We start from the raw sequence: 115,343 nt of genomic DNA on the forward strand, positions 1-115,343 counted from the left end.
CCGAGCAGGAGATTCACGGCGATCCGTTCGTCCAGCAGCTCGTGCGCGAGTTCGGTGCGCGCATCGTCGAGGGGTCGGTGCGCCCGCTCGCCGATTCGGCGCCGGACGGCGCACCGCCGACGCTGCATTGAACTGACCGCCCCGCGACAGGCACAATCACGCCCCGCACATCTTGACCGGCACGCGTCGCGTGCCGGTTTCCACACGATCAAGAAGGAGTATTCCCATGTTGAAAGGCAACCTCGCCGGACTGATGAAGCAAGCGCAGCAAATGCAGGAAAACATGAAGAAGATGCAGGAGCAGCTGGCGCTCATCGAAGTCGAAGGGCAGTCGGGCGCCGGCCTCGTCAAGGTGACGATGACGTGCCGCAACGAAGTGCGCCGCGTGTCGATCGACCCGAGCCTGCTCGCGGACGACAAGGACATGCTCGAGGATCTCGTCGCCGCCGCGTTCAACGACGCGGTGCGCAAGGCCGAAGCCACGTCGCAGGAAAAGATGAGCGGGATGACGTCGGGCCTGCCGCTGCCCCCGGGCTTCAAGCTGCCGTTCTGAGCGCGGCGTCCTTGCCACTCTTTGCCGCCGTATGAAACAGCCGTCCGCCTTGTCCGCTCTCGTCGAAGCGTTGCGCGTGCTGCCCGGTGTCGGGCCGAAATCCGCGCAGCGCATGGCGGTTCACCTGATGCAGCACGACCGCGAGGGCGCGGAGCGGCTCGGCCGGTCGCTGCTGTTCGCGACCGAGCACCTGCAGCACTGCGAGAAGTGCAACACGTTCACCGAAGCGCAGATCTGCGAGGTCTGCAGCGACGAGGAGCGTGATCCGACGCTGCTGTGCGTCGTCGAAACGCCCGCCGACCAGATCATGCTCGAGCAGACGATGACCTACCGCGGGCTGTATTTCGTGCTGATGGGGCGACTGAGCCCGCTCGACGGGATCGGCCCGAAGGAAATTCATTTCGACCGCCTCGTGCGGCGCGCGTCCGACGGCGTCGTCAAGGAAGTCGTGCTCGCGACCAACTTCACGAACGAAGGCGAAGCCACCGCCCACTACCTCGGCCAGACGCTCAAGGCGCGCGGGCTGGCGGTCACGCGCCTCGCGCGCGGCGTGCCGGTGGGCGGCGAGCTCGAGTACGTCGACGCGGGCACCATCGCCCGCGCGATGCTCGATCGCCGCACGATGTAAGCCGGGCGTCGCCTGCCGGCGGCGCCGTTCCTCATGCCAGGGAGACACATGAGCACCAGCCAGGGCCCGCTCGCGGGCGTCAAAGTGCTCGAATTCGGAACGCTGATCGCGGGGCCGTTCGCGTCGCGGCTGTTCGCCGAATTCGGCGCGGAAGTGATCAAGATCGAGGATCCGAACGGCGGCGACCCGCTGCGCAAGTGGCGCAAGCTCTACCCGGAGCAGGGCGGCACGTCGCTGTGGTGGTCGGTGCAGGCGCGCAACAAGAAATCGGTCACGCTGAACCTGAAAGCCGACGCCGGCAAGGCGATCGCGCGGCAGCTCGCGAGCCAGGCCGACATCGTGATCGAGAACTTCCGTCCGGGCCTGCTCGAAAAGCTCGGCCTCGGCTACGACGTGCTGTCGGCCGACAATCCGGGCCTCGTGATGGTGCGCCTGTCCGGCTACGGGCAGACCGGCCCGTACCGCGACCGGCCCGGCTTCGGCGCGATCGCCGAATCGATGGGCGGGCTGCGCCACATCACCGGCTATCCGGATCTGCCGCCGCCGCGCATCGGCATCTCGATCGGCGATTCGATCGCCGCGCTGCATGGCGTGATCGGCGCGCTGATGGCGCTCCATCACCGCAAGGTCAACGGCGGCGCGGGGCAGGTGGTCGACGTTGCACTGTATGAAGCCGTCTTCAACATGATGGAAAGCGTGGTGCCCGAGTACGGCGTGTACGGGATGGTGCGCGAGCGCACCGGCGCGTCGCTGCCAGGCATCGTGCCGTCGAATACGTATGCGTGCCGCGACGGCAGTATCGTGATCGGCGGCAACAGCGATCCGATCTTCAAGCGGCTGATGAAGGCGATCGAGCGCGACGACCTCGCCGACGATCCCGCACTCGCACAAAACGACGGGCGCGTGCCGCGCACGCAGGAAATCGACGACGCGATCGCCGCGTGGCTCGCGCCGCGCACGATCGACGAGGCGCTTGCCGTGCTCAATGCGGCCGACGTGCCGGCCGGGCGCATCTACAGCGCGGCCGACATGTTCACCGATCCGCAGTTCGTCGCGCGCCAGATGATCCAGCGTTTCAAGCTGGCCGACGGCACCGACATTCCGCTGCCGAACATCACGCCGAAGCTGTCGGACACGCCGGGCGAAACACGCTGGCTCGGGCCCGAACTCGGCGAGCACACCGACGAGGTGCTGCGCGGCCTCGGCTATGACGCGCAGGCGATTGCCGCGCTGCGCGAGGCGGGCGCGATCTGAGTGTCCGCCGGGCCCGGCGCTTCGCGCCGAGCGTCGACGGAGGGATCCGCGGAGGCGCTTGTCGCCGCAGGGAAAACCCGGCTGCCCGGTGTTTTCCCCGGCGCGCGGAGTGCCGCCGCGTGATGCCGTGGCGCATCGTGCGTCCATGCGCGCCCATGCGTATACCCACCCGTCCGCGGCCGCCGGACTGTCGCTCTCGCGCCATCTTTCCTCGGTTACAATCGCCGGATGCGAATCCTACTCAGCAACGACGACGGCTATCTCGCCCCCGGTCTCGCCGCGCTCAGCGAAGCGCTGCAGCCGCTGGCCGAGCTTACGGTGATCGCGCCCGAGCAGAACTGCAGCGGCGCGTCGAATTCCCTCACGTTGTCGCGGCCGCTGTCGGTGCAGCGCGCAGCGGGTACGGGTTTCTTCTACGTGAACGGCACACCGACCGATTCGGTGCACGTCGCGCTGACGGGGATGGCCGACGAGCGGCCGGACATCGTCGTGTCCGGCATCAACAACGGCCAGAACATGGGCGAAGACACGCTCTATTCGGGGACAGTTGCGGCCGCCACCGAAGGCATCATGTTCGGTGTGCCGGCCATCGCGTTCTCGCTGGTCGACAAGGGCTGGGCCCATCTGGCCGACGCCGCGCGCGTCGCCGCGGAAATCGTCGCGCACTACCTCGCGCATCCGCTGCCCGGCCAGCCGTTGCTGAACGTCAATATTCCGAACCTGCCGTACGACGAGCTGAAGGGCTGGAAGGTCACGCGCCTCGGCAAGCGTCATCCGTCGCAGCCGGTGATTCGGCAGACCGATCCGCGCGGCGAGCCGATCTACTGGATCGGTGCCGCGGGCGCGGCGCTGGATGCCAGCGAGGGCACCGATTTCCACGCCGTCGCGAACGGTTTCGTGTCGATCACGCCGCTGCAGCTCGATCTCACGCATACGCAGATGCTGCCCGCGACGCGCGAATGGGCGCGCGCCGGAGGGCGTGCTTCATGAGCGGCGAGCGCGCGAAGCGGTTCCCGCTCGCGCTCGAAGATCTCAAGCGAGCGCCACGCAAATCGGAAGGCCGGGCCGGCGAACGCCAGGCGGCGGGCGCGGTGTCGAAAGGCGCCGACAAACCCGCAGCCGTGCTGAAACCGGTTGCGGCGAAGCCGGCCGCCGTGCGGGCGCCGCTGCCGGGTGTCGCCGCCGCGAAGCCGGCGACCGCACCGAAGCCCACCGCGCTGAAGCCCGCGCTGCCGAAGCCGGCTGCGCCGAGTATCGCGCCGGCCGGCACGTTCGCCCTCACGTCGGAACGTGTGCGCGAGCGGATGGTCGAACGCCTGCGCGCGAACGGCGTGACCGATGCGCGCGTGCTGGACGCGATGGCCGCGGTGCCGCGCCACCTGTTCGTGGATCCGGGGCTCGCGACGCAGGCCTACGAGGATTCGGCATTGCCGATCGGCCATCAGCAGACCATTTCAAAGCCGTCGGTCGTCGCGCGCATGATCGAGCTCGCGATGGCCGGCCGCACGCTCGAGCGCGTGCTCGAGATCGGCACGGGCTGCGGCTATCAGGCCGCCGTGCTGAGCCACGTGGCACGCGACGTGTATTCGATTGAACGCATCAAGCCGCTTTACGAGCGCGCGAAGCTGAACCTGCGGCCGCTGCGCGTGCCGAACATCCGTCTGCACTACGGCGACGGGCGTGTCGGCCTGCCGTCCGCGGCCCCGTTCGACGCGATCGTGATCGCGGCGGCGGGGCTCGACGTGCCGCAGGCGCTGCTCGAGCAGCTCGCGATCGGCGGACGGCTCGTCGCGCCGGTCGGCGCGCAGAGCGGGCAGCACCAGGTGCTCACGCTCGTCGAGCGCGTCGCGCACGCGCAGTGGCGAGCGTCCCGGCTTGATCGCGTTTTCTTTGTCCCTTTAAAATCCGGAGTGATTTGAAACCGATGAGTATGTTGCGCGCGATGCAAAACAACCGATTCAGGGAACCGCTCACGCTCGCCCAGCGCGCGATCTGTGTGGCTGCTTTCTCCACGCTACTGGCCGCCTGTGCGACGCGGCTCGACAACGCGCCCGTCGTCGATCGCTCCGGGTCGCTCGGCACGACCGCCGCCGCGCAGCCTGCGGTGCCGCTCGGCCCGCCGCCGCCGGGCTTCTATCGTGTGAAGCCCGGTGACACGCTGTACCGGATTGCGCTCGAGAACGGGCAGAACTATCGCGATATCGCGTCGTGGAACAATCTGGCGAACCCGAACCAGATCGAAGTCGACCAGCTGCTGCGCGTGGCGCCACCGGGCGGCGCCGCGGTGGCGGGTGCGCCGGCCACCGCACCGATCGCCGGCGGCGCGGTCGCGACCGCGCCGCTGAGCAGCGGTCCGGCCACGCCGGCCGCGGGTACGTCGTCGGCACTCGCCGCCACGCCGCCGGCTGCGGCAACCGGATCGAGCGATACGGCCGCGGCCCCGAGCGGCCCCGTGACGTTCGCGTGGCCCGCGCGCGGCCCCGTGCTGAACGGGTTCGACGATGCGAAGAACAAGGGCGTCAATATCGGCGGGACGGCCGGCGAGGCCGTGAAGGCGGCGGCAGACGGCCGCGTCGTTTACTCCGGCAACGGTCTGCGGGGTTACGGCAACCTCATTATCATCAAACACGATGCGACTTACCTCACGGCGTATGCACACAATCGCGCTTTGATGGTAAAAGAGGGGGACGCGGTAACGAAGGGGCAGAAGATCGCCGAGATGGGTAACAGCGATGCCGACCGCGTGATGCTGCATTTCGAGGTTCGCCGGCAGGGTAAGCCTGTCGATCCGCTGAAGTATTTGCCGCCTCAATAACCGAGACGACCATGCCGAAATCGAAGCGCCACGAGCCGCAAGCCGAGTCTGAGAACATCAGTCGTGCCACGCAAGCATCGGTGGGGCGAGTAGGTGCTTCGATGGACGACGAAGACGACGTCGCGGAAAACGAACGCGATCTCGAGGCACGCGACGCCGACGCGGAAGGGGGCGACGACGAGCGCGAAGGCCGCCAGGAAGCCGTGCCCGACGTCGACGATTTCCGCACGCTGCTGCAGGCCGAGCTCACGGCCGACACGATCCAGCACTACCTGAACCGCATCAGCGTGAAGCCGCTGCTGACCGTCGAGGAAGAGCAGCGCTATTCGCGCCTGGCAAAGGCCGGCGAATTCGAGGCGCGGCAGGTGATGATCGAGCGCAACCTGCGTCTCGTCGTGAGTATCGCGAAGGGGTACCTGAACCGCGGCGTGCCGCTGCTCGACCTGATCGAGGAAGGCAACCTCGGCCTGATGCACGCGATCGAGAAATTCGACCCGACGCGCGGTTTTCGTTTCTCGACCTATGCAACGTGGTGGATCCGGCAGAGCATCGAGCGGGCGATCATGAACCAGGCCCGCACGGTGCGCCTGCCCGTGCACGTGATCCGCGAACTGAACCAGGTGCTGCGCGCGAAACGCCACCTCGAAAAGAATTCGATGTCGACGGGCGAGGCGGCCGAGCGCCGCGAAGCCAGCATCGACGACATCGCCTACCTCACCGGCAAGACCGCCGAGGAAGTCACCGATATCCTCGCGCTCAACGAACATACGGCGTCGCTCGACGCGCCGCTCGATCTCGATCCCGCGAGCAGCCTGCTCGACCTGCTGCCCGACGACCAGAGCCAGTCGCCCGACGCCGAGGTGCAGCACCGCGAGCTCGAAACGCTGACGCGCGCGTGGCTGTCGCGGCTGTCCGACAAGCATCGGCACGTGATCGAGCGCCGCTTCGGCCTGAACCACATCGAACCGGCGACGCTCGAGGAGCTTGCCGACGAGATGGGGCTCACGCGCGAGCGCGTGCGGCAGATCCAGCAGGAAGCGCTGGTGCGCCTCAAGCGGTTCTTCGCCTCCAACGGCGTGCGCAAGGACGCCGTTCTGTAACTGATGACACCGATTCTCGTTTTTGACATCGAGACGATTCCCGATGTCGACGGCATTCGCCGTCTGGAAGACCTGCCCGCGACGCTCGACGATGCCGCGGTGGCCGAACATGCGTTTGCCGCACGCCGCGAGAAGACCGGTAGCGATTTCCTGCCGCACCATCTGCAGCGGATCGCGGCGATCTCGTGCGTGTTCCGCGACAACAACGGTTTTCGCGTGCGCTCGCTCGGCACGCCGCAGGACAACGAAGCGACGCTGATCCAGTCGTTCTACCGCGTGATCGAGAAATACACGCCGCAGCTCGTGTCGTGGAACGGCGGCGGCTTCGATCTGCCGGTGCTGCATTACCGCGCGCTCGTGCACGGCATTCCCGCCACCCGCTACTGGGATCTCGGCGAGGACGACCGCGAATTCAAGTGGAACAACTACATCTCGCGCTATCACTCGCGGCATACCGACCTGATGGATGTGCTCGCGATGTATCAAGCACGGGCCAACGCGCCGCTCGACGCGCTCGCGAAGCTGTGCGGCTTTCCGGGCAAGCTCGGGATGGACGGCAGCCAGGTGTGGCCGGCGTTCCAGGACGGGCGCATCGACGAAATCCGCAACTATTGCGAAACCGACGTCGTCAACACGTATCTGCTGTATTGCCGGTTTCAGCTGATGCGCGGCGGGCTGACGCCGAGCGAATACGCGGACGAGATCCTGCTCGTGAAGAACGCGCTTGCGCTGGAGCCGGCGCCGCACTGGGCCGAGTACCTGGCCGGCTTCGCCGCATAGCGACGGCGGCCTGCGCGACGACCGGCGCGATCACGCGAGGTCGAGCAGCACCGGCTGGTGATCGGACGCACGTACGTCGCCGTCGATCTCGCAGCGGGCTACGCGCGGCAGCAGCGTGTCGGTCACGAATACGAAATCGCATGCGAGCGGGCCCTCCGACCATTGCACCGTATCGTAGACGCCGGCCGTCGGCGGCGGCGTAAGGCCAGGATGCCGTGCGACCCACGCATCGACGAAACTCGGCGCGTCGGCCATCGGCTCCAGGAAACGCCGGTATGCATCGCTGCCGAATGCGCTGTTGAAATCGCCGCAGACGATCGCATCGCGCGGCTGTCCGGTCGCGCTGAACGGCCCGTCGGCGGTTTCGGCGGGAGCCGGGTGTACCGCGTGCGCACAGGCCTGGCGGTGCCGGTCGCGTAGCGCGTCGACCTGCGCAAGCCGCTGGCGCGCCGAGTAATACTCCAGATGCGTGGTGACCACGCGCAGCGCCCCGAACGGCGCCTGCAACTCGACATCGAGCGCGACGCGCGGCATCGACGGCGTGCCGGCGTCCGCCGGCCACGGCAGAGATTGGCGCAGCACGCGCCCGAGCGGCAGCCGCGTCGCGATCGCGTTGCCGAACTGGCGGCGCGGTGCGCCCGGCCGGACGGCCGGCAGGTCCGCGCCGATGGCGTCGACGATCGTATAGCCGGGCAGCAGCGCCGCCAGTTCGGCGAACTGATCGGGCCCCGGCCGGCCGGGCAGGGCGTCGAAGCCGCGCGTGACCTCCTGGAGGCACAGCACGTCGAAATCGCCGAGCTGGCGGATGGCCGCGACGGTGCGGGGAAGATCGACGACGCCGTCCGCGTCCCGACCCCATTGGATGTTCCAGTCGATCAATCGCATGGTCGAATCTCCTGTCGGGCGGAAGGGGATAGTGAGCCTTGGACATTGTCCGCCGAGTTCCGTGGCCCGGCCGGTGGCAGGCAGATCCCGAAGCCGCATTGCGTGGCGGTCCGGGCCCGGCGCAGCACGATTTGTGCCCAAGGGCCGACGCCGGCCTCATGCAAAGCACGCGGCGGGGGCCTTCGTCGTCTACAATCTCGCCTTCTTCAACGTTTGTCAGGAAAAGCTGGTGTCCGAAGCCGTCCCCACTTCTGCGCGCAAATCGAAAAACGCGCCCGTCGCGCCCGGGCCCGCCCCGGTTCTCGAGATCGAATCGCTCGACATGGAAGCGCGCGGTGTCGGCCGCACGATGACCGAGGACGGCGGGCCGGGCAAGGTGATCTTCGTCGAAGGCGCACTGCCGGGCGAGCGCGTGACCTATTCGAGCTATCGCCGCAAGCCGAGCTACGAGCAGGCGACGGTCGTCGACATTCTGCGTCCGAGCGTGATGCGCACGCAGCCGAAATGCACATTCTTCGGTACCTGCGGCGGCTGCTCGATGCAGCATCTCGACATGCGCGCGCAGGTGGCGGTCAAGCAGCGCGTGCTCGAGGACAACCTGTGGCACCTGGCGAAGCTGCGCGCCGAAACGATGTTCGCGCCGATCCACGGACCGTCGTGGGGCTATCGCTACCGTGCGCGCCTGACCGTGCGCAACGTGGCGAAGAAGGGTGGCGTGCTGGTCGGGTTCCACGAGAAGAAGAGCAGCTATGTCGCCGACATGACGAGCTGCGAAGTGCTGCCGCCGCACGTGTCGGCGATGCTCGTGCCGCTGCGCCGGCTCGTCGAAGGACTGTCGATTCGCGACCGGATGCCGCAGATCGAACTGGCGGTCGGCTCGACGGTCACGGCGCTCGTGCTGCGCGTGCTGGAGCCGATCAACGCGGCCGACGAAGCGCTGCTGCGTGCGTTCGCGGACGAGCACAAGGTGCAGTTCTGGCTGCAGCCGAAGGGCCCCGATACGGTGACGCCGTTCTATCCGCTCGACGTGTCGCTCGACTACACGCTGCCGGAATTCGGCATCCGCATGCCGTTCAAGCCGACCGACTTCACGCAGGTCAACCACCAGATCAACCGCGTGCTGGTGGGCCGCGCGCTGCGCCTGCTCGCGCCGTCGCGCGACGACCGCGTGCTCGACCTGTTCTGCGGGATCGGCAACTTCACGCTGCCGCTCGCGCGGCTGTCGCGCGAAGTGATGGGCATCGAGGGCAGCGACACGCTGACCACGCGTGCGCTGGCGAACGCACGCGAGAACGGGGTCGACGGCCACACGACGTTCGCGTGCCGGAACCTGTTCGAAGTGACGGGCGACGACCTGCGCGCGCTCGGCGCATTCGACAAGTTCCTGATCGACCCGCCGCGCGAAGGCGCGCTCGCGGTGTCGAAGGCGCTGGCCGAGATCGCGCAGAGCGGCGAGGGCCCGCTGCCGAAGCGCATCGTCTACGTGTCGTGCAACCCGTCGACGCTCGCGCGCGACGCGGGCCTGCTCGTGCACGAGGCCGGCTACCGGCTGAAGGGCGCCGGGGTCGTGAACATGTTCCCGAATACGTCGCACGTCGAATCGATCGCGCTGTTCGAGCGCGACTGAGCCGGGCGGCGGACGTAAAAAAACCGGCCCGCGGGCCGGTTTTTTCGTGGTGCGCAGCGAACGTCAGTTGCGGTTGCCGCCGAAGATGCCGAGCAGCGCGAGCAGGTTCGTGAACACGTTGTACAGATCGAGGTAGATCGAGAGCGTGGCCGAGATGTAGTTCGTCTCGCCGCCGTTCACGACGCGCTGGACGTCGAACAGCATGTAGGCCGAGAAGATCGCGATCGCGAGCACCGACACGGTGAGCATCAGCGCCGGCAGTTGCAGGAAGATGTTCGCGACCGACGCGAGCAGGATCACGATCACGCCCATGAACAGCCACTTGCCGAGCCCCGAGAAATCGCGCTTGCTGACGGTGGCGATCGTCGCCATCGCGGCGAAGATGATGCCGGTGCCGCCGAACGCGAGCATGATCAGCGACGGGCCGTTCGAGAAGCCGAGGATGAAGCTCAGCAGCCGCGACAGCATCAGGCCCATGAAGAACGTGAAGCCGAGCAGCACGAACACGCCGGCCGCGCTGTTTTTCGTGCGCTCGATCGCGAACATGAAGCCGAACGCGATCGCGAAGAACGCGAGCAGGCTCATCATCGGGCTCGTGGCCGCGAACAGCGAGAAGCCCGTCGCGACGCCGACCCAGGCGCCCAGCACAGTCGGCACCATCGACAGCGCGAGCAGCCAGTACGTGTTGCGCAGCACGCGGTTGCGAACCTCGACGGTGCTGACGGAACCGCCGCGGCCGAAATTGTACGGATAGTCGTTCATGGTTTCTCCTAACATTGAACGCGTGGGCGTCCGGGGCCGGTTCGGCGCACGCGATGTGCGGCGCAGCAAACCGGGGCAGCTATGGCTAAGATACGTTCCGTGCCGCGAGGTTTCAATGGGCCGGCGGCACAAAACATATGGATTCTGAACCTTTCATTCGTGTAAGGGTTCAATCGCAATGATACACGGGATCGTGCTACAATAGCGGATTCATTTGAACCTGTAACTTCTTAATTTCTTGGAGTTTTTATGGCAATCGAGCGCACCCTGTCGATCATCAAGCCGGATGCGGTGGCAAAGAACGTGATCGGCCAGATCTACAGCCGTTTCGAAGGCGCCGGCCTGAAGATCGTCGCAGCGCGCATGGCACACCTGTCGCGTGCTGACGCAGAGAAGTTCTACGCAGTTCACGCGGCACGTCCGTTCTTCAAGGACCTCGTCGATTTCATGATCTCGGGCCCGGTGATGATCCAGGTTCTGGAAGGTGAAGGCGCGATCCTGAAGAACCGCGACCTGATGGGCGCGACGGATCCGAAGAAGGCGGAAAAGGGCACGATCCGCGCCGACTTCGCCGACAGCATCGACGCGAACGCCGTGCACGGCTCGGACGCTGCCGAAACGGCCGCGGTCGAAATCGCATTCTTCTTCCCGGAAATGAACGTTTACTCGCGTTAAGCCCTGGCTGACAGCAAGTAGGCAGGATCCAGCGCACGCGGCAAGGCAGCACATCATGACGAGCGAAACTTCCGTCAATCTTCTCGACTTCGACGCCGAGGGTCTTGTCGCGTACTGCGGCAGCCTGGGCGAGAAGCCGTTCCGCGCCAAGCAGTTGCAGCGCTGGATCCACCAGTACAACGCCGGCGATTTCGACGGCATGACCGATCTCGCGAAGTCCCTGAGGGAAAAACTCAAGGGCCGCGCATCGATCGTGATGCCGGAGATCGTCAGCGATCACGTTTCCACCGACGGCACGCGCAAGTGGCTGATCGACGTCGGAAACGGCAATGCGGTCGAAACCGTGTTCATCCCGGAAGAGACGCGCGGCACGCTGTGCGTGTCGTCGCAGGCCGGGTGCGCGGTGAACTGCCGCTTCTGTTCGACGGGCAAGCAGGGCTTCTCCCGCAACCTGTCGACAGCCGAAATCATCGGCCAGCTGCGGATGGCCGAATTTGCATTGCGCGCGTCGCTGGGCCGCGCGCCCGGCCCGAACGGCAAGGCCGAACGGGTCGTCACCAACGTGGTGATGATGGGCATGGGCGAGCCGCTCCTGAATTACAGCGCGGTCGTGCCCGCGATGCGGCTGATGCTCGACGACAACGCGTACGGCCTGTCGCGCCGTCGCGTCACGCTCTCGACGTCCGGGGTGGTGCCGATGATGGACCGTCTCGGCGCCGAGCTGCCGGTCGCACTGGCCGTTTCGCTGCATGCGCCGAACGATGCGCTGCGCGACGAGCTGGTGCCGCTCAACAAGAAGTATCCGCTTCGCGAGCTGATGGCTGCGTGCCAGCGCTATCTGAAGGTCGCGCCGCGCGACTTCATCACTTTCGAATACTGCATGCTCGACGGCGTCAACGACACCGAAGCGCATGCGCACGAACTGCTGGCCGTCACGCGCGACGTGCCGTGCAAGTTCAACCTGATCCCGTTCAATCCGTTTCCGGAATCGGGCCTCATCCGCTCGAAGCCGGAGCAGATCAAGCGCTTTGCGCAGGTCCTCATCGACGCGGGTGTCGTCACGACCGTGCGCAAGACGCGCGGCGACGACATCGACGCCGCATGCGGGCAACTGGCCGGCGCGGTGAAGGATCGCACGCGCCTCGCGGAACGAACGGGCGCAGCAGGAAAAATCATCGAAGTTCGGGCAGTTTGACGGGGGCACCTGGCCGGGGGTGCCCGAACCCTTTGGCGGTGCAACACGCGAATAGCGATCGGTCGCGGCGCCTCGGCGCCGCGCATGGTATGGACAGTTGCGGGTGCCGGCCGGCGGGAGCCGGCGGCAGCCGCCAGTGAAGAAGAATCGACGCGAGGACAAGGATGAGTGAGCCGCAGCCGTCTAACGGCGCAGAGACGAATGCCGCACAGCCGGCACCGGCGGGACTGGAATCGCTGGCGGCGGTCGGCAGCCGGCTGGCGCAGCTTCGCGAGACGAAGGGCTGGTCGGTCGACGACGTGTCGGCGCGCCTCAAGGTCGCGCCGCAAAAGCTCCGGGCGCTCGAGGCCGGCGACATCAGCCATTTGCCCGGCGTGACGTTCGCGCTCGGTGTCGTGCGCAGCTACGCGAAGATGCTCGGCGTCGATCCGGAACCGTTCGCGCAGGCGCTGCGCCGCGAGCGCGGGGTGCCGGAAGTCGACCTGTCGATGCCTGCTTCGTCGGGGACGGATCTGCCGCGCGGCCGCGTGTCGATTCCGCTCGGCGGCTCGTCGCGCCACCATCCGTGGCTGTGGGGAACGGGGGCCGTCATCGTCGCGGTGATCGCCGTGCTGATGTGGCACACTGGCGGCGATTCGTCGAGCCTGCTCGCGCGCTTCAAGGGCGGCGACGCCGAACATGCGTCGGCGGCGAGCGCGGCGGCGGCATCGTCGCCTGCTGAAGAGGCGGCGACGAACGGCGCGTCGGCCACGGTCGCGAACGAGGTCTCGGCCCCGGCTGCTGCATCGGCTGCCCCGGCGCAGGCGATCGCGTCGGCTGTCCCGGCGCCTGCGGCCCCGGTCGCGACGGCGGTTGCGTCGCAGCCCGCGGCGACGACGGCGGCGGCGAGCACGGCTGCCCCGGCCCAGCCGGCGAGCGTCGTGGTGGCGGCAGGTCAGTCGATGATCGAACTGAAGGTCAAGCAGGATTGCTGGTTCAGCGTGCGCGACAAGAGCGGCAAGGAGCTGTTCTCGGCGCTGGTGCGTGCCGGCGAAACGAAGCAGGTTGCCGGCGACGGGCCGTTCAAGGTCACGATCGGCAACAAGGCCGGCCTCGACACGGTGGCGTTCGACGGAAAACCGGTCGATCCGGCAAAATATTCGGCAGCGCGGGGTAACGTGGCGCGGTTCACGTTGCCCTGACGTCAAGCGCCGTGGCGAAGGCCTGCCGCCGATGTCGGCAGGCCGTGAGGGCACGGCGCTTTTTCAATTCATGCGCCGCGTCGCGGCGCATTCCGCGTAAATGGATCTATCGATGCAATCCGAAGCTCAATCCCCACGCAGCAGTCAGATTTGTTCAACCGAGCCGGTGTTCGGCGGGCATCAGCCGCGCCGCGTATCGCATGCGGTGGATGTCCGCTGGGGCGGGCAGCTCGTGACGATCGGCGGCGACGCGCCGGTGCGCGTGCAGTCGATGACGAATACCGATACGGCCGACGCGATCGGCACGGCGATCCAGATCAAGGAACTCGCGAATGCGGGCTCCGAACTGGTGCGCATCACGGTCAACACGCCCGAAGCCGCGGCCGCCGTGCCGGCGATTCGCGAGCAGCTCGACCGGATGGGCGTGACCGTGCCGCTCGTCGGCGATTTCCACTACAACGGTCACCTGCTGCTGCGCGACTACCCGGGCTGCGCGGAGGCGCTGTCGAAGTACCGGATCAACCCCGGTAACGTCGGTCAGGGCGCGAAGCGCGATACGCAGTTCGCGCAGATGATCGAGGCCGCGGTGAAGTACGACAAGCCGGTGCGGATCGGCGTGAACTGGGGCAGCCTCGACCAGGACCTGCTCGCGCGGATGATGGACGAGAACGCCGCGCGTGCGCAGCCGTGGGACGCGCAGAGCGTGATGTACGAGGCGCTGATCCAGTCGGCGATCGGCTCGGCCGAACGCGCGGTCGAGCTCGGCCTGGGTCGCGACCGCATCGTGCTGTCGTGCAAGGTCAGCGGCGTGCAGGATCTGATCGCCGTGTACCGCGAACTCGGCCGACGCTGCGGCTTCGCGCTGCACCTCGGGCTGACCGAGGCCGGCATGGGCTCGAAGGGCATCGTCGCGTCGACGGCGGCGCTCGGCGTGCTGCTGCAAGAGGGGATCGGCGACACGATCCGCATCTCGCTCACGCCGGAACCGGGTGCGCCGCGCACCGGCGAAGTGATCGTCGGCCAGGAAATCCTGCAGACGATGGGCCTGCGCTCGTTCGCGCCGATGGTGATCGCGTGCCCGGGCTGCGGCCGCACGACGAGCACGCTGTTCCAGGAGCTCGCGATGCAGATCCAGACCTACCTGCGCGAGCAGATGCCGGTCTGGCGCAAGGAATATCCGGGCGTCGAGAAGATGAACGTCGCGGTGATGGGCTGCATCGTCAACGGCCCGGGCGAATCGAAGCACGCGAACATCGGCATCAGCCTGCCGGGTTCGGGCGAAAACCCGGCCGCGCCCGTCTTCATCGACGGCGAGAAGGTCAAGACGCTGCGCGGCGAGCGGATCGCCGAGGAATTCCAGCAGATCGTCAGCGACTACGTCGCACGCAATTACGGCCGCACCGAGGCCCTGAACTAATTCGTCCACACACACGAACGATGACTGAACAGAAACGCAAGATCGAGAAGCTCACCGGCGTCAAGGGCATGAACGACATCCTTCCGCAGGATGCCGGCCTGTGGGAGTTCTTCGAAGCTACCGTGAAATCGCTGCTGCGCGCGTACGGCTACCAGAACATCCGCACGCCGATCGTCGAACATACGCAGCTCTTCACGCGCGGCATCGGCGAAGTCACCGACATCGTCGAGAAGGAGATGTACAGCTTCACCGACGCGCTGAACGGCGAGAACCTGACGATGCGCCCGGAAAACACCGCGGCCGTCGTGCGCGCGGCGATCGAGCACAACATGCTGTACGACGGGCCGAAGCGCCTGTGGTACATCGGCCCGATGTTCCGTCACGAGCGTCCGCAGCGCGGCCGTTATCGCCAGTTCCACCAGGTCGGCGTCGAGGCGCTCGGCTTCGCGGGCCCGGATGCGGATGCCGAGATCATCATGATGTGCCAGCGCCTGTGGGACGATCTCGGCCTGACCGGCATCAAGCTCGAGATCAACTCGCTCGGCCTCGCCGAAGAGCGCGCCGCGCATCGCGTCGAACTGATCAAGTACCTCGAGCAGTTTGCCGACGTGCTCGACGAGGACGCGAAGCGTCGCCTGTATACGAATCCGCTGCGCGTGCTCGACACGAAGAATCCCGCGCTGCAGGACATCGCGCAGAACGCGCCGAAGCTGATCGACTTCCTCGGCGACGAATCGCGTGCGCACTTCGAAGGGCTGCAGCGCCTGCTGCTCGCGAACAACATTCCGTTCAAGATCAATCCGCGTCTCGTGCGCGGCCTCGACTACTACAACCTGACCGTGTTCGAGTGGGTGACCGACAAGCTCGGCGCGCAGGGCACGGTCGCGGCCGGCGGCCGCTACGATCCGCTGATCGAGCAGCTCGGCGGCAAGCCGACCGCCGCGTGCGGCTGGGCGATGGGCATCGAGCGCATTCTCGAGCTGCTGAAGGAAGAGGATCTCGCGCCCGAGCAGGAAGGTGTCGACGTGTACGTGGTGCACCAGGGCGAAACCGCGCGCGAACAGGCGTTCATCGCGGCCGAGCGTCTGCGCGATACGGGCCTCGACGTGATCTTCCACTGCAGCGCCGACGGCGCGCCGGCGAGCTTCAAGTCGCAGATGAAGCGGGCCGATGCGAGCGGCGCCGCGTTCGCGGTGATCTTCGGCGAAGAAGAGGTCGCGAACGGCACGGTGGGTGTGAAAGCGTTGCGCGGCGCGGGTGCGGAAGGGGAAAAGAACGTTCAGCAGACCGTACCGGTCGAAAGCTTGACCGAATTCCTAATCAATGCGATGGTTGCATCCGCCGAAGACGGCGACGACTGATCGCGCTGGCATCCGCTCGACAAGAAAAGCCTGAACAGGAAGGAATCGCTCGCCGATGAGTTATCACGACGAACAAGAATCGATTGAAAGTCTCAAGGCGTGGTGGGCCCGCTGGGGCAACCTCACCACGTGGATCGTGCTCGCGGCGCTCGTCGTCGCGGCCGGTTTCAACGGCTGGAACTACTGGCAGCGCCGTCAGGCCGCCGAGGCGTCCGGGCTGTACGAGCAGGTCCAGAAAGCTGCCGCCGCGAACGACAAGGCGACGATGGCCCGCGCGGCTGCCGACATGGAAGACAAGTTCGGCAGCACGCCGTATGCGCAGATGACGGCGCTCGCGGCCGCGAAGACGCTCTATGCGGCCGGCGATGCGGCAGGCGCGAAGGCGCAGCTGCAATGGGCCGTCGATCACGCCAAGGACGACGAGTACAAGCAGATCGCGAAGCTGCGCCTCGCGTCGCTGCTGCTCGACGAGAAGGCGTACGATGCGGGCCTCGCGCTGCTCTCGGGTACGCCGGTCGATGCATTCAAGGGCCTCGTGGCCGATCGTCGCGGCGATCTGCTTGCCGCGCAAGGCAAGACCGACGATGCGCGCGCGGCTTACAAGCTTGCGCTCGACGGCCTGTCGAAGGACGACCAGTCCGCGCGCCAGCTCGTGCAGTTCAAGCTGGACGCGCTCGGCGGCTGAATTCCGGCCCCCTCAACCTCTTAACTCTGCTTCGCTAACCGATGAATTTGCTGAAACGTTACGCTGTGCCCGTTGCCTGCGCGGCGGCTGTCCTCGCTCTGGCGGCGTGCTCGTCGTCGAAGGACGCGCGACGCGTGCCGACGCCGCTCACCGAGTTCAAGCCCGTCATGGACGTGCAACAGGTCTGGAAGGCGAGCGTCGGCAAGGGCGGGCGCTATCTGTTCTCGCCGGTGGCCGTGGGCGACGCCGTCTATGCGGCGGGCGAAAACGGTTCGGTCGAGAAGATCGACGCGAAGACGGGCCAGACGCTGTGGCGCTCGAAGGTCGGCTCTGACCTGTCGGCCGGTGTCGGCAGCGACGGCAACCTGACGGCGGTCGGCGCGTTGAAGGGCGGCGTGTTCGTGCTGGGCCCGGACGGCAAGCAACTGTGGAAGACCAGCGTGCAGGGCGAGATCTTCTCGCCGCCGCTCGTCGGCAACGGCCTCGTGATCGTCCGCACGATCGACGGCCAGGTGATCGCGTTCAACGCACAGACGGGCGAGCAGAAGTGGAACTACCGCAACCGCGCGGTGCCGCTGAATCTGCGCGTGTCGGCCGGCATGACGTTCGCGGGCGACGCGGCCGTGCTCGCGGGCTTCCCGGGCGGCGGCCTCGTCGCGATCAACCTGCAGACGGGCGAGCCCTTCTGGCAGACCCCGGTGTCGTTCCCGAAGGGCGTGACCGAGGTCGAGCGCATCAACGACGTGAGCGGCCCGCCGACGCTCGTCGGCGCGCAAACCTGCGCGGTGACGTTCCAGGGTCAGCTCGGCTGCTTCGATGCGAACTCGGGCCGTCCGCTGTGGGAAAAGCCGTTCTCGAGCCGCAGCGGCGTCGCGCAGGACGATGCGGTGGTCGCCGGCGGCGACGACTGGTCGGTCGTCACCGCGTACGATGCGGCCACGGGCAATCAGCTCTGGCGCAACGACAAGCTGAAGAGCCGGGACGTCGGCGTGCCGTATCTGCTCGGGCATGCGGTCGTGATGGGCGATTACAAGGGCTTCGTGCACTTCCTGTCGCGCGAGGACGGCAGCTTCATCGCGCGGATGAAGACCGACGGCAGCGCGATCACGGCGGCGCCGGTCCTCGCGGGCAATACGCTCGTCGTGCAGACGAAGGACGGCGGCCTGTACGGGTTCCGCCCGCGCTGACGCGCGGCAAACAGGTGCGGCCGTGGCGCGGCGGGCGGGTCCCGCGCGCCGCGGCCGCGCGACTTGAAGGCGGCCGGCGTTCCCGGCCGCTCGGTATTTGAAAGGCAGTTCGAGACGAAAGACGACGGCGCGCAGGACGCGCGTCGGGCGCGCGCATCCGGCGCGGCGCGAATTCGTGATATTTTCATTCAGCGCAGCCGCCCGCAGCAGCGGGCCTCCCGCTGCTGCGCTTCACCGTAGAAAACACAGATGAAACCGGTCATTGCCCTCGTTGGGCGCCCCAATGTGGGGAAATCCACGCTGTTCAACCGGCTCACGCGCTCGCGCGATGCGCTGGTCGCCGACTTGCCGGGCCTGACGCGCGATCGCCATTACGGCGAAGGGCGCGTCGGCGAGCGGCCGTACCTGGTCGTCGATACGGGCGGCTTCGAACCCGTCGCGAAGGACGGCATCCTGCACGAAATGGCGCGCCAGACGCGGCAGGCCGTCGAGGAAGCCGATATCGTCGTGTTCATCGTCGACGGCCGCAACGGGCTCGCGCCGCAGGACAAGTCGATCGCCGACTACCTGCGCAAGACCGGCCGGCCGATCTTCCTCGTCGTCAACAAGGCCGAGGGGATGAAGTACACGTCGGTCGCGTCCGAGTTCTACGAGCTGGGGCTCGGCGATCCGCGCGCGATCTCGGCCGCGCACGGCGACGGCGTGACCGACATGATCAACGAGGCGCTCGCGGTGGCCTATGCGGACCGGCCGGAGGAAGAGGACGAGAACGACCCGTCGCGCGGCATCAAGATCGCGATCGTCGGCCGTCCCAACGTCGGCAAGTCGACGCTCGTCAACGCGCTGATCGGCGAAGACCGCGTGATCGCGTTCGACATGCCGGGCACGACGCGCGATTCGATCTACGTCGACTTCGAGCGTAACGGCAAGAAATACACGCTGATCGATACGGCCGGCCTGCGCCGCCGCGGCAAGGTGTTCGAGGCGATCGAGAAGTTCTCGGTCGTGAAGACGCTGCAGTCGATCTCCGACGCGAACGTCGTCATTCTTCTGCTGGATGCACAGCAGGACATTTCCGACCAGGACGCGCACATCGCCGGCTTCGTCGTCGAGCAGGGCCGCGCGCTCGTGATCGGCGTCAACAAGTGGGACGGCCTCGACGACCACGCGCGCGATCGCGCGAAAGCGGATTTGACCCGCAAGCTGAAATTCCTCGACTTCGCGAAATCGCACTTCATTTCGGCCGCGAAGAAGACGGGTATCGGCGCGCTGATGCGCTCGGTCGACGATGCCTACGCGGCGGCGATGTCGAAGCTGCCGACGCCGAAGCTCACGCGCGCGCTGATCGAGGCCGTCGAATTCCAGCAGCCGCGCCGTCGCGGCCCGGTGCGTCCGAAATTGCGCTACGCGCACCAGGGTGGCCAGAATCCGCCGATCATCGTGATCCACGGCAACGCGCTCGACGCGGTGACGGAAACCTACAAGCGCTACCTGGAAAACCGGTTCCGCGAAACTTTCTCGCTGACCGGGACTCCATTGCGCATAGAGTTCCGCTCGTCGAACAACCCGTACGCGGACAAGGGCTGAAGCACGTCCCGCAACGGCTAGGCCGCAAGGCCTATGCCCGGGCGGGGCAGGCAAAATCGGCTATAGTGTAGCGATTGGCGGCGGATCTCTTTTTCTTCGTCGCCAATCCAGATCAACCTGCAAAAAAAGATGGAGTACGCCATGAGCAACAAAGGGCAATTGTTACAAGACCCGTTTTTGAACGCACTGCGCAAAGAGCACGTTCCCGTTTCGATTTACCTCGTCAACGGCATCAAGCTTCAAGGGAACATTGAATCGTTCGACCAGTACGTCGTGTTGCTCCGTAATACGGTGACCCAGATGGTTTACAAGCACGCCATCTCGACGGTCGTGCCGGCGCGCCCGGTGAATTTCCACCCGGACGCGGAAGCTTCGTCCTAACCCATCGCAGCGGCCGGCATCCGGTCGCCGCGAGCGACCGATGCCAGCCGCCTTATCTTGACACCCGATAATTTGATCAACGCAGCGCTCGTCGGCATCGATTTCGGCAAGACCGATTTCGAGGCCAGTCTCGAAGAACTCAGTCTTCTCGCCTCCAGCGCGGGGGCCCGTCCCGCCGTCACCCTCACGGGGCGTCGCGCCAGTCCCGATGCCAAGATGTTCATCGGCAGCGGCAAAGCCGATGAACTGCGGCTTGCCTGCGACGCGCACAACGTCGAAATCGTCATCTTCAACCACGCATTGGCGCCGGCCCAGCAACGCAATCTGGAGCAGGCGCTTAACAGGCGCGTGGTCGATCGCACGAGCCTCATTCTCGACATCTTCGCGCAGCGTGCCCGCAGCCATGAAGGCAAGCTGCAGGTCGAGCTCGCGCAGCTTCAATACCTGTCGACCCGGCTCATTCGCGCGTGGACCCACCTCGAGCGGCAAAAGGGCGGTATCGGCCTGCGCGGCCCCGGCGAAACCCAGCTCGAAACCGACCGCCGGCTGATCGGCGAGCGCATCAAGATGCTGAAATCGCGTCTCGACCGGCTGCGCCGCCAGCACAGCACGCAGCGCCGGCAGCGCGCGCGCAGCGGCACGATGTCGGTGTCGCTCGTCGGCTATACGAACGCGGGCAAGTCGACGCTGTTCAATGCGCTGACGAAAGCGCAGGCGTACGCGGCCGACCAGCTGTTCGCGACGCTCGATACGACGTCGCGGCGCGTGTACCTCGGCGACGAGGTCGGCCAGATCGTCGTGTCCGATACGGTCGGGTTCATCCGCGAGCTGCCCCACCAGCTCGTCGCGGCGTTTCGCGCGACGCTCGAGGAAACGATCCATGCGGATCTGCTGCTGCATGTGGTCGATGCGTCGAGCGCGGTCCGGCTCGAGCAGATCGAGCAGGTCAACGGCGTGCTGCACGAGATCGGCGCGGACACGATCCGGCAGGTGCTGGTGTTCAACAAGATCGACGCCGTGCCCGAGCTGGCGGCCCGCGGCGACGCGGTCGAGCGGGACGAGTATGGTAATATTTCGCGCGTCTTTTTGAGCGCGCGCACCGGTCAGGGTCTCGATACGTTGCGTGCCGCCATCGCCGAAATCGCCTCCGCGGAACACCTTTCCAGCGCGACGTTGTCCGACGCGCTCGATGGCACGTCCGCTGAACCGCACGAAGACCACACGATTTCCGAACACGGGCGCTAACCGGTCCCGGCCGGTTCGCCGGCGTCCAATCTGGTGAACAAACTCTGGTGAACGAATACAACGAGCGGAGTACCTGGCGGCGGATGCGCGCCTTGCTGTCGATCAACGATCCCCGCTGGGGGCGTGGTGAGGGCAAGGGCAACGACGGATCCCGTCCGCGTGCGAACGAATCGAAGCGTCCGCCAGGCGGCGACGGCGACGGTCCGCCCGATCTCGACGAGATGTGGCGCAACTTCAACCGGCGCTTGAGCGGCCTGTTCGGCGGCAAGGGCGGTAACGGCTTCCGTCCGGACAATGGCCGGGCCGCGCGGGTCGGCGTCGGCATCGTGATCGGCGTGCTGGTCGCGGTTTATGCCGGTAGCGGGCTGTTCGTGGTGCAGGAAGGCCAGACGGGCGTCGTGCTGCAGCTCGGCAAGCTGTCGGGCACGGTCGGCCAGGGCGTGCACTGGCGTGCGCCGTATCCGTTCGCGTCGCACGAGATCGTCGACACGTCGCAGGTCCGCTCGATCGAGATCGGCCGCAATAACGTCGTGCGCCTCGCCAACGTGAAGGAAGCCGCGATGCTGACGCGCGATGCCGACATCGTCGACGTCCGCTTCATCGTTCAGTACCGGATCCGTTCCGCCACCGATTACCTGTTCCGCAGCGTCGATCCCGAACGCAGCGTGTCCCAGGCCGCGCAGGCCGCGGTGCGCGCGATCGTCGGCACGCGCAGTGCGGCCGACATGCTGAACCAGGATCGCGATGCGCTGCGCGAGCAGCTGTCCGCCGCGATCCAGCGCGACCTCGATCGCTACCAGTCGGGGCTCGAGGTGACGGCCGTCACGATGCAGAGCGTCGCGGCACCCGACCAGACCCAGGCCGCGTACGCCGAAGTCGCGAAGGCGCGCGACGAACGCGAGGCCGCGAAGCGCGCCGCGCAGGCTTACGCGAGCGACCTGCTGCCGAAGGCGCAGGGCGACGCGGCGAAGCTCGTCGACGAAGCGAAGGCGTATGCCGACCGCGTGGTCACGCAAGCCGAAGGCGACGCGGACCGCTTCAAGCAGGTCTACGCGCAGTACGCGAAGGCACCTGCGGTCATCCGCGAGCGGATGTACCTCGAGACGATGCAGGAAATCTATTCGAACGCGACGAAGGTGTTCGTCGGCAACAAGGGCGGCAACAGCGTCGTGTACTTGCCGCTCGACAAGCTCGTCGAGCAGGGGCGGCAAAACGCCGCTGCGTCGACCGGCGCGTCCGCCGCCGATGCGGCGTCGGCCCCGGCGGCAGCTGCAGCCACCGCGCCGTCGGCAGCCGCTGCCGCGCCGGCGAGCGCCGCGCCGGCCGCCGCCGCGTCGGGTGCGGACGTGCTGCGATCGCGCGAAGCGTTTCGCAGCCGCTCGCGTGAAGACGATACGAAGTAACGGGGAACGCAGAACATGAACCGAATCATTGCGCTCGTCGTCGCAATCGTGATCGTCGCCTTCGCGGCATCGTCGACGGTCCTCACCGTCGATCCGCGCCATGCGGCCGTGCTGTCGGGCCGCGACGGCACGCAGCCGGAGCTCGCGGGCCCCGGCGTCCATTTCAAGCTGCCGCCGCCGCTGCAGACGGCCACGCTGATCGATACGCGCCTGCAGTCGCTGGAGTCGGCCGACCCGCTGCAGCTGGCAACCGAAGACAAGCACGACCTGCTCGTCGCGTACGCGGTGAAGTACCGGATCAGCGATCCGATGAAATATTTCACGGCGACGGGCGGCGACCCGTCGGCAGCGGCCGAACGGCTGTCCGGCGAGCTGAAGGGTGCGCTCGGCGACGCGTTCGGCAAGCGCGCGCTCGACGACGCCCTCGGCGGCCAGCGCGTGATCGCCGATGCGGCGCGCGACGCGGCGAAGGCGCAGGCGTCCGGTTTCGGCGTCGACGTGGTCGACGTCCAGCTCACGCGTGTCGACCTGCCGGCCGCGCAGACGGACGCCGTCTATCAGCGGATGATCGGTGCGTTGCGCGATCAGGCGGCCCAGGCGCGTGCGCAAGGCGCGGCCGATGTCGAGCAGATCAAGGCCGACGCGGAGCGCGAGCAGCAGGCGGTGCTCGCGAACGCGTACAAGTCGGCACAGACGATCAAGGGCGAGGGCGATGCGAAGGCCGCGACGATCGCCGCCGATGCGTTCGGCCGCGATCCGCAGTTCTATCAGTTCTACGCGAGCCTGCAGGCCTACCGGAATACGTTCAAGCGCAACGACATCATCGTCGTCGATCCCGACAGCGAGTTCTTCCGCTTCATGCGCAGCCCGACGGGCGGCGCCGCACCGGCGGCGCCTGCTCCCCGCAAACATTGACCTTGGGGCGCCGCGTCGAGCGGCGCCGTCGCTCGCATGGACCTGGCTGGCTCGTTGTTGCTCGCAGTAGCGCTGATGCTGATCATCGAGGGGGCGTTCCCCTTCGTGTTTCCCGTCGCCTGGCGCGACACGTTTCGTAGAATAGCCGAGCGGCCGCCGCATCATATCCGGATCGGCGGGCTGATCGTGATGGTGCTCGGGCTCGTGCTGCTGCTGCTCGCGACCTGATCGGCGCCCCGATCCGGACGGCGCATCCGCCGTTCGTTCCGCCCGATTTCGAAGTTCCGATTCAACTCGCGGCGCGCGTGTCGCGCGCCGTTTCCCGTCGTAGGACCGTACCGATGTCGACCTGGTTACTTCCCGAGAATATCGCCGACGTGCTGCCGTCGGAAGCGCGCAAGATCGAGGAGCTGCGCCGCAGGCTGCTCGACCGCTTCCGTTCGTACGGCTACGAAATGGTGATGCCGCCGCTGCTCGAGTATCTCGAATCGCTGCTGACGAGCGGCGGCGCCGATCTGCGCCTGCGCACCTTCAAGCTGGTCGACCAGTTGTCGGGCCGCACGCTCGGCCTGCGCGCGGACATCACGCCGCAGGTCGCGCGGATCGACGCGCACCTGCTGAACCGTCAGGGCGTGACGCGCCTCTGCTATGCGGGGCACGTGATGCATACGCGCCCGCGCGGCTTGCACGCGACGCGCGAGCAGATCCAGATCGGCGCCGAAATCTACGGGCACGCCGGGCTGGAAGCCGATCTCGAGATCCAGCAGCTGATGCTCGACGCGCTCCATCTGGCGGGCCTGTCGCGCATCCGCCTCGACCTCGGGCACGCAGGCGTGCTCGCGGCGCTGCTGGCGCGCGACGCGCAGGCCGCCGAGCGCGGCGAGTCGCTGTACGACGCGCTGTCGGGCAAGGACGTGCCGCTGCTGAACGAGCTCACCGACGATCTCGGCGCCGATACGCGTGCCGCGCTGCGCGCGCTGCCGAACCTGTACGGCGACGCGAGCGTGCTCGCCGAGGCGCGCGCGCGCCTGCCGGTGCTGCCCGAAATCACGCAGGCGCTCGACGATCTCGCGCAGCTTGCATCGCAGGCGAAGGGCGCGGAAGTCGCGATCGACCTCGCCGACCTGCGCGGCTACGCGTACCACAGCGGCGCGATGTTCAGCGCCTACATCGACGGCGTGCCGAACGCGATTGCGCGCGGCGGCCGTTACGACCACGTGGGGCAGGCCTATGGCCGGGCCCGTCCGGCAACCGGCTTCTCGCTCGACCTGCGCGAACTCGCACGGATTTCGCCGGTCGAGGCGCGCGGCACGGCGATCCTCGCGCCGTGGGCGCAGGACGACGCACTGGGCGCGGCGGTCGCCGCGCTGCGCGATGCGGGCGAGGTCGTGATCCAGGCGCTGCCGGGCCACGACCACGTGCTCGACGAATTCGCGTGCGATCGCTCGCTCGTCGAGCGCAACGGCGCATGGGTGGTCGAGCCCCGATAAACAGGCGTTCGCGGGCCGTGCTTCGGCGTGCATATCGTTGAAGCGAAACGGAAAAATTCGGAATCGCCCGCGAACATAGGTAGAATACGTTTTTAACCAGCTAACGAATCAACATGTCTGCCAGCGCAGTGAACGTGACTCCCGGGCGCAACGTCGTCGTCGTGGGAACGCAATGGGGTGATGAAGGCAAGGGCAAGATCGTCGACTGGCTGACGGACCACGCTCAGGGCGTCGTGCGTTTCCAGGGCGGTCACAACGCCGGCCACACCCTCATCATCGGCGGCAAGAAGACGATCTTGCGCCTCATTCCGTCGGGCATCATGCGTGAAGGCGTCGCCTGCTACATCGGCAACGGCGTCGTCCTGTCCCCCGAAGCACTGTTCAAGGAAATCGGCGAGCTCGAAGAAGCCGGCGTGAACGTGCGCGACCGTCTGTTCATCTCCGAAGCCACGACGCTGATCCTGCCGTACCACATCGCGATCGACCAGGCGCGCGAAGCGCGCAAGGGCGCCGGCAAGATCGGTACGACCGGCCGCGGCATCGGCCCCGCATACGAAGACAAGGTTGGCCGCCGCGCGCTGCGCGTGCAGGACCTGTTTGACGCGAAGACCTTCGCCGATCGCCTGCGCGAGAACCTCGATTTCCACAACTTCGTGCTGACCCAGTACCTGGGCGGCGCGGCCGTCGATTTCCAGGCCACGCTCGACACGATGCTCGGCTATGCCGACCGCCTGAAGCCGATGGTGGCCGACGTGTCGCGCCGCCTGTACGACGCGAACAACGCGGGTCAGAACCTGCTGTTCGAAGGCGCGCAAGGCACGCTGCTCGACATCGACCACGGCACCTATCCGTTCGTCACGTCGAGCAACTGCGTCGCAGGTGCGGCGTCGGCGGGCGCGGGCGTCGGTCCGCAGAAGCTCAACTACATCCTCGGCATCACGAAGGCGTATTGCACGCGCGTCGGCTCGGGCCCGTTCCCGAGCGAGCTGTACGATGCGGACAACCCGCAGCGCCAGGACCAGGTCGGCGTCACGCTCGCGAACGTCGGCAAGGAATTCGGTTCGGTCACCGGCCGTCCGCGCCGCACCGGCTGGCTCGATGCGGCCGCACTGCGCCGCTCGATCCAGATCAACGGCGTGTCGGGCCTGTGCATGACGAAGCTCGACGTGCTCGACGGCCTCGACGAGGTCAAGCTGTGCGTCGGCTACAAAATCGACGGCAAGGACGTGGATATCCTGCCGCGCGGCGCAGCCGACGTGGCGCGTTGCGAGCCCGTATACGAAACGTTCTCCGGCTGGAAGGAAAGCACGGTCGGCATCAAGACGTGGGACGCGCTGCCGGCGAACGCGCAGGCGTACCTGGCCCGCGTCCAGGAAGTGGCTGGCGTGCCGGTCGACATGGTGTCGACGGGCCCGGACCGCGACGAAACGATCCTGCTCCGCCATCCGTTCAAGGTGTAATTTCCAGATGACGCAGCAAATCACGATGACGGCGGCAGACTTGATGACCGATCCGCGCAACGACGACAAGAACCTGTGGGTAGGCTGGGACGAGTATCACCGTCTGATCGAGCTGCTCGCGCTCCAGGTGCATGCCTCGGGCTGGAAGTTCGACCAGATCCTGTGCCTCGCGCGCGGCGGCCTGCGCGTCGGCGACCAGCTGTCGCGCATCTACGACGTGCCGCTCGCGATCCTCGCGACGAGTTCGTACCGGGAAGCAGCCGGCACGGAGCAGGGCGAGCTCGATATCGCGCAGTACATCACGATGACGCGCGGCAACCTGGCGGGCAACGTGCTGCTGGTCGACGATCTGGTCGATTCGGGCGTCACGCTCGCGCGCGTGCAGGAGCACCTGAAGGAGCGCTATCCGTCGGTGACGGCCGTGCGTTCGGCCGTGCTCTGGTACAAGGGTTGCTCGAAGGTCAAGCCGGACTATCACACGCAGTTCCTGCCGACGAATCCGTGGATTCATCAGCCGTTCGAGGAGTGGGACACGGTTCGCCCGCACAACCTCGAGGCATGGATCAAGCGCGGTCGCGCGCAGCGCGACGGTTCGGGCGCGTAAACGGCCGGCCGATCGACGGAAAGCCTTGCACGGCGCCGCTTGCGGCGCCGTTTTTCGTTGACGCGCCGGGTTGCGTCAGGCGGCGTGCCCTGCGGACCCGATAGGCAGGCAGCGCGGCCCCGGCTATGATGGCAGCCCTGCCACAGGTCGCGCCGGATTGCATGCGTAGCGTGGATCACGTGGCTCCGCGGCAACACGGCAGGGCGGCGTTTCACGGGGGCGCGAGTAGAATAGCGCTCGTTTTGTCCGACCCGGACCCGATTATTACGCTTCATATGAACGACACGACTCACGCGACCGACGCCGCACACTCGCCGCATTCGACGCAACAACACTCGATGCGGGCGCTAGCGATAGCAGCCATCGGCGTCGTGTTCGGCGACATCGGCACCAGCCCGCTGTATTCGCTCAAGGAGGCGTTCAGCCCGGCGCACGGCATTCCGCTGACCGAGGGGTCGATTCTCGGGGTGATTTCGCTGCTGTTCTGGGCCATCGTGCTGGTGGTCGGCGTCAAATACCTGCTGTTCGTGATGCGGGCGGACAACAATGGCGAAGGCGGCGTGCTGGCGCTGATGGCGCTGTCGCTGCGGCCGCTCGATTCCAAGACCCGTGTCGCGGGCGCGCTGATGGCGCTCGGGATATTCGGCGCATGCATGTTCTACGGGGACGCGGTGATCACGCCGGCGATCTCCGTGATGTCGGCCGTCGAAGGTCTCGAGATCGCGACACCGCATCTGTCCCATCTCGTGCTGCCGATCACGATCGTGATCCTGATCGCGCTGTTCTGGATCCAGCGGCACGGTACCGCGCTGGTCGGCAAGCTGTTCGGCCCGATCATGGTGCTGTGGTTCGTCGTGATCGCGGCGCTGGGCGTGTACCACATCGTTCGCGTGCCGGGCATCATCGCGGCGGTCAATCCGTATTACGCGGCGTCGTTCATGGCCGACCACCTGTTGCAGGCCTATGTCGTGCTCGGCTCGGTCGTGCTGGTGCTGACCGGCGCGGAAGCGCTCTACGCGGACATGGGCCACTTCGGTGCAAAGCCGATCCGGTACGCGGCGTACGGGCTCGTGATGCCGTCCCTCGTGCTGAACTACTTCGGCCAGGGCGCGCTGCTGATCCAGAATCCGAAGGCGATCGAGAACCCGTTCTTTCTGCTGGCGCCCGAATGGGGGCTGCTGCCGCTCGTGGTGCTGTCGACGGTCGCGACCGTGATCGCGTCGCAGGCCGTGATCTCGGGCGCGTACTCGCTGACGTCGCAGGCGATCCAGCTCGGCTACGTGCCGCGCATGAAGGTGCTGCATACGTCCGAGCTCGCGATCGGCCAGATCTACGTGCCGGTCGTGAACTGGCTGCTGCTGTTCGTGATCCTCTGTATCGTCGTCGGTTTCAAGAGCTCGGACAATCTCGCGGCTGCGTACGGTATCGCGGTGACGGCGACCATGGTGATCACGACCGTGCTCGCGTGCGTCGTGATGGTGAAAGTGTGGAACTGGAACCGGCTGCTGGTCGGCGCGATCATCACGGTGTTTCTCGCGATCGATCTCGGCTTTTTCGGCGCGAACCTGCTGAAGGTCGCGCAGGGCGGCTGGCTGCCGCTCGGCATCGGCGCGCTGCTGTTCTTCCTGCTGATGACCTGGTACAAGGGGCGGCATATCGTCAAGGAGCGCACGGCGGCCGACGGTATTCCGCTCGAGCCGTTCCTGCAGGGGCTCCTCGCGCATCCGCCGCACCGTGTGTCGGGCACCGCGATCTACCTGACCGGCAACGACAAGCTCGTGCCCGTCAGCCTGCTGCACAACCTGAAGCACAACAAGGTGCTGCACGAGCGGACCATTTTCCTGACGTTCGTCACGCGCGACATTCCGTACGTGCGCGACGACAAGCGCCAGACCGCGCGCGATGCGGGCGGCGGGCTGTACATCGTCAAGGCCGAGTACGGCTTCAACGAGACGCCGGACGTGAAGGCCGTGCTCGAGGAATTCGGCCGGACCCACGACATGACGTTCGAGCTGATGGACACGTCGTTCTTCCTTGCACGCGAAACGGTCGTGCCGACGCATCTGCCGGGCATGTCGATCTGGCGCGAGCGCGTATTCGCGTGGATGCACCAGAACGCCGCGAAACCCACCGATTTCTTCGCGATTCCGGCGAACCGCGTCGTCGAGCTCGGGACCAAGATCGAGATCTGACCGGCGCGGTGAGGCCGCGCATGCGGCCCATGCCGAGCAAGCCGCCCGGTTTGCCGAAGCGATAAAAAACCCGCCATCCGGCGGGTTTTTTCGTGCATCGACGCTTTCGCGTACTCAGCGCTTGAGCTTCGCGAATGCCGCGGCCATCGCGCCGGCCGGTTCCGGCTCGCGCGAACGCGGCGGGCGGGCCGCGCCGCGCCCCGCGTTGCCGCGGTCCTGGCCGCCGCGCGACGACAGGCCGGGCGCTGCCGCGTCGTCGTCGAGGCGCATCGTCAGCGAAATGCGCTGGCGCTTCACGTCGACGTCGAGCACCTTCACCTTGACGACCTGGCCGGCCTTCACGACTTCGTGCGGGTCCTTGATGAACTTCGTCGACATCGCGGACACGTGGACGAGGCCGTCCTGGTGCACGCCGATATCCACGAACGCGCCGAACGCGGCGACGTTCGTCACGACGCCTTCGAGCGTCATGCCCGGCACGAGATCCGAGACCTTCTCGACGCCTTCGCGGAACGTGGCCGTCTTGAATTCCGGACGCGGATCGCGGCCCGGCTTCTCCAGTTCGGCCAGGATGTCGCGCACGGTCGGCAGGCCGAAACGTTCGTCGACAAATTCGGCCGGCGACAGGCCCGCCAGCGCTTCGCGGTTGCCGAGCACGTCGTCGATGCGCTTGTTGATCTTCGCGAGTATCCGCTCGACGACCGGGTACGCTTCCGGGTGCACCGACGAACGGTCGAGCGGGTTCTCGCCGCCGTTGATGCGCAGGAAGCCGGCGGCTTGCTCGAAGGTCTTGTCGCCCAGGCGCGGCACCTTGCGCAGGTGCTCGCGCGACGGGAACGGGCCGTTCGCATCGCGATAGTCGACGATGTTGCGCGCGAGCGTCGCGTTCAGGCCCGATACACGGGCGAGCAGCGGGGCCGACGCGGTATTTGCATCGACGCCGACGGCGTTCACGCAATCCTCGACGACCGCGTCGAGCGAGCGGGCGAGTTCGCGCTGATTCACGTCGTGCTGGTACTGGCCGACGCCGATCGCCTTCGGTTCGATCTTCACGAGCTCGGCGAGCGGGTCCTGCAGGCGGCGGGCGATCGACACGGCGCCGCGCAGCGACACGTCGAGTTCCGGGAATTCCTTTGCGGCGAGCTCGGACGCCGAGTACACCGACGCGCCGGCTTCCGACACGACGATCTTCTGCAGGCGCAGCTCCGGATGCTTCGCGATCAGTTCGCTCGCGAGCTTGTCGGTTTCGCGCGACGCGGTGCCGTTGCCGATGCTGATCAGCTCGGCCTGCGTTTGCGCCGCGATGCGCGCGAGTTTCGCGATCGAGCCGTCCCAGTCGCGGCGCGGCTCGTGCGGGTAGATCGTGTCGGTCGCCAGCACCTTGCCGGTGCGGTCGACGACCGCGACCTTCACGCCGGTGCGCAGGCCCGGGTCGAGGCCGATCACGGCCTTCGGGCCGGCCGGCGCGGCCAGCAGCAGGTCGTTCAGGTTACGCGCGAACACGCGGATCGCTTCGGTTTCGGCCGTTTCGCGCAGCTGCGTGAGCAGCTCGTTTTCGATATGCGGCTGCACCTTCACGCGCCAGCACCAGCGGCAGACGTCGGACAGCCATTTGTCGGCCGGGCGATTCTGGTTCGCGATGCCGAAATGGCGCGCGATCATCGCCTCGCCGGGATGCGGCACCTGCGCGTCGAGCTCTTCGCCGAGGCCGAGCTTGATCGTCAGCACGCCCGCGTTGCGGCCGCGGAACAGCGCGAGCGCGCGGTGCGACGGCACGGTCTTGATCGTTTCCGCGTAGTCGTAATAGTCGCGGAACTTCTCGCCTTCCTCGTTTTCCTTGCCTTCGACGACGGCCGACGACACGACGCCCTGGTTGTGCAGGTAGTCGCGCAGCTTGCCGAGCAGTTCCGCCGTCTCGCCGAACTGTTCGGACAGGATGTCGCGCGCGCCGTCGAGCGCGGCCTTCACGTCGGCGACGCCCTTGTCGGCGTCGACATACGCGGCCGCCTCGGCCTGCGGGTCGAGCATCGGGTTCGCGAGCAGCGCCTGCGCGAGCGGCTCGAGGCCGGCCTCGCGGGCGATTTGCGCACGCGTGCGGCGCTTCGGCTTGTACGGCAGATAAAGGTCTTCGAGCACCTGCTTGCTGTCGGCCGCGTCGATCGCGGCACGCAGTTCGTCGGTCAGCTTGCCCTGTTCGTCGATGCTCGACAGGATCGCGGCGCGGCGATCCTCGAGCTCACGCAGGTACAGGAGGCGTTCCTCGAGCTGGCGCAACTGCGTGTCGTCCAGGTTGCCGGTCACTTCCTTGCGGTACCGGGCAATGAACGGAACGGTCGAGCCTTCGTCGAGGAGTTGCACGGCCGCCGCGACCTGGCGCGGCTGGACGGACAGTTCGGTGGCGATGCGCTGTACGATCTTGAGTGCTACGGTTTCCGTCATGTCGTGGATGGTCTGCCTGCTGAAATCGCGGCGCGGGCCGGCAAGCCCGAAGCGGCGGGCTGCCTGGCGGGCCCGGCGGGCCAGAGGCCGCGGGTGAATGGAGCGGGGCATTTTGCCATAAATGGCGGAGCGTCCAGCCGGGGGTGATAGAATTTGACACATGTCCCGCAGCTTTCCTACGACGTTGCCAACTTCCCGCATTTCTCTCGTCGCGCTCGGCGCAGCGCTCGCCGCGGCTTTGTCTGCCGGGCCTTCCGGCGCCTTCGCGCAGGCCGCTGGCGCCAGCGCGCCGGACCCCGTCGCATCCGCGCCCGTTGCCGCCTCCGCCGCCCCGGATTTCGACGCCCGTCAAAAAGTGCTCAATCAACGCTCCGCGGAAAACGATTATCGTTATGCGGTGGCGGAGCACGATTGCTACAGCACATTCTTCGTCAATCACTGTCTCGGCAAGGCGCGCGACCGGATGCGCGAGGAACGGGCGAGCATTCGCCAGGAGCAGCTTGCGCTCAACGACGAGCAGCGCGCGGTGCGGGCGCAGCAGCGCGACCAGCAGCAGGCGCTGAAGCAGGCCCAGAATGCGGCGGAAGCGCCGCAGCGGGCCGCGAACGAGGCGGCGAACGCGGCTGCATTCCGCGACAAGCAGGAGCAGAATGCACTGAAGCAGGCGCAGCGCGGCGCGGAAGGGCCGCAACGCGCGGCGAACAAGCAGGCGTACGACCAGAAGCAGGCGGATTTCCAGCGCAAGCTCGATCAGGCGCACCAGCAGGCAGCGCAGAAGGCGCAGGAACGGGCGGAGAACGCCGCGCGCTACGAGCAGAAGCAGAAGGAAGCCGCACAGCACAAGGCCGACGTCGAGCGGCGCCAGCAGGAAGCGGCCGAGAAGGCCAGGCAGCAACAGCAGGGGCAGTAACGTGTTGAATTGATCGGGATCAGTCTCGGGCGCGTCGGCACGCCAGCTGCCGCGCTGCTTCGATGAGGAGGCAACTATGCAAAACCGTCACACGGAACAGCAGCAGGAATTGCACAACCGTTTGGCTGCATTGCAGGAGCAGCACCAGCAGCTCGCTCGGGAGATCGAGCTGAAGGAAGGACACTCCGACATCGACGACATCACGCTGCACCGGCTGAAGAAGGAAAAGCTGGCGGCCAAGGACAAAATCATTTTGCTGCAATCGCAGCTCGAACCGGATAAGCGCGCCTGAGCGCGGCCTGGCAAGCGCCGGCGCCGCCCGGGCGCTGGACACAGGAACGCTTGCCTTGAATTCACCGCTTGAAGCCACCCCCGATGCCCGGCGCGACACGACGTCCGCCGGGCGCGCTCGTGCGCCCGAAGGCACCTTCGAGCTGAGCCGCAAGCGCGTCGACGAACTCGACACGATCTTCGGCGAAGGCGGGTTGCTGGCGCGCGCGCTCGACGGCTATCGTCCGCGTACGTCGCAGATCGAGATGGCGCGTGCGGTCGCGTCCGCGATGGAGGCGTCCGCGCGCCGGATGCCCGATCCCGAGATCTTCGAAACCCGCAAGCGCCCGGCGCGCCGCCTCGGCGACGGCGACACGGCGGCCGGGCCGGCAGCGGACGCCGCCGCGGCAGCCGAATCGGACGACGCAGGCGACAACACGCTGATCGTCGAAGCCGGAACCGGCACCGGCAAGACCTACGCGTATCTCGTGCCCGCGATGCTGTGGGGCGGCAAGGTGATCGTGTCGACCGGCACGAAGCACCTGCAGGACCAGTTGTTCCTGCGCGACATCCCGACCGTGCGCAACGCGCTCGCGGTGCCGGTGTCGGTCGCGATGCTCAAGGGCCGCGCCAACTACCTGTGCCACTACTACCTGCAACGCACGGCCGACAACGGCCGGCTGCCGTCGCGGCAGGACACCGCGTATCTGCAGGAAATCGTCCGCTTCGCGAAGATCACGAAGAGCGGCGACAAGGCTGAACTCGCGAGCGTGCCGGAAAACGCGCCCGTATGGTCGATGGTCACGTCGACGCGCGACAACTGCCTCGGCCAGGAATGCCCGCACTACAAGGAATGCTTCGTGATGCAGGCGCGGCGTGAGGCCCAGCAGGCCGACGTCGTCGTCGTCAACCATCACCTGTTCTTCGCGGACATCATGTTGCGCGACACGGGGATGGCCGAGCTGCTGCCGAATGCGAACACGATCATCTTCGACGAAGCGCACCAGTTGCCGGAGACGGCGACGCTGTTTTTCGGCGAGACGCTGTCGACGACGCAGATCCTCGAGCTCGCGCGCGACACGGTCGCCGAAGGCCTGAGCCATGCGCGCGACGCGGTCGAATGGGTGAAGCTCGGCGGCGATCTCGAGCGCGCGGCGCGCGACCTGCGCCTCGCGTTCGCGGATGGCCAGATCGTGCGCATGTCGCTGGCGCAGCTCGGCGACGATCATCCGATGTTCGGTGCACTCGACGCGCTCGACGCGGCGCTCGATGCGCTCGCTTCGGCGCTCGCGAGCCAGGCTGAACGCGCGGAATCGCTCGGCGCGTGCCTGCGGCGCGCCCGCGAGTTGCAGGACCTGCTGGCCGGCTGGGTCGCGCCCGGCGCGGCGGAAGCGGCCGCGCAGGCCGATGCGGCGGCCGGCGAGAACGCGGCAACCGATGGCGATCCGAACGAGAAGGTGCGCTGGGTCGAGGTGTTCGCGCATACCGTCCAGCTGCATGAAACGCCGCTGTCGGTCGCGCCGATTTTCGCGAAGCAGCGTGCGGGTGTGCCGCGTGCGTGGGTGTTCACGTCGGCCACGTTGTCGGTGCGCGGCGATTTCACGCACTACGCGGCGCAGATGGGCCTCAGCTCGCGCCGCTCGATGACGCTTGCCAGCCCGTTCGATTACCAGTCGCAAGGGCTGCTGTACGTGCCGCGCAACCTGCCGCAACCGTCTTCGCCGGCGTTTACCGATGCCGTCTTCGATGCCGCGCTGCCGGCGATCGAGGCGTCCGGCGGTGGCGTGTTCATGCTGTGCACGACGCTGCGCGCGGTCGACCGGATCGCCTCGAAGCTGCGCGACGTGATCGAATCGCGCGGCTGGAACATGCCGCTGCTCGTGCAGGGCGACGCAAGCCGCACCGAACTGCTCGACCGCTTCCGCGCGTACGGCAATGCGATCCTGGTCGGCAGCCAGAGCTTCTGGGAAGGCGTCGACGTGCGCGGCGATGCGCTGTCGCTGGTCGTGATCGACAAGCTGCCGTTCGCGCCGCCGGACGATCCGGTGCTGGCCGCGCGGCTCGATGCGCTGACGAAGAAGGGGCTGAGCCCGTTCGCCGTGCATCAACTGCCGCAGGCCGTGATCACGCTGAAGCAGGGCGCCGGCCGGCTGATTCGTGCGGAGACGGATCGCGGCGTGCTGATGATCTGCGACACGCGGCTGGTCGACAAACCGTACGGGCGCCGGATCTGGCAAAGCCTGCCGCCGTTCAAGCGCACGCGCGAGATCGCGGTCGTGCAGGATTTCTTCGACGAGCACCGCTCGGACAAGCGCACGTGACCGCACGGGCGGCGCTGGCCGCTTGAGCGCCCCGGCGCCGCCCGAATGCGGGGCCAATAAAAAACCCGGCTCGATGGCCGGGTTTTTTTGCGTGCGCAACGGGGCGTTACATCGCGCCGTGCTTCAGAACTGCCACCACGACTTCTTCGCGCCGGGGCGGGCATGGCCCGTCACGTACGGGCTGTCGGGGAACGTGCCCGCGAGCACGCGCTTGGTGTCCTCGGCGAGTTCAGGCTGGTTCAGCTTGCCGTACGACAGGATCATGATGTGCAGTGCATCCTCGATCGCCGGCGCGCCCTTGTAGTCCTTGATCGCGAGCTGCGCGCGGTTGATGGCCGCGACATAGGCGCCACGGCGGTAGTAGTAGTCGGCCGCGTGCACTTCGTGCGACGCGAGCGCGTTGACGATGTAGCGCATCCGCGCGGCCGCATCGGGCGCGTACTTGCTCTTCGGGAAGCGATCGACGACGACCTTGAACGCATCGTACGATTCGCGCAGTGCCTGCGGGTCGCGCTCGCTCATGTCCTGGCCGGAGAAGCGCCCGAACAGGCCGAGATCGTCGTTGAAGTGGATCATCCCCTTCAGGTAGTACGCGTACGGGATATCCGGATGATCGGGGTGGAGCTGGATGAAGCGATCGACGGCCTGGTCGGCCGCTGCCGCTTCGTTGTCCTTCCAGTTGCAGTACGCAACGTTGATCTGCGCCTGCTGCGCGAAATGGCCGAACGGATCGCGGCCTTGCAGCGATTCGAAATATTTCGCGCACTTGCCCCAGTCGCCGCCGGACAGTGCGTCCTGGGCCTCTGAGTATAATTTGTTGTTCGACCAGGTAGCCGTCTCGTCCTGCTTCTGCGGCAAGCCGTGGCAGCCGGCGATGAGGGCCGCGGCCGCTACCGCCGCAGCCCGGGCGGCGACGGTTCTGGCCGTGCGTTTGGTCGAATTCATCATGCTCGCATGTCCTAGCTTCAAGTCTCGGTGACCCAGTCTAAATGACCCGTTCAAGTTCGCAGAATGCCCAGCCGGGCACACCAAATCGCGAAGATTATAGCCCAAGCGATCGGCCCGCCGACGCTGCGTCGGGGGATTCCCTCGATGACGATCTGACCGGCGATGCCATGCCGCCGCCCGTCGTGCCGTCCGTGGCGGGCGACGACGCGCCGCGCATCGTCGAAGTGCCGCTGTCGCTCGCCGGCGAACGGCTCGACAAGGCGCTTGCCCAACTGTTCCCCGAATTCTCGCGCAGCCGCCTGCAGAGCTGGATCGAGGCGCAGCGCGTGCTCGTCGACGGCGCGCCGGCGAAGATCCGCCAGCCGGTGCCGCTCGGCGCGAAGATCGAGCTCGTGCCCGATCTGCTGCCCGAGCAGCTCGCGTTCACGCCGGAGCCCGTGCCGCTCGACGTGATCTACGAGGACGACGCGCTCGTCGTCATCAACAAGCCGGCCGGCCTCGTCGTGCATCCGGCCGCCGGCAACTGGAGCGGCACGATCCTCAACGGTCTGCTGCATCGCTACGGCGACGCCGCGGCCGGCCTGCCGCGCGCGGGAATCGTCCACCGGCTCGACAAGGAAACCTCCGGCCTGATGGTGGTCGCGCGCACGCTGGCCGCGCAGACGGACCTCGTGCGCCAGCTGCAGGCGCGCACGGTCAAGCGCCGCTATTTCGCGCTGGTGTGGGGCACGATGCCCGAGGAAGGCACGATCGACGCGCCGATCGGCCGCGACCCGCGCGAGCGCACGCGCATGGCCGTCGTCACGGGCGCGTCGGGCAAGCCCGCGCGCACGCATTTCCGCACGGTTGACACATGCCTGTGGCAACGTCAGCCGGTGTCGGCGATTCAGTGCGATCTCGAAACCGGCCGCACGCACCAGATCCGCGTGCATTGCGCGCATGCCGGGCATCCGCTGCTCGGCGATCCGGTCTACGGGCGCGCGCGCGGCAAGCGCTCGGTCACGCCGCTGCCGGACGGGTTCGCGCGACAGGCGCTGCATGCGTGGCGGCTCGGCCTCGTGCATCCGGTCACGGGCAAGGCGATGCAGTGGCGCTGCCCGCTGCCGGACGACATGAACGCACTGGTCGCGGCGCTCGGTTTCGGGCAGGGCGACGAGGAATTCGACGACGACGACGGTGTCTACGACGATGACGATTTCGGCGGCGAGTATCACGACGACGAGCCGTACCTGGACGATGAGGAGGAGTGAGTGCCGATGACGAACCTGGCGCCGTTGACGTGGCAGGACTGCGTGCAGCCCGACTGGCAGGTGTCGCCGCGCGTGCGCGCGCTGGTCACGACGCGCAACGGCGGTGTGAGCGAAGGCCCGTACGGGCGCTGGGAGGGCGGCGCGGCGCTGCCGGGCGGGATGAATCTCGGCCTGCATACCGGGGACGATCCCGACCATGTCGCCGTCAATCGCGCGCGCCTGCTGGCCCTTGCCGGCCAGTCGAGCGCCGCATGGCTCGAGCAGGTTCACGGCGCGCAGATCGTGCAGGCGGACGAAGTGATCGCCGCGGCGCCGGCTGCCACGGCACCGGTGCGGGCCGACGCGAGCGTCACGAACCGGGCCGGTGCCGTGTGCGTCGTGATGGTGGCCGATTGCCTGCCCGTGCTGCTGTGCGACGCGCAGGGCCGCGCGGTCGGCGCCGCGCATGCGGGCTGGCGCGGGCTCGCGGCCGGTATCGTCGAGCAGACGGCCGCGCGTGTCGCGGCGCTCGCGGGCGGCGCGACGGATACGCTGCATGCCTATCTCGGGCCGGCGATCGGCCCGCAGGCGTTCGAGGTGGGCGCCGACGTGCGCGATGCGTTTCTCGACACGGCTGCGCAGTCGGAGCATGATGAAACCCGTCATGCGTTCGTCGCGATCGATGGCGCGCCCGGCAAGTTTCTTGCCGATCTCTACGCGCTCGCGCGCCTGCGACTCGCGCGTGCGGGCGTGACGCACGTGAGCGGCGGCACGGCCTGCACGGTTGCCGAACGCGCGCGTTTCTATTCGTTCCGGCGCGACCGCGTGACGGGTCGCATGGCCGCGGCAATCTGGCTGGCCGATTGATCGCATGTGCATGCGCGCCGGTTTTGTTGCGTCGCGAAATCGGGTTATCTCGATATTGACGCGGCAATGCGGCGTTGCATGCGCGACTGAATGGAAAATCCGGACGTCAAGTCGAACAAAATGTTTTATGTTTCGCCGGAACCCTTGTCCCGTCTGTTGTGCGCGGATTATCTCCGTGCAGAAATGTTCAGTGGTTTGACCGGGCGCTTCACATGGGGAAAACGATAATGATAAAAATACCGCACTGCGGCAGAATCTGGAGACGCCTCTCCAGAGCATGACGGCCCGGCTCGCAGCCGGCACGCCGCGCGCGAGCAGGATTTCACGATTGACGCTCACGAATCACCGGTAAGGCAGGTAATGACAGCATCGAAAAATTCGTCGACGTCCGCGCAAGCGGGCACTTCCGCGGGCAGCACCGGTTTCGATCCGGCCGCCCAGCCGATGCAGCAGATGTTCGAGTCGTGGTTGAATGCGTGGCGTGGTTTTGCGGATCCGGCGCGCGCCGCGACGGCATCGGCCACCGTCAATCCGTTCGCGACATTCCAGTTTCCGGCGTCGTTTCCGTTCCAGATGCCGTCGATGCCCGACCTCGGCGCGATGGCCTCGCCGTTCGCGGGGCTGAAGCTGCCCGTTGCGGCGATTCCGCCCGAACGGCTCCAGGCATTGCAGGCCGACTACACGCGCGACTGCATGACGCTGATGCAGCAGGCGGCCGCCGCGAAGCTCGAATCGCCGGAGCTGAAAGACCGCCGCTTCAGCGGCGACGCATGGAAGGCGTCGCCCGCGCACGCCTTCGCGGCCGCGTGGTATCTGCTCAACGCGCGCTATCTGCAGGAACTCGCCGACGCGCTTCAGACCGATCCGAAGACGCGCGAGCGCATCCGTTTCACGGTCCAGCAATGGACGGCCGCCGCCGCGCCGAGCAACTTCCTCGCGCTCAATCCCGATGCACAGAAATCGATCCTCGAGACGCAGGGCGAAAGCCTGCGGCAGGGGATGATGAACCTGCTCGGCGACCTGCAGCGCGGCAAGATTTCGCAGACCGACGAATCGCAGTTCGTGGTCGGCAAGAACCTCGGGTGTACCGAAGGCGCGGTCGTGTACGAGAACGACCTGATCCAGCTGATCCAGTACACGCCGAAGACGGACAAGGTGTTCGAGCGGCCGCTCTTGATCGTCCCGCCGTGCATCAACAAGTTCTACATCCTCGACCTGCAACCCGAGAATTCGCTCGTCGCGCACGCGCTGTCGAACGGTCATCAGGTGTTCCTCGTGTCGTGGCGCAACGCGGATGCATCGGTCGCGCACAAGACGTGGGACGACTACATGAACGAAGGGCTGCTCGCGGCGATCGACGCGGTGCAGCAGATCAGCGGCCGCGAGCAGATCAACACGCTGGGCTTTTGCGTCGGCGGCACGATGCTCGCGACCGCGCTGGCGGTGCTCGCCGCGCGCGGCGAGCACCCGGCCGCGTCGATGACGCTGCTCACCGCGATGCTGGACTTCACCGACACGGGCATTCTCGACGTATTCGTCGACGAGGCGCACGTGCAGATGCGCGAGCAGACCATCGGCGGCAAGAACGGTGCGCAGCCGGGGCTGATGCGCGGCGTCGAGTTCGCGAACACGTTCTCGTTCCTGCGGCCGAACGATCTCGTGTGGAACTACGTCGTCGACAACTACCTGAAGGGCCGCACGCCGGCGCCGTTCGACCTGTTGTACTGGAACAGCGATTCGACGAGCCTGCCGGGCCCGATGTACGCGTGGTACCTGCGCCATACCTATCTCGAGAACAAGCTGCGCGAGCCGGGTGCGCTGACGGTATGCGGCGAATCGGTCGACCTGTCGCTGATCGACGTGCCGACCTTCATCTACGGTTCGCGCGAGGATCACATCGTGCCGTGGCAGACGGCCTATGCATCGACGTCGATCCTGTCGGGCCCGCTGAAGTTCGTGCTGGGTGCGTCGGGGCACATCGCGGGCGTGATCAATCCGCCGGCGAAGAAGAAGCGCAGTTACTGGGTCAACGACGGCGACCTGCCCGAATCGGCGGACGACTGGTTTGCCGGAGCGACCGAGGAGCCGGGAAGCTGGTGGACGACGTGGGTCGAGTGGCTCGACGCGTACGGCGGCCGCAAGGTCGCGCCGCCGGCCCGGCCGGGTTCCGCGCAGTTCCCGGTGATCGAGCCGGCGCCGGGGCGTTACGTGTTGCAGCGCGATTGACGAAAACCGGACAGCGGCGCACGCTGTCCGGTGCACCGCAGTTTTTTTAACAGGGCCGGTAACGATGCGCCGTGTCGTGCGGGCCTGGAGGAAAGGGAAATGACGGATGTAGTGATCGTATCGGCCGCGCGCACCGCGGTCGGCAAATTCGGCGGCTCGCTGGCGAAGATTGCGGCGCCCGAACTGGGCGCGACGGTGATCCGCGCAGTGCTGGAGCGAGCGGGCGTGAAGCCCGAGCAGGTCAGCGAAGTGATCATGGGCCAGGTGCTGACGGCCGGCTCCGGGCAGAACCCGGCGCGGCAGTCGCTGATCAAGGCGGGGCTGCCGAACGCCGTGCCGGGCATGACGATCAACAAGGTGTGCGGCTCGGGCCTGAAGGCCGTGATGCTGGCGGCGAACGCGATCGTCGCGGGCGACGCGGAGATCGTGATCGCCGGCGGCCAGGAGAACATGAGCGCGGCGCCGCACGTGCTGCCGGGCTCGCGCGACGGCTTCCGGATGGGCGACGCGAAGCTGGTCGACACGATGATCGTCGACGGCCTGTGGGACGTGTACAACCAGTACCACATGGGCATCACGGCGGAGAACGTCGCGAAGGAATACGGGATCACGCGCGAAGAGCAGGACGCGTTCGCGGCGCTGTCGCAGAACAAGGCGGAAGCCGCGCAGAAGGCGGGCCGTTTCGACGACGAGATCGTGCCGGTGTCGATTCCGCAGCGCAAGGGCGAGCCGCTGCAGTTCGCGACCGACGAGTTCGTGCGCCACGGCGTGACGGCGGAATCGCTCGCGGGGCTGAAGCCGGCGTTCGCGAAGGACGGCTCGGTGACGGCGGCGAACGCGTCGGGGCTGAACGACGGCGCGGCGGCGGTGCTGGTGATGTCGGCGCAGAAGGCGGCGGCGCTGGGCCTGACGCCGCTGGCGCGGATCAAGGCGTACGCGAACGCGGGCGTGGATCCGAGCGTGATGGGCATGGGTCCGGTGCCGGCGTCGCGCCGCGCGCTGGAGCGTGCGGGCTGGACGCCGGGCGACCTGGACCTGATGGAGATCAACGAAGCGTTCGCGGCGCAGGCGCTGGCGGTGCACAAGCAGATGGGCTGGGACACGTCGAAGGTGAACGTGAACGGCGGGGCGATCGCGATCGGCCACCCGATCGGCGCGTCGGGCTGCCGGATCCTGGTGACGCTGCTGCACGAGATGGTCAAGCGCGATGCGAAGCGCGGGCTGGCGTCGCTGTGCATCGGCGGCGGGATGGGCGTCGCGCTCGCGGTCGAGCGTCCGTAACCGGACGTTCATCGCCACAGCAATCCGTGCGCCGGCCGATTGCGGCTTCGGCCGGCGTCGCGTGAAGTCAGAGGGGGCTCCGGCAGCTCTCGAAACCAAAAATGGAGTGAGATTTATGTCTCAGCGAATTGCGTACGTAACGGGCGGGATGGGCGGCATCGGCACCAGCATCTGCCAGCGTCTGTCGAAAGACGGCTTCAAGGTGGTCGCAGGCTGCGGCCCGAACTCGCCGCGCCGCGTGAAGTGGCTCGAGGAACAGAAGGCGCTCGGCTACGATTTCATCGCGTCGGAAGGCAACGTCGGCGACTGGGACTCGACCAAGGCAGCGTTCGACAAGGTCAAGGCGGAAGTCGGCGAGATCGACGTGCTGGTCAACAACGCGGGCATCACGCGCGACGTCGTGTTCCGCAAGATGACGCACGAAGACTGGACCGCCGTGATCGATACCAACCTGACGAGCCTGTTCAACGTGACGAAGCAGGTGATCGACGGGATGGTCGAGCGCGGCTGGGGCCGCATCATCAACATTTCGTCGGTGAACGGCCAGAAAGGGCAATTCGGCCAGACGAACTACTCGACCGCGAAGGCGGGCATCCACGGCTTTACGATGGCGCTCGCGCAGGAAGTCGCAACGAAGGGCGTGACGGTCAACACCGTGTCGCCCGGCTACATCGGCACCGACATGGTGAAGGCGATCCGTCCGGACGTGCTCGAGAAGATCGTCGCGACGATTCCGGTGCGACGTCTCGGCGCGCCGGAGGAAATCGGCTCGATCGTCGCGTGGCTTGCGTCGAACGATTCCGGCTTCGCGACGGGCGCCGACTTCTCGCTGAACGGCGGCCTGCACATGGGCTGAGCGCCCGGGCTGCGCGGGCCGGCTGGCCGCGCAGCCGGGCGTTTTCCGAAGGCCCCCGCCTCCCGGATTCGGGCGGCGGGGATTCGTCACTTGCGCTACGCTGCACTCAAAGGCGTTACATGACTACTACAAAGAAGACGGCCGAACGGCTCATCAAGAAGTACCCGAACCGCCGGCTCTACGATACCGAGACAAGCACGTACATCACGCTTACCGACGTGAAGCAGCTCGTGCTGGAACAGGAGGATTTCAAGGTCGTCGACGCGAAATCCAACGAAGACCTGACGCGCAGCATCCTCCTTCAGATCATCCTCGAAGAGGAAAGCGGTGGCGTGCCGATGTTCTCGTCGTCGATGCTGTCGCAGATCATCCGTTTCTACGGCCATGCGATGCAGGGCATGATGGGCACGTACCTGGAAAAGAACATCCAGGCGTTCATCGACATCCAGAACAAGCTCGCGGATCAGTCGAAGAACCTGTACGACACGAACGCGATGAATCCGGAAGTCTGGTCGCAGTTCATGAACATGCAGGCGCCGATGATGCAAGGGATGATGACGAGCTACATCGAGCAGTCGAAGAACATGTTCGTGCAGATGCAGGAGCAGATGCAGAACCAGGCGAAGTCGATGTTCAGCACGTTCCCGTTCAAGCAGCCGGGCGCATCGGAGCCCGAAAAGAAGTAACGCTTTCGCGGCAGGCCGGCCATGGCGGCGCGCGCTGCCGGGCGCCGGCGCCGCGAAGCGGGGCAGCCGGTCGCCGTCGTGCGGTCGGCCACGACGATGTGCGGCTGCCGCCTGCCGGAAGCGATCGCCGGCGGTCGTCCAGGATCGTCCGCGCCGAATGCCCGTGCCCCGTATGCGCGGGCGTCGCCGTTGCCCAGTCGACCGAGATCCAGTCCATACGAATGACAGCCGGGACGCGCCGCGCCGGATGATGCGCGTTCGCGCCCGCGCGGGTGCTTGGCCTGTCGTACCATGAGCGGCGCTGCACGGCGATGCGTGGAAGCCGCTCATGGCGAAACGCGCCAGCGGTGCCCGCGCACGGAAGAGATGTGCGATGCCGCGTCGATGTGGGGCGGCCGAGAAAAACAAACCGACTGAGAGAAAGCATGCGAGGGATTCGAACGGCATCGACCGGCAGGCCGGCCGGTCTTGCTGCGATGTTCATGATGGGCGTCTGCCTGGCTTCGCCGGGCTTTGCGATGGATTGCGCGAAAGCCGTCCAGCCGATCGAGAAGCGCATTTGCGCGAACCCCGCGTTGCGCGCGGCCGATACGCGGATGAATGCGGCCTATGCGGGCGCGCTGAAGGCCGCGCCGGACATCGCCATCCGCGACATGCTGGTGCGCAGCCAGCGCCGCTGGCTCGATGCGCGCAACAAACGGCTCGACACCGATTACGACGGCCATCGGCTGGCCGTCGACGAAGTGCGCAAGGCCCTCGATCGGCGCACCGCCGTGCTGGCCGACCGGTCGGGTGACGGGCTGATCGCACGCGCGCTGGCCGAGCGGCAATGGCTCGCGAAATTCAGCGGCGGGCCGCTTGCCGGCTTCGATGCAAACTGCGATTTCATCCCCGACGATGCGCGCGGCGCGCATGTTTCCTATGCGTGTTTCGGTGCGATTCACGTGCAGCATCATGCGCGGGTGTGCAGCCAGAGCGAGGACTGGGCGACCGGCGCGGTCTATCAGTACCGTCTGGTCAGTGCAGCCGACGGCGGCAAGGTGCGTCCGGTGGCGTTCTGCGAAGCGCAAGGCGCGCATGCATGCGACAGCGGCAGCGCGCAGGCCGGATGGGTGCGCGCCGCGGCGTCCGGCGGCGAGAACCGCCCGCCCGCGCCGGTGACGGGGCTGCCGCTACTCGACGCCGAGTTGTGGCCGCTCGGCGATGGCAGCGATGCGGCGTGGTTCGATCGGTGTCTGAAGGCGCCGGTGTTTCCGCAGGCGTATTGACGCGCCGCGTTCGCGGTTCGAGCAAGACCCGCCATCGCGAGCGGGTCTTTCATTGCGTCGGCAGGGATTGCGCACGCGGCCTGTCGCAATCGCGGCGCGTCGAGCCGCGACTCAGTGCGTCGGGCCGAAGTCCTGATCGTCGTCCGACGGCGGCAGGTCGAGCACGAGCTTGACGGCGCTGTAGTTGGCCTTGAGCGAGAACACGCGGCCGATCACGAGAAACGTCTGCCGGGAATTTTCGAGTTCGACGAAGTCGCCCGGTTGCGGCACGTGCGCGCCCTGGTCGTAGGAAAAGCTGGTGCTGGTCTGTTCGCCGATGGCTTCGGCGGCGTGTTCGGTGAATTCGATCGTGAGGTGGGTGGTCATGCGAGCCCCGTCATGGGTGAAGTGAAGCGGTTGGAGCTCCCGATTCTCGCATAATGGCGACTCGCGCCCGGCGCGATCGTCGTGTTCTGCTGGTTGCCGATCGTGCTGGCCCGCGGAGCGCCGGCTCACTCGAGTACGCACGCGTCGAGGGTTTCCCGCGAGCGCTGCCGCGAACCGCCTTCTGGAGATGCGCGGCAGTGCGACGGCAGCGGCCCGGCCGAAGCCGGGCGGGGCGCGGAACGAAGCGAGGCGGCGGTTATTTCTCCGCAAACGTGCCCGCTTCCACCAATGTCATCTTGGCGGGGTCCAGGTACGTGCGGATGGCGGTGTTGACCTGCCCGACGGTCAACGCGCGGACGCGCTCGGGATAGGTGTCCAGGTCACTCAGCGGGCGGTCCTGGAGCACCGTCTGGGCGATCATGGCGGCCATCTGCCCGGTGGTTTCCATGGCGATTTGATGGCGGCCGATCATGCCGTCCTTGCGTGCATCCAGTTCCGTTTGGGTAACGCCCTGTTTCCACCAGGCATCCAGAATCCGCCGCGTGCTGGCGACGCCCTTGTCGAGCAGGGGCGGGGCGAAGCTGCTGGTGATGACGAATCCGCCTTCCATCAGGGAGAGCCCGGACAGGCCGGCACGGATGCCGTAGGTCAGGCCTTCCTTGTCGCGGACCCCTGCCATCAACCGGCCGGTGAAGCCGTTGCCCAGGATGTTGACGGCCGCGCTGAGGGGCAGATAGTCGGCATCGTTGGCGCGCAGGTCGATGGCCTGACCCAGCATCACGCTGACGGATTCCTTGTCCCCCATGGCGATGCGCTGCGTGTCGGGCCGGCTTGCCTTGCGTGGCGGGCCCTGTCGCACAAGCGCCTGGCCCCCGCTCCAGCCCGCGAAGGCTTCGGTCACCATGGACTGCAGGTGGCGAGGGTCCGCGCCGCCGACCACGACCAGCGTCATGTGCGCGGGCCCGTAATAGGCGTGATGAAAGGCCTTGATGTCGTCCAGCGTGGCCGCGGCGATGGCCTCGAGCATCCGTTCGCGCGGCACCGGTGCGTTGAGGTGCGCAGCGGGGTAGATGGACCGATGTAGCGCCTCGGTGGCCCGGACCGACGGGTTTTCTCCGGCGTTACGGACCGCGGCCTCCAGCCGGCTCTTGGCCTTGGCCAGTTCCTCCGGCTTGAAGGCCGGCAGGCGCAACTGCTCGGCCATCAGGTCGATCAGCGTCGGCAAATCCTTGGTCAGGCTTTGGCCGTGTATGCCGACATAGCCGCCGTCGGTCTGGAACGACAACTGAGCGCCGAGGCTTTCCAGCAGCGCGGAGATCGCCATCTTGTCGCGACGGGTGCTGCCCTCCTGTAGCAACATGCCCGTCAGCAACGGCACCGCGGGGTTGGTCGCCTTGCTGACCGTGTCGGCATCGCCCAGGGGCATCACCCCGGCGACGGACACCATTTCCTGCGGCGACATCGAATAGGTCAATAGCGCGATGCTGCCGGCCTGGGAGCGCACGACGCGGTCGGCTATGCCTGCCTGAGCTGCAACGGGCAGGCATAGCACGGCGAACCACACGAACCACGTCCGCAGATGGTTGAAACGAACAGGCTTCATGAGGATTTCTCCGGGACGAACCAGCCGGTGGTGCTCTGGTTTTCAACGAGGTACTTGCGGGCTACGCGCTGCACATCGGCGGGCGTCACCTTTTCCAGTTCTTCGAGCTCGGTGACGAACAGTGTCCAGTCGCCCAGCGCGACCGCGTTGCCCAATCGGGCGGACGTCAAGCGGACGCCGTCGCGCTGGTAGACCTGATCGGCTCGGTAAGGGCCCAGCACCCGCTGGATATCCTCGCGACTGACGCCCTCGGTCTTGATCCGTTCCAGTTCGGTCCAGGCGATTTTCTCGGCCTGCTCGTGTTTCGCGTCGGGTGGCAGGCTGACCGTCACCACGAACGGACCGGGATCGCGCAGCGCATGGAAGCTGGCGCCGGCTTGAGTGGCAACCGTGGTGTCGACCAGTGCGCGATACAGCCGGCTGCTCTTGCCCTGGCTCAATACCAGGCCCAGTACGGTCAGGGCAGCCGCATCGGGGTCAAGCGCGCGCGGCCCCTTGAAGGCGATGATCAGATTGCCCGTTGCGCCCGCGCGTTTGAGCACCAGCCTTCGCGGCCCCTGCTGCGGCGGCTCTTCGGTCGTGACAATTGGAATGGGCTTGGGTGCGCGCGGAATGCCGCCGTAATACTGCCTGATCCACCCCAACGCCTGGTCCGGCCTGAAATCGCCGACCAGGATGACGGTGGCGTTGTCCGGCCAGTAGAAGGTGTCGTAGAAACGGCGCAGCTTGTCCACGCTCGCATGCTCGATGTCGCTACGCCAGCCGATGGTGGGATGGTGATAGGGGTGTGCCTGGTAAGCCGTGGCCATGACTTGCCGGAACAAGGCGGAGAAAGGACTGTTCTCGCCTCGCTCGTACTCGTTGCGTACCACCGTCATCTCGCTGGCCAGGTCTTCCGGGCGCAGCAGGAGGTTGCGCATGCGGTCGGCCTCGATGGCGATGTAGCCTTCCAGCGCATCGCGACCGAGCGTGCCGAAGTAGTTGGTGCGATCCATCGAGGTGGTTGCGTTGAAGTTCGCGCCCACTCGCTCCATGTAGCTGTTCAGTGAATTGCCGAGCGCCTTGTTGTAGTACCGGCTGCCCTTGAACATCAGGTGCTCGAGCAGGTGAGTGTCACCGGTCGTGCCGGCGGCTTCGTTGCGTGAACCCACCTGGTACAACACCTGGAAACTGACCACCGTCGCGGCGGGATCGGGCACGGCAAGCACGGTGAGGCCGTTGGCATCCAGGCGGTATTCGTCGATACCGCCGAGGGAGCGCACGTGGGTAAAGCCCGGTACCTCGACGGGCTGGCCAATCGCCGTGCCCGCAATCAACGGGCACAGCGAGAGCCAGGTGCATATCAAACGTCGTACTGACATGGAGCGTCCTTTTGTGCAGGTGGGATGAACGCGGAAGATCGGGCGCCGGCTCGGCGGTCAGTTGACTGCGATGCGTCGAGCGCGGCGAACGTGAAGTTTTTCATATTCTCCGATGCATGCTGACCGATGGCGCGTGGCGGAGACATCCCCGCCGTGATGCGCCCATCGACGGCCGTACGTTGCCTGACCGTCGACGCGTAGCGACAGACGGCGCGATCCCCTTTGAACGTGCAGGTCACCTGAAAGCGATTGTCGGGCTTGGACTTCTTCCGTGGTGCATCGTCCTTGGGTTTGCCGGCAAGCAACGTCGGCAGGAAACCGTTCGACGCTGACGCACCGGCGGAGAACCGGGACTCGCCGACCGTGCCTCCGCGGAGCGTGACGGCAGTGGAGTCGGCGTTCATCGAGCTCGGTATGGCGACCAACAGCGCAAGTCGGCGCGCGAGCGCGCACAAGGTGACGACCTTCATTCGGCATCCCGTTTCAGGGTAAAGGGTGGTCGACGCGCGACCGCAATCGATATGCTTTGGACGGACCGACGTCGCGACATCGAAGACAATGCGGCCTCGTGGCGAGCTGATGGGCCAGATTCGACCGATGCGGCAATGCAGCTGGGGCAGGGAGGCTCATGCGCGATGTTACTTTGCGCCCCATTATCGTGAAATGAGACGAGTTCGAATGTTTGGGTAAAACCGGCGCATTCGTCGGCTGGACTCGGCCATGAAGGATCGATCTGTAGCACGACAACGGCGCCGCGAGGCGCCGTTATTTTTTATTCGATCGTCGTGCTGGGAGGGGCGCGTAAGTGACTCTGACCCAGAATTAGTCCCCGAGTGATAGGGATGCATCAAACTCCACCTCGTTGTCGGCTTCCCAGCCGGCAGCGTACTCGAACTGCCGATCGCCGCTGCCGCCAGCCGCTCATTTTGGCTCGCCGTCCCTAAATCGCTGTAAACTCACGCTTTTGCTGCCACGCCCCCACACTCCAGATGTCCCAATCCCCCAAAGTAGGGTTCGTATCCCTCGGGTGCCCGAAAGCGCTCGTCGACTCCGAACAGATCATCACGCAGCTGCGCGCCGAAGGTTATGAAATTTCCGGCACCTACGACGGCGCCGACCTCGTCGTCGTGAATACCTGCGGCTTCATCGACGAAGCCGTGCAGGAAAGCCTCGACGCGATCGGCGAAGCGCTGACCGAGAACGGCAAGGTGATCGTCACCGGCTGCCTCGGCGCGAAGTCGAGCGCGAGCGGCTCGAACCTGATCGAGGAAGTCCATCCGAAGGTGCTCGCCGTCACCGGCCCGCACGCGGTGGGCGAAGTGATGCAGGCCGTGCATTCGCACCTGCCGAAGCCGCACGACCCGTTCGTCGATCTCGTGCCCGCGGCCGGCATCAAGCTCACGCCGCGTCACTACGCTTACCTGAAGATCTCCGAAGGCTGCAACCACCGCTGCACGTTCTGCATCATCCCGTCGATGCGCGGCGATCTGGTATCGCGTCCGGTCGCCGAAGTGATGCTGGAAGCCGAGAACCTGTTCAAGTCGGGCGTGAAGGAACTGCTCGTGATCTCGCAGGACACGAGCGCATACGGCGTCGACGTGAAGTACCGCACGGGCTTCTGGAACGGCAAGCCGATCAAGACGCGCATGACCGACCTGGTCGCCGCGCTCGGCGAACTCGCCGCGCAGTACGGCGCGTGGGTGCGCCTGCACTACGTGTATCCGTATCCGAGCGTCGACGAAGTGATCCCGCTGATGGCCGACGGTCCGTTCAAGGGCCACGTGCTGCCGTATCTCGACGTACCGTTCCAGCATGCGCACCCGGACGTGCTCAAGCGCATGAAGCGTCCGGCGAACGCCGAGAAGGTGCTCGAGCGCGTGCAGAAGTGGCGCGAGATCTGCCCGGACCTGACGATCCGCAGTACGTTCATCGCGGGCTTCCCGGGCGAGACGGAAGAGCAGTTCGAAACGCTGCTCGACTTCGTTCGCGAGGCGGAACTCGATCGCGTCGGCTGTTTCGCGTATTCGCCGGTCGAAGGCGCGAGCGCGAACGACCTGGACGGCGCGCTGCCGGACGAGGTTCGCGAGGAACGCCGCGCGCGCTTCATGGAAGTGGCCGAGGAAGTGTCGGCGAACCGCATGCAGCGCAAGGTCGGCAAGACGCTCAAGGTGCTGATCGACGAAGTCGGCGAAGAAGGCGGCATCGGCCGTACGGCAGCCGACGCACCGGAGATCGACGGCGTCGTCTACGTCGAGCCGGCGACGAAGGCATCGAAGCGCTACAAGGTCGGCGATTTCGTCTCCGTGAAGATCACGGGCGCGGACGGCCACGATCTGTGGGGCGAGGTGTAAGCGATGGCCGGCGCGTTTCCGGAGATCCTCGCGCTCGGCGAGGCGATGATCGAATTCAACCAGTCGCAGCCGGGGCGTCCTGAATTCCTGCAGGGCTTCGGCGGCGACACGTCGAACTTCTGCATCGCGGCGGCGCGCCAGGGCGCGTCGACGGGCTTCGTGTCGGCGATCGGCGACGATCCGTTCGGCCGCCTGCTCGCCGCGATGTGGCAAGCGGAGCAGGTCGACACCACGTACGTGCGGATCGACCGCACGGCGCCGACCGGCGTGTATTTCGTCACGCACGGCGCCGACGGCCACCAGTTCGACTATCTGCGCGCGGGGTCGGCCGCGAGCCGCTATGCGACGGGCGACCTCCCGCTCGACGCGCTTGCCGCCGCGAAGGCCGTGCACCTGTCGGGCATCAGCCTTGCGATCAGCACCGCCGCGTGCGATGCGGCATTCGCGGCGATCGACCATGCGCGTCGCAACGGCGCGAAGGTCAGCTTCGACACGAACCTGCGCCTGAAGCTGTGGCCGCTGCCCCGTGCCCGTGCGGTGATGCGCGAGGCGCTGCGCCAGACCGACATCTGCCTGCCGAGCTGGGACGACGTCACGGCGCTCACGGGCGCGAACGATCGCGACGCGATCGTCGACGCGATGCTCGAGCACGGGCCGCAGGTCGTCGCGCTGAAGCTCGGCAAGGACGGCGCGTATGTCGCGACGCCGAACGAGCGGCGCGTCGTGCCGGGCTTCGCGGTCGAGGCGGTCGACGCGACCGGCGCGGGTGACTGCTTCGGCGGCGCGTTCGTCGCGCGGATCGTCGCGGGCGACGATCCGTTCGCGGCCGCGCGTTATGCGAACGCGGCGGCGGCGTTGTCGACGACCGGTTACGGCGCGGTCGCGCCGATTCCGCACCGCGATGCGGTGGAACGACTGATCCAGGGCTGACGCGACACGCGCACGCCGACGCAGTCGCCGCGCAGGTTTGCGCGGCCACGCAGGAGCCGGGTCCCGACCCGGCACGGCCCGCGATTGTCGGGCGACACTGAAGCAAGGAGCGACACAAGGTGGGGCGATATTCGGAATGGCAACGGGCGCTCGTCGTCGCCGGTGCGCTGGTAGCGGGCATCGCGATGCCGACGGTGGTCGCGGCGCAGGCGGTCGCACCGGGCGTGCAGCAGGATGAGCCGGCGCCGGCGCGGCCGCTGAAGCCGAACCCCGAGTTCGCCCGCCTGCCGCGCTACGAAGGCACGCTCGGCGATCGGCCGATCGTCGTGCATCTCGGCCCGAAGACGGACGAGGAAGGCGTGCACGGCGAATACCAGTTCGCCGACACGGGCGAGGTCGTGCTGCTCGCGGGCGACCGCGACGGCGATACGCTCGAGATCGAGGAGTCGAACGACGGCACGAACATCACCGGCGTGTGGATCGGCCGCTTCGACGCGACGGGCGACCTGAAGGCCGACCGGATGAATTCGGACGAGTCGGATCCGCAGCCGGTCGTGCTGCATCTGGCGCCGGGCAAGCGCGCGGCGCTGCAGGTGCGCGACGGCCGCGTGCGCGAAATCGAGACGGTGGGCGGCGTCGTCAACCTGCGCACCAACGACTGAGCGCGTGCTGGCTCGGCGTGCGCGGCGCGCATTGTACCGGGCCAACCGCGCCGATTTTGGCTACTCTAACGACATATTCCGCAACCGAACGGCCTCGTGCCCGGCTCCCCGTCATGACTGCATCCACTTCCAAGCGCGCGCTGCAAACCCGCATCGTTCAACCCGACGACGTCATTCCGGAAGGCTTCCGGTCGTTCGTGCCGCCGGTCGCGCGCGCGTCGACGGTCGTGTTCCCCGATCTCGCGACGATGCGCGCGCTGGTCTGGCACGACGACAACCAGTGGCGCTACGGGCTGCACGCGACACCGACGTCGCTCGCGCTCGCGCAGCGGCTCGCCGAGATCGAGGGCGGCACGCACGCGCTGCTGCAGCCGTCGGGCCTCGCGGCGATCATGAACGTCTACTTCGGGATCGTGAAGGCGGGCGACGACGTGCTGATTCCGCACAACGTGTACGGCCCGAACGCCGATTTCGGCAACTGGCTCGCGAAGGATTTCGGCATCACCGCGCGCTTCTACGATCCGCTGATCGGCGCCGGCATCGCCGAGCTGATCCAGCCCAACACGCGGCTGATCTGGATCGAGGCGCCCGGCTCGGTGACGATGGAAGTGCCCGACGTGCGGGCGATCGCGGCGGCCGCGAAGGCGCGCGGCGTCGTCACCGCGATCGACAACACCTTTTCGGCCGGGCTCGCGTTCAAGCCGTTCGAGCATGGCGTCGACATTTCCGTGCAGGCGCTGACCAAGTACCAGTCGGGCGGCAGCGACGTGCTGATGGGCGCGACGATCACCGCGAACGCGGAACTGCACGCGAAGCTGAAGCTCGCGCGGATGCGCTGCGGGATTGGCGTGTCGGTCGACGATTGCTCGCTCGTGCTGCGCAGCCTGCCGAGCATGCAGGTGCGCTTCGACGCGCACGGCAAGAGTGCGCTCGCGCTCGCGCAATGGCTGAAGGCGCGGCCGGAGATTGCAGCGGTGCTGCACCCGCAGCTCGCCGACTGCCCGGGCCACGCGTCGTTCATGCGCGACTTCACGGGAGCGGGCGGGCTGTTCTCGGTGGTGTTCGACGCGCGCTACAGCGCGGAGCAGGTCGACCGGTTCGTCGAGTCGCTCGAGCTGTTCGCGATCGGCTGGAGCTGGGGCGGCGCGTGCAGCCTCGCGATGCCTTACGACGTCGCGTCGATGCGCCCGGACTGGCCGCATCGCGGCACGCTGGTGCGTTTCTACGTCGGCCTGGAAGACGAAGCCGACCTGCGCGCGGACATCGAGCGCGCGATGCAGGCCGCACTCGGCTGATCGCAGGCCGGCAACGTCCGGGACAAAAACGAAACGCCGGCGCGATTCGATGTCGCCGGCGTTTTCATTGGCGGTGCCGCGAGATCAGAACAGCCGCAGCAGCCCGTCGAGGCCGACGTGGTCGAACGCGACGGTGGCCGCATCGCGCACGACGGGCTTCGCATGGAACGCGACCGACAGCCCGGCTTCGGCCATCATCTTCAGGTCGTTCGACCCGTCGCCCATCGCGATCGCGCGGCGCGGCTCGAGGCCGAGCGATGCGCACGTTTCGCGCAACAGGCGCGCCTTCACGTCGGCGTTGACGATCTCGCCGAGCACCTTGCCGGTGAGCTTGCCGTCGACGATCTCGAGCGTGTTCGCATGCGCGTAGTCGAGGCCGAGGCGGGCTTTCAGCCGCTCGGTGAAGAACGTGAAGCCGCCCGACACGAGCAGCGTCTTCATGCCGGCGGCCTTCACGCCGGCGAGCATCGTCTCGGCGCCCGGCGACAGTTGCAGCCGTTCTTCGTACACGCGCTCCAGCGCGTGCGCATCCAGCCCGGCCAGCAGCGCAACGCGGCGCGTGAGGCTTTCGTTGAAATCGCGGATCTCGCCGCGCATCGACGCTTCGGTGATCTCGGCGACCTGCGTTTTCAGTCCGCAGAAATCGGCGATTTCGTCGATGCACTCGATCGTGATCAGCGTCGAATCCATGTCCATCACGGCGAGCCCGAAATCGCCGAGCGTGAGGCCGGCCTCGACGAAGCCGAAGTCGAGCGCATGCGTGCCGCAGTACGCATCGATGTCGAGGCGCTGCGCGGTGCTCACGTTTTCGATGCGCAGCGCGTGATCGTCGGTTTGCACGACGCGGGTGCCGCGCGACAGCGCGAGCAGCGGTTTGTGATGGGCGTCCGACAGCGGCGCAAGACTCTGGATGACGAGATTGTGGGTCATGACGAGTGGTTGGGAGACGAATGAATGACGTGCGCGGCCCACGGGCGGCCGCTTGCGCGCGCGGGCCCCGTGCGGCCGCGGGCCGTTGCGTCGCGAACGCGCCATTGTAGCCGGTCGGCCGCGCCGGGCGGCCGGCGCCGGCGCGAAACCGTGCGCGCGGCGGCACTCACCCGTTCGCGCGATCCCAGTACGGCGGATCGCCGAAATGATCGGCGAGGAACGCGATGAACGCGAGCGTTTTCAGCGGCACGTGCGCGCGGCTCGGATAGACGGCCCAGATCGCGACGTCGTCCGCGAACGGATAGTCGTCGAGCACGGTGACGAGCGCGCCGCTCGCGAGCAGCGGGCCGACGTCCCAGGTCGACTTGATCGCGATCCCGAAGCCGTCGACGAGCGCTTCGCGGATCGCCTCGCCGTTGCTCGCGACGAGCCGGCCGCCGACCCGTACCGTGAGCGAACCTTGCGGCGTCGCGAACGACCAGTCGCGCTGGTCGCCGAGGATCACGCACTCGTGCTGCGTCAACTCGGCCGGATGGCGCGGCGTGCCGCGTTCGGCGAGATAGGCGGGCGAGCAGCACAGCACGCGGCGGTTGGTGGCGAGCTTGCGGGCGACGAGCGTCGAATCCTTCAGCGCGCCGAGGCGGATCGCGACGTCGTAGCCGTCGTCGACGAGGTCGACGATTTCGTCGGACAGCCGCAGATCGAGCGACACGGACGGATAGCGGCGCAGGAATGCGGGAATCACCGGCGCGACGTGCTGGCGGCCGAACGACGACGACATCGACACCTTCAGCCGGCCGTACGGCTCGCTGCGGCCGCGGCCGACCGAGGCCCGCGCGGCGTCGGCGGCGGCCAGCAACGCGTCGGCGCGCGCCATGAAGATTTCGCCGTCCTGCGTGAGGCTGATGCGGCGCGTGGTGCGGTGCAGCAGCCGCGCGCCGAGCTGGCGTTCGAGCTGCGCGATGCGCGCGCTCGCGACCGCCGCCGACACGCCGAATTCGCGCCCGGCCGCGCTGACGTTCGCGAGCAGCGCCGCGCGCACGAACAGCGCGACGTCGAACAGGTCGAGCGGCTTGTCGGGCGCCGAAATGGGACCAGACCTGGGATCGGACGTCATTATTCTGAAATTCCTGAAAATGTTTCAGGAAATATAGCGGTTTTCTCGAATGATCGGGTTGCCTACGATGGCACGCATGGAGGTTGCGCCGCAACCTGCCGGATTCCCTGAAAGGAGTATCGAGATGAAAGCCGTTGGATTGACCCGTTATCTGCCGATCGACGACCCGCAAGCGTTGCTCGACGTCGAGTTGCCGCAGCCCGTGCCGGGCCCGCGCGATCTGCTCGTGAAGGTCGAGGCGATTTCCGTGAACCCAGTCGACACCAAGGTACGTGCGCCGAAACCGCAGGTCGAGGAAACGCCGCGCGTGCTCGGCTGGGATGCGGCCGGCACGGTCGTCGCGGTCGGCGCCGACGTCACGTTGTTCCGGCCCGGCGACGAAGTGTTCTACGCGGGCAGCATCACGCGGCCCGGCGCGAACAGCGAATTCCATGCGGTCGACGAGCGGATCGCCGCGCTCAAGCCGCGCACGCTCGACTTCGCGGCGGCGGCCGCGCTGCCGCTCACCGCGCTGACCGCGTGGGAAGCGCTGTTCGACCGGCTGCGCGTGTCGCCGCAGGGCGCGGATGCCGGCAAGTCGGTGCTGATCATCGGCGGCGCGGGAGGCGTGGGCTCGATCGCGATCCAGCTCGCGAAGACGCTCGGCAAGCTGCACGTGATCGCGACCGCGTCGCGGCCGGCATCGGCCGAATGGGTGCGCGCGCTGGGCGCGGATGCGGTGGTCGACCACTTCGGCGACCTGCCGGCGCAGTTGCGCGAGGCCGGCCATCCGAATGTCGACTACGTGCTGATCTTCAACGATACCGACCATCATTTCCCGGCCGCCGCGGAAGTCGTCCGGCCGCAGGGCGGCATCTGCACGATCGTCGAGAACGCGAAGCCGGTGCCGGTCGAATTGCTGAAGGCGAAGAGCGCCGCGTTTCACTGGGAATTCATGTTCACGCGCGCGATGTTCGAGACGCCGGACATGATCGAGCAGCACCGGATCCTCGGCGAGGTCGCGCGGCTGATCGACGCCGGCACGCTGCGCACGACGCTCGGCGAACAGCTCGGCACGATCAACGCGGCGAACGTGCGGCGCGCGCATCAGATGCTCGAGGGCGGCCGCGCGATCGGCAAGCTCGTGCTGAGCGGCTTCTGACTTTTGAGCCGACCGCGTGCTTAAGATTGCGGCGCCGCGAACGCAAGCGGGGTAACACCCGATGCGTTTGCGGCGCATTGCATGCCGCTTGGCGGTAGACTGGCAACGCATCATGCATCTAAAACCGCGCGGCACGCGCGTGCCGCCGCATACAAGGAGGTCAGCATGAGCCAACGCAGCTTGTCAGTCGCCGCATCGTGGTCGGTCGTGTTCGCGGCGGCGTGCGTCAGCGCGAGCGTATTCGCGGCGCCGCCGGTCAAGGGCAGCTTGAAGGGCGGCGGTACCGGACAGCTCGAATACACGGTCAAGGTCGACTCGAAGACCTTCGGCAATACGCAGGAGACCCGCAAGATCCGCTCGGGCGAGACGGACGATTTCAACTGGAAGTCGGTGCCGCCGAGCGGCGCGGTCGCGATGCCGGACGGCTGTCCGAACGCCGACAACCTGCCGCGCGACGCGAACGGCGCGATGGTGCGGCAGACCCAGGTGCGGCTTGCGCCGTCGGTCGACGCAAAGGGTGTCGCCAACGTGCAGTTGAGCTTCCAGGCGGCCGCGCCGAAGGGCACGCGCAGCGTGACGGCCGGCGGCAAGTCGCTGCAGTGTCCGGACGTCGTGTCGGTGAGCCAGGTGAAGTGGGTGTCGATTCCGACCAACGGCGGGTCGAAGGCCGTGACGATGAGCGACGGTACCAAGGTCACGGTGTCGATCAAGCGTTGAGCGGCGCGCGGGGGCCGGCGTCTCGTCCGGTGCGCGCGCAACCGGTTCGGTTGGCGCAGCGAGCCGGGCGGCGCGCGAGCAGGTCGTGCCGCCGTTGCAATGCGTTCGGCCTTTTGCTTCCTGATGCGGTGCCACGGCTCACCGTGCAACCGTGCGGCGTGACGTCATGCGGGATGTCACGTTATGCTCGCCCGCATCCTTTCCTTCCGGTCATCCCGTCCCGATGAAACGTCGAATGCACGCGCTGCTGTCTGCCCTTGCGTTCGTCGCCGCGTACGCTCACGCGGCCGACGACTGCAGTTTCGTGAAGAAGGTCGAGCTGCCGTCACGGCAGCAGGTGGCGGTGATATCGAGCGGCGCGCTCGAACCGTGCTCGACCGGCAGCTACGCGGTGCGCGTGTATTCGACCGCGCACGCCGCCCCGGGCTTCGATACCGACGATTACGTGACGGGCGCGCTGCATGCGCGCGACGGCACGATCACCGATGCGTACACGGCCGACCTCGGCGCCCGCGCGCCGCAGGCGCTCGTCGTGACCACGCGCTCGGCCGGCAGCGGCGGGTACGTCGGCGCGCAGGCCTATGTGACGACGGCGCGCGCGGTGCGGCTGGTCGCATCGGTCGACGGGCTCGCGCCCGACGCGGACATCGCGGCCGCGCTTCGACAGGCGATCGGCAAGCGGCACGGCGTGTACTGAGCGCCACGGGTCGCCCGCCGCCGCCGCGCGTCAGTGCGTGCGCTCCTCGAGCCGCGACGCGAGAAAGCGGTGATCGGCCGAGAACAGCCGCCGATACGTCATCAGCACCGCGCCGACGGTGCCGAGCGCGGACGCCGCGGCGATGAGGAACATGATCACGATCTGGTAGCGCACGGCCTGCAGCGGCGACTGGCCGGCCAGCACCTGGCCCGTCATCATCCCCGGCAGGCTCACGACGCCGACCACCGCCATCTGGTTCAGCGTCGGCAGCATGCCCGCGCGCACGGCCTGGCGCGCGGCGTCCTGCGCGGCTTCCCAGCGCGTCGCGCCCAGTGCGAGCGCGGTTTCGACGCGATCGCGGCGCGCCGTGAGCTCTTCCATCATCCGCTCGACGCCGAGCGAGACGCCGGTCAGCGTATTGCCGAGAATCATCCCGAGGATCGGGATCGCGTATTGCGGCGCGAACCAGGGGTGGATGCGGATCACGACGAACAGGCCGACCGCCGCGACGAACCAGCTGCTGAACCAGATCGACGCGATGCTGTCGACGCGCTGGCCACGATACGTGCGCTTGCCGCGCCCCGCGCCGGCGAAACCGGCGATCAGCGTCATCAGCGCGGTGAGCGGCAGCACGACGTACCAGTGCGGATGGCCGAACACCCAGCCGAGCACGTAGCCGATCGCGAGCAACTGCACGACGGTGCGCACCGCGGCGAGCGCGAGCTTGCGCCCGAGGCCGAGCGACAGGGCCGCGGAGATCGCGCCGTTGACGGCGACGAGCGCGGCGGCGATGCCGACGTCGACGAGGCTCAGGTCCTGCAGTGCCGGGCTCATCGCGCAGCCTCCGTCGGGCTGGCCGCATGCAGGACGCCGGCCTGCATCACGCACTGCATCGTACCGATCCGCGCGGCCTGGGCCGGATCGTGCGAGATCCACATGTACGCGCGTGCGTCGGGCGCCGCGTCGAACCACGCACCGACCAGCGCTTCGATCGCGCGCGCCGATTCGGGATCGAGCGCGGAGGTCGGCTCGTCGAGCAGCAGCACGTCGGGATCGAGCTGCAGCACGCGCAGCAGCGCGGTGATCTGCGCTTCGCCGCCGGACAGGTCGCTCGCGCGCTTGTCGAGAAAACCGGCGCCGCGGCCGGCCCGCGCGGCGAGCGCTGCGGCGCGCGCGCGATCGAATGCGACGTCGCGATAGATCGCGAGCGAATACGGGTAGCGCAATTGCGATTCGACGGTGCCGTCCATCTGCGCGGGGCGCTGGCGGACATAGGCGACGCTGCGCCGGTAGCGCGGAATCGCATTGCGCCGGATCCGGCGGCCGCGCCACAGGAGCTGGCCGCCGTCGAGCGGATCGAGCAGCGCGAGCGCACGCAGCAGCACGCTCTTGCCCGACCCGGATGGCCCCGTGATAGCAATTCGCGATCCCGCGACGAGACTGAAATCGGTCGGGGCGAGCAGCGTCTTGCCGCTGCTGGCGTCACGCCGCGTGATGTGCTGCGCATCGATGAGGCCGGTGGGGGAGGTCATGTCACAAATGAAAAAAAGCGTTAATGGCGCCGAAAGGCCGCCGTGCCGTGCGTCATAATACCGATTGAAAAGCCGCAGTTGTCGTGCGCCGTTCGCCCACGCAAGCGGCCCGGCATGGTGCGGCAACGCTTCAGAACAACAACGGAACCGCCATGACGCTAACCCGAGCCATCGGCAAATCGGCTGCATGGATCGTCGGTATCGTCGCGGTGCTCATCGCGGCGGCCGGCGTCTTTCTCTTCACGTTCGACTGGAACCGCGCGAAACCGTGGGTCAACGAACAGGTGAGTACCGCACTCGGCCGCCCGTTCGCGATCAACGGCGATCTCAAGGTCGGCTGGCGTCGCCCGGACGGCGAGACCGGCTGGCGCGCGTGGGTGCCCTGGCCGAGCTTCTCGGCCACGCAGCTGGAGATCGGCAATCCGGACTGGGCGCAAGCGCCCAAGTTCGTCACGCTCGATGCCGCGCACTTCGATCTCGCGATCCTGCCGCTGCTTGCGCATGAAATCGTCATCCCGTCGATCGACGTCGTGAACCCTGCCGTCGATCTCGAACGGCGTGCGGACGGCACCAATACGTGGACCTTCCAGTTCAAGCAATCGGCGCAGCCTTCGCGGTGGAAGGTGCGGCTCGACAGCTTCGGGTTCGCGAAGGGCACCGTCACGTACCGCGACGCGATCACGAAGGCCGACCTGACCGTCGCGATCGATACGCTCGGCCAGCCGATTCCGCTCGGCGACGTGCTCAAGGAGCAGGAGCAGACCTCGCGTGCGGCGTCGGCGCAGCGCGTGGGCAAGCGTGGCGCCGCGCAACTCGGCGCGAAGGCCGATGCGCAGGCGGTGTCGAGCGCGGCTGCGGCGTCGGGCGCGTCGGCTGCGAGTGTCGCTGCTTCGGCGGCGTCCGGTTCGTCGGCTTCGTCGGCTCCGGCCGTGCCTGCCGCGTCGGCGGCGGCTGCCGCGTCCGGCGCGAGCGGGGCCGCGGCGCCCGCCAAGCCGTCCGGCCCGACCTATGCGTTCGGGCTGAAGGTCGACGGCCGCTACAAGAACGTGCCGATCAGCGGCACCGGCAAGGTCGGCGGCGTGCTCGCGATCCAGGATACGTCGCGGCCGTTCCCGCTGCAGGCCGACGTCAAGGCGGGCGACACGCGGCTCGCGATCGTCGGCACGCTGACCGACCCGATGCATCTCGCGGCGCTCGACCTGCGGCTGTGGCTGCAGGGCACGTCGATGTCGCACCTTTACCAGCTCACCGGCATCACGCTGCCCGATACGCCGCCGTACGCGACCGAAGGGCGCTTGATCGGCAACTTCAAGCCGCATGCGAGCACGTTCCGCTACGAGAACTTCAACGGCCGCGTCGGCGGCAGCGATCTCGGCGGCACGCTCGTCTGGGCGCAGCGCGAGCCGCGCCCGAAGCTGTCGGGCGAGCTCGTATCGAACCTGCTGCAGTTCTCCGATCTCGCACCGGTGATCGGCGCGGATACGGCCGCGAGCAAGGCCAAGCGCGGCGACACGACGCGCCAGCCGCCCGACCGCGTGCTGCCGGTGGCGACGTTTCGCACCGAGCGCTGGAGCGCGATCGATGCCGACGTGAAGTTCACCGGCCGCAAGCTGATCAAGAGCGCGAACCTGCCGATCACCAACCTGTACACGCACATCCTGATGCAGGACGGCGTGCTGTCGCTCGAGCCGCTGCAGTTCGGCGTCGCGGGCGGCACGCTCGCGACGAACGCTCGTCTCGACGGCAGCCGCACGCCGCTCAGGGGCCGCTTCACGCTGGCCGCGCGGCATCTGAAGCTCAAGCAGCTGTTCCCGACGCAGAAGGTGATGCAGACCGCATTCGGCGAAATCAACGGCGACGCGTCGCTATCGGCAACGGGCAATTCGCCGGCCGCGCTCGCGGCGACGTCGACCGGCGAAGTGAAGGCACTCGTCACCAACGGCCGCATCAGCCGCTTGCTGATGGAGGCAGCGGGGCTGAACGTCGCGAACGTCGTCTACGAGAAGCTGTTCGGCAACCGCGACGTCAACATCAACTGCGCGGCGATCGATTTCGTGGCGACCGACGGCCTGCTCGACCCGAAGGTCTTCGCGCTCGATACCGACGATGCGCTCATCAACGTCGACGGCCCGATCAACCTGCGCGACGAGTCGCTCGACCTGAAGATCCATCCGCATACGAAGGGTTTCCGGATCTTCTCGCTACGTTCGCCGCTGTATGCGAAGGGCACGTTCAAGAACCCGAAGGTCGGCGTCGACGCGGGCGCGCTCGCGTTGCGCGCCGGCGCGATGGTCGGGCTCGGGCTGATCAACCCGTTCGCCGCGCTGATCCCGCTGATCGCGCCGAGCAACAACCGCGACGTGCCGTGCTCGGAACTGTTCGGGCAGATGAAGGCACAGGCGGCGCAGAAGGCGGCCAAGAAGGCCGGCAAGTGACGCACGCCGCCGCCGGGGCGGCTTGCATCACGGTGCGGGTCGAGGTCGTCGGAGCAACCGGCTGAGCGCCGGCCGTGCGTCACCGCCCGGGGGCGCTCAGCGGCGGGCGCGTGCCCAGACGAGGACCGGCTCGACCTCCCGGCCGCCGATCCGAATCGGTCCGGTGGTGCCGAGCTGCAGCCGGTCGCCATCCAGGCTCACCACACGCTGCTGGACGTTGCCGATCCAGTTCGGATACAGGCTGACGTCCATTTCGTGGGTTAGCGTGCCGTCGTCGCCGACGTGAAAGGGGCCCGAATACGCGATGTAGCCGTGCGCCGCGGCCGCGCGTTCCTCGACGCTGCCGCCCTGCAGGTCGCCGTCCGCGTAGGGCGGCCGGCTGGCCGCCATCAGCTGCGCGGACATGTAGCCGTCCGGCGTATAGAGGATCCAGCCGCGTGCGTCGCGGCCGAGCGGATAGGTGACCGCGCTGCCGTCGCGCGGGCGGATTTCGTAGGACACGAGGCGCCATGCGCCGACAAGTCGTTCGCGAAGCTGGCTGGCGAGCATGCGGAATTCCGGTAAGACGGCGGTGGGGCGCGTGCCGTCGTGTTGACGGGCCGCCGGGCAGCGGGCCGCAGGGCCGGAATGCGCTGCCGGGGCGGGGCGGTCGGCAGTTTCTCCGACACCTGCTAAAATACACGGTTTTCCGTCGATTTCTCTCTTAACGGGACCTGCCGTGCTTTCTACTGCCAACATCACGATGCAATTCGGGCCGAAGCCCTTGTTCGAGAATATCTCGGTCAAATTCGGCGAGGGCAACCGCTACGGTCTGATCGGCGCGAACGGCTGTGGCAAGTCGACCTTCATGAAGATCCTCGGCGGCGACCTCGAGCCGAGCGCCGGCAACGTCGCGCTGGAGCCGAACGTGCGCCTGGGCAAGTTGCGCCAGGACCAGTTCGCGTACGAAGACGTGCGCGTGCTCGACGTCGTGATGATGGGCCACACCGAGATGTGGGCCGCGATGACCGAGCGTGACGCGATCTACGCGAACCCGGAAGCGACCGACGACGACTACATGCACGCGGCCGAGCTCGAAGGCAAGTTCGCCGAATACGGCGGCTACGACGCCGAGGCGCGCGCGGGCGCGCTGCTGCTGGGCATCGGCATCGAGGAGAAGTTCCACAACGGCACGATGGCCGACGTCGCGCCGGGCTGGAAGCTGCGCGTGCTGCTCGCGCAGGCGCTGTTCTCGAAGCCGGACGTGCTGCTGCTCGACGAACCGACCAACAACCTCGACATCAACTCGATCCGTTGGCTCGAGCACACGCTCAACGAGTACAACTCGACGATGATCATCATCTCGCACGATCGTCACTTCCTGAACTCGGTGTGCACGCACATGGCCGACATGGACTTCGGCACGCTGAAGGTCTGGCCGGGCAACTACGACGACTACATGCTCGCATCGGCACAGGCGCGCGAGCGCCAGGCCGCGGCGAACGCGCGGGCGAAGGAGCGCGTGGCCGAACTGCAGGACTTCGTGCGCCGCTTCTCGGCGAACAAGTCGAAGGCGCGTCAGGCCACCAGCCGCGCGAAGCAGATCGACAAGATCAAGATCGAGGAATTCAAGCCGTCGTCGCGCCAGAACCCGTTCATCCGCTTCGAATTCGAGAAGAAGCTGCACAACGTCGCGGTGGTCGCCGAAGAGATCACGAAGAAGTACGAGCGCACGATCTTCCAGAACTTCAACCTGTCGGTGCAGCCGGGCGAGCGCATCGCGATCATCGGCGAGAACGGCGCGGGCAAGACGACGCTGCTGCGCGCGCTGCTCGGCAACCTGCCGCTCGATCACGGCACGGTGAAGTGGGCCGAGAACGCGAATGTCGGCTACATGCCGCAGGACACGTACGAGGAGTTCCCGGACGACATCACGCTGATGGACTGGATCGACCAGTACCGCAAGGACGGCGACGACGAAACGATGGTGCGCGGCACGCTGGGCCGCCTGCTGTTCTCGTCGGACGACATCAAGAAGTCGGTGAAGGTGCTGTCGGGCGGCGAGAAGGGCCGCATGATCTGGGGCAAGCTGATGCTCGGCCGCCACAACGTGCTGCTGATGGACGAGCCGACCAACCACATGGACATGGAGTCGATCGAGTCGCTGCAGATCGCGCTCGAGCAGTTCGAAGGCACGCTGATTTTCGTGTCGCACGACCGTGAGTTCGTGAGCGGGCTCGCGAACCGGATCATCGAAGTGCGCACGGACGGCACGCTGTTCGACTTCGGCGGGAATTACGAGGAGTTCCTGGCGAGCCAGGGGCAGGAGTAAAAATCTCCCGTTTGTTCCAAGACCACCGTTCATGTGTCCCGGATTGTCCCACGGAATTGTCCCGTTGGGACAGTCGACTTCCCGGGGACGCTTTCTTAGCGAGCGCACAGCGGAGCATGTAAGGGGCGCTTTGTGAACCCCGAAGCCCATATTGGCAGATTGCCGGTATGGGCTTTTTCGTTTTGGGCGAAGTACTCTCTCGTCGGACACCCGCAGTTGGCTTCACCGGGAGGGCATGCGTGTTGGGGTGATCCTGATCGAGCGCAGGATTGCTGCATAGGTAAATGAGCGGCCCCCAGTAAACAGTGCCATGATGTAAGCGAGTTTTCGGCGGACTTTTTCAGTATGAAAGGAGCCGTACGATGAAACGCAAGCGCTTCAGTGTCGAGCAGATTGTGCCGGGTTGAACCGCGCCTACGTGAGCGGCATCGAGCGTGGATCGATCAATATTCGGCTCGACAACATAGGGAAACTGGCGTCCGCACTTGAAGTCCATGCAGCGCGGTTCTTGGGTGTTGTAGACGGCGATAAGGTGTCGCCGGTTACTTGCGTTGACCTTCGGTCGGAGGTGACGCGTCACGTCCGGGAGTTTCGGAAGTTTGCGGGAATTTCTCAGGAGCGGCTGGCCGAGGTCGCCGGATTTCATCGAACGTATGTGGGCAACGTGGAGCGTGGCATCGCCAATTTATCGCTTGATGATCTTGAGGCGCTTGCATCTGTGCTGAAGGTAGACCCGGCGCAACTTCTTGATGACGAAAGTGCCGTACCTGATGCGGGCAACGGCATTGATCCATAACGCGACAGACGTTGCGTAGCCGCAACGGCGCGCAAAATTCTTTTATACAGCAGGCAGTGCTTCGGTTCGAACGCTCAAAAATACATATTTTCTCGGCCCGATTTATACATTTTCAACGGTCGAATTTCGACACCATTATGGTCTATCTCGAAATGAGCGTTGCACGCCAGACCACGGGCGTCCGACGACGATCGCCCGCTGTATTCGCAGTTGGCACCGTGTCTAAAGCCCCCTCCAGCCTATCTCGATAAAATAACATCTTGCCTAGAATTGACATTTCGAAACATTTATAAAAATTTGAATTCTTGAATATTCTTGCGGATATCTCGCCGCTTGAGAGGCGAAAATCGGACTTCGTGCGTCGTCTTGATCATTTCTGACAGTGTGCGGTGGATAGTCTCTGCTACGATCGCGCGGTGGATGGGAGGGGGCCAATTGAACGCTTCGGTGCGCGCAATCGCGGCATGCATGAGAGGTATGTCGTTCTGCCCGTCCTTTGCAAGCGCGTTCAGACCAGACGACGAATTGCGTTCGGTCCTATCGACGCTGAGTTCAAACAAGATTGCAGGGGCGCGGTCGCGTCAAACGAAGAATGAACAAGAATTGCTACCGAGTTGTATTCAATCGCGCGCGCGGCGCGATGATGGTCGTTCAGGAAAACGGAAGTGCACAGCGTGCGGCTGGATGTGCGGAAGAGGCGACGGTATCGGTCGAATCACCGGGATTTCGTACTGTATGGCAACCGATCGCGATGGCTGCTGCATTGCTGTTCGGCGTGCCGCTGCTGAGCATGGCGCAGATCGTACCGACGCCGGGTACGTCAACGCACATCATCCAGACACAGAACGGCTTGCCGCAAGTGAATATTGCCGCCCCTTCGGGGGCTGGTGTGTCGGTGAATACGTACAACCAGTTCGATGTACAGAAAAACGGCGCAATTCTCAATAATTCACCGACGCTGGTGAACACACAGCAGGCTGGCTACATCAACGGCAACCCGAATTTCGGCCCGAACCAGTCTGCGCGAATTATCGTCAATCAGGTCAACAGCAATGCGCCGTCTCAACTCCGCGGTTATGTTGAGGTCGGAGGAAATCGCGCCGAAGTAATCTTGTCGAACAGCGCCGGTATTCAGGTTGACGGCGGCGGATTTATTAATACGTCCAGAGCCACATTGACAACTGGCACACCGTATTACGGCGCTGATGGATCACTTGCCGGATTCAATGTATCACGCGGTCTGATTTCGGTAAATGGCGCTGGCCTTAACGCATCGAATGTCGATCAGGTTGATTTGATTTCTCGCGCAGTACAGGCCAATGCAGCGATTTATGCAAAGAATCTGAACGTCATCGCCGGGGCAAACCAGGTCAATCACGACACACTTGCTGCAACGCCGATTGCCGGTGACGGTGCTGCGCCTGCCATTGCGATCGACGTGGCCCAATTAGGCGGTATGTACGCTAATCGCGTCTTTCTCGTGAGCAACGAGTTCGGGGTAGGTGTTTCGAACGCCGGAACGATCGCTGCGCAAGCGGGCGATCTGACGCTGCAATCGAACGGCCAACTCGTACTCACAGGCAAGACTACGGCGGGCGGTAATCTTACCGCAACCGCGAACAGTATTCAAAATTCCGGCACGACGTATGCGCAACAGAGCGCAAACGTTTCAGCAGCCGGTACGTTGTCGAACAGCGGCACGCTCGCTGCGCAACAGAATACGACGATCAACGCGGGCACCGTCAATTCGACCGGAACGCTCGGCGCGGGCGCAAATAACGATGGTTCTGTCGGAAAAAGCGGCGACCTGAATCTGTCGAGCACAGGCCAACTGACGGCGACTGGGCAAAACGTCGCGGGTGGGAGCGCGTCGATTTCGGGCAGCGGCGTCAATCTTGCTGGTAGCCAGACGGCTGCAAACGGCAACCTGTCGCTGAACACAAATGCAGGCGACCTGAACCTTTCGAACGCGACAACGAGTGCGCAAGGTGCCGTCAATGCCAGTGCGACAGGTGCTCTGATCAATGATCATGGCACACTGTCGAGCCAAGGCAACACAACGTTGACCGCAGGCAGCATTTCGAACCAAGGTGGCAAGGTATCGGCGCAAGGTCCGTTGAGTGTACAGTCGAACGGCGCAATCGCAAATCAGGGCGGCACGCTGGTATCGGAAAATTCGATGCAGGTGCACGGCGGTGTGATCGCGAACAACCAAGGCATGATGCAAAGTGCGGCTGGAATGACGATTACCGGCACGTCCGTGGACAACAGCGCCGGTCGCGTTACGTCGCTGAATTCGGACGGCCTGTCCATTACAACGACGGGCCAACTGACGAACGCAGCCGGGACGACCGCACTCGGCGCACAAGGCGGTGTCATCGGCGGCAACGGCGACGTGGCGATTCAATCGGGCAGCGTCGTGAACCACGGCACGGTCAGTGCGCAAACGAATCTGAACGTCGGCACGCAAACACTCGACAACAGCAGCGGTTCGTTGTCGGCTGCACAAAACGCAGTGATCAATGCGGGGGCGCAGTTGACGAACGGTTCGGGCAGCATTACGGCCGGACAATCCGCGACTGTGAATGCCGCGTCGTTGAGCAATGATGCGGGTTCGGTGCAGGCAGCACAGTTGTCGCTCGGGGCGACGAATTTGTCGAACCACGGCGGCTCGATTACACAAACCGGGACCGGCGCAATGAATGTTGCCGTCTCGAATACGCTCGATAATTCGAGCAACGGCGTTATTCAGACCAACAGCACGGACCTGAACCTGACGCCCGCGACGCTGATCAACGACCACGGAAAAATTACTCACGCAGGCAGCGGTACGTTGTCGATCGCAACCGGTGCGATGTCGAACCAAGGCGGCACGATCGCGACCAATGGCGCGTTGAGCGTGAAGGCGGCTGCTGTTTCGAACAGTGCCGGTACGCTGGCCGCGCAGCGACAAGCGGCGCTCGATGTGCAATCGCTCGATAATCATGCGGGCGGCTACGTCGGTGCGGACAGTATTACGCTGAAGGCTCAAGGCGCTGTCGATAACCGTGTGGGCACGCTCGAAGCGAACAACGGCGTTTCCGTGACGGCCGACAGTCTCGCGAATGATGGAGGTTCGCTTAAAAACGTGGGCACGAACGCGCTGTCGGTCACGACGACGAATGCGTTGACCAACACCGCGAACGGCACGATCGGCGGCAACGGTGATGTATCGGTGACGGCGGGCAGTGTCGATAATTCGAACGGGTCGCTGCTGGCGGCGCAATCGCTGTCTGTGCAGTCGAACGGTCAGATTGCTAATGCCGCTGGTCTTGTTCAGTCGAACGGCAATCTGTCGCTTCGCGCGCAAGGTGCCGTGGTCAATAGCGCGGGGCAAATTGAAGCGAACGGCGCAACATCCACGCTCGCCGTCTCGGGTTCCAGCGTCGATAACAGCAACGGCCGTATCGCGAATATCGGCAGCGGTGCAACGACGATCGACGGCGGCGCGTCGATCACGAACACGAACGCGTCCGGCAAAACGGGGGCGGGCACAATCGGCGGTAATGGCGATGTTACGCTGACCGCGCACACGCTCACGAATGCTCAAGGTGGTCAGACGCTTGCAGGTCACGATCTGACGCTGAATGTCACAAACAGCGTAAATAATTCCAGCGGTGTGCTGTCAGCTGCGAACAACCTCAAGTTGAGCGCGGCAAACGGAGCGCTGTCGAATCAGGCCGGGTCGATTCGTGCAAACGGCGCGCTGTCGCTGAACACCGCATCAATCGACAACACGTCCGGCAAAATCGGTAACGACGCAGGTAGCGGCGGCAGTATTTCAATCCAGACCGGCACGCTTGCCAACCAGGATGGCGCCATCGGGAGCGATCAGGACCTGTCGTTGAACGCAGCCGCGTTGACGGGCGACGGTTCGATCGTAGCAGGCCGAAACGGTGCTGTGACACTCGGTAGCGACTACACGCAGACTACGGCGAACAAGTTGCACGCAAACGGCGACCTCACGTTTTCCACGTCAGGCAAGCTGACGAACCAAGGCGTGCTGGATGCCAATGGCGCGCTGACCGTGAATGCGGCGAACGTGGAGAACCAAGCAGGCGCTGATCTGAATTCGGCAAACACGACGGTCAATGCGAACGGTGGCACGATCGATAACGCAGGTCGCATCGAAGGTGATGCAGTCACGACCAACAGTGCGACGCTGAACAATACGGGCACCGTGATCGGTGCCAACGTCACTGCGAATGCCAATACGATCACGAACACTGGAGCCGCCGCCGTATTCGCCGCTGCTAATCAGTTGAATCTGTACGCGACGAATCAGTTGTCGAACACGGACGGTGCGAATCTGTTCAGCGTTGGCGATATCAATATCGCAGCGAATAGTCAGCGCGACGTTAACGGCTTGCTCGCGAACCGTACACAAAACGTGCTGAACGATCAATCGACGATCGAAGCGCAGGGCAATGTCGAACTTGCGGCAGGCACATTCACCAATACGCGCCCCGCACCGACAGTCACAACCGAAACGACGAGCACGACGACGAAGCACGAAACAAAACGCGACAAATACATTGCATGTGCCACGACGAACGCTGACTCGCACTCGTCCTGTACGCAGGCCGTCTGGGACTACGGCTACAAAACGGCACGTAACGATAGCTTCAGTCGCGCGCAAATCGTATCGGAAACGACGGGTTCGAACGCTACCGATCGCGTGCTGGTGCTGAACGTCAACGGCCAGCAGAAGACGATCTATTACAACACGCTGACGGACAACGGCAACGGTACGATCACGGTCAACTATTGGGATGCGTACGATCCGCACGTGAATTACGTGCCGGACTCGGAATATGCAACGCGCAGCGACGCCCATAAAGGCTATCAGCGTGTCGAGATCTGGCGCGATACGACTTCGACGATTCAGCAAGATAAGGTGACCAGTCAGGCGCCGCAAGCGCAACTCGTGGCCGGTGGCAGTATCACGATGGCGAACGTCGGAACGATCAACAACAACTACAGCGCGATCACGGCTGGCAAGTCGATTCAGATCGGCAGCACGCAGCAAAACGGCTCGGTCGGCAGCGGAAGTTATGGCGGTACGACGGTCAACAATACCGGCCAGACGTTGTATCAGTATCAGCGTGACGACATCGTGTCGATGTATGCGTGGAACGAGGACCCGACGCGCGATCGCGGCACGATTGTTGAACCGTCTATCGTCTATACGCCGGTCGCGATTGGTGGAACGGGCGGCACAATCATCGCGAACCAATCGGTGTCGATTAACGCGCAGAATGTCAATAACCAGAACGTCGCTGCGCAAAATTCCTCGACCGGTGCCACGGGCGGTACGCTCGGCAACAATGCGGCCAATCAGGGGGTATCGGGCAGCAATCCGTCCAAGGTCGGTGCGGCGAGCGGAACGACGAATGTCCCTGCACTGCAATCGGTCGCGAGCGCAACCGGTGATTTGTCGATCACGTTGCCGACAAGCGGGATGTACTCGATTCATCCCGCGCCTGGCCAGCCGTATCTGATCGTCACAGATCCGCGCCTGACGAGCTATACGAACTTCATTTCGAGCGACTACATGCTCGGCCAGTTGAACCTGAACCCGGCGAGCATCGAAAAGCGCTTGGGTGACGGGATGTACGAACAGCAGATGGTGCGCAACCAGATTACGCAGTTGACCGGTCGCACCTTCCTGCCGGGTTACGCGAGCGCCGAGGATGAATATCGTGCGCTGATGACGAACGGTGCGAACTACGCGAAATCGTTCGGCTTGGTGCCCGGCATGGCGCTGACGGCTGCGCAAATGGACGCGCTGACGAGCGACATTGTATGGTTGGTTGATCAGACCGTGACTTTGCCCGACGGCAGCTCGACGCATGTGCTGGCTCCTGTTGTCTATATGGCGCAGACACACGCGAACGACCTGCAACCGACCGGTGCATTGATCGCTGCGGACGACGTTGAAATTCATGCGACGGGTAGCGCGACGAATTCCGGTGTGATCAAGGGCGGCACGAAAACCGTGCTGACGGCGACGGATATTTTGAATCGTGGCGGTACGATTTCGAGCAGCGGTAAGAACGGCACAACGGTCGTTTCGGCGAGCAACGATGTGGTCAACGCGTCCGGTCAAATTACCGGCAATCGGGTCGCCGTGCTGGCAGGTCGCGATATCGTCAACACGACGCTGTTTGATGCCGTGGGCGCAACTGGCGCATCCGGTGCAAGCAAGGTCAGCACGAGTCTGATCGGCCAGCAAGGCACGATCGCGGCAACGGGTGACCTGTCCGTTCAGGCCGCGCGCGATCTGAGCATTCACGGCGCGAATTTGTCGGCGGGCGGCGACGCATTGGTGGCGGCAGGTCGGGATATCAACGTCGATACGGTCCAGTCCACGACGAACCAATCGATGTATCTGAACGATCAGCATCATTGGGAAGAGTCCACGACGAAGAACGTGACGAGCGGCATCACCGCCGGCGGAAGCTTGGGGATGCAAAGCGGCAACGACATGACGCTGAAGGGCGCGACCGTATCGGCCGGAAAAGACCTGTCTGCGCTTGCAGGCGGGAATTTGACGGCAACGACAGTCACGGAAACCGCGAAGCTCGACAATGTGGCGGCGGACAGCAAGACGCGTAAGGAAGTTGATCACAACTACGACGAGCACGCTGTTGGCACGCAATTCACGGCAGGCGGCAATGCGACGCTCGCGGCAGCAAGTACCGATGCGTCGAAGGGCAACGTCATGCTCACAGGTTCGTCGCTCACGGCAGGTATGACGAACGGCGTCGAAAACGGTACGGGAGCGGCAAACATTGGTGCGACGGGCAACGTCTCGATCAACGAGGCTCGCGAGGAACACGACAAGTACCAGTCGGTGCAGGTCCAACGTGGCAGCTTCGTCAGCAGCACGAAAACCGATTCGATGCAGAACACGCAGGCGAATGTCGGCGTCGGCAGCACGGTATCTGGTAATACGGTCAACATTCAGTCGGGCCACGATTTGACTGTTCAGGGCAGCACGATCGTGGGCACGAACGATGTCAGTCTTGGGGCAGCAAACAACGTCAATATCACCACGTCCAAGGATACGGTCACGCAGGACGGCTACTATCACGAAACGCATTCGGGGATTGGTACCAGCGGCTTGAGCGTGAGTATTGGCACGCAGAAAAAGACTGACACGGATCATGCTTCGTCCGTCACGAACAACGCGAGCACGATTGGTTCGCTTAACGGCAACCTGACCGTCAAGGCTGGCGATACGCTGCACGTGACGGGTAGCGACTTAATCGCCGGGAAGAATTTGACCGGCGTAGCGTCGAATGTTGTGATCGATTCGGCAACCGATACCAGCAACAAGAGCCATAGCGAGACGACCAGTAGCAGTGGCGTCACGCTCGGCTTGTCGGGCAGCATCGGCGATGCGATCAACGGTGCGTATCAACAGGCGCAGGCGGCAAAGAGTGGTGCCGGTGACAGTCGTGCGACAGCCCTGCACGCGATTGCAGCGGCGGGTAATGCAGCGATGGGTGTAGCCGGTCTGACGGGCGGTGCGCTTGCGGGCGGCGGCACGCCGAGCATCGGCGTTCAAGTCAGCGTTGGATCGAGTCATAGCCGACTCGATACGTCGGAAAGCCAAACGACGCAACGCGGATCGAGCGTCAGCGCTGGCGGTACCACATCGCTGATTGCGACGGGTAACGGCACACCAGGTAGCGGTAATATCACGGTGGCCGGTTCGAACGTGTCTGGCAACGATGTGCTGCTGGCTGCGAAGAACCAGATCGACCTGCAAAACACGACGAACACTGATTCGACGCGCAGCTCGAATTCGTCGTCGAGCGCCAGCGTCGGCGTGTCGATCGGCACGAACGGTATCGGAGTGTCTGCCGCCATGTCGCGCGCACACGGCGACGGCAACAGTGATGCCGCAATGCAGAACAATTCGCACGTGACCGGCGCGAATAGCGTGAAGCTTGTTAGCGGTGGCGATACGAATGTGATCGGCTCGACTGTATCCGGTCGCACTGTTACGGCGGACGTGGGCGGCAATCTGAACATGCGCAGCGTGCAGGATACGACTGTCAGCAGCGCGCATCAAAGTAGTGCGGGCGGCGGCATCAGCGTCAGTACGATGGGTGGTAGCGCCAGCTTCAGTTCGTCGCACGGAAACGCGAACGGCAATTACGCGGGCGTGAGCGAACAGGCCGGGATTCAGGCGGGCGAAGGCGGGTTCAACGTGAACGTCAAGGGCAATACCGACCTGACGGGCGCGGTGATTGCCAGCACAGCCGATCCGTCGAAAAACTCGCTGACGACCGGCACGCTGACCTATCGCGATATCGAGAACCATTCGACGTACAGCGCGGATAGCAGCGGCTTTAGCGCGGGTGTTGGCGTCGGCGTAACCGGCAAGGCAATCGGGCCGGGATCGGTTAGCGGCTCGGGTGGCGTAACACCGATGATTTCGCAATCGGATAGCGGTAGCGAGAACGCGACCACACGAAGCGGCGTGAGCGCAGGCACGATCAACATCACGAATCCAACCGGCCAGACGCAGGACTTGGCGAACCTGAATCGCGATACGTCGAACCTGAACGGAACAGTATCGAAAACGCCGGACGTACAGAATCTGCTGGACAAGCAATCTGACCTGATGAACGCAGGGCAGGCCGCTGGTCAGGTTGTTGCGCAAGGCATCGGCGCTTACGCGGATATGAAGCACGCGGAAGCCCAACATGCGGCCGATGCGGCCAAGCTGGCAGGCGACACTACGGCACAGGCTACATATCAGGCAGAGGCCGATTCGTGGGCGGAAGGTGGTACGAACCGAGTGCTGATGCATACCACCGGTGGCGCATTCCTTGCTGGATTGGGCGGTGGTAATGCCCTTGCCGGTGCAGCGGGTGCCGGATTGTCGTCGGCGCTGGCCGGTAAGCTGAATAGTCTTGCAGACGCGGTTGGCGGCAGTACAGATTCGATGCTGGCAGGCAACGTGTTGTCGAACGTGTTGGCTGGTGCCGGTGGCGCGTTGATCGGTGGTACATCGGGTGCGTTCACAGCAACGAATGCCGACTTGTATAACCGTGATCAAACCAATGCAAACGGTACAGGAGGCACGGGGAGTGAATTTCTTGACAAGGGATGGAACTACGCCAAGCAGTTTGGCAATGCAGCATTGGATCTTGTCCCCGGTCACAAGATGGCAGACCAAGCGCAGACTGCATTTTCCAACGGCAATGTGGGCATGGGGGTAGCGCTTGCCGTTGGTTCGATTGGCGACGCGGCACTAGGTGTTTTGACCATTGGTGAAGGTAAGGCTATTGAAAACGCCACAAGCAAGGTAATTGAAAAAGTTGCTTCGAAGGCCCCGGCTTTCTCCGGTTCCGGTCCTGTATCCGGTGTGATTGCTATCACCGATGACACTTCAGTTGCCGCTCTTAAGAATTACTATCCGTCTAAGGGAAGTATCGAGTTTGTGTTTGACCCGACCACGAATACATTTGCTGTTGGAAAACCAGCATCAGGATTGTTTGACGGTTCTGCGCATCAGCAATTGGCGCAGGCCATCGGTGCAAATGATGCAAATGTGGTTGGAGGGGGATTTAGTCGAGCCGCAGACGGATCGATTCTTACGACAGAAAACAGCGGACACTACGGCCAGAATTGGACGCCTGAAATTTGGAATCAATTCCAGCAATGGCTGTCCAAACGAGTCGGGGTTCCGGTGAATCATACTCCTTGGGGAAGCAAATGAAAGCCGAATTCGTGCCAAGTCCGATTGTCAAGGAAAACGCAATTTGGGTTGTTAGTGTAGGAAAGGTGTTCGTTGGTGTTGATTCGATTGGCACTTGGAGCATCGATTTAAATGGAAATGTGCGCGCGGTTAAATCGCCAGAGGATACGATGCCGTTGCTTCCAATTCTCGAATTGGATCGAGAGAATTTCTTTGATGGCCTTAAGCGCATTGCGCGAGAGTTTCCTGATTTCGAAAATCAAGTTGCCTCGTTTCCTGAAAATCTTTTGATAGAATTTGCACTTGATTCGTCAGTCTCGGAATATTGGCCATCCAAGGCATTGAACTGGATTGAAGGTGCGCCTGCATTGGTCTCGTTTTTTTCTCCACTGATGAAAAGCGTAATTGATAGAAGGTGGGCGACTCAGTCTATCAAGCAGAGAATTAAGCGACTTATAAAAGTCATTTGATTGCGGTTAAATTTAACAATAACGATGAACATCTTTCATCGCCTGACGGTTTTGCCAATTGCAGCCCTCGTATCGTTCGGGGTTCATGCTGAACAGGCTCCGACGCTTGCCGACCAAGCCGCCGCCGCGCGTGCGAATGCAGAACAAGATCGGCAGGCACAGCAGCAACGCGACGCGCAGCAGCGTGCCGCCGAAGTGCGTGCCCCTTCGGTGCGTTCGGAAGTGCCGCACGTCGAGGCGTATCCGGCAATTCCGACCGAAACGCCGTGCTTCCGCATTGATCGTTTCATGGTCAACGTTCCCGACGCGTTGCCGGATGGCTTGAAAGCTCAGGGCGCATCTGCGTTGCCGATGGATCGCTTCGCTTTCGCGCGTGAATGGCTTGAACACTACACGGGGCAGTGTGTTGGCAAGCAAGGGCTTGATGTTCTCGTCAAAGCGTTGTCGCAAGACATTTTGTCGCGCGGCTACATCACGACGCGCGTGTTGCTGCCCGAACAGGATTTGTCGTCTGGTACGCTGAAGGTCTCATTGATTCCGGGCGTGATCCGCCACGTGCGTTTCGCCGATGAAAAACTGCGCGGCACATGGAAAACTGCGTTTCCGACACGCGACGGCGAACTGTTGAACCTGCGCGACCTTGAGCAGGGTCTGGAGCAGATGAAGCGCGTACAGAGCCAAGACGTGTCGATGCAGATCGTTCCGGCCGATGTGCCGGGCGAGAGCGATGTCGTGCTCAATGTGAAGCGTGGCAAGCCGTGGACAGTCGTTGCATCGATTGACAACTCGGGCACGCGCGCGACCGGGAAGCTACAGGGCAACCTGTCGATCGGTATCGATAACCCGCTCGGGCTAAACGACATCTTCAATGTCGGCGTGAGCCAAGACCTTGAACTTGGTGACAAGCGCCTTGGTTCGCACGGCTGGAACGGCTTCTACTCGATCCCGTGGGGTTACTGGACCGCGACGTTATCGGCCTACACGAACACGTACTACCAGCAAATCGCTGGCGTGAATCAAACATTCGTTGCAAGCGGCAATTCGAAGACGATCGATTTCAAGCTTGCCCGAGTGCTTGCCCGTAGCCAGAACGACGTATTCGGCGGCTATGTCCGTTTGTCCCGTCGCTTCGGTCAGAGCTTCATCGAAGATACGGAAATCTCGCAACAGCGGCGCAACAATACATTCGTTGAATTCGGCCTGACCGACCGTCACTACTTCGATGGGGCGCAGTTCGACGGCACGCTGGCGTACCGACAGGGCGTCGGGGGCTTGGGTGCGCAGGACGACATTCTTGCTGCCGGTGGTGGTCCGACTTACCGCTTCAAGATGGCGGTACTCGACGCAAACCTGTCGGTGCCGTTTGCGATCGCGAAGCAGCCGTTCCGATACGTGACGAGCATCCACGGCCAATATACCGGGAACTCGCTGTACTACATCGATGACTTGACGATCGGCAGTCGTTACACGGTACGGGGTTTTGACGGCGAAACGATGCTGGCGGCGGCGCGCGGCTTCTACTGGCGCAACGAACTGCAGATGCCGATCGGACAGACCGGACAGGCGATTTATGCAGGATTGGATTACGGCCGTGTTTGGGGGCCGCAGCCGGTTGCGTTGGTCGGTACGCAGTTGGCCGGGGCGGTAATTGGCATCAAAGGCAGCGTAGCGACACCTTTCGGCGGCTACGGCTATGACCTGTTCGCCGGTACGCCGGTCTACAAGCCGTCCGGATTCCCGACTGCGCGTGTGACGGTCGGGTTTCAGGTAACCGCGCAGTTCTAAGGAAATTCGAGGATGCAGAGTCGGGCGCGTGCACGAATCAAAGATTCGAAATCGTCGGCTAGTCGGGAGGTCGATGAGACGGCGTTGCGTCAGAGCCGCCGTGCATTTGAACAGGCGCTACGCGACCACGTGCACGCCTTGCTGTCGCCGGACGCAGACCCTGTTCCGTCGTGCCCGCGCTGCAAAGGAACGGCAATCGACAAAAAGGGATATACACATCGGTACACGGGACGGCTCCGGCCATCAACCTTACGTCGCGAGGCAGCGGTAGCTTAGGGCGGCGAAAGCCGCGAACAGGGTTGACCGTGATGCCCATGTTCCACTCGTCTATCGCGGTTCGGTAGGCGGCTGAAATTGCGTCAAGTTCACGACCTACGGAACTACCAAGAACTTCTGTTATGCGCCGGTCGCGCCATTCGGTGAGATGAGATTTGTTTAGCTCGGCAGCCGGGATGGAACAGAGTTTCCTTTCCCTTTTGAGCAGGCGTTGCAAAGTTCGCCGGTCCCATTCGCTCGACCGCTTGTCGGGCATTGGGTGCGCTATGTACTTCCGGAATAGGTCCCCGACAGTTGGACCAGTCTCGACAGATTTGATCGTATCGCCGTGCTCGTGCTCTTCAGCCCAACGCTTAGCGGCTTCCTCGCTGACGAAGGTTGCGGACAGGCTCGGCTGCCCCTTACGGCGGATTTTGACCTGCCATTTTGTCCCACGCAGGGTGATTGTTGCCATTCATGCTCTCCAAGTGGTTGATTAGGAACATGAACGGGGTCTGGTGTCGCACGACCGTGAGTTCGTGAGCGGGCTCGCGAACCGGATCATCGAAGTGCGCACGGACGGCACGTTGTTAGACTTCGGCGGGAATTACGAGGAGTTCCTGGCGAGCCAGGGGCAGGAGTAAGTGTCCTGAGGATTTCTCCGGCTGTGGGTCCAGGTTAGGCATCACTGCACGAAGCGAACCGCCACGGGCGCTACAGGCCCGCATCGACAGCAATGTCGATGCGGGCTTTTTCATATTCGTAGCGAAAAACCCGCCCGCGCCGCACGTCCCGGTCTCCTCTGCGTAATCGACTTCAGGTAAATTACCCACCCAACACCCCCATCATTCCCTCATTTCACTCCGGAGTCGCCCTCGATGCAGGACCATCCTCGCCCGCTCGACCTGTCCGGCCTTGCGCCCAGCCTGTACGCGCAGGGCACCGAGGAGGGCATCCTGTCGCGCCTGATGGAGCGGATCGTGCCCACCAACCGCTTCTGCGTCGATATCGGCGCGAGCGACGGCCTGCGCAACAGCAACACCGCGCGGCTACTGCGCGAACACGATTGGGCCGGCGTACTCGTGGAAGGCAGCGCATACCGGTTCGGCAAGCTTGCCGCGCACTACGCCGGTGTGGAGCGCGTCCGCCTGCATCACGATCGCGTGCAGCCCGACACGGTCGATCGATTGCTCGCCGACGCGAACGTACCGACCGACTTCGACCTGCTGTCGATCGACATCGACGGCAACGACTACTGGGTGTGGCGCGGCCTGCAAGCGTTTCAGCCGCGCATCGTCGTGATCGAATACAACCCGTACTACACGCCGCCCGAGCGCTGGGTGATGTGCTTCAACCCGGACCACGAATGGGACGGCTCGACCTATTACGGCGCGAGTCTCGAATCGCTCGTGCATCTCGGCAGGCAGAAGGGCTATGAGCTCGTCTGCTGCGATGACATGGGCAACAACGCGTTCTTCGTGCGGCGCGACCTGTACCCGTTGCTCGGCATCGCGAACAACGATCCGTCGGTGCTGTTCCGGCCGGCGATGTACAAGCTGCGCTACGTCGGTCACAACACGTTCCTGACCGGTCATCCGTATCGGCACGGGCCGGCCGAGCATATCTGAATGGAATCGCTCGCCGTCACCTTCGACGAGATTCGCGATGCCTACGGCCTCGGTCGCGGCGGGCCGCCGACGCAGGTCAGCGAACGGGTGTGGCATCTGCCGACCGACAGCGGCGCGGGCGTGGCAGTCAAACTCTATGGGCGTGAACACCATGCGCGCGCAGTCAAGGAAACTGCCGTTCTCGCGCATCTGGAAACGCATGGCGATACCCGTTTCCATGTTCAGAGGCTCGAGCGCACGACGTCGGGCGCATCGCTTTGGTCAGGGCAAGATTCGCACGCGATGCTGACGCGCTGGGAAGCCGGGCAGTTCAAAACCTACGATACGTTCTCGCGAGCCGAATGGGCCGCACTCGGCGCGAGTCTGGCCGCGTTGCACCTGAGCCTCGAACAATTGCATCTGCCGTCGCTCGATACGATCCGCGCACGGCTGACTTCGATCGACGCGGATGCGGTACGCCGCGGCCTGCGGGACGCCCTCGATCGAGCGGATGCGAGTGCCGCCGATACCACGAACCTGCGCCGCTACGTCGATCTCGCGCTGCGCATGCTCGATCGCTACTATCCGGGCAGCATCGATGCGTTGCCGGCCGACGATCCGCAGCACCCGATCCACAACGACTATAACCAGTTCAACTATCTGTTCACGGGCACGCTGCCGCCGCTGATCGTCGACTGGGAAGCGTCGATCGGTGCGCCGCGCGAATACGAGCTCGTGCGTTGCCTGAATCATTTGCCGCTGGAGGCGCCACACCTCGCGCAAGCGTTCGTGCGTGCGTACCGGCAAGTGCGGCCCGTGAATCCGGCGCACCTCGCGTGGGCGGTCGATGCCGCCTGCCTGCAGCACGCGCTCAAGCTGTGGATCGTGCAAGGCTGGCTCGACGATCCGTCGCGCTTCGCGTCGCACCTGAACGGCGCCGTGACGATGGCGTCCGCGATGGTGGGCGCGCGTGGCCATCTGGTCGATTTCTTTTCCCGTTGCGTGGAAGCAGGGAGCTGATGTGAGTGCGAATCCGAACGAGAACCCGAATCCGCCGCGCGCCGGCGAGCGGCAGCACGTGTTTCCGCCGCCGCTGGATCGCGATTACCGCGTCGAGGACGGGCGCGTCAGGACGCGTTCGCTGGAAGCGCATATCGTCGATCACTGCAACCTGACCTGCGCGGAATGCTGCTCGCTGTCGCCGCTGTTGCCCGAGTGGCATGCGAGCCCCGAATCGATCGAAGCCGATCTGCGCAAGGCCGCGAAGGTGTTGCGCCCGCGCATGTTCAAGCTGGTCGGCGGCGAACCGTTGCTGCATCCGGCGCTCGTTGAAATTATCGAGCGCGTACGCGCGACGGGCATCGCGCCCGTGATCTCGGTCACGACGAACGGCCTGAAACTCGGCGAGATGCCCGACGCATTCTGGCACGCGGTGGATGCGCTGACGATCTCGCGCTATCCGAAGCCGGCGCTTTCCGCCGAACGGGTCGCGTATGTCGAGCGCCAGGCCGCGCGCTTCGACGTGCGCCTGAACTGGAAGGTGCAGGACGTATTCACGACGATGAACCGCGCCGAGCCCGGCACGGACCGCGACGAAGCCCGACGCCTGTATCGCGATTGCTGGATCCGCGAGCGCTGCCATATGATTCGCGACGGCATGTTCTATACGTGCACGCGGCCCGCGCATTTCCATACGCTGTACCGAGGCGCGAAGGATTTTCTGGCCGACGGCCTGCCGTTGCGCGACGACGCGGGCATGCTCGACGCGATGCTCGCCTATCTGCAACGCGAGACGCCGCTCGAAGCGTGCCTGCACTGCCAGGGCGGCAGCGCGCCGGTGGCGCCGCATCGCATCCTGAAACGCATTGAAGTGGACACCTTGAAGGCTCGTTATCCATGATCGTCGGCACGCGCGACCCGTTCGGTTTCGATCGTCTGCACTACCATCCGCGCAGCGGTGTGTCGGCGTCCGGCATCCGCGCCGTCTTGCGGGCGTCGGGGTACCCGGCCGGTGCGCCGGATGCGGCCGCCATCGCGGGCTACCTGAGCGGCGAGCGCCTCGTCGGCCGGACCGTGCTGCGCGACGTGCTCGCGGTGCCGCCCGGTCATGTGCTGATCCGTTCGCCGCACGGGCTGACGGTGCAGCCGGCGCCCGGGCAGCCGCGGCCTGCGGATCTCGACACCGTGCTGCGCGCGTCGCTGCAACGCGCGCTCGACAGCGGCAAGCGGGTCGCGCTGGCGCTGAGCGGCGGGCTCGATTCGGCGCTGCTGCTCGCGTTGCTGCGCGAGCTCGGCGCATTGCGGCACGTGACGACCTACATCCTTGCGACCGACATGCCCGATTACTGCGAACTCGATGCGGCGCTCGAACTCGCCACGCAGATGCAGGCGAACGTGAAGATCGTGCGCGCGAACGAGGCCGACTTCGTCGCGGCGCTGCCGAGAACCACGCACGCGGTCGAGGAGCCGATGTTCAACCTGCATCCGGTCGCGAAGCTGCTGCTGGCCGAAGCGATGGCGGCGGACGGCGTCGACGTCGCGATTACCGGCGACGGCGCGGACCAGGTATTGCGCCGCGACCGCTCGGCCAACTATCTGCCGCTGTGCCACGCGTTGTTCGACGCCGCGTCGGTCGACCTGCATCCGCCGTTCGTCGATACCGCCGTCGTCGCGCATCTGACGAGCTTCTCGCCCGACCCGAACAAGCAGTGCCTGCGCGATCTCGGTGCGCGCCTGAACCTGCCGGCGCGTCTCGTGCACGGCCCCAAGCGCGGGCGGCTCGCGCCGGCGATGGATCTCGCGACGCTGCTCGATCGCGACCGCACGCAGGCACTGGCCGACACGCTCGGCCTGGCCGCGCCCGCTTTGCAGGCGGATACCGAACGCGTGCTGTGGACGACGCTGGCCCTGTTCCTCGATCATCTCGATCGCCTTCATCCCGATGCCGCGCATCGCCCCACCTGAGCCGCTCATGAAACGCATCCTGTTCTGCGTGGTGCCCGAGAAGGGCCACGTCAATCCATGCATCGGCCCGGCCCAGCATCTGCGCGCCGCCGGCTGCGACGTCGTGTTCTATGCGCCGGCCGACATCAGCGCCCAACTCGACGGCGCCGGCGGCTTCGCGTTCGTCGGGCCGCGCGAGACGCCCGAGCGCCACGACCTGTCGCGCGGCGCGAGCTTCGCGGCGAACATTCGCGACGCCGACTGGCTGCGGCACTGGATCCGCACGCTGCTGATCGACCTCGCGCCGGCGCAGGTGGACGGCATTCGTGCCGTGCTGCGCGAATGGCAACCGGACGTGGTCGTGATCGACCCGCTGCTCTATGCGGCGGCGATTGCCGCCGAGCTGGAAGGGCTGCCGTGGGTGTCGATGTCCAATTCGCTGAATCCGGTGCTGCCGGACGATCTCGATTCGGAACTGCTGCGCACGGTGCGATGGCTCGAACCGGAGCGCACGCGCCTGTTCGCCCGCTACGGCCTCGACGCACGTTTTCGCGGTTGCGACGTCCTGTCGCCGCACTTGACGCTCGCGTTCACGACCGACGCGCTGGTCGGCGCGCCGCCGCCCGGCGTCGAACTGGTCGGCCCCGCGATGCCGGCAGGCCCGCGCGGCGACGAGACGGCGTTCCCGTGGGCGCGCCTCGATGACGATCGCCCGCTCGTCTACATGTCGCTCGGCAGTCAGCTTTATTACCACCCTGAGGTGTTCGCGAAGGTGATCGACGCGACGCGCGCGACCTCGGCGCAACTGGTGCTGTCGGTGGGCGAACTGGTCGATTCGGATCTGCTGCCGGCCGGCGACGAACGCGTGATCGCGGTGCGTTACGCGCCGCAACTGGCGCTGTTGCGGCGCATGCACGCGTTCGTCAGCCACGGCGGTGCGAATTCGGTGATGGAGTCGCTCGCGTGCGGCGTGCCGATGCTGCTGTCGCCGTTCTGCAACGACCAGTTCCATTCGGCGCATTTCGTCGAGCGGGCCGGTGCGGGCTGCGTGCTCGATCTGCAGCAGGCCGGCGTCGCGGAGATTACCGATGCGCTCGAACGCCTGTTGCGGCCCGGTTCGCTGCGCGAGCAGGCGGCGCGGATCCGCGACAGCTATGCCGCGCGCGACGGTTCGGCGCAGGCGGCGCGCCTGATCAGCGCACTCGCTTCAGGAAGCCGCCTGGCGACAGCGTCATGAGTACGCGGTCCTCGATGTCGTGGTCGACGTCGAACCGGTCGTCGCCGGCGAGAAATTCGCGTGTGGCCGTGGCCGGGTTGTTGCCTCGGCCGTACGGCTTGCCGTCGAACATCGACTCGGGCAGGTACTCCATGATGGTGTCCATCACGATCGCGTAGCTGCCGGGTGTCACGAGCGGCGCATAGCATTCGAGTTCGCGCAGCACGTGTGCATGCGTATGCGTGAGATCGAGGATCGCCATCACGCGTGCGCCGTCGTCGATCTGCGCACGCACCGAAGCGAGCGTGTCGGCCGCGCACGATTCGCCTTCGATCAGCACCATGCGGTGGGCGAGCCGGTGCGCGTGCAGGCGCTGCCTGACCTCGTCGCGCAGGCGCGGCTCGATCGCGACGACGCGGCCCGGGCGGCCGGCCAGTTCCAGCATCGACGCGGTGAACACCACGCCGCCGCCCGCCGCGATGCCGGTCTGCACGATGCAGTCGGGGCGCTCGCGCCAGATCAGTTCCTGGAGCGCGAGCATGTCGCCGGGCAGATGGAAGAAGCGCTCGCCGAGCCAGCGGGTCTGGAACAGATGGCCGAATTCGGCGGCGCGCGTCAGCCATTCGATGTTGATGTCCCGCATGCGGGCCGAAGGACGTTCTGACATGGTCGATGCAACGAGCAGGAGTGACGTGAAAACGCTGGAACCGTGGCTTCACCGGTACTGGAATATCGGGCCGGCGCGCGTGCAGGCGCTGGCGTCGGGCCATACTAACAAAACGTATCTCGTCGAGTGCGACGCGGGGCGCACGGTGCTGCGCGTGTCGTGGGCCGGCAAGCCGGTCGGGCAGATACAGCGCGAGGCGTCGATCCTCGGTCATCTTGGCGGCGCGCGCACCGCGCCGCGGCTGCCCGCGCTGCCGCGGCTGCGGCCGACCGTCGACGCGCAAACCGGTGTGCAGACGCCCGACGGAAGCTGGCTGCATCTGTTCGAGCATATCGACGGCCGTCCGGGCCTGCCGGACGACCCGCACGCGGGGGCGACCGATGCGATGCGCACGCTCGCGCATCTGCATGCGGCGCTGGCCGCGATACCCGCGAACGAAGCGGCGCCGCTCGCGTGGCTATCGGCCCGTCATGCGCGCGTCGCGGCGCGCGCGATGCCGTCGCTGCCGGGCGACTTGACCAACGATTACGACACGGTGATCCAGCGGATCGGCATGCATCTCGACGCGGCCGCCGCGTGGCTCACGGGGCCGGTGCATTGGCTGCACGGCGACTATCACGCGGGCAACCTGCTGTATGTCGGCAACGCGGTGAGCGGCGTGCTGGATTTCGACGATGTCGGGCAGGGAGCGCAATGGCTCGAGGCGGCCTTTGCATCGTTCGCGCTGTCGCGCGAGGCGGGCCGGGACGATGGCTTCGTGTTCGACCGCGGCCGATGGGCGGCCGGGCTGGCGGCTTATGCGGCGACGCGGCCGGATGCGGCGCCGGATTGGCTGCGCGACAACCGCGACGCGCTGATGACGCTCTTCTGCGCGGACCAGACGCTGATCCATCTCGAAGCCGCGCAGCGCGGGCTGTGGATGCCGGGGCCCGGCATCGGATTCCTCGGCGGCTGGCGCCGGTTGCTCGACGGGGTGCCCGCGGGTTAGCGGCGCGCCGCGTCGGCGCGCTGCCGGTTCAGGAACAGGCGCACGGCCTCGACCGTGTTGGGCCGCGCGTCGCCGTGCCGCGATCCGTCGTGCAGGCAGAACAGCACGTCGCGCCGTTGCGCCGCGCTGGCGTCGACATGCGCGCACATCGCGTCGCACAGCGCCCGCGGCGACGGCGCCGGCCGCTGCCAGTCGTCCAGGATCGCGGTCCAGCCCGTGTGTTCGCGTTGCAGGCGCGCGAGCACGGCGGCGCGATCGTCCCGAGGCATCAATCCGTACGGCAGACGCAGCGGGATCGCGGCCGGCGCGGCAAGGCCGGCGCGACGGTAGACGTCGCGAATCAACGCATCGGTCGTATCGATCTCGTCGATCAGCGCGGCGTCCGCGAGCGCACCCGGCCTCGCGTGCGAATAGGTGTGATTGCCGAGCCGGTGGCCTTCGCGCGCCATTCTGGTTGCGACGTCGCGCACACTTTCCAGATGCCGGCCGAGCACGAAGAAGGTCGCCGCGCACGAGGCGTCGCGCAGCACGTTGAGCAAGGCCGGCGTCGAGGGGCCGGGGCCGTCGTCGAAACTGAGATGAATGGATGTCATGGGTCGCCCGGGCCGCTCACTGAACCGGCTCGATGGCCAGCGGTGCGGCGGGTGGCGTGCGCGGCGCGCGGGCGGCGGCGGCCGGTGCCGGATAGCGGTCGAACGAAGGCGATGCACAGGTCGCGGCGGCCATGATGGCGGGCGTCGCATCGGCGACACCGGCGCCGGCCGTCAGCGCGGCCGATGCGCCGGCGATCAGCGAAAATCGATGGGCAAGCGCCACGCGAGTGTCCTTCATGTTCGAGGTGAATGTCGGGCCGCAGCGGCCGATGGGCCGGCGACGACGATTCTATGACGCTTCGCGCGGGCCGGCGACACGGAATGGGGGCCGCGCGCCTGCCGAACCGGCGATGCCGCGGGCAATCTCCCGTCAAGCATTGTCAAATCGGCGCGATATCACGATGCCTGACGTTTCATGCGGCGTCGAAGGCTGTCATGTCGCGATCGATTGCGTATCCTTGGATGCGATTCGCGGGGTTCACGCAGTCACAACCGGGAGGCTTGACATGAATGCACGTCTTTACCGCGCGACCGTGGCCGGCGCGCTGATCGGATTGCTCGCGCCGTTTTCGGTCGCCCATGCGCAGCTGGGCGACGTCCTGAAGCAGGTGGGCGGTGGCGGGGATTCGGGCGGCGGCGCAGGCGGCGCGCTCGGCAACCTCGGCGGCCTGGGCGGCGCGTTGACGGGCGGCGGCGGGGCGTCGCTGATGCCGGGCAGCACCGGCAACGTCGCGGGCCTGCTGCAGTTCTGTATCCAGAACAACTATCTCGGCGGCGCAACCGGCGGTGGCGCGTCGTCGGTGAAGGACGCGCTGATCGGCAAGCTCGGCGGCAACGCGTCCGCGTCGTCCGACAGCGGCTATACGAGCGGCGCAAGCGGAATCCTCGACGCAGGCAACGGCAGCAAGCTCGACCTGAGCGGCGGCGGCCTGAAGCAGCAGGTGACCAAGCAGGTTTGCGACAAGGTGCTGACGCAAGCCAAGTCGCTGCTGTAAGCGCATCGGTACGCGTCGCGCGTGCCGATTATCCGGGGCGGTGCGCAGGCACCGCGCCCGGCTCACCATTCCAGCCGTTACGTTCGTATCGGCGACAAAAGCGCGCCGCGCGTGGCGATGCCGCGACCCCGCGTGCAGGCGGCGCCTGCGCCGTTCAATCGGCCAGCCGCTTGTCCGCGAGCGCCTTGCAGCAGTCTTCGTACACCCATTGCACGAGTCTGGCCCGATAGTCGAGATCGTCGGTATCGACGATTTCCTCGACCGCGTCGCGCGCCCACGACGCGTCGACGAACCCCGCATGCCGCTTCGCGATGTCCTGCGCGAGCGCCGCGAGCTTGGCGACGGCGAGCCAGTCGGCCTGGCGGTGATGGCGGTCGAGCCACCGGTGCGCGGCCTGGACCTGGAACGCGGCGTCCGGCCATGATTCGTTGAGGTAAAACGCGCCGAGGTTGCCGCAGGTGAGCCAGCACAGCAGCTCCAGGCGGTCTTGCGAGCCGAGGGTATGGGATGCGTCGGACATGGCAGCGCTCACGAAGTGCGTCGATTCCGGGCGGCGCCGGCCGCAACGGGCCGATGCCGATAGTAAAAACATAGCACGATGCGGGCCCGGCCGCGCACCCGGACGGAGGCTGGCGTGGCGCCGGCCGCACGGATGCCGCGCCGCTCGCGCGCGACGGGCGGCGGAGCACCGGCGCGAGGACGCGCCGGTCCTTTCGAACGGCTGTCATTCGTCACACCAGTCACCGCAACGCTCGCTAGAATGTCGGCTTCCCTGGAGGCGGAAAACGATGAAAATCTACGACCAGTTCTACATCGGCGGCGCGTGGCGCAAACCGGCCGGCACCGGCACGATCGACGTGATCGATTCGGGCACCGAAGCCGTGATCGGCCGGATTCCCGAGGGCGTCGCGTCCGATGCGCAGGACGCGATCCGCGCGGCGCGCGCGGCCTTCGATGCGTGGGCGGCCACGCCGGCCGCGACGCGCGCGAGCTACCTGCGCAAGATCGTCGAGCATCTGCAGGCGCGCAGCGAGGAACTCGCGCAGTCGATCACCGGCGAAGTCGGCATGCCGATCAAGCTGTCGCGCGCAATCCAGGTCGGCGGGCCGATCTACAACTGGAAGGCGTACGCGAAGCTCGCCGAATCGTTCGAATTCGAGGCGCGGGTGGGCCATTCGCTCGTGGTGCGCGAGCCGGTCGGCGTCGTCGCGGCGATCACGCCGTGGAACTATCCGCTCAACCAGGTCACGCTGAAGGTCGCGCCGGCGCTCGCGGCCGGCTGCACGGTGGTGCTGAAGCCGTCCGAAGTCGCGCCGCTCAACGCGTTCATGCTCGCCGAAGCGATCCACGCGGCCGGGCTGCCGGCCGGCGTGTTCAACCTCGTGTGCGGGTATGGCCCGGTCGTCGGCGAGGTGCTGGCCACCGACCCGGACGTCGACATGGTGTCGTTTACCGGTTCGACGCGTGCGGGCAAGCGCGTGGCCGAGCTGGCGGCCGCGGGCGTCAAGCGCGTCGCGCTGGAGCTGGGCGGCAAGTCGGCGTCGGTGATTCTCGACGATGCCGATTTCGCGACGGCGGTGAAGGGCACGGTCAACGCGTGCTACCTGAACGCGGGCCAGACCTGCTCCGCGCATACGCGGATGCTGGTGCCGCAAGCCCGCTACGACGAAGCGCGCGAGATCGCGAAGGCCGCGGCCGAAACGTACGTCGCGGGCGACCCGCGGCAGGAGACGACGCGCCTCGGCGCGCTTGCGTCGGCCGCGCAACAGCAGCGCGTGCAGGCGTACATCCAGCGCGGGATCGACGAAGGCGCGGAGCTCGTGACGGGCGGCACCGGGTTGCCGGAAGGGCTCGAGAAGGGCTTCTTCGTGAAGCCGACGGTGTTCGGCCGCGTCGATCCGAAATCGACGATCGCACAGGAAGAGATCTTCGGGCCGGTGCTGTCGATCATCACGTATCGCGATGAAGAGGAAGCGGTGCGGATCGCGAACGATTCGCCGTACGGGCTCGGCGGCGCGGTGTGGGCCGGCAGCGACGAGCGCGCGATGCGCGTCGCGCGCCGTATCCGCACGGGGCAGGTCGACATCAACGGCGGCGCGTGGAACGCTGCCGCGCCGTTCGGCGGCTTCAAGCAGTCGGGGTACGGCCGCGAGAACGGCGTGTACGGGCTCGACGAGTATCTCGAATACAAGTCGATGCAGTTGAAGCCGGCGAAGCCGGCCTGAGCGCCGCGCGCGGCTTCGCCCCGAAACGGCACGTTCGCGTGCCGTTTTTTATTGACGGCCGTCAAGGTGCGCGGCGGTGGATCGTCGATCATCGCGGTTTCGATGTTCCGACGAGGTTTCAGATGACCGTACGCACTGCCTTTCCGCCGCTGACGATTCGCGGCCGCACCTTGCTGCCCGTCGTACAGGGCGGCATGGGCGTCGGCATCTCCGCGCACCGGCTGGCGGGCAGCGTCGCGCGCGAAGGCGCGCTCGGCACGATCGCGAGCATCGACCTGCGCCACCATCATGCGGATCTGCTCGCGCGTTGCCGCGCGCAACCCGATCGCGCGACGCTCGAGGCGGCGAACCGCGACGCGCTCGCGCGCGAGATCCGTCTCGCGAAGACCTACAGCGAAGGGCGCGGGATGATCGCGGTCAACGTGATGAAGGCGGTCAGCGCGCATGCGGACTACGTGCGCATCGCGTGCGACGAGGGCGCGGACGCGATCGTGATGGGCGCGGGCCTGCCGCTCGATCTGCCCGACCTCACGCAAGGGCACGACATCGCGCTGATTCCGATCCTGTCGGACAGCCGCGGGATCGCGCTGGTGCTGAAGAAGTGGATGAAGAAGGGGCGCCTGCCCGATGCGATCGTGATCGAGCATCCGGCGCACGCGGGCGGCCACCTCGGCGTCACGCAGCTCGACGACATGCACGACGCGCGTTTCGATTTCGCGCGCGTGCTCGACGAGACCGCGCAGGTGATGGCGTCGCTCGGCCTCGCGCGCGACACGATCCCGCTGATCGTCGCCGGGGGCATCAACAGTCACGACGCGGTGCGCGCGGCGCTCGCGGCCGGCGCGAACGGCGTGCAGGTCGGAACGCCGTTCGCGGTGACCGAGGAAGGCGATGCGCATCCGCACTTCAAGCGCGTGCTCGCCGATGCGACACCCGACGACATCGTCGAATTCGTCAGCGTGACGGGGTTGCCGGCGCGCGCGGTGAAGACGCCGTGGCTCGATCGTTATCTGCGCAACGAGACGCGTATTCGCGACAAACTCGGCGCGTTCAAGCAGCGCTGCCCGACCGCGCTCGAATGCCTGAGCGTATGCGGGCTGCGCGACGGCATCGAGAAATTCGGGCACTTCTGCATCGATACGCGGCTTGCGGCCGCGCTGCGCGGCGATGTTGCGAACGGGCTGTTCTTCCGCGGCCGCGAAGCGTTGCCGTTCGGCCGCGCGATCCGCAGCGTACGCGATTTGCTCGACCTGCTGCTGACGGGCAGTGCGAGCGAACCTGCGGCAAACCGTCCCACGTTTACGCTGGCTTGACCCATATCAAGATGACGAAAAGACCCTACAGGGAGAATGGAAACCATTCTTTGGGGGTCCGTACCATGCATCAAACGATTCGAACTTGTGTCACCGCAGCCGCCGTCGCGGCCGGCGCCATCGCGATGCCGTCGCTGTCGCACGCGGCGTCGCCGGGCGACGGCATCAACCAGGGTGACGTACTGGTCCGGCTGCGCGCGATCAGCATCCAGCCGAACGAGCGCGCGAGCGACACGCTCGGCGCGATCAACACGGGCGTGAACAACGCGATCGTGCCGGAGCTGGACTTCACATACATGATCCGCGACTACCTCGGCGTCGAGCTGATCCTCGGCACGTCGCGGCATCAACTGACGTCGAGCCTCGGCAATCTCGGCGGCGTGGGCGTGTTGCCGCCGACGCTGCTGCTGCAGTACCACTTCAACCATGCGGGCAAGGTGCGCCCGTACGTCGGCGCCGGGTTGAACTACACGTACTTCTACAACAACGGGCTCAACGTCGGCGGGCAAGGCGTGTCGATCGACAAGAGCAGCTTCGGCCCCGCGCTGCAGTTCGGCGTGGACGTGCAGTTGACGAAGAAGGTGTTCATGAACGTCGACGTGAAGAAGATCTGGATGAGCACCGATGCGACGCTCGCCGACAAGGGCATCGGCACGCTGCACATCGATCCGCTGATCGTCGGCGTGGGCGTCGGGATGAAGTTCTAGACGTTCTAGACGCGACCGAACCAGAACAGAGTTGGGGTTGGCGGCATGGCGGTCGGCATGCCGCTCTTTTTTTGTGCGCGCGGATTTACAGCTTGTCGTACTGGAAGCGCATCGCGGTGCCTTCGCGCGCGATGCGCTCCCACACCGCGCGCTTTTCGTCGTCGCTCAGGAACACCCAGTTCGAGACTTCGGCGGCCGTGCGGCCGCAACCCTTGCAGACTTCGTCGAAGAGCGTCGAGCACACGCCGATGCAGGGGCTGTCGGGGAGGTCGTGAAGATTGGAGGCCATCGGGAGGGTTCGCGCAGTGGGATCGTCAGCCGTCATTTTAATGCATCGCGGCGGCCCGGCCGGACGCCGGCGCGGGCATGCTGTCCGCGTGCGGGAGCGGGACAGTGCGGCCGGGCGTCCGGCGTGGGCGCCGGACGAGCGTACCCGGCATGCGAACGCAGGTGCGCCGCTGTCGGTTTTTCCCGGTGGACAGCCGCCGATTACCCGATAGAATTCCCCCGGAGCGCCCTGCCGCACGGGCGGCCTGACAGGCCGGCGGCGGGAATCTGTTCCGTTTGCGCGACACCGGCATGATTTTTTTGTGACGGGGCGCGAATGATGGTAGTTTTCGGGGTTTTCGAGCGGCGGCGCGCCGGAATGCGCCGCCATGACGAGGCAGACGGCAGCCGGGCAACGCGTCCGGCCGGAGGGAGAACGGGATGAAAGCAAAGGTAGTGGGCCGGTTCGCAGCGCTCGCGCTGTGCGTGGGTGCATCGGCGGCAGCGGCGAAGGATACGCAGCTCAATGTCTATAACTGGTCGGACTACATTGCGAAGGACACGATCCCGAACTTCGAGAAGCAGACGGGCGTCAAGGTCCGCTACGACAACTACGACAGCGACGACACGCTGCAGGCGAAGCTGCTGACCGGCAGCTCGGGCTACGACATCGTCGTGCCGACCAGCAACTACGCGGGCAAGCAGATCGCCGCCGGCATCTTCGCGCCGCTCGACAAGTCGAAGCTGCCGAACCTCAAGTATCTCGATCCGCAACTGATGGCGCTCGTCGCCGGCGCGGACCCGGGCAACAAGTACTCGGTGCCCTGGGCGTACGGCACGACCGGTCTCGCGTACAACCTGACGAAGGCGCAGCAGGCGCTCGGCAAGGTGCCGCTCGACAACTGGGACATCCTGTTCAAGCCGGAAAACCTCTCGAAGCTGAAGACCTGCGGCGTGTCGGTGCTCGACGCGCCCGACCAGATGTTCGCGGCGGCGCTGCACTACATCGGCAAGGATCCGATGAGCACGAACCCGGCCGACTACAAGGCCGCGATGGACGTGCTGAAGAAGATCCGCCCGTACATCACGCAATTCAACTCGTCGGGCTACATCAACGACCTGGTCGGCGGCGACATCTGCTTCGCGTTCGGCTGGTCGGGCGACGTCGTGATCGCGAAGCATCGCGCGATCGAGGCGAAGAAGCCGTACAAGGTCGAGTACTACATTCCGAAGGGCGGCGCGCCGGTGTGGTTCGACGTGATGGCGATTCCGAAGGACGCGAAGAACAAGGACGCCGCGCTGCAGTGGATCAACTACATCGAGGATCCGAAGGTGCACGCGGCGATCACGAACGCGGTGTACTACCCGAGCGCCAACGCCGAGGCACGCAAGTACGTGCGTCCCGACGTCGCCAGCGACCCGGCCGTCTACCCGCCGGCCGACGTCGTGAAGACGCTGTTCCTGCTCAAGCCGCTGCCGCCTGAAATCCAGCGTCTGCAGACGCGTCTGTGGACCGAGCTGAAGTCGGGCCGCTGACGCGAGCCGAAGTGAACCCGCAGTCATGAAGCCCCTGGTGCCCCCGGGGGCTTTGTTCGTCTAACGCAGGAGAGAAGCAGCACATCATGAATAGCCAGTCGGGCGCGCCGGTCGCGGGCGCGCCGTTCTCCGTTCCTTCCTCCGGCGCCGATGCGCGCGCCGAGAACTTTGTCCAGATCGTCGACGTCGTCAAGAAGTTCGGCGACACCGAAGCCGTGCGCAGCGTCAACCTGAGCGTGCGCCAGGGCGAGCTGTTCGCGCTGCTCGGCAGCTCGGGCTGCGGCAAGTCGACGTTGCTGCGGATGCTCGCGGGCCTCGAAACGGTCACGTCGGGCAAGATCCTGATCGACGGCGAGGACCTCGCGCAGATGCCGCCGTACAAGCGGCCCGTGAACATGATGTTCCAGTCGTATGCGCTGTTTCCGCACATGTCGGTCGAGTCGAACGTCGCGTTCGGGCTGAAGCAGGAAGGCACGCCGAAGGCCGAGCTGAAGGAGCGCGTCGCGTCCGCGCTCGAACTCGTGCAGATGGGCAAGTATGCGAAGCGCAAGCCGCATCAACTCTCCGGCGGCCAGCAGCAGCGCGTCGCGCTCGCGCGTTCGCTGGTCAAGCGCCCGAAGCTGCTGCTGCTCGACGAGCCGATGTCCGCGCTCGACAAGCAGATCCGCCAGCGTACGCAGATCGAGCTCGTCAACATCCTGAAGAAGGTGGGCGTCACCTGCATCATGGTCACGCACGACCAGGAAGAGGCGATGACGATGGCGAACCGCCTCGCGGTGATGAGCGAAGGCCAGATCGTGCAGATCGGCTCGCCGAACGAAGTGTACGAATATCCGAACAGCCGCTTCTCGGCGGAGTTCATCGGCTCGACGAACCTGTTCGACGGCGTGACGGTCGAGGACGAGCCCGATCACGTATACATCGAATCGCCGGAACTGCCGAGCCGGCTGTACGTGAGCCACGGGATCTCCGGCCCGCTCGGGATGCCGGTCACGGTGTCGGTGCGCCCCGAGCGGATCGCGCTCACGCGCAAGCCGCCCGAAGGCGCGTTCAACTGGGCGCGCGGCCGGATCAGCAACGTCGCGTACATGGGCGGCTATTCGCTGTATCACGTGAAGCTCGATGGCGGCAAGACGGTGATCGCGAACGTGTCGAGCCTCGCGATTTCCGAACTCGACACGCCGGCGCTCGGCGACGAGATCTACGTGCGCTGGAGCGCGACCGCCGGCGTGGTGCTGACGTCATGAGCGCGTTCAAGTCCCTGCTCGAGTGGCCGGTGCGGCGCTTCAACCTGACGGGCGCCACGGCGGTCGTCGCCGGGCCGTTCACGTGGCTCGTGCTGTTCTTCCTCGTGCCGTTCGTGCTGGTCGTGAAGATCAGCTTCGCGGAGCTGCAGCTCGGCATCCCGCCGTATACGGAACTCGCGTCGTACGCGGACGGCGTCGTGCACATCGCGCTGAACCTGTCGCACTACGCGTTCCTGCTCACCGACAGCCTGTATTTCGCGACCTACGTGAACTCGGTGGTGGTGGCCGCGATCACGACGCTGCTGTGCCTGCTGCTCGGCTATCCGATGGCGTACTACATCGCGCGCTCGAACCCGGCCACCCGCAACCTGCTGATGATGGGCGTGATGCTGCCGTTCTGGACGTCGTTCCTGATCCGCGTGTATGCGTGGATCGGGATCCTGAAGAACAACGGGCTGCTGAACAACTTCCTCATGTGGATCGGGCTCACGCATACGCCGATCGAGCTGTACCGCACGAACTACGCGGTGTACATCGGGATGGTGTATTCGTACCTGCCGTTCCTCGTGATGCCGCTCTACGCGCACCTCGTGAAGATGGACCTGCGCCTGCTCGAAGCCGCGTACGACCTCGGCGCGAAGCCGTGGAAGGCGTTCGTGCAGATCACGCTGCCGCTGTCGAAGAACGGGATCATCGCGGGCTGCCTGCTGGTGTTCATCCCGGCGGTCGGCGAGTACGTGATTCCGGAACTGCTCGGCGGCGCGAACACGCTGATGATCGGCCGCGTGATGTGGAACGAGTTCTTCAACAACGCGGACTGGCCGATGGCGTCGGCAGGTGACCTGCGCGATGGTGCTGCTGCTGCTCGTACCGATGGCGATGTTCCAGCACTTCCAGGCGAAGGAGCAGGGAGGCCGTCGATGAAGCCGAATCGTTACCTGCAGTTCGCGGCGCTGTTCGTCGGCTTCGCGTTCCTGTACATCCCGATCGTCAGCCTGATCGTCTATTCGTTCAACGAGTCGAAGCTCGTCACCGTGTGGTCGGGCTTCTCGTTGCGCTGGTACGCGGCGCTCGTGGAGGACGACGAGCTGCTGACGGCCGCGTGGCTGTCGCTGAAGATCGGCGTGCTGACGGCGTTCGCGTCGGTGTTCATCGGTACGTGGGCCGGCTTCGTGCTCGCGCGGATGGGCCGCTTTCGCGGTTTCGCGCTGTTCAGCGGGATGATCAACGCGCCGCTCGTGATTCCCGAGGTGATCCAGGGGATCTCGCTGCTGCTGCTGTTCATCGAGCTCGCGAAATGGATCGGCTGGCCGGCCGAGCGCGGCGTGTTCACGATCTGGCTCGGCCACGTGATGCTGTGCATCTCGTACGTCGCGATCATCGTGCAGTCGCGCGTGCGCGAGCTGAATCCGTCGCTGGAGGAAGCCGCGCTCGATCTCGGCGCGACGCCGCTGAAGGTGTTCTTCACGATCACGCTGCCGCTGATCTCGCAGGCGCTGATCGCGGGCTGGCTGCTGTCGTTCACGCTGTCGATCGACGACCTCGTGCTGTCGGCGTTCCTGTCGGGCCCCGGCTCGACGACGCTGCCGCTCGTGGTGTTCTCGCGCGTGCGCCTCGGGCTGAATCCGGAAATGAACGCGCTCGCGACGCTGTTCATCATCGCGGTAACGGCCGGCGTCGTGATCGCGAACTTCGTGATGCTGCGCCAGGAGCGCAAGCGGATGGCGGGGTTCGCGGCCTGACGCGCCGGTTGTGGCTGTCATGAAAAACGCCCGGTGCCGACGACGAGTTGGCCCGGGCGTTTCGTTTGGCGGCGCGTTTCCGTGTGCGCCGACGGCTCACGCGCCGAACGCGGCTTTAGCCAGCAACCCGAGCGCGACGCACACGAGCACGGCCGCGAAACCGGCCTGCACGTGCCGCGCGGCGAGGCGCCGCGACGCGCCGCGGCCGGCGGCCATGCCGAGCGCGGTCGCGACGGCGAACCACAGCGTCACGTCGAGCGGCGCGCGCGTGCCGGACACGAGCGTCGCGAGCACGCCGCCCGTGCCGACCAGCGCGATCACCATCAGCGACGTCGCGACCACCCCATGCATCGACACGTTCGTGAACTTGCGCAGCATCGGCACGATCACGAAGCCGCCGCCGACGCCGAGCAAGCCCGTCATCAGGCCCGTGACCGCGCCGGTCGACGCGAGCGCGAGGCCCACGGGCCACGACCACACGAGCCGGCCCGTATCGGGATTCACGCGGCCGACGCACAGCGGCGACGCGTCCGCATCGGCCGCCTGCGGCCGCAGCGCCTGCCGCAGCAGGCGGCCGGCGACGGCGAGCATCGTCAGCGCGAACAGCGTGAGCAGCAGGCGCTGCGGCAGCACGTGCGCGAGCCGCACGCCAAGCGTGGTCAGCGGCACGCCGGCCACGGCCATCAGCAGCGCCGCGCGATAGCGCACGAGCCCGCGGCGAAAGCCTTCGAGCGCGCCGAGCGCGGCGCTGCCGGCCACCGCGACGAGCGCGACGGGCGTGGCCTGCTGCATCGGCCAGCTCATCCCGACGACGAGCGCGGGCACCGCGAGAATGCCGCCGCCGGCGCCGGTCAGACCGAGCACGGCGCCGACGAAGCCGCCGAGTACGAAGGAAATCAGCATGACGTCATCGCGCTCCGGTCAACGTACGGTCGCGGGCTTCGCGAGCCATTCGCGGCCCTTGAGCATCGCCTTCCAGTAGAGCGGCGGCAGCACGCGTTCCTTGAGCAGCCACGCGAGCCGCGACGGGCGCTTGCCGTCGATCAGCCACGCGGGGAAGGTCGGCGCGACCTTGCCGCCGTACAGGAACTCGGCGAGCACGATCTTGCCGCGCTCGACGGTGAGCGGGCATGAGCCGTAGCCGTCGTAGGCGGCGTCGCCGTGCGCGCGGCCGAGCGATGCGAGCAGGTTGTGCGCGACGACGGGCGCCTGCTTGCGGGCGGCCGCGGCGGTTTTCGCATTGGTCGTGTTGGTGACGTCGCCGAGCGCGTAGATGTCGGGAAACTGCTTGTGCCGCAGCGTCGCCGGATCGACGTCGATCCAGCCGGCCGCGTCGGCGAGCGGGCTCGTGCGTACGAAGTCGGGCGCTTTCTGCGGCGGCACGACGTGGATCATGTCGAACGGGCGCTCGACGGTTTCCTTGCCGCCGTCCGGCAGCGTGCGCACGAACGTCGCCCGGCGCGCGGGCCCGTCGATCGCGACGAGGTTGTGGCCGAACGACAGCGCGATGCCGTAGCTTTTCACGTACTCCATCAGCGCGGGCACGTAATCGGCGACGCCGAACAGCGCGCCGCCCGCATTCAGGAATTCGACGTTCGCGGCGTCGAGGTGCCCCGTGCGCCGCCAATGGTCGCACGACAGGTACATCGCCTTTTGCGGCGCGCCCGCGCACTTGATCGGCATCGGCGGCTGCGTGAAGAGCGCATTGCCGCCGCGGAACGCGCGCACGAGTTCCCATGTGTACGGCGCGAGATCGTAGCGGTAGTTCGACGTGACGCCGTTGCGGCCGAGCGTGTCGGCGAGGCCGTCGATCGCGTGCCAGTCGAGCTCGAGCCCCGGGCACACGACGAGCTTGCGATAGCCGATGCGCCGGCAGTCGTCGAGCACGACCGCGTGCGCGTCGGGCGCGAAGCCCGCGACCGCGGCCCGGATCCGCTGCACGCCGCGCGGCAGCACGTCGATCATCGGCCGCGCGGTGGTGCCGGGCTGGAACACGCCCGCGCCGACCATCGTCCAGCCGGGCTGGTAATAGTGGACGTCAGCGGGATCGATCACCGCGATGTCGAGCGACGCGTCGCGCGCGAGCAGGCTCGACGCGACCGCGATGCCGGCCGCGCCCGCGCCGACGATCACGATGTCGTGTCGTGCATCGACCGACGGCGCGTCGGTCTGCTTGCGGATGGTCATGTCAGGGTTCTCCGGTGGGGCGTTCGGCTCAGATCGCGTCGAGCGGAATCTTCAGGTAGCGCACGCCATTGTTTTCGGGCTCGGGCAGATGGCCGGCGCGCATGTTCACCTGCACGGACGGCAGCATCAGCACGGGCATCTCGAGCGTCGCGTCGCGCGCGGTGCGCATCGCGACGAAATCGTCCTCGGTCACGCCGTCCTTCACGTGCACGTTCGCGCGGCGCTGTTCGGCGACGGTCGTCACGAACCGAACGTCGCGGCCGCCCGGCTGGTAGTCGTGGCACAGATACAGGCGCGTGTCGGGCGGCAGCGCGAGCACGCGCGCGATCGAGCGGTACAGCGTGCGCGCGTCGCCGCCGGGGAAGTCGCAGCGGGCCGTGCCGTAGTCGGGCATGAACAGCGTGTCGCCGACGAACGCCGCGCGCTGCGTCGCGTCGTCGACGCAGTAGGTCATGCACGCGGGGGTGTGGCCCGGCGTGTGCAACGCGCGGATCGTCAGGGCGCCGAGCGGGAGCGTGTGGCCGTCGTCGACGAGCCGGTCGAACTGGCGGCCGTCTTCCGCGAAACCGGGCCCCGCGTTGAATAGCGCGCCGAACACGTGCTGCACGCGGCGCACGTGCGAACCGATCGCGATCCGGCCGCCGAGCTGCGCTTTCAGGTACGGCGCGGCCGACAGGTGGTCGGCGTGCACGTGCGTCTCCAGCAGCCAGTGCACGGTCGCGCCGAGTTCGGCCACGCGCGCGATCAGCCGGTCGGCGCTGGCGGTGCGCGTGCGGCCGGATTTCGGGTCGTAGTCGAGCACGCTGTCGATCAGCGCGCACGCGTGGCTCGTCGTATCGAGCAGGAGATAGCTGACGGTGTGGGTCGCCGGGTCGAAAAAGCCTTCGACCGACAGGGCGGGGGCGTTGCTCACGGGGTGTCCTCGATCGGGTGCAGCATCTGCAATCGCGATCTTTATCTCAAGAAGCATGCCAATCTGCCGCGCGGCCCCGGTCGACGTGGCAAGGGCTTGATTCGGCTCGGATTTTCGGTGCGTCGGCGGCCCGGTGAAGGTGGCGGCGACGTTCGGTCGCGGGCGATGACTGCCACAACTGGCAGTGCCGTGGCAGAATTGGCAGCCAGCCTGGCAGTCCGTCCGGGCGCCCCTTCGCCGAGCGAGCGTCGCATGAATCCGCACGACACCATTCCGATCGTCCCCGTCCCGCGCCGCGACGCGACGCCCGACGTACGCGCGCTCGTCGCGTATCTCGAGCAGGACCCGCAGCCGATGATCGTGGTCGATCCCGACTACCGCATCCTCGCGGCGAACGATGCGTACCGGCGCCAGTTCGGTGTGGCCGGCGTCGAGCACGTGGGCCGCCACTGCTTCCAAGTGTCGCATCACTACGACGTGCCGTGCGACCAGGCCGGCGAGCATTGCCCGATGAAGCAGGCGCTCGAATCGCGCGGGTTGAACCGCGTGCTGCACATCCATCACACGCCGCGCGGCCCCGAGCATGTCGACGTCGAGCTGCGGCCGATCTTCGATGCGGACGGCAACGTGATCGCGTATGTGGAACGGCTGACGACGGTGCGCAGCGCGTCCGCGCAGCCGAGCGCGGAAGGGCTCGTGGGCGGCTCCGATGCATTCAACGCGGCGCTCGGCGCGCTGCAGCGCGTCGCGCCGTCGACGCTGCCGGTGCTGCTGCTCGGCGAATCGGGCACCGGCAAGGAGCTGTTCGCCCGCGCGCTGCACGAGGCGAGCGATCGCGCGATGGGGCCGTTCGTCGTCGTCGATTGCTCGGGGATCGCCGAGACGCTGTTCGAGAGCGAACTGTTCGGCTACGAGAAGGGCGCGTTCACGGGCGCGAACCAGCGCAAGCCGGGCCTCGTCGAAACCGCGCAGGGCGGCACGCTGTTTCTCGACGAGATCGGCGACGTGCCGCTGCCGATGCAGGTGAAGCTGCTGCGGCTGATCGAATCGGGCACGTTCCGGCGCGTCGGCGGCGTCGAGGCACTGCGCGCCGATTTCCGGCTTGTCGCGGCCACGCACAGGCCGCTGCGCGAAATGATCGACGACGGCCGGTTCAGACAGGACCTCTACTACCGGATCAACGCGTTTCCGATTCCGCTGCCGGCGCTGCGCGAACGGCGCGGCGACGTCGCGCTGCTGGCCGAATCGATCCTGCGGCGGATCGCGAACGCGCGCGGCAAGGCGGCCGACGCGAATGCGCGGCCATTCACGCTGACCGAGCGCGCGCGGGCGTGCCTCGATGCGTATACGTGGCCCGGCAACATCCGCGAACTGCGCAACGTGCTCGAACGCGCGTGCCTGTTCGCCGACGACGGGACGATTCGCGTCGAGCATCTGCCGGCCGAGCTCGTCGCGGCAGCGGCGGCGCCGCACGCGCCGGCGGCCCAAGCGCACGGCGTGCCGGATGCGGAGCTGGTCCGTCTCGCGCGCACGTTCGACGGCACGCGCAAGGCGCTGGCCCAGCAGCTCGGATTGAGCGAACGGACGCTGTACCGGCGGATGAAGGCGCTCGGCCTCGGCACGCGCGAGCGCTGAAGGGGGCGTTGGCGTGGGGTTGGCAGCGGCACGCGGCTTTGTCGATCATGGCGCGTCCGATTTCAGTGCTCTCGCATCCGATGCTCGCGCTGGACGCGGTTCGCGATACCGGCTGCCAATGGTGAAACGGGCGGCACACGGGAATCCATGTGCCGCCCGCGCGAATCATGCGATCAGCGCGCCGGCGCCAGCTGCGCCATCGCTTCGCGCACGAAGCCGATCAGTGTGTCGTCGACCCACGAATCCTTCGTGAGCACCGGCTCGTTCATCATCGCGTGGCGGAATTTCGCGTGCGTGGCCGGATCGTGGCCCGCGTAGCTGCAGAACAGTTCGAGCCAGCGCTGCGCGAGCGCGCGGCCTTGCGGCGAATCGGGCTGCGCGCCCGCATCGATCGCGTCGCGCACGTCGGCCATCAGTTGCGGCCATTCCATCGCCCGTTCGGCGTAGTGCGCCCGCATGAAGCGAATCTCGTCCGGCGTGAGGTATTTCTCGAAGAGCCGCATCTTCGTTTCCGACGAAGCCCGCAGCACATAGTCGCGCAACGCGGTCGAGATGCCGATCTTCGACTGCATCGACGGCTCGTGCTCGTGCATCAGGTTCAGCTTCGCGAGCAGGCGCGGATCGTTGTTCGTGTCGCGCACCAGCTGCGCCATCCAGCGCGCGGCGAGCGCACGGACGCGCTCGTCCTCGGCCGGTACGCCCGCGTCATACAGCGCGCGGACCTCGGCGACGAGCGCGATCCATTCCGCGTCGCCCGCCTGGCTCTTCTGGTACATCGGCAGGCGCGCGAGTTCTTCCTCGGAGAAATATTTGTCGTACACGGTCATCAACTCCAGTGTGGTGAGCCAATCGGCCAGTTCCGGCTCGGTGCCCGCCGTGAGCTGCGCATGCAGGCTCGCGAGCCGCTCGCGCAGCTGCGCGGTTTGCGCGAGCTGGCGGTCGAGCGACGCGATCTGCCTGGCGACGAGATCGACCAGCGGGGTGCCGGGCCGGTTCAGGTAGTCGCCGATTTCGGCGAGCGACAGTCCGAAGCGACGCAGGGCCTGGATCTGGTGGAGCCGGGCGATGTCGTCGCGGTCGTACAGCCGGTAGCCGTTGTCGGCGCGCGCCGAAGGCGTCAGCAGACCGATTGCGTGATAGTGATGAAGCGTGCGGACGGTCAACCCGCTGCGTTTCGCCAGTTCTCCCACTTTCAGCCGCATTCGTTCCTCCGTTCGGTGCGCACACTGGAGTCTCGAACGTTACGCTACGTGAGGGTCAAGCGGAAGATCGGCGATCGGACGCGCGTGCCGGGAATCCGTACGCGCGTCCGATCGAAGGGGGCCGGTCATTGCGCCGAAGGGATGGCGTCCGGCGTGGCGGCGCGTGCCAGCGGGCCGGTCGTGCCGCCGGCGGCATGGCCGGTTTGAGCGGGCTTGTCGCCGCTGTCGGCCGGCGGCGTGCCCATCGCCTGGTAAAGCCGCGCGGTATCCGCGAACCGTGCGCCGGTCGCGCGAATCTCGTCGAGCCGCGCATTGCGGTACTGCAACTCGCTCGCGCGCGCGGCCGACGGCGGCAGCGCGCCGAGCCGCACGCGGGCGGCCGCGTCGTCGTAAGCGCCGCGTGCGGACAGCGCGGCGCGCGACGACGCATCGAGCGCTTCCGCGTCGTGCTCGAGCGCCGCGAGCGAATCGGCGACGTTCTGGAACGCGCCGAGCACCGCCTGCTTGTACTGGTCGACCGCGGCCTCGTAGGTCGCCTTCGCCGCGCGGCGCTGCGCGAGCAGCGCGCCGCCGTGGAAGATCGGCTGGCTCAGCGACGCGCCGACGTTCCAGATCGCGCCCGCGCCCGACAGCATCGTCGGCCAGCTGAAGCCGCCTTTGCCCATCGCCGCCGACAGCGACAACTGCGGAAACATCTGCGCGGTCGCGAGGCCCACTTCGGCGGCGGCGGCCTTCAGCCCCGCGTCGGCGGCCTGGATATCCGGGCGGCTTCGCAGCAGGTCCGACGGCACGACGACGGGCACCTGCTCGGGCAGGTGCAGATCGGCGAGCGCGAGATCGGCCGGCGGCCGGTCGGGCGTGCGGCCGACCAGCACCGCGAGCGCATGGCGCGCCGAGTCGCGTTGCTGGCGCAGCGCGGGCACGCTGGCCGCGAACGTGTCGGCGCTTTGCCGGGCGTTCAGCGCGTCGCTGCGCGAGGCCGAACCGAGCGCATGGCGGCGCTCGGCGTCGTGCGCCTGGTCGTTCGCGAGCGCGACGAGCCGCTCGGTCGTCTCGATCTGCGCATTGAGCACCGACACGGTGATCGACGCGGTCACGATGTTCGCGGCCAGCGCGCGCCGCGCGGATTCGAGCTGGAACGCGCTGACGTCGACGCGTTTCGCGAGCGCACGGTTCGCGAAGCGCGACACGCCGAACAGGTCGACCGTGTAGCTCGCCTGCAGTTGCCCGACGAACGTGTCGTACAGCAGCGTCGGCGCGCCGAGCGCGGGAATCGGCACGCCGAGCGCGCGCTGGCGCGCGGCCTGGCCGCCCGCGTCGATCGACGGCAGCATCGAGCTGCCGATCTGCCCGCGCAACTGTTCGCGCGCGGCATCCAGCGAATGCGACGCCGCACTCAGCGTCGGGCTGTTGCGCAGCCCTTCGTCGACGAGCGCGTTCAGCGCGTCGGAACGGTACTGTTTCCACCAGTCCGGCACCGGCTGCGCGCCAACCTCGAACTGTTGCGCGACGCCGTGCGCGGACACGGTCTGCTCGACTTGCGGCGCGGCGCCGTAGTGCGCGGGCGACGGCATCGCGGGCGGCTCGCCGCTCGGCGCGAACCACGCGCAGCCCGCGAGCGGGCCGGCGAGGCTCGCCACCGCGAGCGCGCGCAAGGTTTTCGTTTTCAGGGTCATCGATCGATTCATGGTCAGGCTCCCGACGGCGCGGCAGGCGTGGCGCCGGGCGGCGGGCCGTCCTGCGGGTCGCGTTCGTCGCGCTTCACGCGGAACCACGTCGCGTACAGCGCAGGCAGGTAGAACAGCGTCAGCACGGTCGCGCTCGTGATGCCGCCCATCAGCGCGGTCGCCATCGGCCCGAAGAAGTTCGAGCGCAGCAGCGGAATCAGCGCGAGCACGGCGGCCGCGGCCGTCAGCGTGATCGGCCGGAAGCGCCGCACGGTCGCGCCGATGATCGCGTCGACGCGGCCGTGGCCGGCCGCGATGTCCTGCTCGATCTGGTCGACCAGGATCACCGAGTTGCGCATGATGATCCCGAACATCGCGATCACGCCGAGCATCGCGACGAAGCCGAACGGCTGGCCGAACAGCAGCAGCGTCGCGGCCACGCCGATCAGCCCGAGCGGCGCGGTCAGCACGACCATCAGCACGCGCGAGAAGCTCTGCAGCTGGATCATCAGCAGCGTGAACACGGCGATCGCCATCAGCGGCATCTGCGCGTTGATCGATGCCTGCGCCTTCGCGCTTTCCTCGACCGAGCCGCCGATGTTGATCTGATAGCCGACCGGCAACTGCGCGCGCAGCGCGTTCAGCTTCGCGTCGACCGCATGCGTGACGTCGATGCCCTGGGCGCCGGCGCGCACGTCCGACTGCACGGTGATGGTCGGCTGGCGGTCGCGTTCCCACACGACGCCGTATTCGAGCGTCGGCGTGAAGCGGCCGAGCGAGCCGAGCGGCACGGGGCCGTTCGGCGTCGGCAGCGCGAGGCCGGCGAGCTTCGCCGGATCGACGCGGTCCGCGCGCGGCGCGCGCAGGTCGACGGCGATCAGCTTGTCGCGCTCGCGATACTGCGTGACGGTCGTGCCGGACAGCGTCATCGCGAGGAAGCCCGACACGTCCTGCGACGTGACGTTCAGCTCGCGCGCCTTCTTCTGGTCGAGCTCGAAGCGCACCGAGCGCTCGGCCGGCTCGTCCCAGTCGAACTGCACGTTGACCGTGCGCGCGTCGCCGCGCATCGTCGCCGCGACCTTCTCGGCGATCGAGCGGACCGTCGCGATGCTGTCGCCGCTCACGCGGAACTGCACCGGATAGCCGACCGGCGGGCCGTTCTCGAGCCGCGACAGTCGCCAGCGCACGGCCGGAAATTGGTCGCGCAGCGTGGTCTCGAGCCAGCCCGCGAGCTTTTCGCGATCCTCGACCGACTTCGCGGTGATCACGAACTGCGCGAAGTTCGGCAGTTGCAGCTGCTGATCGAGCGGCAGGTAGAAGCGCGGCGCGCCGCTGCCGACGAAGTTCACCGCATGGTCGATCTCGGGCCGCTTGTCGATCGCTTTCTCGAGACGCTCGGTCTCGCGCAGCGTCGCCGCGAACGACGCGCCTTCGGGCAGCCGCAGGTCGACCAGCAGCTCGGGCCGGTCGGAGCTCGGGAAGAACTGCTGCGGCACCAGCGAGAAGCCCATCAGCGCGACGACGAAGAGCGCGCCCGTGATCAGCAGCACGACGAAGCGCCGCTCGATGCACCAGTCGATCCAGCCGCGCAGCCGCCGGTAGAAGCGGGTGTCGTAGATGTCGTGCTCGTGATCGTCGGGCAGGTGCGCCTCGTGCGCGTGCCGCTTGCGCTCGGGCAGCATGTGGAAGCCCAGCAGCGGGATCAGCACGACGGCCGCGAACCACGACGCGATCAGCGCGATCGCCGACACCTCGAAGATCGAGCGCGTGTATTCGCCGGTGCTCGATTTCGCGAGCGCGATCGGCAGGAAGCCCGATACCGTGACGAGCGTGCCGGTCAGCATCGGGAACGCGGTGCTGGTGTACGCGAACGCGGCGGCGCGCGCGCGGCTGTAGCCCTGCTCGAGCTTCACGGCCATCATCTCGACCGCGATGATCGCGTCGTCGACGAGCAGCCCGAGCGCGAGCACGAGCGTGCCGAGCGACACCTTGTGCAGCCCGATGTCGAACAGGTACATGAAGAGCGCGGTGACTGCGAGCACGACCGGGATCGAGATCACGACGACCATCCCGGTGCGCAGCCCGAGCGACACGAGGCTCACGACCAGCACGATCGCGACCGCTTCGGCGACGGCCTCGAGGAAGTCGTCGACCGAATGCGAGACCGCGTGCGGCATGCTCGACACCTCGGTCAGCTTCAGGCCCGCCGGCAGTTGCGCCTGCAGGTCTTTCGATTCCGCGTCGAGCGCCTTGCCGAGCCGGATCACGTCGCCGCCGGGCTGCATCGTGACGCCGATGCCGAGCACGGCTTTGCCGTTCATACGCATCTGCGTGACCTGCGGATCGTCGTAGCCGCGCTTCACGGTCGCGAGATCGCCGAGCCGGAACGTGCGGCCGTTGATGCGGATCAGCGTATCGGCGAGCGCGGCGACGTTGTCGAACTGGCCGCTCGGCCGCACGAACACGCGATCGTCGGCGGTCGTCAGCACGCCGGCCGACGAGATGTCGTTCTGGGCGTTGATCGCCTGGCCGAGCTGCTGCGGCGAGATGCCGAGGCGCGTGAGCTGCGCGTTGTTCACCTCGATGAAGATTCGCTGGTCGGGGTCGCCGAAATAGTCGACCTTGCCGACGCCCGGCACGCGCAGCAGCACGGTGCGCAACTGGTCCGCGTAGTCGTGCAGTTGCGCGGGCGTGAAGCCGTCGCCCTCGAGCGTCCAGATGTTGGTGTAGACGTCGCCGAATTCGTCGTTGAAGAACGGGCCCTGCACGCCGGGCGGCAGCGTATAGCCGATGTCGCCGACCTTCTTGCGGATCTGGTACCAGGTTTCGGGCACGTCCTTCACGGGCGCCGAATCCTTCATCGTGAAGAAGATCAGCGATTCGCCGGGGCGCGAATAGCTGCGCAGGAAATCGATGGCCGGCGTTTCCTGCAGCTTGCGGCCGATCCGGTCGGTCACCTGTTCCTGCACCTGCCGCGCACTCGCGCCGGGCCAGAAGGTCCGGATCACCATCACGCGGAACGTGAACGGCGGGTCTTCGGACTGGGCGAGCCGCGTGTACGCGAGGATGCCCGCGAGCGTCGCGAGCGCGATCAGGTAGACGACCAGCGCCTGGTGGCGCAGCGCCCAGGCGGACAGGTTGAAGCGGCCTTCTTCGTGGGAGACGCTCACGATGCGAAGTCCTCCGGATGCAGCGGCGCGATCGCGCGCACCTTCTCGCCCGCGCTGACCGTATGCACACCCTGCAGCACGACGCGCTCGCCCGGCTGCAGCCCGTGCGACACGGTGACCGTGCGCTCGTTGAAGCGCGCGACGTCGACGCGGCGCAACTCGAGCGTGTCGTCCTTCGTGCGCACGACCCATACGGCCGGTTGCGCGCCGTCGTGGAACAGCGCGGTCGCGGGCAGCGTGATCGGCTGCGCGTCGCCTGCTGGCGGCGGGCCGTCGAACGCGACGTCCGCGGTCATCCCGAGCCGGACCGCCGGGTCGGGCGCGGCGAGCGTGAGCTTCACGCGCCAGGTGCGGCTTTGCGGATCGGCGGCCGGCGCGATTTCTCGCACCTTCGCGGCGAACTGGCGGCCCGGCAGCGACGGCAGCGTGACGGTTGCCGAGTGACCAGGCGGGAGCGATGCGAGCGCGGATTCGGGCACGTCGCTGACCACGTCGACGTCGCCCGACCACGCGAGCTGGTAGACCGGCTGGCCGGCCGACACGTTCTGACCGGTATCGGCCTGTTCGGCGGTGATGGTGCCCGCGTGATCGGCGACGAGCGTCGCGTAGCGGAGCTGGTTCTTCGCGAGCGCGAGCTGCTGCTGGGCCTGGTCGCGCTGCGCGAGCGCCGACGCGTAGCTGTTCTGCGTCTGTTCGAGCTGCGCGGTGGCGATCAGGTTTTCGCGGGCCTGCGCGCGATCGCGCTCGAGCTGCTGCTTCGCGAACGCGAGGCTGTGCGTCGCGGCATCGAGTTGCGCCTGCGCGCTCGCGGCGTTCTTCTCGACGTCGGACGGATCGAGCAGCGCGACGACCTGGCCGGCCTTCACCGTATCGCCGAGCCGCACGCGGCGCTCGATGATCTTGCCGGCGATGCGGAACGACAGCGGGGTGGCATAGCGCGGCTGGATGTCGCCGGGCAGCGTGCGCGCGGCCGCGGCGGTGTCGGCCCGGGCGGGCAGCGCGACGACGGGGCGCGGGGCGGGCGGCGCGGATTCTTTCGGATGACAGGCGGCAAGGACGAGCGCGGCGCCGATCAGCAGCGCAGCGCGGGAACCGGAGCGATTCACGAAACCCCCAGGTGAGGTGGAGCGGAACGAAGTCGGCAAGCGCGGCGGGCGCTTGCCCCGGACGGCGCCGGCATCGGCGCACGCGGACAGACCAACGACATTTTCAGAAACTGTGGCGGATTCTAATACACACCTGTATCTGAATGCAAAGATGAATTTGAAAGGAGGAAGGTGCTAGACTGCGCGTCATGAAAATACAGCGCTTAACTCGCGAGCAGAGCCGGGACCAGACGCGCGAACGTCTGCTCAAGGCCGCGCATCGCATTTTTCTGAAGAAAGGCTACGTGGCCGCGAGCGTCGAGGACATCGCGGCGGCGGCCGGCTATACGCGCGGCGCGTTCTACTCGAATTTCCGCAGCAAGTCCGATCTGCTGCTGGAATTGCTGGAGCGCAATCACGCGGAGGTGCAGGCCGACTTCCAGGCGATTTTCGACGGGGGCGGCACGCGCGAGCAGATGGAATCGATGGCGCTCGCGTATTACCGGACGCTCTTTCGCGACGACGAATACTCGCTGCTGTGGGGCGAGGCGAAGCTGCAGGCGGCGCGCGACGCGAAGTTCCGCGTGCGCTTCAACCAGTTCCTGCACGGCAAGCGCGTGCAGATGGCCGAATTCATCGAGCGCTTCGCCGAGCGGGCGGGCACGCCGCTGCTGCTGCCGGCCGACACGCTCGCGTTCGGGCTGATGTGCCTGTGCGACGGCGTGCAGTCGTATTACACGGCCGATCCGCAGCACGTGCCGGCCGACATGGCCGAGTCGGTGCTGGGGGGATTCTTCGCACGGGTCGTGCTGGGGCGCGCGCCGGACTGAGCCTGAGCCGACAGCGCGCCCGTTGCCGGAGCCGCTACGCGCGGCATCCGGCGTTCAGCGCGCGCCGGCGGGCGGCACGCGCAGCGTCCGGGCCAGCGACGTGGCATAGTCGCGCGCCGGATCCGAGATCGGCGAGCGCACGACCGGATGCGGATGGCCGAACGCTTCGACGAACGTGTCGACATGCGGGACGAGGCGCGCGCACAGCGCGTCGGTTGCGGCGTCGAGCTGTCGATAGTGCGACGCGTCCAGCACGCCTTCGCTGATCAGCCAGGCGCCGTGCCGCTGCACACGATCGATGGCGAACAGCGCGACGAGGTCGCGCAGCAGCGTGCGCGCCGGTTCGCCCGCGACAGCCTCGGTCGCGCGCAGCGCGGCATTCAGCGCCAGATTCTGCCCGTACGCTTGCGCCGCATCGCGCGCGCCCGGCAACAGCGGGTTCCAGACATCGAGCGCATCGACGCCGCTGGCCGTGCGCGCGTCGACATCGTCGGCGAGCGAGTCGATCAGTCGCCGTTCGTACGTGCGCAGTGCTGCGATGGCATCGCGCGCCGCCTCCGGCCAGTCGCTTCCGACGTCATCGGCGCCGGCCGATGCAGCCGGTGTCGCAACCAGCGTGCGCGCGGTGTCGAGCAGGATCAGGAAGTTGTTGCCGCCCGCGTCGTTGAAGACATGGCCGAGCCCCTGATAGTCGAGATACCGGTTGACGAGAAGATCGCCGGCCACGCCGCAACGCAGCCGGCATTCGGCCGCGACTTCCTCGGCGGCCCAGGCCGTCAGCGCCTTGACGAGTGCGAGCTTGCGGTTGGTCGAACTCCACGGCGCCCACATCATGAACGTCGCGGTCGTGCGATCCGGCTGCGCGCGGCGATGCAGCGCGTGCGCCCATTCGCGCGCGGCGTCGTTGGCGAAACAGGTCATCACATACGAGGTCGCGAGCGCGCGCAACAGCGCGCGCTGCTGCGTGCTGTAGCGTATCAGCGACGTTTCGGGCGCGATGCGCGCCATGCTCGAGCGATGCGTCGAGTAGCGCAACGCCTGCGCGACGCAGGTGCGCGAGACGGCCGCCAGCCCGATCGCTCCCATGGCCCAGACGTTTTCCGGCGCGGTCAGCGTGCGTACGAGCCGGCCGTTGGGGTCGCCGAGCGGATCGTGGAATCGCCCGTCGGCGTCGATCGACGCGCCGTCGGACAGCCACGCGTCGAACGGAACGCGCACGCGATCGAAGCCGGCGAGGCCGTAATCGAACGGCACCAGCGGTATTTCGGCGGGTGCCGACAAGCGCACGCCCGGCAGCGGCCCTTCGCGTGTCGACAGGTCGACCGCGAACGCGAACACGCCGCAGTCGCGTCCGTCGACGACCACGCGCGCGCAGACGATGCCGAGCTTGTCGAGATCGTTGACGCCGACGTTGGTGAATTTCAGTGCGCCGTCGTCCGGCGTATGCAGGACGAAGGTCCGGCTGGCCGCGTCGAAGCGCGCCTCGGTGCGGGTGGCGAGCTGGCTGTTGCCGCCGCCGATTTCGGTGATCATGAACGCGCCGACCTTGCGGCCTGCCGCAAGCTCGCGCGCATATGCCTGCGCGCGGTCGTTGCCTTTGCCGAGTTCGACGAGAGAACCGATGCAGAGCCCGTAGTGGATCAGCGCGGCAATGCACAGCGACGGATCGTTGACGGCCGTCCATTCGGCGATCGCGGACAGCAGCGATGGATCGGACAGGTCGCCGGCCGCGGCCGGCAGCCGGCCGGCCAGTCTGGCGAGGCGGTCGTAGGTCGAGCGATGCAGGTCGATCGAGTGCCGCTCGAGCGGTTTGTCGAAATCGGCACTCGACAGCAACTGGATCAGCAGCCGCCGATGGTCCGGTTTCGTGAGGCCCGAAAGCGTGTCGCGTATTTCGTCGATTTCGGGCGCGATAACGGGGCGGGAAACCGGTGCGCCGGAGATTCCGCCATTTTCGATTTGATAGGCATTCATTGCAGAATCTCCGTGCGATCGGAATCAAATGGAAAAGGCCCGGTTTCACGAGTCGGTGAATAAGTGCGCGCATCCGGCAGCGCGGCTTTGATGCTGCGAGCCATGATGCCGGTCATGCTCAGGTCGATATAGATCGAATCGCGGGCGGCCTGGCTGCGCTCGAGTACGGCCGGCATGTGATACGGCTTCGTGAAACAGTCCGCCAACGCACGGGGCAGGTCGTCGGTATCGGCATAGCGCCGGCACGCGACGGCCGAATAGACCGGTACCTCGAAACGGCCGCGCGGCAACGGCGCGATCGCATCGTGGAATCGGTCCGCGGCCGCCCACAGCGCCGGATGATGAGCCGGATACGGAATCGGCAGCGCATGCAGCTTGAGGCCGCGGCGGCTCGCGAACGCGGCCAGGGTGTCGAGCGCGGCGTGCGATCCGCTGACGACGGTCTGTCGCGGCGCATTCACGCATGCGAGCACGAGCTGCTCGTGCGCGATCTCGTCCAGCAACGCCAGCGTCTCGGCTTGCGACGCGGCGACGGCCGTCATGCCGCCGCGCCCGGCAAACGGCTGGAAGGCCGCATTCAGTGCAAGGACGGCTCGCACGCCGTCGGATACGGACCAGACGCCCGAGCAGACGAGCGACGCGATTTCGCCGAGGCTCTGGCCGATGATCGCGGCGACGCGCACCGGCTGCCGCGCGAGAAAGCGGTGCAGGCAGATCGCGGTGGCGAACGCCGCCAGTTGTGGAATGCCGACGGGGACGGTAGCGGATGCGTCGCCGAGCAGCACGTCGCGCAGCAGTCGGGGATCGTGATCGTACGGCTCGTTGCGCAACGTGGCCTCGATCTCGTCGAGTGTCGCGTCGATGCATTCGCGCGCCGCGCGACTTCGCTCATGGAGCGATTTCAACGCACCGGACGGACTATCCCCCTGGCCCGGGATCACATAGATCGCGAGCGGGGTCGGATGGCTGGAACAGGTTTCCATTTTTTTCCCTCGTAGCGGTTTCGATTCGATTGTTTTTCTACTGCGGACTGCATTTTTTGGTCTCCGTATTTCGCTTTTTAAAAACTACGAGAGTGAACGATAGGCGATTTATTTTTGGTTTTCTAGGCGATTGGATCTATTGATTTTTGCGAAATGAAGGGGTGAATTCTTGATTTTCCGGGTGAGGATTTTTCACCTCCCGGAACCGCGCAAAAAACCTGAATCTTCGAACGCTTCGAACATTGCGAAGCGCGTGCTGTGGGCGCAGGCGCCCATCCGCGCGGAAGGCGGAACGCAGGGAGGAATGCAGCCGGGCGCCGCGACGATGCGGCGCCGGCTGGCGAGAGGGAATGGACGAAGCGGAACGCGAGCGATGGCCGAATCGCGTGGCTGCGCGTCAGCGCTCGCCGGTCATCCGCCGGTACGCGTCGAGCAGCGACGTCTTGTAGACGACGCCCGCGAGCGTAGGCTCGGCCTCGCTCTCGATCACCGGCAGGCGTTCGCCCTGGAACGCCATGAAGCGTTCGAGCGCGGTCGCGAGCGGCATGTCGGGCGTGAGCAGCGGAAACGGCGTGTGCGCGTAGTGCGCGGCCGTCTTGTCGGTCGTGTCGCGCTTGTCGAGCAGGTCGGACGTGATGTCCTTCAGCGCGACCGCGCCGCGGAAACGTCCACCGTCGTCGGTCACGTACAGGTACTTCACCGGATATTCGAGAAACACGCGCGTCATGTCGGCGACGCTCGCGGTGAGCGGCACGACCGTCTGCGCGGGCTGGATCAGCTCGCGCATCTGCGTGGTGCGCAGCCGCTGCCGCTCCTGCGCGTCCTGGTAATGATGCTGCGTGATTTCGTACATCGACGTCGTGCCCGTCGCGCGCGCGACGAAATACGCGAACACGCACGACACCAGCAGCGGCAGCACGACCTGATAGCTCAGCGTCATCTCGAAGATCATCAGGATCGCCATCAGCGGCGCCTGCGTGGCGCCCGCCATGAACGCGCCCATCCCGACGATCGCGTACGCGAAATATGCGGACGTATGGCCGGGCCACAGCGTGTCCATCGCGAGCCCGAACAGCGAGCCGAACACCGCGCCGACGAACAGCGTCGGCGTGAACACGCCGCCGATCGCGCCCGAGCCGGCGGTCGCGGCGGTCGCGATCACCTTGAACACGAGTACCGCGACGAGCGCCTGCCACGTCCACGGCGAATGGAGGATGTGGTTCACGACGCTGTAGCCGTTGCCCCACACGTCCGGAATCCACACCGAGATCACGCCGACGACGAGGCCGCCGAGCGCGAGCCGCACGGGCAACGGCACGGGCAGCCGCTTGAACTGCGTCTTCGATGCGTCGAGCAGGTGCAGGAACTGCGGCGCGAGCACGCCGCACAGCGCACCGAGCACGACGAACAGCAGCACCTCGGGGCCCGTCACGGCCGGGAACACCGGCATCTCGTACGGCGGCCGGTAGCCGGCGAATTCGCGCATCACGATGTTCGCGACGACGGAGGCGACGACCATCGGCCCGAAGCTTTCCATCGCGATCGTGCCGAGCACGATCTCCGACACGAAGAACGCGCCGGCGATCGGCGCGTTGTACGCGGACGTGATGCCGGCCGCCGCGCCGCACGCGACCAGCAGGCGCAGGCGCGGCGGGTCGAAGTGCGCGAAGCGGCCGACGAGCGACGCGGCGAGCGCCGCGAGCTGCACCATCGGGCCTTCGCGACCGATCGAGCCGCCGCTGCCGATCGTCAGCAGCGACGACACGCTGCGCCACAGGCTCTGCCGTACCGGCACGACGCCGTTGCCGAGCGCGACCGATTCCATGTAGTCGGTCTTGGCGGCCGCCTTGTCGCCGCGCGTCGCGACGAGCAGCACGCAGCCGGCGAGGAAGCCGCCCGCGGCCGGCAGCCAGAACCGCACGTACCACGGCAGGCTTTTCGCCATCTGCACGAAGCTGCCGCTGTGCCCCGAGATCAGGCGCTGCATCAGGTCGATGCCTTCGCGGAACGCCATCGTGGCAAAGGCGCCGCCGACGCCGACGATGGCCGACCAGATCAGCATCGTATGGGCGTCCGACAGGCGGAACAGCGTTCGGGCGCGGGTGCGCAGCTTCAGCAGGAACGAGAGCACGGCTGAAAGGGGGCGATGGAAAACGACGCGAAGCATAGCACTGCGCCGCGCCTGCGGGACCTCCCTGTCGGGCTTCCCGTCGGGCGCGGCGCGCGAACCGTCGCGGACGTGCGGCTCAGCCAAGCCAGTGCTGCACGGCCCAGGTGATCCCGTAGCCGCCGACGATCAGCCACACGTACAGGATCAGGCCGGTCATCAGCGCTCGCGGGCCGGCTGCGCGGATCTGCGCGACGCGCGTCTCGATGCCGAGCGCGGTCATGGCCATCGTCAGCGCGAAGGTGTCGAGCACGTTCAGCGTATGCGTGACGTCCGTGGGCAGTACGTTCAGCGAATTGACGATCACGAAGCCGAGGAAGCCGAGCGCGAACCACGGAACCGCCACCGTGCGCTTGCCGTGCGCGCCGCCGGCCGCGTCGTGAACCGGGCGCGCCGAACGGGCGAGCCACCAGCCGAGCGCGAGCAGCACCGGCACCAGCAGCATCACGCGCGTCATCTTCACGATCGTCGCAACACGCGCGACCTCCGGGCTGATGTCGCTCGCCGCGCCGACCACCTGCGCGACTTCGTGGATCGTGCCGCCGAAGAACAGGCCGAGGCCGGCCGGATCGAGGTTCAGCAGCCCGGCGTGATAGGCGAGCGGATACAGGAACATCGACAGCGTGCCGAACAGCACGACGCTGCCCACGGCCATCGCGCTCTGGTGCGGCTTCGACTGCAGCGTCGATTCGAACGCGAGCACGGCGGCCGCGCCGCAGATCGCGCTGCCGGCGGCGGTCAGCAGCGCGGCGTCGCGGTCGAGCTTCATCAGCTTCATGCCGACCCAGGTGCCGATCGCGAGCGTGCTGACGACGACCAGCACCGACACCGTGAGGCCCGGCAACCCGACTTGCGCGATCTCCTGCAGGCTCACGCGCAACCCGAAGAACGCGACCGCGATGCGCAGCAGCTTGCGCGCGGAGAAATTGACGCCGGCGGCCCAACTGGCCGGCATGCCGTCGCGCAGGCCGTTGCCGTACAGTGCACCGGCGACGATGCCGACGATCAGCGGCGACAGGCCGAGCCCCGCGATCGCGGGAAGCTCGGAGAGGCTCGTGACGGCGGCGGCGAACAGCGCGACGAACAGCACGCCGTTCAACTGGCCGCGCATCGACGGCGCGGCGTGGCTGAGAGGGGAAGTCGGAGCAGTGGACATGGAGGCACCGTGAGGGAGCGTGTGGCGACGGTGTAATCCTAGTTTCGTTATATCGATATGAAAAATTGTGATTTGTGACGTAAACTATCTGGAAAGCCGATAATTCACCGCCATGACCCCGGATCAACTGATAACGTTCGCCGCCGTCGCCGAGCACCTGAACATCAGCCGCGCCGCCGTGGCGCTGCATCTGTCGCAGCCGGCCGTGTCGGGCCAGTTGCGGCTGCTGCAGGACGAGTTCGGCGAACCGCTGTACCAGCGCGACGGCCGCGGCATCCGGCTGACGCCGGTCGGCGAACAGCTCGCGCAGTACGCGAAGGCGCAGCGCGACACGTTCGCCCAGGCGCGTGCGTTTCGCGACGCGGTGCGCGGGCTGGAAGCCGGCACGCTGCGCATCGGCGCGAGCACGACGCCCGCGAGCTACCTGCTGCCGTACCTGATCGCGGCGTTCCAGCCGCGCGCGCCGCGCGTGTCGATCCAGACGATGAGCGGCAATACGGCCGACGTGGTCGCGGCGCTGCCGTCGCTCGACATCGCGCTGATCGAAGGGCCGCCGGGCGAGGCGCTGCCGCCCGGCACGGCCGTGCACGCGTGGCACGAGGATGAGATCGTCGCGATCGTGCCGGCCGGCCATCCGCTCGCGGCGCCCGGCTACGACGCGGGCGTGACGCTCGATGCGCTCGCCGCGCATCCGCTCGTGCTGCGCGAGGCGGGCTCCGCGGTGCGGCAGCTCGTCGAGCGCGCGTTCGCGCACGGCGGCGCGCCGATGCGCGTCGCGTTCGAGATCGCGGGCGTCGAGGCCGTGAAGGAGGCCGTGCGCGCGGGAATGGGCGTCGGGTTCGTGTCCGCGATGTCGCTGCGTCATCAGGATGCGGCGCTCGTGCTGCGCTCGCTGGCGCCCGCGCCGCTCACGCGCCATTTCTCGATCTTGGTGCCGCATGGCGGCGCGCCGTCGCGGGCCGCCGCGCAATTTCTCGAAATGAGTCTCGCGCAAGACCTCGCGTAGGCGCTCGAAGCCGCGCCGGGAATGCATGTTGCGCGTGGGCGGCGCGTGTTCGTGCCGCCACCGTCCTTAGGGATTTCCTCTATGGCGTGGGTTTGAAGCGAAGCGCACCATCCGTCTCAAGCAAATGG

Annotated in this window: 94 protein-coding genes and 3 pseudogenes (1 of these 97 cut by a window edge); 68 read left to right on the top strand and 29 right to left on the bottom strand. The window is 66.3% G+C overall.

The window, feature by feature from the left end:
* From HWX62_RS13580 to HWX62_RS13620, 9 genes are all read left to right on the top strand, one after another.
* Positions 1-131: the 3' portion of a DNA polymerase III subunit gamma/tau gene (locus HWX62_RS13580; RefSeq protein ID WP_175929045.1), read on the top strand. 2,245 nt of this gene lie to the left of the window's left edge; 131 of the gene's 2,376 nt are visible here — the last part of the coding sequence; the start codon falls outside the window, past its left edge; the stop codon is at positions 129-131.
* Between the two features lie 95 nt (positions 132-226).
* Positions 227-553 (top strand): YbaB/EbfC family nucleoid-associated protein, encoded by a 327-nt coding sequence (locus HWX62_RS13585; protein WP_006482124.1) that lies wholly within the window; start codon positions 227-229, stop codon positions 551-553.
* Between the two features lie 31 nt (positions 554-584).
* Complete coding sequence (gene recR / locus HWX62_RS13590; RefSeq protein WP_006478665.1) at positions 585-1,181, top strand: recombination mediator RecR; 597 nt, start codon at positions 585-587, stop codon at positions 1,179-1,181.
* A gap of 48 nt (positions 1,182-1,229) precedes the next feature.
* Positions 1,230-2,435 carry a CaiB/BaiF CoA-transferase family protein gene (locus tag HWX62_RS13595; protein ID WP_175929046.1) on the top strand — a complete coding sequence of 402 codons (1,206 nt, stop codon included), beginning with the start codon at positions 1,230-1,232 and terminating at the stop codon, positions 2,433-2,435.
* A 228-nt stretch (positions 2,436-2,663) separates the two neighbouring features.
* Complete coding sequence (surE, locus tag HWX62_RS13600) at positions 2,664-3,425, top strand: 5'/3'-nucleotidase SurE (RefSeq protein ID WP_175929047.1); 762 nt, start codon at positions 2,664-2,666, stop codon at positions 3,423-3,425.
* Positions 3,422-4,354: a protein-L-isoaspartate(D-aspartate) O-methyltransferase gene (locus HWX62_RS13605; RefSeq protein WP_175929048.1), complete on the top strand. Its 933-nt coding sequence runs from the start codon at positions 3,422-3,424 to the stop codon at positions 4,352-4,354. The genes surE and HWX62_RS13605 overlap by 4 nt, the downstream gene beginning before the upstream one ends.
* Positions 4,355-4,359: 5 nt before the next feature.
* Positions 4,360-5,250 (top strand): peptidoglycan DD-metalloendopeptidase family protein, encoded by an 891-nt coding sequence (locus HWX62_RS13610; RefSeq protein WP_175929049.1) that lies wholly within the window; start codon positions 4,360-4,362, stop codon positions 5,248-5,250.
* A gap of 11 nt (positions 5,251-5,261) precedes the next feature.
* A complete protein-coding gene (rpoS, locus tag HWX62_RS13615) occupies positions 5,262-6,350 on the top strand; it encodes an RNA polymerase sigma factor RpoS (protein ID WP_175929050.1) in 1,089 nt (362 codons plus the stop codon).
* Between the two features lie 3 nt (positions 6,351-6,353).
* On the top strand, positions 6,354-7,130 hold the full coding sequence (locus tag HWX62_RS13620; RefSeq protein ID WP_175929051.1) for a 3'-5' exonuclease: 777 nt from the start codon (positions 6,354-6,356) through the stop codon (positions 7,128-7,130).
* 30 nt (positions 7,131-7,160) lie between these two features.
* Here the strand turns inward: HWX62_RS13620 and HWX62_RS13625 are convergent, their stop codons facing one another.
* Complete coding sequence (locus HWX62_RS13625; protein ID WP_175929052.1) at positions 7,161-8,015, bottom strand: endonuclease/exonuclease/phosphatase family protein; 855 nt, start codon at positions 8,013-8,015, stop codon at positions 7,161-7,163.
* 322 nt (positions 8,016-8,337) lie between these two features.
* On the opposite strand from HWX62_RS13625, the gene rlmD reads away from it, so the two are divergent.
* Positions 8,338-9,642: a 23S rRNA (uracil(1939)-C(5))-methyltransferase RlmD gene (rlmD, locus tag HWX62_RS13630; RefSeq protein ID WP_347879937.1), complete on the top strand. Its 1,305-nt coding sequence runs from the start codon at positions 8,338-8,340 to the stop codon at positions 9,640-9,642.
* Between the two features lie 63 nt (positions 9,643-9,705).
* On the opposite strand, the gene HWX62_RS13635 is transcribed toward rlmD, so the two are convergent.
* Positions 9,706-10,404: a Bax inhibitor-1/YccA family protein gene (locus HWX62_RS13635; RefSeq protein WP_175929054.1), complete on the bottom strand. Its 699-nt coding sequence runs from the start codon at positions 10,402-10,404 to the stop codon at positions 9,706-9,708.
* Between the two features lie 249 nt (positions 10,405-10,653).
* Here HWX62_RS13635 and ndk point away from each other — a divergent pair, with 249 nt between their 5' ends.
* The 17 genes from ndk to HWX62_RS13720 all read left to right on the top strand — a co-directional run bounded on the left by ndk (position 10,654) and on the right by HWX62_RS13720 (position 29,382).
* Positions 10,654-11,079, top strand: coding sequence for a nucleoside-diphosphate kinase (gene ndk, locus HWX62_RS13640; protein ID WP_040144283.1), 426 nt, complete (start codon positions 10,654-10,656; stop codon positions 11,077-11,079).
* A gap of 55 nt (positions 11,080-11,134) precedes the next feature.
* Positions 11,135-12,274 carry a 23S rRNA (adenine(2503)-C(2))-methyltransferase RlmN gene (gene rlmN / locus HWX62_RS13645; protein ID WP_175929055.1) on the top strand — a complete coding sequence of 380 codons (1,140 nt, stop codon included), beginning with the start codon at positions 11,135-11,137 and terminating at the stop codon, positions 12,272-12,274.
* Positions 12,275-12,438: 164 nt separating this feature from the next.
* Positions 12,439-13,455 (top strand): helix-turn-helix domain-containing protein, encoded by a 1,017-nt coding sequence (locus HWX62_RS13650; RefSeq protein WP_175929056.1) that lies wholly within the window; start codon positions 12,439-12,441, stop codon positions 13,453-13,455.
* A gap of 112 nt (positions 13,456-13,567) precedes the next feature.
* On the top strand, positions 13,568-14,872 hold the full coding sequence (ispG, locus tag HWX62_RS13655) for a flavodoxin-dependent (E)-4-hydroxy-3-methylbut-2-enyl-diphosphate synthase (protein WP_175929057.1): 1,305 nt from the start codon (positions 13,568-13,570) through the stop codon (positions 14,870-14,872).
* A 20-nt stretch (positions 14,873-14,892) separates the two neighbouring features.
* Entirely contained in the window at positions 14,893-16,233 is a 1,341-nt protein-coding gene (hisS, locus tag HWX62_RS13660; RefSeq protein ID WP_175929058.1) for a histidine--tRNA ligase, read from the top strand.
* Between the two features lie 55 nt (positions 16,234-16,288).
* Entirely contained in the window at positions 16,289-16,918 is a 630-nt protein-coding gene (locus tag HWX62_RS13665; RefSeq protein ID WP_006478678.1) for a tetratricopeptide repeat protein, read from the top strand.
* A gap of 41 nt (positions 16,919-16,959) precedes the next feature.
* Positions 16,960-18,105: an outer membrane protein assembly factor BamB gene (gene bamB, locus HWX62_RS13670; protein ID WP_175929059.1), complete on the top strand. Its 1,146-nt coding sequence runs from the start codon at positions 16,960-16,962 to the stop codon at positions 18,103-18,105.
* 249 nt (positions 18,106-18,354) lie between these two features.
* Entirely contained in the window at positions 18,355-19,692 is a 1,338-nt protein-coding gene (gene der / locus HWX62_RS13675) for a ribosome biogenesis GTPase Der (RefSeq protein WP_175929060.1), read from the top strand.
* 141 nt (positions 19,693-19,833) lie between these two features.
* Positions 19,834-20,073, top strand: a complete 240-nt coding sequence (hfq, locus tag HWX62_RS13680; protein ID WP_006399927.1) for an RNA chaperone Hfq — start codon at positions 19,834-19,836, stop codon at positions 20,071-20,073.
* A gap of 72 nt (positions 20,074-20,145) precedes the next feature.
* Positions 20,146-21,318 carry a GTPase HflX gene (gene hflX / locus HWX62_RS13685; protein WP_175929285.1) on the top strand — a complete coding sequence of 391 codons (1,173 nt, stop codon included), beginning with the start codon at positions 20,146-20,148 and terminating at the stop codon, positions 21,316-21,318.
* Positions 21,319-21,365: 47 nt separating this feature from the next.
* Positions 21,366-22,721: an FtsH protease activity modulator HflK gene (gene hflK / locus HWX62_RS13690; RefSeq protein WP_175929061.1), complete on the top strand. Its 1,356-nt coding sequence runs from the start codon at positions 21,366-21,368 to the stop codon at positions 22,719-22,721.
* A gap of 15 nt (positions 22,722-22,736) precedes the next feature.
* Positions 22,737-23,636 (top strand): protease modulator HflC, encoded by a 900-nt coding sequence (gene hflC / locus HWX62_RS13695; RefSeq protein WP_175929062.1) that lies wholly within the window; start codon positions 22,737-22,739, stop codon positions 23,634-23,636.
* Between the two features lie 36 nt (positions 23,637-23,672).
* Positions 23,673-23,864 carry a DUF2065 domain-containing protein gene (locus HWX62_RS13700; protein ID WP_006478685.1) on the top strand — a complete coding sequence of 64 codons (192 nt, stop codon included), beginning with the start codon at positions 23,673-23,675 and terminating at the stop codon, positions 23,862-23,864.
* A gap of 113 nt (positions 23,865-23,977) precedes the next feature.
* Positions 23,978-25,126, top strand: a complete 1,149-nt coding sequence (locus HWX62_RS13705) for an ATP phosphoribosyltransferase regulatory subunit (RefSeq protein WP_175929063.1) — start codon at positions 23,978-23,980, stop codon at positions 25,124-25,126.
* Positions 25,127-25,239: 113 nt separating this feature from the next.
* Complete coding sequence (locus HWX62_RS13710; protein WP_175929064.1) at positions 25,240-26,586, top strand: adenylosuccinate synthase; 1,347 nt, start codon at positions 25,240-25,242, stop codon at positions 26,584-26,586.
* Positions 26,587-26,593: 7 nt separating this feature from the next.
* Complete coding sequence (locus HWX62_RS13715) at positions 26,594-27,190, top strand: phosphoribosyltransferase (RefSeq protein WP_006485899.1); 597 nt, start codon at positions 26,594-26,596, stop codon at positions 27,188-27,190.
* Positions 27,191-27,465: 275 nt separating this feature from the next.
* On the top strand, positions 27,466-29,382 hold the full coding sequence (locus tag HWX62_RS13720; RefSeq protein ID WP_175929065.1) for a potassium transporter Kup: 1,917 nt from the start codon (positions 27,466-27,468) through the stop codon (positions 29,380-29,382).
* 114 nt (positions 29,383-29,496) lie between these two features.
* Here HWX62_RS13720 and HWX62_RS13725 read toward each other — a convergent pair whose 3' ends face one another.
* On the bottom strand, positions 29,497-31,821 hold the full coding sequence (locus tag HWX62_RS13725; RefSeq protein ID WP_175929066.1) for a Tex family protein: 2,325 nt from the start codon (positions 31,819-31,821) through the stop codon (positions 29,497-29,499).
* Between the two features lie 160 nt (positions 31,822-31,981).
* On the opposite strand from HWX62_RS13725, the gene HWX62_RS13730 reads away from it, so the two are divergent.
* From HWX62_RS13730 to HWX62_RS13740, 3 genes are all read left to right on the top strand, one after another.
* Entirely contained in the window at positions 31,982-32,731 is a 750-nt protein-coding gene (locus HWX62_RS13730) for a hypothetical protein (RefSeq protein ID WP_175929067.1), read from the top strand.
* 76 nt (positions 32,732-32,807) lie between these two features.
* Entirely contained in the window at positions 32,808-33,023 is a 216-nt protein-coding gene (locus tag HWX62_RS13735; protein WP_006478692.1) for a YdcH family protein, read from the top strand.
* Between the two features lie 55 nt (positions 33,024-33,078).
* Positions 33,079-35,322 (top strand): ATP-dependent DNA helicase, encoded by a 2,244-nt coding sequence (locus tag HWX62_RS13740; RefSeq protein ID WP_175929068.1) that lies wholly within the window; start codon positions 33,079-33,081, stop codon positions 35,320-35,322.
* A 123-nt stretch (positions 35,323-35,445) separates the two neighbouring features.
* Here the strand turns inward: HWX62_RS13740 and HWX62_RS13745 are convergent, their stop codons facing one another.
* The gene (locus HWX62_RS13745) at positions 35,446-36,270 is read right to left on the bottom strand and encodes an outer membrane protein assembly factor BamD (protein WP_034207426.1); all 825 of its coding nucleotides are present in this window, start codon (positions 36,268-36,270) and stop codon (positions 35,446-35,448) included.
* 41 nt (positions 36,271-36,311) lie between these two features.
* Between HWX62_RS13745 and HWX62_RS13750 the strand changes: the two genes are divergently transcribed.
* From HWX62_RS13750 to HWX62_RS13780, 7 genes are all read left to right on the top strand, one after another.
* Positions 36,312-37,520, top strand: coding sequence for an RluA family pseudouridine synthase (locus HWX62_RS13750; RefSeq protein WP_175929069.1), 1,209 nt, complete (start codon positions 36,312-36,314; stop codon positions 37,518-37,520).
* A gap of 6 nt (positions 37,521-37,526) precedes the next feature.
* The gene (gene pgeF / locus HWX62_RS13755) at positions 37,527-38,366 is read left to right on the top strand and encodes a peptidoglycan editing factor PgeF (RefSeq protein ID WP_175929070.1); all 840 of its coding nucleotides are present in this window, start codon (positions 37,527-37,529) and stop codon (positions 38,364-38,366) included.
* 360 nt (positions 38,367-38,726) lie between these two features.
* On the top strand, positions 38,727-40,592 hold the full coding sequence (phaC, locus tag HWX62_RS13760) for a class I poly(R)-hydroxyalkanoic acid synthase (protein WP_175929071.1): 1,866 nt from the start codon (positions 38,727-38,729) through the stop codon (positions 40,590-40,592).
* A gap of 99 nt (positions 40,593-40,691) precedes the next feature.
* Positions 40,692-41,873 (top strand): acetyl-CoA C-acetyltransferase, encoded by a 1,182-nt coding sequence (locus tag HWX62_RS13765; RefSeq protein ID WP_175929072.1) that lies wholly within the window; start codon positions 40,692-40,694, stop codon positions 41,871-41,873.
* A gap of 115 nt (positions 41,874-41,988) precedes the next feature.
* On the top strand, positions 41,989-42,729 hold the full coding sequence (locus HWX62_RS13770; RefSeq protein ID WP_059451434.1) for a 3-ketoacyl-ACP reductase: 741 nt from the start codon (positions 41,989-41,991) through the stop codon (positions 42,727-42,729).
* Positions 42,730-42,848: 119 nt separating this feature from the next.
* Positions 42,849-43,415: a polyhydroxyalkanoate synthesis repressor PhaR gene (gene phaR / locus HWX62_RS13775; protein WP_034186777.1), complete on the top strand. Its 567-nt coding sequence runs from the start codon at positions 42,849-42,851 to the stop codon at positions 43,413-43,415.
* 425 nt (positions 43,416-43,840) lie between these two features.
* Entirely contained in the window at positions 43,841-44,683 is an 843-nt protein-coding gene (locus tag HWX62_RS13780; protein WP_175929073.1) for a lysozyme inhibitor LprI family protein, read from the top strand.
* A 111-nt stretch (positions 44,684-44,794) separates the two neighbouring features.
* Here the strand turns inward: HWX62_RS13780 and HWX62_RS13785 are convergent, their stop codons facing one another.
* From HWX62_RS13785 to HWX62_RS13800, 4 genes are all read right to left on the bottom strand, one after another.
* Entirely contained in the window at positions 44,795-45,049 is a 255-nt protein-coding gene (locus tag HWX62_RS13785) for a hypothetical protein (protein WP_175929074.1), read from the bottom strand.
* A 256-nt stretch (positions 45,050-45,305) separates the two neighbouring features.
* The gene (locus tag HWX62_RS13790) at positions 45,306-46,652 is read right to left on the bottom strand and encodes a pitrilysin family protein (RefSeq protein WP_175929075.1); all 1,347 of its coding nucleotides are present in this window, start codon (positions 46,650-46,652) and stop codon (positions 45,306-45,308) included.
* The gene (locus HWX62_RS13795) at positions 46,649-48,013 is read right to left on the bottom strand and encodes a pitrilysin family protein (RefSeq protein WP_175929076.1); all 1,365 of its coding nucleotides are present in this window, start codon (positions 48,011-48,013) and stop codon (positions 46,649-46,651) included. Before HWX62_RS13795 ends, HWX62_RS13790 begins: the two co-directional genes overlap by 4 nt.
* Positions 47,995-48,483, bottom strand: coding sequence for a hypothetical protein (locus HWX62_RS13800; RefSeq protein ID WP_175929077.1), 489 nt, complete (start codon positions 48,481-48,483; stop codon positions 47,995-47,997). Before HWX62_RS13800 ends, HWX62_RS13795 begins: the two co-directional genes overlap by 19 nt.
* Positions 48,484-49,002: 519 nt before the next feature.
* On the opposite strand from HWX62_RS13800, the gene rimO reads away from it, so the two are divergent.
* From rimO to HWX62_RS13820, 4 genes are all read left to right on the top strand, one after another.
* Positions 49,003-50,364 (top strand): 30S ribosomal protein S12 methylthiotransferase RimO, encoded by a 1,362-nt coding sequence (gene rimO, locus HWX62_RS13805; protein ID WP_175929078.1) that lies wholly within the window; start codon positions 49,003-49,005, stop codon positions 50,362-50,364.
* 3 nt (positions 50,365-50,367) lie between these two features.
* Positions 50,368-51,294, top strand: a complete 927-nt coding sequence (locus tag HWX62_RS13810; protein ID WP_175929079.1) for a sugar kinase — start codon at positions 50,368-50,370, stop codon at positions 51,292-51,294.
* 119 nt (positions 51,295-51,413) lie between these two features.
* On the top strand, positions 51,414-51,956 hold the full coding sequence (locus tag HWX62_RS13815; RefSeq protein ID WP_175929080.1) for a hypothetical protein: 543 nt from the start codon (positions 51,414-51,416) through the stop codon (positions 51,954-51,956).
* 113 nt (positions 51,957-52,069) lie between these two features.
* Positions 52,070-53,251: a cystathionine beta-lyase gene (locus HWX62_RS13820; RefSeq protein ID WP_175929081.1), complete on the top strand. Its 1,182-nt coding sequence runs from the start codon at positions 52,070-52,072 to the stop codon at positions 53,249-53,251.
* Positions 53,252-53,335: 84 nt separating this feature from the next.
* Here the strand turns inward: HWX62_RS13820 and serB are convergent, their stop codons facing one another.
* Positions 53,336-54,181 carry a phosphoserine phosphatase SerB gene (gene serB, locus HWX62_RS13825; RefSeq protein WP_175929082.1) on the bottom strand — a complete coding sequence of 282 codons (846 nt, stop codon included), beginning with the start codon at positions 54,179-54,181 and terminating at the stop codon, positions 53,336-53,338.
* A 166-nt stretch (positions 54,182-54,347) separates the two neighbouring features.
* The gene (locus HWX62_RS13830; RefSeq protein ID WP_175929083.1) at positions 54,348-55,298 is read right to left on the bottom strand and encodes a LysR family transcriptional regulator; all 951 of its coding nucleotides are present in this window, start codon (positions 55,296-55,298) and stop codon (positions 54,348-54,350) included.
* Between the two features lie 124 nt (positions 55,299-55,422).
* On the opposite strand from HWX62_RS13830, the gene HWX62_RS13835 reads away from it, so the two are divergent.
* The 3 genes from HWX62_RS13835 to HWX62_RS13845 all read left to right on the top strand — a co-directional run bounded on the left by HWX62_RS13835 (position 55,423) and on the right by HWX62_RS13845 (position 57,853).
* Positions 55,423-56,439, top strand: a complete 1,017-nt coding sequence (locus HWX62_RS13835; RefSeq protein ID WP_175929084.1) for a zinc-binding alcohol dehydrogenase family protein — start codon at positions 55,423-55,425, stop codon at positions 56,437-56,439.
* 165 nt (positions 56,440-56,604) lie between these two features.
* Positions 56,605-57,156 carry a DUF6013 family protein gene (locus tag HWX62_RS13840; RefSeq protein ID WP_175929085.1) on the top strand — a complete coding sequence of 184 codons (552 nt, stop codon included), beginning with the start codon at positions 56,605-56,607 and terminating at the stop codon, positions 57,154-57,156.
* Between the two features lie 223 nt (positions 57,157-57,379).
* On the top strand, positions 57,380-57,853 hold the full coding sequence (locus tag HWX62_RS13845) for a PliI family lysozyme inhibitor of I-type lysozyme (RefSeq protein WP_175929086.1): 474 nt from the start codon (positions 57,380-57,382) through the stop codon (positions 57,851-57,853).
* Positions 57,854-57,883: 30 nt separating this feature from the next.
* On the opposite strand, the gene fetB is transcribed toward HWX62_RS13845, so the two are convergent.
* Together fetB and HWX62_RS13855 are read right to left on the bottom strand one after the other, a co-directional pair.
* Positions 57,884-58,687 carry an iron export ABC transporter permease subunit FetB gene (gene fetB, locus HWX62_RS13850; protein ID WP_175929087.1) on the bottom strand — a complete coding sequence of 268 codons (804 nt, stop codon included), beginning with the start codon at positions 58,685-58,687 and terminating at the stop codon, positions 57,884-57,886.
* Positions 58,684-59,385 (bottom strand): ATP-binding cassette domain-containing protein, encoded by a 702-nt coding sequence (locus tag HWX62_RS13855; RefSeq protein WP_175929088.1) that lies wholly within the window; start codon positions 59,383-59,385, stop codon positions 58,684-58,686. Before HWX62_RS13855 ends, fetB begins: the two co-directional genes overlap by 4 nt.
* A 152-nt stretch (positions 59,386-59,537) precedes the next feature.
* On the opposite strand from HWX62_RS13855, the gene HWX62_RS13860 reads away from it, so the two are divergent.
* Entirely contained in the window at positions 59,538-61,820 is a 2,283-nt protein-coding gene (locus HWX62_RS13860) for an AsmA family protein (protein WP_175929089.1), read from the top strand.
* A gap of 96 nt (positions 61,821-61,916) precedes the next feature.
* On the opposite strand, the gene HWX62_RS13865 is transcribed toward HWX62_RS13860, so the two are convergent.
* Positions 61,917-62,369: a lipocalin-like domain-containing protein gene (locus HWX62_RS13865; RefSeq protein ID WP_175929090.1), complete on the bottom strand. Its 453-nt coding sequence runs from the start codon at positions 62,367-62,369 to the stop codon at positions 61,917-61,919.
* A 169-nt stretch (positions 62,370-62,538) separates the two neighbouring features.
* On the opposite strand from HWX62_RS13865, the gene HWX62_RS13870 reads away from it, so the two are divergent.
* The 11 genes and pseudogenes from HWX62_RS13870 (at position 62,539) to HWX62_RS13930 (ending at position 82,981) form a co-directional block, all read left to right on the top strand.
* A complete protein-coding gene (locus HWX62_RS13870; RefSeq protein WP_175929091.1) occupies positions 62,539-64,131 on the top strand; it encodes an ABC-F family ATPase in 1,593 nt (530 codons plus the stop codon).
* A 403-nt stretch (positions 64,132-64,534) separates the two neighbouring features.
* A complete protein-coding gene (locus HWX62_RS13880; RefSeq protein ID WP_244136149.1) occupies positions 64,535-64,927 on the top strand; it encodes a helix-turn-helix transcriptional regulator in 393 nt (130 codons plus the stop codon).
* 592 nt (positions 64,928-65,519) lie between these two features.
* A complete protein-coding gene (locus tag HWX62_RS13885; RefSeq protein ID WP_175929092.1) occupies positions 65,520-74,705 on the top strand; it encodes a hemagglutinin repeat-containing protein in 9,186 nt (3,061 codons plus the stop codon).
* A complete protein-coding gene (locus tag HWX62_RS13890; protein ID WP_175929093.1) occupies positions 74,702-75,154 on the top strand; it encodes a hypothetical protein in 453 nt (150 codons plus the stop codon). The genes HWX62_RS13885 and HWX62_RS13890 overlap by 4 nt, the downstream gene beginning before the upstream one ends.
* 24 nt (positions 75,155-75,178) lie before the next feature.
* Positions 75,179-76,939 carry a ShlB/FhaC/HecB family hemolysin secretion/activation protein gene (locus tag HWX62_RS13895; protein WP_175929094.1) on the top strand — a complete coding sequence of 587 codons (1,761 nt, stop codon included), beginning with the start codon at positions 75,179-75,181 and terminating at the stop codon, positions 76,937-76,939.
* Positions 76,940-77,658: 719 nt separating this feature from the next.
* Positions 77,659-77,838: pseudogene (locus HWX62_RS13905) on the top strand (ABC-F family ATPase); the annotation flags it as partial.
* A gap of 234 nt (positions 77,839-78,072) precedes the next feature.
* A complete protein-coding gene (locus tag HWX62_RS13910; protein ID WP_175929095.1) occupies positions 78,073-78,822 on the top strand; it encodes an FkbM family methyltransferase in 750 nt (249 codons plus the stop codon).
* Positions 78,823-79,821: a phosphotransferase gene (locus HWX62_RS13915; RefSeq protein WP_175929096.1), complete on the top strand. Its 999-nt coding sequence runs from the start codon at positions 78,823-78,825 to the stop codon at positions 79,819-79,821.
* A gap of 1 nt (position 79,822) precedes the next feature.
* Positions 79,823-80,701 carry a radical SAM protein gene (locus tag HWX62_RS13920; RefSeq protein ID WP_175929097.1) on the top strand — a complete coding sequence of 293 codons (879 nt, stop codon included), beginning with the start codon at positions 79,823-79,825 and terminating at the stop codon, positions 80,699-80,701.
* Entirely contained in the window at positions 80,698-81,765 is a 1,068-nt protein-coding gene (locus HWX62_RS13925; protein WP_175929098.1) for an asparagine synthase-related protein, read from the top strand. The genes HWX62_RS13920 and HWX62_RS13925 overlap by 4 nt, the downstream gene beginning before the upstream one ends.
* A 7-nt stretch (positions 81,766-81,772) precedes the next feature.
* Positions 81,773-82,981 (top strand): glycosyltransferase, encoded by a 1,209-nt coding sequence (locus HWX62_RS13930; protein WP_175929099.1) that lies wholly within the window; start codon positions 81,773-81,775, stop codon positions 82,979-82,981.
* Here HWX62_RS13930 and HWX62_RS13935 read toward each other — a convergent pair.
* Positions 82,938-83,627 (bottom strand): CmcI family methyltransferase, encoded by a 690-nt coding sequence (locus HWX62_RS13935; protein ID WP_175929100.1) that lies wholly within the window; start codon positions 83,625-83,627, stop codon positions 82,938-82,940. The two genes, HWX62_RS13930 and HWX62_RS13935, sit on opposite strands and share 44 nt — an antisense overlap.
* A gap of 25 nt (positions 83,628-83,652) precedes the next feature.
* Between HWX62_RS13935 and HWX62_RS13940 the strand changes: the two genes are divergently transcribed.
* Positions 83,653-84,615 (top strand): aminoglycoside phosphotransferase family protein, encoded by a 963-nt coding sequence (locus HWX62_RS13940; protein ID WP_175929101.1) that lies wholly within the window; start codon positions 83,653-83,655, stop codon positions 84,613-84,615.
* Here the strand turns inward: HWX62_RS13940 and HWX62_RS13945 are convergent.
* Together HWX62_RS13945 and HWX62_RS13950 are read right to left on the bottom strand one after the other, a co-directional pair.
* Positions 84,612-85,208 (bottom strand): polysaccharide deacetylase family protein, encoded by a 597-nt coding sequence (locus HWX62_RS13945; protein ID WP_175929102.1) that lies wholly within the window; start codon positions 85,206-85,208, stop codon positions 84,612-84,614. The genes HWX62_RS13940 and HWX62_RS13945 overlap by 4 nt on opposite strands.
* A 16-nt stretch (positions 85,209-85,224) precedes the next feature.
* Positions 85,225-85,431: a hypothetical protein gene (locus HWX62_RS13950; RefSeq protein ID WP_244136038.1), complete on the bottom strand. Its 207-nt coding sequence runs from the start codon at positions 85,429-85,431 to the stop codon at positions 85,225-85,227.
* A 283-nt stretch (positions 85,432-85,714) separates the two neighbouring features.
* Here HWX62_RS13950 and HWX62_RS13955 point away from each other — a divergent pair, with 283 nt between their 5' ends.
* A complete protein-coding gene (locus HWX62_RS13955) occupies positions 85,715-86,203 on the top strand; it encodes a DUF2501 domain-containing protein (RefSeq protein WP_175929103.1) in 489 nt (162 codons plus the stop codon).
* Positions 86,204-86,357: 154 nt separating this feature from the next.
* Here the strand turns inward: HWX62_RS13955 and HWX62_RS13960 are convergent, their stop codons facing one another.
* Positions 86,358-86,723: a hypothetical protein gene (locus tag HWX62_RS13960; protein ID WP_175929104.1), complete on the bottom strand. Its 366-nt coding sequence runs from the start codon at positions 86,721-86,723 to the stop codon at positions 86,358-86,360.
* A gap of 268 nt (positions 86,724-86,991) precedes the next feature.
* Here HWX62_RS13960 and HWX62_RS13965 point away from each other — a divergent pair, with 268 nt between their 5' ends.
* The 3 genes from HWX62_RS13965 to HWX62_RS13975 all read left to right on the top strand — a co-directional run bounded on the left by HWX62_RS13965 (position 86,992) and on the right by HWX62_RS13975 (position 90,448).
* Positions 86,992-88,428, top strand: coding sequence for an aldehyde dehydrogenase family protein (locus tag HWX62_RS13965; protein ID WP_175929105.1), 1,437 nt, complete (start codon positions 86,992-86,994; stop codon positions 88,426-88,428).
* Positions 88,429-88,550: 122 nt separating this feature from the next.
* Complete coding sequence (locus HWX62_RS13970) at positions 88,551-89,741, top strand: nitronate monooxygenase family protein (RefSeq protein WP_175929106.1); 1,191 nt, start codon at positions 88,551-88,553, stop codon at positions 89,739-89,741.
* A 65-nt stretch (positions 89,742-89,806) separates the two neighbouring features.
* Complete coding sequence (locus tag HWX62_RS13975; RefSeq protein WP_175929107.1) at positions 89,807-90,448, top strand: OmpW family outer membrane protein; 642 nt, start codon at positions 89,807-89,809, stop codon at positions 90,446-90,448.
* Between the two features lie 85 nt (positions 90,449-90,533).
* Here HWX62_RS13975 and HWX62_RS13980 read toward each other — a convergent pair whose 3' ends face one another.
* Positions 90,534-90,737, bottom strand: a complete 204-nt coding sequence (locus tag HWX62_RS13980) for a DUF1289 domain-containing protein (RefSeq protein WP_059498845.1) — start codon at positions 90,735-90,737, stop codon at positions 90,534-90,536.
* A 419-nt stretch (positions 90,738-91,156) separates the two neighbouring features.
* Here HWX62_RS13980 and HWX62_RS13985 point away from each other — a divergent pair, with 419 nt between their 5' ends.
* From HWX62_RS13985 to HWX62_RS33315, 4 genes and pseudogenes are all read left to right on the top strand, one after another.
* Positions 91,157-92,251 (top strand): polyamine ABC transporter substrate-binding protein, encoded by a 1,095-nt coding sequence (locus HWX62_RS13985; RefSeq protein WP_175929108.1) that lies wholly within the window; start codon positions 91,157-91,159, stop codon positions 92,249-92,251.
* Positions 92,252-92,337: 86 nt separating this feature from the next.
* Positions 92,338-93,498 carry a polyamine ABC transporter ATP-binding protein gene (potA, locus tag HWX62_RS13990; protein WP_175929109.1) on the top strand — a complete coding sequence of 387 codons (1,161 nt, stop codon included), beginning with the start codon at positions 92,338-92,340 and terminating at the stop codon, positions 93,496-93,498.
* Positions 93,495-94,422 (top strand): annotated as a pseudogene (locus HWX62_RS33310) (ABC transporter permease subunit). Before potA ends, HWX62_RS33310 begins: the two are co-directional and overlap by 4 nt.
* Positions 94,419-95,240 carry an ABC transporter permease subunit gene (locus tag HWX62_RS33315; RefSeq protein WP_175929111.1) on the top strand — a complete coding sequence of 274 codons (822 nt, stop codon included), beginning with the start codon at positions 94,419-94,421 and terminating at the stop codon, positions 95,238-95,240. Before HWX62_RS33310 ends, HWX62_RS33315 begins: the two are co-directional and overlap by 4 nt.
* 96 nt (positions 95,241-95,336) lie before the next feature.
* Here the strand turns inward: HWX62_RS33315 and HWX62_RS14000 are convergent, their stop codons facing one another.
* The 3 genes and pseudogenes from HWX62_RS14000 to HWX62_RS14010 form a co-directional block, all read right to left on the bottom strand.
* Positions 95,337-96,143, bottom strand: coding sequence for a sulfite exporter TauE/SafE family protein (locus HWX62_RS14000; RefSeq protein WP_175929112.1), 807 nt, complete (start codon positions 96,141-96,143; stop codon positions 95,337-95,339).
* 18 nt (positions 96,144-96,161) lie between these two features.
* Positions 96,162-97,397, bottom strand: a pseudogene (locus tag HWX62_RS14005) (FAD/NAD(P)-binding oxidoreductase); the annotation flags it as partial.
* Positions 97,398-97,455: 58 nt separating this feature from the next.
* On the bottom strand, positions 97,456-98,340 hold the full coding sequence (locus HWX62_RS14010; RefSeq protein ID WP_175929113.1) for an MBL fold metallo-hydrolase: 885 nt from the start codon (positions 98,338-98,340) through the stop codon (positions 97,456-97,458).
* 252 nt (positions 98,341-98,592) lie between these two features.
* Between HWX62_RS14010 and HWX62_RS14015 the strand changes: the two genes are divergently transcribed.
* Positions 98,593-99,975 (top strand): sigma 54-interacting transcriptional regulator, encoded by a 1,383-nt coding sequence (locus HWX62_RS14015; RefSeq protein WP_175985153.1) that lies wholly within the window; start codon positions 98,593-98,595, stop codon positions 99,973-99,975.
* 173 nt (positions 99,976-100,148) lie between these two features.
* Here the strand turns inward: HWX62_RS14015 and HWX62_RS14020 are convergent, their stop codons facing one another.
* From HWX62_RS14020 to HWX62_RS14035, 4 genes are all read right to left on the bottom strand, one after another.
* Positions 100,149-101,177, bottom strand: a complete 1,029-nt coding sequence (locus HWX62_RS14020) for a MerR family transcriptional regulator (RefSeq protein WP_175929115.1) — start codon at positions 101,175-101,177, stop codon at positions 100,149-100,151.
* Between the two features lie 125 nt (positions 101,178-101,302).
* Positions 101,303-102,865: an efflux transporter outer membrane subunit gene (locus HWX62_RS14025; RefSeq protein WP_175929116.1), complete on the bottom strand. Its 1,563-nt coding sequence runs from the start codon at positions 102,863-102,865 to the stop codon at positions 101,303-101,305.
* A 2-nt stretch (positions 102,866-102,867) separates the two neighbouring features.
* A complete protein-coding gene (locus tag HWX62_RS14030; protein WP_175929117.1) occupies positions 102,868-106,014 on the bottom strand; it encodes an efflux RND transporter permease subunit in 3,147 nt (1,048 codons plus the stop codon).
* Complete coding sequence (locus HWX62_RS14035; RefSeq protein ID WP_175929118.1) at positions 106,011-107,120, bottom strand: efflux RND transporter periplasmic adaptor subunit; 1,110 nt, start codon at positions 107,118-107,120, stop codon at positions 106,011-106,013. Before HWX62_RS14035 ends, HWX62_RS14030 begins: the two co-directional genes overlap by 4 nt.
* 188 nt (positions 107,121-107,308) lie before the next feature.
* Between HWX62_RS14035 and HWX62_RS14040 the strand changes: the two genes are divergently transcribed.
* Positions 107,309-107,929 (top strand): TetR/AcrR family transcriptional regulator, encoded by a 621-nt coding sequence (locus HWX62_RS14040; protein ID WP_175929119.1) that lies wholly within the window; start codon positions 107,309-107,311, stop codon positions 107,927-107,929.
* A gap of 54 nt (positions 107,930-107,983) precedes the next feature.
* Here HWX62_RS14040 and HWX62_RS14045 read toward each other — a convergent pair whose 3' ends face one another.
* The 4 genes from HWX62_RS14045 to HWX62_RS14060 all read right to left on the bottom strand — a co-directional run bounded on the left by HWX62_RS14045 (position 107,984) and on the right by HWX62_RS14060 (position 114,209).
* Positions 107,984-109,903: an acyl-CoA dehydrogenase gene (locus HWX62_RS14045; RefSeq protein WP_175929120.1), complete on the bottom strand. Its 1,920-nt coding sequence runs from the start codon at positions 109,901-109,903 to the stop codon at positions 107,984-107,986.
* Entirely contained in the window at positions 109,900-110,886 is a 987-nt protein-coding gene (locus HWX62_RS14050; RefSeq protein WP_175929121.1) for an acyltransferase domain-containing protein, read from the bottom strand. The genes HWX62_RS14045 and HWX62_RS14050 overlap by 4 nt, the downstream gene beginning before the upstream one ends.
* Before the next feature lie 397 nt (positions 110,887-111,283).
* Positions 111,284-113,017: a ClcB-like voltage-gated chloride channel protein gene (locus HWX62_RS14055; protein WP_208456120.1), complete on the bottom strand. Its 1,734-nt coding sequence runs from the start codon at positions 113,015-113,017 to the stop codon at positions 111,284-111,286.
* 115 nt (positions 113,018-113,132) lie between these two features.
* On the bottom strand, positions 113,133-114,209 hold the full coding sequence (locus HWX62_RS14060; RefSeq protein ID WP_175929123.1) for a YeiH family protein: 1,077 nt from the start codon (positions 114,207-114,209) through the stop codon (positions 113,133-113,135).
* A gap of 112 nt (positions 114,210-114,321) precedes the next feature.
* Here HWX62_RS14060 and HWX62_RS14065 point away from each other — a divergent pair, with 112 nt between their 5' ends.
* Positions 114,322-115,215, top strand: a complete 894-nt coding sequence (locus HWX62_RS14065) for a LysR family transcriptional regulator (protein ID WP_175929124.1) — start codon at positions 114,322-114,324, stop codon at positions 115,213-115,215.
* Positions 115,216-115,343: the final 128 nt, after the last annotated feature.

This window comes from Burkholderia sp. BCC0506, from assembly GCF_902833145.1.
GTDB lineage: Bacteria > Pseudomonadota > Gammaproteobacteria > Burkholderiales > Burkholderiaceae > Burkholderia.

Coding starts and splice junctions, on each gene's coding strand:
- HWX62_RS13585 (WP_006482124.1), top strand. CDS start 227: ATGTTGAAAGGCAACCTCGCCGGACTGATGAAGCAAGCGCAGCAAATG.
- recR (WP_006478665.1), top strand. CDS start 585: ATGAAACAGCCGTCCGCCTTGTCCGCTCTCGTCGAAGCGTTGCGCGTG.
- HWX62_RS13595 (WP_175929046.1), top strand. CDS start 1,230: ATGAGCACCAGCCAGGGCCCGCTCGCGGGCGTCAAAGTGCTCGAATTC.
- surE (WP_175929047.1), top strand. CDS start 2,664: ATGCGAATCCTACTCAGCAACGACGACGGCTATCTCGCCCCCGGTCTC.
- HWX62_RS13605 (WP_175929048.1), top strand. CDS start 3,422: ATGAGCGGCGAGCGCGCGAAGCGGTTCCCGCTCGCGCTCGAAGATCTC.
- HWX62_RS13610 (WP_175929049.1), top strand. CDS start 4,360: ATGAGTATGTTGCGCGCGATGCAAAACAACCGATTCAGGGAACCGCTC.
- rpoS (WP_175929050.1), top strand. CDS start 5,262: ATGCCGAAATCGAAGCGCCACGAGCCGCAAGCCGAGTCTGAGAACATC.
- HWX62_RS13620 (WP_175929051.1), top strand. CDS start 6,354: ATGACACCGATTCTCGTTTTTGACATCGAGACGATTCCCGATGTCGAC.
- HWX62_RS13625 (WP_175929052.1), bottom strand. CDS start 8,015: ATGCGATTGATCGACTGGAACATCCAATGGGGTCGGGACGCGGACGGC.
- rlmD (WP_347879937.1), top strand. CDS start 8,338: ATGGAAGCGCGCGGTGTCGGCCGCACGATGACCGAGGACGGCGGGCCG.
- HWX62_RS13635 (WP_175929054.1), bottom strand. CDS start 10,404: ATGAACGACTATCCGTACAATTTCGGCCGCGGCGGTTCCGTCAGCACC.
- ndk (WP_040144283.1), top strand. CDS start 10,654: ATGGCAATCGAGCGCACCCTGTCGATCATCAAGCCGGATGCGGTGGCA.
- rlmN (WP_175929055.1), top strand. CDS start 11,135: ATGACGAGCGAAACTTCCGTCAATCTTCTCGACTTCGACGCCGAGGGT.
- HWX62_RS13650 (WP_175929056.1), top strand. CDS start 12,439: ATGAGTGAGCCGCAGCCGTCTAACGGCGCAGAGACGAATGCCGCACAG.
- ispG (WP_175929057.1), top strand. CDS start 13,568: ATGCAATCCGAAGCTCAATCCCCACGCAGCAGTCAGATTTGTTCAACC.
- hisS (WP_175929058.1), top strand. CDS start 14,893: ATGACTGAACAGAAACGCAAGATCGAGAAGCTCACCGGCGTCAAGGGC.
- HWX62_RS13665 (WP_006478678.1), top strand. CDS start 16,289: ATGAGTTATCACGACGAACAAGAATCGATTGAAAGTCTCAAGGCGTGG.
- bamB (WP_175929059.1), top strand. CDS start 16,960: ATGAATTTGCTGAAACGTTACGCTGTGCCCGTTGCCTGCGCGGCGGCT.
- der (WP_175929060.1), top strand. CDS start 18,355: ATGAAACCGGTCATTGCCCTCGTTGGGCGCCCCAATGTGGGGAAATCC.
- hfq (WP_006399927.1), top strand. CDS start 19,834: ATGAGCAACAAAGGGCAATTGTTACAAGACCCGTTTTTGAACGCACTG.
- hflC (WP_175929062.1), top strand. CDS start 22,737: ATGAACCGAATCATTGCGCTCGTCGTCGCAATCGTGATCGTCGCCTTC.
- HWX62_RS13700 (WP_006478685.1), top strand. CDS start 23,673: ATGGACCTGGCTGGCTCGTTGTTGCTCGCAGTAGCGCTGATGCTGATC.
- HWX62_RS13705 (WP_175929063.1), top strand. CDS start 23,978: ATGTCGACCTGGTTACTTCCCGAGAATATCGCCGACGTGCTGCCGTCG.
- HWX62_RS13710 (WP_175929064.1), top strand. CDS start 25,240: ATGTCTGCCAGCGCAGTGAACGTGACTCCCGGGCGCAACGTCGTCGTC.
- HWX62_RS13715 (WP_006485899.1), top strand. CDS start 26,594: ATGACGCAGCAAATCACGATGACGGCGGCAGACTTGATGACCGATCCG.
- HWX62_RS13720 (WP_175929065.1), top strand. CDS start 27,466: ATGAACGACACGACTCACGCGACCGACGCCGCACACTCGCCGCATTCG.
- HWX62_RS13725 (WP_175929066.1), bottom strand. CDS start 31,821: ATGACGGAAACCGTAGCACTCAAGATCGTACAGCGCATCGCCACCGAA.
- HWX62_RS13730 (WP_175929067.1), top strand. CDS start 31,982: ATGTCCCGCAGCTTTCCTACGACGTTGCCAACTTCCCGCATTTCTCTC.
- HWX62_RS13735 (WP_006478692.1), top strand. CDS start 32,808: ATGCAAAACCGTCACACGGAACAGCAGCAGGAATTGCACAACCGTTTG.
- HWX62_RS13745 (WP_034207426.1), bottom strand. CDS start 36,270: ATGATGAATTCGACCAAACGCACGGCCAGAACCGTCGCCGCCCGGGCT.
- HWX62_RS13750 (WP_175929069.1), top strand. CDS start 36,312: ATGACCCGTTCAAGTTCGCAGAATGCCCAGCCGGGCACACCAAATCGC.
- pgeF (WP_175929070.1), top strand. CDS start 37,527: ATGACGAACCTGGCGCCGTTGACGTGGCAGGACTGCGTGCAGCCCGAC.
- phaC (WP_175929071.1), top strand. CDS start 38,727: ATGACAGCATCGAAAAATTCGTCGACGTCCGCGCAAGCGGGCACTTCC.
- HWX62_RS13765 (WP_175929072.1), top strand. CDS start 40,692: ATGACGGATGTAGTGATCGTATCGGCCGCGCGCACCGCGGTCGGCAAA.
- HWX62_RS13770 (WP_059451434.1), top strand. CDS start 41,989: ATGTCTCAGCGAATTGCGTACGTAACGGGCGGGATGGGCGGCATCGGC.
- phaR (WP_034186777.1), top strand. CDS start 42,849: ATGACTACTACAAAGAAGACGGCCGAACGGCTCATCAAGAAGTACCCG.
- HWX62_RS13780 (WP_175929073.1), top strand. CDS start 43,841: ATGCGAGGGATTCGAACGGCATCGACCGGCAGGCCGGCCGGTCTTGCT.
- HWX62_RS13785 (WP_175929074.1), bottom strand. CDS start 45,049: ATGACCACCCACCTCACGATCGAATTCACCGAACACGCCGCCGAAGCC.
- HWX62_RS13790 (WP_175929075.1), bottom strand. CDS start 46,652: ATGAAGCCTGTTCGTTTCAACCATCTGCGGACGTGGTTCGTGTGGTTC.
- HWX62_RS13795 (WP_175929076.1), bottom strand. CDS start 48,013: ATGTCAGTACGACGTTTGATATGCACCTGGCTCTCGCTGTGCCCGTTG.
- HWX62_RS13800 (WP_175929077.1), bottom strand. CDS start 48,483: ATGAAGGTCGTCACCTTGTGCGCGCTCGCGCGCCGACTTGCGCTGTTG.
- rimO (WP_175929078.1), top strand. CDS start 49,003: ATGTCCCAATCCCCCAAAGTAGGGTTCGTATCCCTCGGGTGCCCGAAA.
- HWX62_RS13810 (WP_175929079.1), top strand. CDS start 50,368: ATGGCCGGCGCGTTTCCGGAGATCCTCGCGCTCGGCGAGGCGATGATC.
- HWX62_RS13820 (WP_175929081.1), top strand. CDS start 52,070: ATGACTGCATCCACTTCCAAGCGCGCGCTGCAAACCCGCATCGTTCAA.
- serB (WP_175929082.1), bottom strand. CDS start 54,181: ATGACCCACAATCTCGTCATCCAGAGTCTTGCGCCGCTGTCGGACGCC.
- HWX62_RS13830 (WP_175929083.1), bottom strand. CDS start 55,298: ATGACGTCCGATCCCAGGTCTGGTCCCATTTCGGCGCCCGACAAGCCG.
- HWX62_RS13835 (WP_175929084.1), top strand. CDS start 55,423: ATGAAAGCCGTTGGATTGACCCGTTATCTGCCGATCGACGACCCGCAA.
- HWX62_RS13840 (WP_175929085.1), top strand. CDS start 56,605: ATGAGCCAACGCAGCTTGTCAGTCGCCGCATCGTGGTCGGTCGTGTTC.
- HWX62_RS13845 (WP_175929086.1), top strand. CDS start 57,380: ATGAAACGTCGAATGCACGCGCTGCTGTCTGCCCTTGCGTTCGTCGCC.
- fetB (WP_175929087.1), bottom strand. CDS start 58,687: ATGAGCCCGGCACTGCAGGACCTGAGCCTCGTCGACGTCGGCATCGCC.
- HWX62_RS13855 (WP_175929088.1), bottom strand. CDS start 59,385: ATGACCTCCCCCACCGGCCTCATCGATGCGCAGCACATCACGCGGCGT.
- HWX62_RS13860 (WP_175929089.1), top strand. CDS start 59,538: ATGACGCTAACCCGAGCCATCGGCAAATCGGCTGCATGGATCGTCGGT.
- HWX62_RS13865 (WP_175929090.1), bottom strand. CDS start 62,369: ATGCTCGCCAGCCAGCTTCGCGAACGACTTGTCGGCGCATGGCGCCTC.
- HWX62_RS13885 (WP_175929092.1), top strand. CDS start 65,520: ATGAACAAGAATTGCTACCGAGTTGTATTCAATCGCGCGCGCGGCGCG.
- HWX62_RS13890 (WP_175929093.1), top strand. CDS start 74,702: ATGAAAGCCGAATTCGTGCCAAGTCCGATTGTCAAGGAAAACGCAATT.
- HWX62_RS13895 (WP_175929094.1), top strand. CDS start 75,179: ATGAACATCTTTCATCGCCTGACGGTTTTGCCAATTGCAGCCCTCGTA.
- HWX62_RS13910 (WP_175929095.1), top strand. CDS start 78,073: ATGCAGGACCATCCTCGCCCGCTCGACCTGTCCGGCCTTGCGCCCAGC.
- HWX62_RS13915 (WP_175929096.1), top strand. CDS start 78,823: ATGGAATCGCTCGCCGTCACCTTCGACGAGATTCGCGATGCCTACGGC.
- HWX62_RS13925 (WP_175929098.1), top strand. CDS start 80,698: ATGATCGTCGGCACGCGCGACCCGTTCGGTTTCGATCGTCTGCACTAC.
- HWX62_RS13930 (WP_175929099.1), top strand. CDS start 81,773: ATGAAACGCATCCTGTTCTGCGTGGTGCCCGAGAAGGGCCACGTCAAT.
- HWX62_RS13935 (WP_175929100.1), bottom strand. CDS start 83,627: ATGTCAGAACGTCCTTCGGCCCGCATGCGGGACATCAACATCGAATGG.
- HWX62_RS13945 (WP_175929102.1), bottom strand. CDS start 85,208: ATGACATCCATTCATCTCAGTTTCGACGACGGCCCCGGCCCCTCGACG.
- HWX62_RS13955 (WP_175929103.1), top strand. CDS start 85,715: ATGAATGCACGTCTTTACCGCGCGACCGTGGCCGGCGCGCTGATCGGA.
- HWX62_RS13960 (WP_175929104.1), bottom strand. CDS start 86,723: ATGTCCGACGCATCCCATACCCTCGGCTCGCAAGACCGCCTGGAGCTG.
- HWX62_RS13965 (WP_175929105.1), top strand. CDS start 86,992: ATGAAAATCTACGACCAGTTCTACATCGGCGGCGCGTGGCGCAAACCG.
- HWX62_RS13970 (WP_175929106.1), top strand. CDS start 88,551: ATGACCGTACGCACTGCCTTTCCGCCGCTGACGATTCGCGGCCGCACC.
- HWX62_RS13975 (WP_175929107.1), top strand. CDS start 89,807: ATGCATCAAACGATTCGAACTTGTGTCACCGCAGCCGCCGTCGCGGCC.
- HWX62_RS13980 (WP_059498845.1), bottom strand. CDS start 90,737: ATGGCCTCCAATCTTCACGACCTCCCCGACAGCCCCTGCATCGGCGTG.
- HWX62_RS13985 (WP_175929108.1), top strand. CDS start 91,157: ATGAAAGCAAAGGTAGTGGGCCGGTTCGCAGCGCTCGCGCTGTGCGTG.
- potA (WP_175929109.1), top strand. CDS start 92,338: ATGAATAGCCAGTCGGGCGCGCCGGTCGCGGGCGCGCCGTTCTCCGTT.
- HWX62_RS33315 (WP_175929111.1), top strand. CDS start 94,419: ATGAAGCCGAATCGTTACCTGCAGTTCGCGGCGCTGTTCGTCGGCTTC.
- HWX62_RS14000 (WP_175929112.1), bottom strand. CDS start 96,143: ATGCTGATTTCCTTCGTACTCGGCGGCTTCGTCGGCGCCGTGCTCGGT.
- HWX62_RS14015 (WP_175985153.1), top strand. CDS start 98,593: ATGAATCCGCACGACACCATTCCGATCGTCCCCGTCCCGCGCCGCGAC.
- HWX62_RS14020 (WP_175929115.1), bottom strand. CDS start 101,177: ATGCGGCTGAAAGTGGGAGAACTGGCGAAACGCAGCGGGTTGACCGTC.
- HWX62_RS14025 (WP_175929116.1), bottom strand. CDS start 102,865: ATGAATCGATCGATGACCCTGAAAACGAAAACCTTGCGCGCGCTCGCG.
- HWX62_RS14040 (WP_175929119.1), top strand. CDS start 107,309: ATGAAAATACAGCGCTTAACTCGCGAGCAGAGCCGGGACCAGACGCGC.
- HWX62_RS14045 (WP_175929120.1), bottom strand. CDS start 109,903: ATGAATGCCTATCAAATCGAAAATGGCGGAATCTCCGGCGCACCGGTT.
- HWX62_RS14050 (WP_175929121.1), bottom strand. CDS start 110,886: ATGGAAACCTGTTCCAGCCATCCGACCCCGCTCGCGATCTATGTGATC.
- HWX62_RS14060 (WP_175929123.1), bottom strand. CDS start 114,209: ATGTCCACTGCTCCGACTTCCCCTCTCAGCCACGCCGCGCCGTCGATG.
- HWX62_RS14065 (WP_175929124.1), top strand. CDS start 114,322: ATGACCCCGGATCAACTGATAACGTTCGCCGCCGTCGCCGAGCACCTG.